This window comes from Clostridium sp. LS (assembly GCF_002760435.1).
Taxonomy (GTDB): Bacteria; Bacillota; Clostridia; order Clostridiales; family Clostridiaceae; genus Clostridium.
In genome coordinates this window covers 1-115,343 of the sequence record NZ_AUUU01000051.1, presented here as the reverse complement: position 1 = coordinate 115,343, position 115,343 = coordinate 1, and the positions used below count along the sequence as shown (strand labels likewise).

Genomic DNA, 115,343 nt, shown 5'->3' with positions numbered 1-115,343 from the left:
TCTTTAGATTTACGGTCGAACCAGGTAAAGAAAGATGTTGGTAAAAATACATATTGCAAGAATCCTAAGAGGCTGTAACCACAAGGATAAACTGCCCAGCCGCATTGTAATATATTTTTATCCAAATCAAAAATTCCAGTATAAATGATTTTCGAAGTCTTAGTTATTTCCTTATTTTCAAAATATCCTTCCCATATATTTTCATCATTTAAAATTTTATTTTCCCAAAAAGAAAAATTGTTATAGGGATTTTTTTTAAGAGTATTTTGTTTTATATTAGCTTCCAATGATATATTCCTCCTCTCAATAATTACATATAATTTAATTTTTAAAATTACTATAATTAATTTATTATCTTTTATTATTTAATGTTTTTAAATTAAAGTTTGGAATAAAATTCTACTATTAGTGAATCATTAATCTCAATTGGAACTTCTTCTCTTAATGGATATCTTAATAGAGTGCCGGAAAAGTCATTTTCATTCTTACTCAAGTAAGGATACACATTAAGAATATTCGATAAAAAAGTATCTCTAAACAACTCATTGTGTTGAGATTTTTCTTTTAGAGCAATAGTATCCCCGATATTTACATCAAAAGAAGGAATGTTTACCTTTTTATCATTAACCAAAAAATGTCCATGTACTACCATTTGACGTGCTTGAGCTATTGAAGTTGCAAAGCCTAATCTATAAACTAAATTATCAAGTCTACATTCTAATCTTTTTATTAAAGAATAACCAGTTGGCTCTTTATCTTTTAATGCTTTCTTGACATATGATGCAAATTGTTTTTCCATTACTCCATAATAGGCTCTAAGACGCTGCTTTTCTAATAATTGAGTACCATAAGCTGATAATTTTTTAGCATTTCTAGCACTGCCATTATTGGCTCTTTTCATAGCTTTAGGATGTCCACTAACATTTAGTCCTAATCTTCTACATAATTTAAATCTAGGTTCTCTCATTCTTGCCATTACAAATATCATCTCCTATCAAGTGAAGCATGATTAAGATTGGAAGTTATACATTTCTGACCTAATTTAGTCTGATAATAGATATAGCATATATAAAAATATGTAAATAAAATCAGCACTACAATTATAGTCACATATAGTAAGATATAATTTTAAGGGATTTTTGTTACTGATTTCACAATTAGTTTGCTCAAGATGAATGATTTGACACGTTGTATATTATGGTAAATAAAAAAGGTATTACATAAATTAATAATTTAATCAATTGAAAATTAGAGATAATAAATTTTATGTGTTATAATTAATCAGAATAAAATAAATAGAAACTGGGGGATGAAAGATGCTAGGGACAATAGTTAATTCGTTAGCTATAATAGGCGGTTGTTTAGTAGGATTAATTGTAAAAGGAAAACTTACTGAAAAAATTAGTTCAACTATAATGCATGGATTAGCACTATGCGTATTATATATAGGTATATCAGGAGTACTAAAGGGTCAAGACACACTTCAAATTATAATTTGTATAGCAATAGGCGCATTAGTTGGAGAGATAATTGATTTTGATAAAAAATTAAATGATTTAGGAGATATGATAGAAAAGAAAATAAATGGTAAAAAAAATCATACTTCAAATGAAAAAATATCTATATCAGAAGGTTTTGTAACTTCAAGTTTATTATTTTGCGTTGGAGCAATGGCTGTAGTAGGGTCCCTTGAGAGCGGACTTAGAGGTGAGCATACAACTCTTTTTGCAAAATCTATTCTAGATGGAGTGTCATCAATAATATTTGCCTCATCTCTTGGAGTAGGTGTAATGTTATCTTCTGTTGCAATTTTAATTTATCAAGGGAGTATCACTCTTTTAGCTGGATGCCTTTCAACAATATTAACGGAAGCAATAATAAGCAATATGTCAGCAGTCGGAAGTCTTTTAATTGTAGGATTAGGATTTAATATGCTTGGAGTAACTAAGATTAAAGTGGCAAATTTACTTCCTGCTATATTTATACCTATTATATATGGATTAATTAAATGAGGTGAAATATATGATAATTCCAATGTATCAGGTGGATGCATTTACTGAAGAGATTTTTAAAGGAAATCCCGCAGCTATATGTGTATTAGAAGAGTGGATAGATGAAAAATTAATGCAAGATATTGCAAATGAAAATAATTTATCAGAAACTGCTTTTTGCGTAATTAAAAATGATCTATGTGAATTAAGGTGGTTTACGCCAGAAGAGGAAATAGATTTATGTGGACATGGAACCCTTGCTACTGCTTATGTGATATTTGAAATTCTAAATTATCCTAAGAATACAGTGAAATTTCAAACAAAGAGCGGAATTTTGACTGTAGAAAAAGATGGAGAAAATATGATCATGGAATTCCCAAAGAGGGAAGGTACTAAAACTGAGATAACACATCAATTAATAAAAGGATTAGGAAAAGAACCAAAAGAAGTTTATATTTCAAGAGATATTATGGTAGTGTACGATAATGAGAAGGATATACGAGATTTAAAGCCCGATTTAGAGGAATTGAAATTAATTGATGCCTTTGGAATTATAGTCACTGCTAAAGGAGAAAGTTCAGATTTCGTTTCAAGGTATTTTGCTCCTTCATGCGGAATACCAGAAGATCCAGTAACAGGTTCAGCTCACTGCACCTTAGTTCCATATTGGTCTAAGGTTCTTGGAAAGAACAAAATGATTGCGCATCAATTATCTACAAGAGGTGGAGTTTTAAATTGCGAAAATGCTGGAGATAAGGTTAAGATATCTGGGAAGGCTAGGTTGTTTTTTAAAGGTGATATATATATAACAAATTAAAAATAGAGTAAGTATTTACAGTATATTTGAGTAAATACTTACTCTATTTTCATGTCTAAATTTTTTTCTTGGTATAGCAACAATGATAATGTTTACATAATGAAATTCTGAATTTACATGATTATTATATGGAATAAAATTACAAATAGCGCAATATGATTAATAACAGGTGATTGTATTAAGTGAATATAAATAATTTTATATTTTATTATTGTATACAAAGAAATTTAAGTGAGTAAAAAATAAAAATAACCATTATTAATCCAATTGTTTGAAATATTATCCAATGATATTAAATAGACAATTGATGTATTTCAAAGGATAAAGAGGTGGATATAATTGTATTTTCAAAAAAATGATGCTTGGTATGCACTATTTGTAAATACCAATCAAGAGGAAAAAATTAAAGAAATACTTGAAAAGGAAATGGGAGATGGGCATCGATTCATTGTTCCCACAAGAGAACTTAAAGAAAGAAAAAGTGGAAAATGGAGAGTTATAAGAAGAAAATTATTCCCGGGTTATATTTTGATGAAAGCTAGTATGAATATAGAAGTATATTATAAATTAAAAAAAATTCCCGGGATAATCAAATTACTAAGAGATGATAACGAAGTCTTAGCTGTAGATGAAAAAGAATTAATAACTTTAAAGAAGCTTTTAGGCAATGAGGAAAGTAATATAGGAATTTCTAAATTATATAAAGAAAATGATGAAATAAGAATAGTTGCAGGTCCTTTATCAGGAATGGAAGGTCAAATAAGAAAATTAGATTTTAGAAAAGGCAGAGCAAAGGTAAATCTTAGCTTTATGAATGAAGAAAGAATAGTTGAACTTGGCATTGAATTAGTGGACAAAATCTAAATCGGACTTTGGGTGTTTCGGCCTCATGGAAAGATTAAGATGTCATAGCGGATTGTTTTGTAGCATAACTTGTGTTATGTGAATGGGCGAAGCTATGCTTTAAATGGTAAGAAAGTACTTAGGTGTATTAATTTGGCGGGAGATGAGAATATATGAAGGCTGCAGAGGTGATTTATTTAAAAGTTAGGAAAGGATTTGAGGTAGAAATTTGTAAGGGAGGATTACGTCATGTATGATTATCTAATAGTTGGTTCAGGATTATTTGGTTCTATATTTGCACATGAAGCGAAAATGGCTGGTAAAAGTATCTTAGTTATTGAAAAAAGATCTCACATTGGTGGAAATATATATACTGAAGAAGTTGAAGGGATTCAAGTTCACAAATACGGTGCTCATATCTTCCATACAAGTAACAAAGAAGTATGGGACTATATGCAAAAGTTCGTAGAATTTAACACATATACTAATAGTCCAATTGCCCGTTATAAGGAAGAGCTTTACAACATGCCTTTTAATATGAATACTTTTTATAAAATGTGGGGGGTAATGAAACCAGAAGAAGCGAAAGAAATAATTGATAGACAGAGGTCTTCAATAAAGGGAGAACCACAGAATCTTGAAGAACAAGCTATATCTTTAGTAGGTAACGACATCTATGAAAAGCTAGTAAAAGGCTACACAGAAAAACAATGGGGACGTAGAGCAACTGAACTTCCAAGCTTCATTATCAATCGTCTTCCTGTTAGATTTGTTTACGATAATAATTATTTTAATGATATTTACCAAGGCATTCCTATTGGAGGATATACAAAAATTATTGAGAAAATGCTTGATGGCATAGAAGTTAAACTAAATACTGATTTCTTTTCATGTCGGGAAAAGCTTATGAATTTAGCTAATAAGGTAGTTTTTACTGGTATGATAGATGAATTCTATAATTATTGTTTTGGAGAATTGGAGTATAGATCATTGAGATTTGAAACTGAGATTATAGACTGTGAGAATTATCAAGGAAATGCTGTAGTTAATTACACTGAATATGAGGTGCCTTATACTCGAATTATTGAACATAAGCATTTTGAGTTTATGTGTCAAAAAGGTAAGCCGAATAAGAAGACTGTTATTACGAGGGAATATCCTATTACTTGGAAATGTGGTGATGAACCATATTATCCAGTAAATGATGACAAGAATAACGCACTTTATTATCAATATAAAGGGCTTGCCAAGAGAGAGAGCAAAGTTATATTTGGCGGGCGGCTTGGTATGTTCAAATATTTTGATATGCACAATGTAGTTGTAGAAGCCTTAAACTGTGTAAGAAAAGAATTGGAGGAGAAATAGTAATGAATAAGCCGATTCGAGTAGGAGTTGTTATTGGAAAATGGATTAACTATGGTGTGGAGACATTAGTTTTAAATTGCTATCGTAGCATAGATAAATCTAAAATTCAATTTGATTTCATTATTGATGAAGATTCTGGAGCAACTCCAACGGAAGAAATTGAATCTATGGGTGGGAGGGTAATAATTGTACCACCTTATCAAAAACCGATAAGATATCATAAAGCTTTAGTAAAGTTGTTTAGAGATAATGAATATAAGATTGTTCATGCTCATACAAGCACTTTATGTGTTTTTCCGCTTTGGGCAGCAAAATCGGCACAAGTGCCAATTAGAATTGCACATTGTCATACGACGGCAGGAAAAGGTGAGTACCTAAAAAATATAATTAAATATTCGCTAAGGCCATTTTCTATGATGTATCCAACTCATTTAGCCGCAAGTTCGCATTTTGGTGGAGAGTGGCTTTTTGGAAAGGGGTGCTTTGAAAAATATGATATGTATTATTTGCCTGTAGCAAGAGATATTGAACAGTTTATCTATAATGAAGAAAGACGCAATAAAATACGCAAGGAACTTGGAGTTGTAGGAAAATTCGTTGTTGGCCATTTAGGTAGGTTTGTTCCTCAAAAAAATCACATGTTTCTTATTGATGTATTTAAAGAAATACATAGTATGGATTCAAATGCAGTATTATTGTTAGCAGGTGATGGTGAACTTATGGATGATGTACTTAAAAAAGTAAACAAACTTGGATTGACAGAGCATGTATTATTTTTAGGGCGTAGAAGTGATGCATCGAATTTATATCAGGCGATGGATGTGTTTATTTTACCGTCATTATATGAAGGAGTACCGGGAACTGGTATTGAAGCACAGTCGGCTGGGCTGCCTTTTATATATTCAAACACAGTTACTGATGAAGCCCGTATACTTCCTACTACTTTTAGGCTTCCATTAGATGTTGGAGCAAAGAAATGGGCTGAAACTGCTATAGACTCTAAACAATATCCTCGTGAAAACACATATCAAGAAATGACCGATGCCGGATATAATATTAAAGTTGCTGCAAAAGGACTTGAAAATTACTATATTGGACTTGTTGAAAATTTGAAATTGTTAACTTAATTAATTTGTCTTATTCATACTATTTTAGAGTAGCAGATAAGATTACTTGTAATTATTAGTGCTTTGTCTTTAAAAAATTAGTTAAGGAGCTGGTGCTGATTATGAATACAGTAAATAAAATCTTAATCATTTTGATTAGCTTGTTTAAAGGGTTTTATAATAGATTCTTTTTCTCAAAAACCAATAATATTAATAAAGAAGTTATAGTTGTGTTTTCAGGAATTATTGGAGATGTAGTATGTTTTTTAGATTCAATGAAGAGATACATTGAAGTTTTTCCAGCAAATAAAGGATATAAAGTAACATTTATATTTAAGCCAGTAGTTATTAAATTTATATACGCATGTGGGATAGAAATTAATGCTGATATAGTTGAGCTAGATTTAAGCAGGTATTGTAGTGATTATAAATACTTTAACGAATCAAATAAATTAATTCTTTTAAAAAAATATGATTATGTCATTGCACCACAAAAGTCTATTTCAGCAGCCATTGTTTCGATGAATATTAAGGGGACGCATAAATATACGTTAGATTATCCAATTAAAATCCAAAGTATTTTAAAAAGTGTAATTTATTCATTAGCATATAATAATAGAATACAGGTTTCTGAGAATTGCACAATTATTAAAGCAATGACTGAAGTAATTAATTACTTCAGTGAAGAACATATCTTGGCTCATATGCCGCAGATTTCTATTAAAACAAATGAAAAAACTATAAATACAAAGGAACCTTACTGCGTCATAGCACCTGTTTCTTCAAGATATGAAAAAGAATGGGAATTATCTAATTATGCAAATATTATAAATAAATTGGTTGATAAGGGATATTTTATTTATTTATGTGGAACAAATGTTGCAAATGATAAACTTGAATCGTTAATGAGTAATGTTATTAATCGTAAAAAAGTAATTAATTTACTTTGTAAGACGGGATTTAAAGAGTGGATTGAGTTGATACTCAATGCAAAGCTTCTTGTTGGGTGTGATAGTGCCTCAATACACATTGCGGCAGCAACAAATACGCCATCTATTTGTATTCTTGGAGGGATGGATTACAATTTGATCTACCCATATCAATTAGATGAAATATTCGAGGGACAATATATTCCAGATTGCGTAATTTGTGAACCTAAGGAGTGTTTTGGGTGTCGTAGACGCAGTGATAAATATGGATTTGGTAATATAGAGTGTATTAACAAAATTAAGTTAGGAAAATCAATTATGTGTATAGAGCATATTACTGTTGATCAAGTTTGGAATAGGGTAATGAAGTATATATAAATGAGGAGGTCAAAATGTATACAGAATTGAAAAAGAAAAATATTTTAGTAATAGGTGATGTAATGCTTGATACATATTATAAAGGAGATGTAAAACGTATTTCACCTGAGGCACCTGTTCCAGTATTTTTGAAATGCGGGGAACGTAGTACTCTTGGAGGAGCAGCGAATGTAGCAGGTAATTTAATAGCTGCGGGTCAATCTGCTTCTATAATGACAATTATTGGTGTGGACTCATATGGAAAAGCATTCCTAAAAATGTTAGAAGAAAATAAAATAGATTCTAGTTTAATACTTTTATCTGAGTCAAGAAATACAACTGTGAAAACTAGATTTTTGACTTCAAATCATCAGCAGCTATTAAGGTTTGATATAGAAAACACCAATGATATTTCTAAGAATGAAGAAATTGAGTTAATTGAAAAATTAAAAATTAAAATATTTGAGTATGATTTAATTATTTTATCTGATTACATGAAGGGTTTACTTACATACTCTTTTACACAGAATGTGATCAAATTAGCAAAGAAGAATAATATTAAAGTTATTGTAGATGTTAAAGATCCAAGAATTGAAAAATATAATGGAGCATTTCTTTTAAAACCAAATCTTAAAGAAGTGGGAGATTTGACTGGTATGCCAGCCAAGACTCTTCCTGAAATTGTTGAAGCTTCTAAAATGCTCTGTGATAGATGTAGTGTCCAATATGTTCTAACAACATGCGGAGATCAAGGAATGATATTAGTAAACACGCTGGGAGAATATAGTAAAGTCAATAGTACTCCAGTAGAAGTATATGATGTTACTGGTGCAGGAGATACAGTTATTGCTTATCTTGGTACATGTATAGCAAATGGTTTGGATATAGACAAGTCTATATTTATGGCTAATATAGCAGCAGGAATTCAAGTATCTAAAGTTGGAACTTCATCTGTACTTTTGAGCGAAGTTGAGAGATATATAATAGAACATGCTGATAAACATGAAAGCATGCATAAACAAACAGCTTTTCAAGACGCATATTTAATCAAAAAACGCAATCCTGATAAGAAAATTGTATTTACAAATGGTTGTTTTGATATTTTGCATATCGGCCATATAAGATATTTGGAAAAAGCCGCAACGATGGGGGATATACTCGTTGTTGGTGTAAATAGTGATGCTTCTGTGAAAAAACTAAAAGGTGAGGAACGACCTATTAATAATGAAAATGATCGAGTTGAGTTGTTGGCGGCATTATCTTTTGTTGATCATGTTGTTATTTTTGATAATGATACACCATATGAACTTATAAAAGCTGTGCAGCCAGATGTTCTTGTAAAAGGAGCTGATTATAAGTTAGATGAAGTTGTTGGAAAAGATATTGTACAAGGAAATGGTGGACGAGTAGAACTTATTAAATTTGTTGATGGGAAGTCGACAACGAATGTAATTAACAAAATAAAACATAATTTGTAGTGATACAGGAGGCAATTTAATGGAAAAATTGATTAAAGAGCGTATTAACGAGAGTATAATTGCCAAGCAGGCAATTGTAAGTAATTCAGATATGCTAGATAAGATAGGGAAAATTTCGAAGAAGATTGCTAAAACAATTTCTAATGGTGGCAAACTTCTTATCTGTGGAAATGGTGGCTCTGCAAGTGATTCATTGCACTTTGCAGGAGAAATTGTTGGAAGATTTCAACAAGAGCGTAGGGCTTGGCCTGCAATAGTTCTTAATGCAGATGTAGCGACAATGACAGCAATTGCTAATGACTATGGATATGAAGAGGTATTCTCACGGCAAACTGAAGGACTAATGACAAATAAAGACATACTTATTGGTTTTAGTACTAGTGGTAATAGTAAGAATGTATGCCAGGCTATGCTGAAAGCAAAAGAAATAGGTGGCTTTACAGTTGGTATGCTTGGAGGTACTGGAGGGGAAATTTGTAAGTTAGCGGATTATTCTATAGTGGTACCAAGTAAAGTTACAGCAAGAATTCAGGAGAGCCATATAATGATAGTGCATATTATATGTGAAATAGTAGAAAAAATCTTAATAGATAATAAGGTGGAGGAGAATTAAATGAGTATTATAGTAACTGGTGGGGCAGGCTTTATTGGAAGTTGTGTTGTTAGAACATTAAATGATGCAGGAATTGAAGATATTATAATAGTTGATAATATTACGACTACAGAAAAGTGGATGAATATGAGAAATAAAAAATATATTGAATATGTGCATAAGAATAAGTTCCTAGATAAGTTATCATCATACGAGGGAATTACTGCTATTATTCATATGGGAGCTTGCTCGGCTACTACAGAAAGAGATTTTGATTATTTATGGAACAATAACTTTGAATACACTAAGACTTTATGGAATTATTGTAGAGAAAAGCAGATTAGTTTTATATATGCTAGTTCTGCAGCAACCTATGGTGATGGAAGTCAAGGATTTGATGATAATATAAACATTGATAATTTGATGCCTTTAAACGGGTATGGTTATTCAAAACAGTTGTTTGATTTGTGGGTAAAAAAGCAGACAGAATTTCCAAAACAGCATTGTGGTCTTAAATTCTTTAATGTATATGGACCCAATGAGTACTTTAAAGGATCTATGGCTAGTATGATTTTTCACGGATTTAAGCAGATTAAAGAAACCGGATTTGTTAAACTGTTTAAGTCTTGTGACCATAATTATGCAGATGGAGGACAACTTAGAGATTTTGTATATATTAAGGATGCATGTGCAGTTATAAAATGGCTTTTGGACAATCCAGATGTTAGTGGTTTGTTTAACGTAGGGACTGGAAGAGCACAGAGTTTTAGAGAACTTGCAGAAGCAACATTCCGTGCTTTAGATTTAGAACCGAACATTGCTTATATAGATATGCCTGAACATTTGAAAGAGAAGTATCAGTATTATACGAAAGCTGAGATGATAAAGCTCAGGAGTGTAGGATATGTGGACGAATTTAAGAATTTAGAAGAAGGTGCTCTGGATTATGTTCAGAATCACCTAAATAAAAATTTCGAAATATATTAGAAAGCTGTAGTAAGCAGGGGAAAAATTATTATGGTATGTAAGGCGGTTTTTCTAGATAGAGATGGAACAATAAATGTTGATAAAAATTATTTATATAAAATTGAAGATTTTGAGTTTATTCCGGGAGTAATTGAAGCACTAAGAATATTTCAAGATAAAGGTTACAAGCTGTTTATTATAACAAATCAGTCGTGTATTGCCAGGGGATATTGTAATGAAGAGGATGTTATTAAATTAAATGATTGGATGAAGAAGAAACTTGAGGGTAATGGCATATATATTGAAAAGATATATTATTGCCCTCATTTGCCAAATGCATTAATATCTAAATACCGAAAAAATTGTGAATGTCGTAAACCGAAGTTAGGCTTATTCAATCAAGCAGTCAAAGAATTTGATGTAGATTTGAATCAAAGCATAGCAATTGGTGATAAGCAAAGAGATCTTGCAATTTGTGAAAAAAGTGGATGCCGCGGATTTATTGTTCCTAAAAATGCCATAGATAATAAGATGCTAGGAATTGCAAAACAATTAGATTTGTTATAGGAATAATAAAAAATAGGACATTAATATAAAAATTTAATTGTATAGGAAAGGTAGATAATAATGAATTTTCTGATTTTTGGTGGAGTTGGAATTGGAGATACAGTGATTGAATTATCACTAGCAAAAGCTTTGAAAAAAATTTATCCAGATTCAAAGATTAATCTTATTTTGAGTGATGCTTTAGGCTCCTCAAAGATTATATCTGAAATTATTGAATGTCAAAAATATGTTCAAACTTGCTGGTTTTATTCAAGAAAAAAGCCTTTGCAGTCTTTAAAAGTCTTACTGGAGTTGAGAAAAGAAAAATACAATTATGGCTTTAGCTGTACAACAAGTTTTAAAGCTGGAAAACTACCGGGTATAATATGCAAAGCTATTGGATGTAAGAGTGTAATTAAGCAGATAGGCGGTAAAACAGGATTTATTGATTATCCTATACAAGTTGATGAAAATATGCACATTGTACAACAATATGAAAGATTATTAGAAAGATTTAATTCTAAAATTAAACTAGACTTAAATGTTTTTTGTAAAGAAAGGTTTGCTGATATACTAAAAATTGAAAAAAATGAACAAAAGTTAGTAACTATATGTCTTGGAACTAACATTACTATATACAATAAAGGTGGGGCTCAAATAAAGAAAAATATTAAAGAATGGGGAATTTTAAATTGGGTATCTCTATCAGAAAAGCTTTGTTTGAGTAATTTAAAGGTAGCCTTTATTGGGGGCATTAAAGAAAGTCAGCAATTAGAAGAAATAAGCAAAAAAATTTCAATATCAGGTGTTATTAATTATGCAGGAAAAACATCAATTAAAGAGAGTTTAGCAATTTTAAATCAAAGTGATATTGTTGTAGGTGCAGATACTGGAATGATGCACTGTGCAGCTGCATTGGAAAAGAGAACTATTACATTATTTGGTGGGACTGACCCTAACATATGGAAACCATATTCAGCTTATTCGGAAGTGATTTGGGGGAAGACTGAATGTGCACCCTGTTATGGTAAAGCTTACGCTATAGAATGTGATAATAGAAAATGTATGGAGACAATTGCAGTTAATAGAGTTTATGAAAAAATTATAGATAATTTAGGTGAAAATTTATGATATCAATAACTTATGCTTTATTTATGTTTGGTATCTTTGTTATTATAGCATGTATTTTATCAAATTCTGACTTTTCATCTCCAAGTTTTATTTATTTTGCTTCTTTTTTTCTGTGCGTAGGATGTTCTGTGGTATTAGCAAAAGAATGGGGAATGACATTGTTAGATATCAATACATTTTTTGTATTCATGTACTCATCTATTACTTTTTTGTCTATTGAACTTATTATTAGGATTGCTGCAAAGTTATTTAAAGTAAATAGTAAGAATGGTTATCTACCAATTATTGAAAGGCATCCTATAGAACTTTCTAAATCGATTGTGTATTTCACAATTTTTTTAGGTGCAATTTGTATATTATGGAGCTTAGCGATTATTCTAAGCTATGGTGGAGGAAGTTCCTGGAACTCTATTATGGCAGGATACAAAAAAATGGTTAATTTAGAAGCGTCCAGTTTGGGCGGCGGAAGAATGATCTTATCACAGATAAATAAAGTATTACTAGCATTAAACTATGTTATTTTATATGCATATATATACAACAATAGTATCAAAAAGATGCATCTTAAAGAGAAACGAATATATTTAGTATCATTTGCTGAATATATTATATTTCGATTACTATTTTCTGGCGGACGTCAGAGTTCGTTATTCTTTCTTGTTGCTTGGTTAACATGTAGTTATATATGTAACACTTATAAAAAAAGAAAGAGTCAAGTTAAAAAAGAAAAAAGGAAGTATGCTAAAGCATCTGTTACAGTAATTTTGATTATGATTCCACTGTTTTATCTTGTGGGTAGGATGGTAGGAAGAAAAGAAAGTGAAACAATATATGAAGCTGCAAGTAATTATTTGTCCACAGGTGTATATTATTTCAATATAATAGTAAAGAATCAATATACATCTTCTTGCTGGGGAGAAGTATCTTTTCCAGGGCTATTTCCAATATTAAAATTTTTTGACATTATTCCTAAGGGAACAGAAATAATGTCGTTTTTACCGTTTTCATGGCATGGCAATACAGTTACATTATTAGGAAGATGGTATTGGGATTTTGGGCTAAAAGGCGTTTTGTTAATGACCAGCTTGGTTTCATTTATATTTAATTATATATATTATTTTAAGATCAAGTATGCTGCTAGCATAAAGGAAAATCATTTTTTTGTTATTATATATATTTTCCTTATTCATGTATTATATTTTGCTGGATACGATGATTTTTCCTTTAATATTTGGACATCGAACTACTTATTAATTTTTATTCTAATTTATATTACTTTTAGATTTGTAGTAATACATAAATTAAGGATAAAAATTTATTAGATAAAAAGTAGCTTACAAGAGGAGTTGGAATTTTGAAAATAACTGTTACAAAAAGAGGCTTGATATGGAGTTATATTGGAACAATAATGTCGATGACTGCCAATATTTTAATGTTACCATTTATTATATATTATCTAGATGCAGATATGTTAGGTTTGTGGTATGTATTTACAAGCATAGGGGCTATTGCCACTTTATTTGATTTTGGGTTTGCAGTTACTTTTGCTCGTAATATTACTTATTGTTGGAGCGGGGCAGAAGAATTAAGAAAAGAAAACGTTGTGTTTGTAGAAGAACGAGAACCCAATTTTCAAGTAATGAAAAGAGTTTTATATACTTGCCGGTATATATATCTAATTTTATCCTTATTTGCACTGCTTTTATTGCTTACTATAGGAACTAGCTATATATGCTATATTTCACGTGGGATTATTGGCTATAAACATATAATCGCTTGGGTTATTTATTCTATTGCTGCATTTTTAAATCTATATTATGGGTATTATGCTTCATTTTTAAGAGGTGTAGGTGCTATAGATTTAGCAAATAAGAATACAGTAATAGCTCGTGCTGCACAAATTATAGTAACAATAGTATTCTTAGCAGCTGGTGCGGGTATTATAGGAGCTAGCGCAGCATATTTAGTATATGGGACATTGTTTCGAGTTTTAGGAAAATTCAGGTTTTACCAGTATCACGGAATTGGTGAAAGATTAAAACAAATAAATGAAAAACATGATAAACAACAGGTTAAAGACTTATTTTTTGTGGTTTGGCATAATGCATGGCGGGATGGTTCCATCTCAATATTCAATTATTTCTGTAATCAAGTAAGTGTACTGATTTGTTCTGTGTATTTATCTCTTTCAGAAACAGGGGTTTATTCAATTGGAGTTCAAATAGCTTCTGCTATTGCAGCTATTGCAGCTACATTATATACTGCATATCAGCCAGGATTGCAAGAGGCATATATAAATAACAACAGGAAAAAGCTAAAAAGTTTTATGTCAATTATTGTTACTGTATTTATAGGAATATTTATTTTTGGGGTTTTAGGTACTGTTTTTGTTGGCTTACCTCTTTTACGGTTAGTTAAACCAGAAACAATAGTAACAGTTCCAGTTTTATTAGGACTATGTGTATATCAATTTATGCTTACATTTAGAAATTGTTACACATCATATTTTTCTTGCACCAATAGAATACCATATGTTAAAGCATTTATGGTTTCAGCAATTTTATGTGTAGTATTTTCCTTTATTTTTATTGGCCCACTAAACTCAGGTATATATGGATTAATTATTGCTCAGATTTTAAGTCAAGCATTATATAATATTTGGGCATGGCCAATCAAAGCACATAAAGAGTTGGAATTATCATTTAGTGAGATGATACATATTGGTGTAGAGGAAATATGTATCAGTATGAAAAGATTTTTGAAAGGGAGGAAATACAATTGACAAAAGTAGGAATATTGACTTATCATACTGGATTTAATTACGGTGCTAGTCTTCAGGCTTATGCTTTAGAGACTACTATTAGAAAATACTGTTTAGATTGTGAGATAATAAATTTTGAAACAGAACGTTTTCTTGCGAGCAGAGAGATGTTTAGCAGAAAGCCAAAAAGATTGAAAGAAGTAATTAAAATTGTTTCAAGGATACCATATTATAGACAGTTAAGTAAGCGCCAGAAACTATTTAATAGTTATACGCAAAATTGTTTAATAACCAGCAAATTATATAGAACTGAAGAAGAAATAACAAAGCATGCAGAAGATTATGAATGTATAGTTTGTGGAAGCGACCAAATATGGAATCTTGACGAGTCTGATGCACCTGCAGCTAATCCCATATTCTTTTTAAACTTCCCTAAGTCACAGAGACGAGTTTCTTATGCAGCATCTTTTGGAAAATGGGTAAAAAAAGCACCTAATCATGAAGATGTTTTTATGCCGTGGTTAAAACAGTTTGATATGGTTTCAGTTAGAGAAACAAGCGGAGTTGCGTACCTAAAATCTAAGGGCATTGATTGTGAATTGGTTCTAGACCCTACATTGCTGCTTGATGCTGAAGAATATGATAAAATTTGTAAGGAACGTTTAATGAAAGAAAAATACATTCTTTTATTTTCTTGGAATTGCAATGCGGAGGTTATTGAAGCAGCTAAGAAGATTTCCAAAGAAATGAAACTTTCAGTCATTAATATTGTACCACCTCCACGCGCTATGTTTAAAGGAATTAAACGAAAATTAGACGTTGGACCACTAGAATTTCTGAGTATGATTAAGAATGCTGAGTTTGTGGTCACAAATTCTTTTCATGGTACTGCATTTTCTACAATATATAGTAAACCATATGTTTCAATACATACTGGTACTCCAGATCCAAGAATGGCATCTTTGCTAGCACAGTTAGGATTAGCAGATCATTTAGTTACATGTCAAGAAGTTAATGTGGATAAGCTACTAAACACAGATTTCAGTTTAGTAAAAGAAAAAATGCAACGGTTGAGAGAATCATCTATAGAATATTTAAAAAAAGCGATTGAGGTATAAATATGATTGATTATGAATTTGAATTGTATTGTTGTGGATGCAAAGCCTGCTCTGCTGCCTGTCCGGTAAATACAATTAAAATGATAGAGGATAAGAATGGATTTGAATTTCCGCAAGTAGATAAGGAAAAATGTATTAACTGTGGAAAGTGCAATAAGGTATGTCCTCATTATCATGGGATAAAAAAGAATAAACCAGAAGATGTTTCGGCATGGCTTTATTGTTCAGATGATACAGCTGCTAAAAAAAGAAGTTCATCTGGTGGTGCATTTTTTGAATTGGCAAAGCAGACATTATCCAAAGGTGGTTATGTTTGTGGGTGTGAGTGGGATGATTCGCTTGTGGCAAGACATACAATTAGTAATTCAGAAGAAGATTTGCAAAAGATGCAAGGTTCAAAGTATGTTCAGAGTAATTTAGGCGATATCTATCAGAAGGTCTTAAGCGTATTAAAAGAAGGGAAAGAAGTTCTTTTTAGCGGAACTCCTTGTCAAATCACTGCAATGCATAATTATATAAGCAATTCAGGTAATGGTGCCTTGAGAGAAAGGCTTATTAATGTAGCTGTTATTTGTCATGGTATATCTGCGCCAGGGGTGTGGGAAAGCTATAAGGTTTGGCTGGAGAATAAGTACAATAGTAAACTGATAGCTGTGAATTTTAGAGATAAGTCAAAAGATGGGTACAAGAAATCTAATTGCAGATATGAATTTGCATCTGGTGAAATTATTTACCTGCCAACATATCTACCTTCTTCTAAGTATATTGAGGCTGCATTGGTATACAATTTGTCGTTAAGAAATAGTTGTTCACACTGTGATTGTAAAGGTATTACGGAAACATGTGATATTATATTAGGGGATTGGTATGCTGAACATGAAGGTGAAGGATCACTTGGAACATCTTGTATAGCAGCTTTTACAGAAAAGGGTGAGAAAATAGTCAGTACAAGATTATTGGGGTTAAGGCCTTTAAGTTATTCAAAAATTGTGCAAGAAAATGAGTTTATTGAAAATTCTGTGACTATGGGATTACGACATGATGAATTTCTTCAAAAGCACAATGTAGAAATTTGGGATAAGGTTGAAACATATTTTCCGACAAAATATAAAGTGAAAAAATTATTTATTTTATTAGGAATTTATAGTTTATTTAAAAAAATAAAAACTCTAATTTAAAAACTTAGATTTGGGTGAATACCAAATTTTAATATACGGTCAAAATAGGGGACAATTATAATGACTTGATAATATAATACTTATAATTGTGATTAAAAATATCAATTAGGAAGCAAGCTTTTCATTCTCAAAAAGCTTGCTTTTATATATTTTAAATTTTATATGAATTATAAAGTGGCATATACCCCAATATGAATCTAAAGTAGAAAATATACATATTATATAAGATATAGTTACATCCATATATTTATATAAATATCAAGTTGTTATGTAAACTTAGTAAGGTATTCGACACATGTTGATCAATATATTTAATTAAATTTTGTGTCTTAAGCATAGGGAAAGGAATGATAGTTAATATGAAAGGAATTATTCTAGCAGGCGGTTCAGGTACGCGCCTATACCCAGTAACTAAAGCAATGTCAAAACAAATGGTGCCAATATATGATAAACCAATGATTTATTATCCAATGTCGGTTTTAATACTTGCGGGAATAAAAGATATTCTAATTATATCAACTCCAAGAGATATAATAAATTTTAAAGAATTATTTAAAGATGGACAAGAATTAGGGTTGAATATTGAATATGCTATTCAGGAAAATCCTAATGGACTTGCAGAAGCTTTCATAATAGGGGAAGAATTTATTGGTAAGGATAAGGTGGCAATGGTGCTTGGAGATAACATTTTTTATGGTCAGAGCTTTTCTGAGCATCTGAGAAAAGCTGCAAGTTTAGAAAATGGAGCTTATATATTTGGTTATTATGTTCAAAATCCAAAGTCTTTTGGAGTAGTTGAATTTGATGATACCGGAAAAGTAATTTCCTTAGAAGAAAAGCCTGAAAATCCAAAGTCAAAATATGCAGTACCAGGGCTCTACTTTTATGATAATTCGGTGGTTAAAAAAGCTAAGGAGTTAAAACCATCTGCAAGAGGAGAACTTGAAATAACTGACTTAAACAAATGTTATATGAATGAAGCAACCTTAAAGGTTCAATTATTAGGAAGAGGAATGGCATGGCTTGATACGGGAACTCATGCGTCTATGCTGCAAGCAGCAAATTTTGTAGAGGCTGTACAAAGTACACAAGGAACCTATATAGCATGCCTTGAAGAAATAACTTACAGACAAGGCTGGATAACTTCAGAACAAGTTATTAAACTTGCGAAGCCACTAATGAAAACTGGGTATGGTAAGTATTTAATAGATATAGTAGAAGAAGTTGAATTGCAGAAATTAAATCACGAAGTCTAATAATATTAACTAAGAGGTGAATTATGGGGAATTTTAATTTCAATGCTACAAAATTGGATGGGGCCTATATAATAGAGCCTAGAATTTTTGGTGATAGTAGAGGTTACTTTATGGAAACTCATAACATGAAGCAGTTTTCAGAATTTGGACTTAATATGACATTTGTACAAGATAATGAGTCAAGATCAACTAAAGGGGTTTTAAGAGGACTTCATTTCCAGAAAAAAAATAGCCAGGGAAAATTAGTAAGGGTAACTAGAGGTAAAGTATTTGATGTGGCTGTTGACCTTAGAATTGGTTCAAAAACTTACGGTAAATGGGAAGGTGTTATTTTAAGTGAGGAAAATAAAAAATTATTTTATATTCCCGAGGGCTTTGCCCATGGATTTCTAGTACTTTCAGATGAAGCTATATTTAATTATAAGTGTACAAATTTTTATTCACCAGAATATGAGTGCGGAATTATGTGGAATGATCCAGTTATTAACATAGAATGGCCAATAGAGGGAATAGGAAATATAATTTTATCAGAAAAGGATAAAAATAATCCAAATTTAAAGGCAATAGATTTAAGTCAATATCCAGAATATAATAATTGTCCTAAAGAGGTGTAGTAGAAATATGAAGATATTAATTACTGGTTCGAAAGGTCAATTAGGTAATGAACTTCAAAGTATTATTAAAAACGGAAGAGCTGAAATAGGAGAAATTTCTGATGTTATTAAAGGATCAGAGGTTATAGCACTTGATGTGGATGAACTTGATATAACAAATTTAAATGAAGTAAAAAAATTGTTAAATAACTTAAGACCTGAAGTAGTGATAAATTGTGCAGCAGCAACTAATGTTGATGGTTGCGAAGGTAATGAAGATTTTGCATTTAAAGTAAATTCAATTGGACCTAGAAATCTAGCAATTGCTTGTGAGGAAATAGCTGCTAAATTAGTACAAGTATCAACTGATTACGTATTTAGCGGAGTTGCAAATAGACCATTAACTGAGTATGATTTAACAGCACCATATAGTGTTTATGGTAAAACTAAACTTTTGGGGGAAAATTATGTAAGAGAATTTTCCTCAAAGTATTTTATAGTAAGAACAGCTTGGCTATATGGATATGCAGGTCATAATTTTGTTTATACAATGAGAAGGCTCGGAAAAGAGAAGGACGTTATTAATGTTGTTAATGATCAAAGGGGAAATCCTACTCATGCAAATGACTTAGCATATCATATACTAAAGTTAATTGAGACAGAAGAGTATGGGTTATATCATTGTACAGGTAAAGGAGAATGCAGCTGGTATGAATTCGCTAAAAAGATCATTGAGCTCTCTGGAGAAAATTGCATTGTTAAACCTTGTTCATCAGATGAATACGAAAGTCCAACAAGGCGGCCTGAATATTCATCTCTTGATAATATGATGCTTAGGAATACTGTTGGTGATGAAATGAGGAATTGGCAGGATGCTATAAAGTCGTTCATATATAGGATAGATAAATAAGTGAGGGGTGAAGATGATGAAATTATATTTAGTTACAGGTGGAGCAGGATTTATTGGATCAAATTTTATATTATATATGCTTAATAAATATAAAGATATAAAAATAATTAACTTAGATAAATTGACTTATGCCGGAAATCTAGAAAACCTTAAATCAATTGAAAATGATGATAGATATGAATTTGTTCAAGGAGACATTTGTAACAAAGGATTAGTATCAAGCCTTTTTGAAAAATATAATATAAATTATGTTGTTCATTTTGCAGCAGAATCACATGTTGATAGAAGCATAAAAGAGCCAGAGATATTTGCTCAAACAAATGTAGTTGGAACTGTCAATATGCTTAATTGTGCTAAGGATGCTTGGAAATTAAAAGATGCATTTAAAGATAATGTCAAGTTTCTTCATGTTTCAACAGATGAAGTATATGGATCCTTAGGTTTAGAGGGATTTTTTACTGAAACTACTCCACTAGCCCCACATAGTCCATACTCAGCAAGCAAAGCTGCATCAGATTTAATGGTTAAAGCTTACTATGATACGTATAAAATACCGATAAATATTACAAGATGTTCAAATAATTATGGTCCATTTCAATTTCCAGAAAAACTAATTCCACTTTTAATCAATAACTGCTTGAAACACAGAGATTTACCTGTATATGGAGATGGAATGAATATAAGAGATTGGTTATATGTAGAAGATCATGCAAAGGCAATCGATATGGTAATTAATAATGGAAGAGTAGGGGAAGTTTATAATGTTGGAGGTCATAATGAAAGAACTAATATTCAAATAGTAAAAACTGTTATAGCTTATATAAATGAAAACTTAGATCAGAAAGTAACTGAAAAATTAATTAAATTTGTTGAAGATAGAAAAGGACATGATAAAAGATATGGAATAGCACCTGATAAGATAAGAAAAGAGTTGGGTTGGTATCCAGAAACTACTTTTGAAATTGGAATTAAGAAAACTATAAAATGGTATTTAGATAATCAGGAATGGATGAAAAATGTGACTTCAGGTAATTATCAAAAATATTATGAAGATATGTATAAAGCGTAAAATTGACTTAAGGATCAATGGACAGACAGGCTTTCGATTTATTAGAAGCCTGTCTTACGTGTATATAAGCGAAATTATAATGAATATTTAACTAAATTTTAATGAAGCTTATAGGCATTAATTGATTAAAATATGAACCAAATATTATTATCTTCATATAATGTAATTATAATGTTTTAGGAGGGAAGCAATAATGCCATCAAAAAGTAAATTAATCTCCATGCTGATTATATTTTCTCTTATTATTTTAATTATGCCTATTTTGGTAATTCATGTTGGTTTTCTAAAGGATATAGTATTTTGGTTATTTAAAAACAAAACAAATGCATACGAATATTTACAATTTAGTGGAGCATTTTTAGGTGTAATTGGAGCTGTCGGTGGATCGTATCTTTTAATTGATAGGAAATGAAAAAGAAAAAATTGCAATAGAAGAAAGTAGGAATTATACTTTAAAGAAATTTAATATTATTGTTCAGGACTATTATTTTAATTATATAAAAGAAAGTATCTAAATAAAGATTACCAGCATCTTTATTTAGATACTTTGTAAAAATAGTAGATTCAATTTAATTGCTTTAGTAATGATTTTAGTCAGTAGTGAAAGATATTTCTTAATATATTGAAATATGATTTTATGGAGAAAAATTAGGATTTTATGAGTTGATTTATTGGTAAAATTATACAATTTGTATCATAAAATCATTGAAATATAAATATACTTTATTGTTATTAATTTTATTATAAAGGATTGATAATCTAGTAACTATTTTAAAAATACAAAAAACTTATCTTAGACAAGTTAACGGTATATAATTGAATATTATTTTGCAATGTGTATTAATTAATATAAATTCTTCATTAAATATTATTTATTAGACAGAATTTTTTCTATGCACAAAATGCAAAGATATTCTTATCAATATAATGTGGGGGAGATAAATGCAGGAATTAAATATTAAAACAGGAGAATTTATAAATAAAAATCCGAAAAAGCTGTATGAGTTCACAAAAAGATTAATAGATATAATTGCATCAATATTTGGATTGATAATGCTACTGCCTATATTAGTTATTGTTGCTATTGCAATAAAAATCGAATCTAAAGGACCAGTATTTTTTTCTCAAGAGAGAGTTGGATTAAATGGAGAAAAATTTAAAATGTATAAATTTAGATCCATGATAGTTGATGCAGAGAAATATAAGGAAAAATTATTGAAGCAGAACGAGATGAATGGTCCTATGTTTAAAATAAAGAACGATCCGAGAGTAACCAAGATAGGAAAATTTATAAGACGTACAAGTGTAGATGAACTACCACAACTTATAAATGTATTAAAAGGTGATATGAGTTTGGTTGGTCCAAGGCCGTCTTTACCAAAGGAAGTAGAAAAGTTTTCTCCATGGATGTTGGAGAGACTTAAAGTAAAACCAGGGTTAACTTGCTATTGGCAAGTATCAGGAAGGAATGATATTCAATTCGAGGATTGGATGAAGCTTGATTTAAAATATGTTAAAGAAAGAGGAACATTACTTGATATAAAGTTAGTAATAAGAACTTTCTTTGTATTATTTGGTGATGAGCATGCAAGTTAAACTCATAATATATTTATAAATAATAGTGTTGTTTATAAGAACAAAATTATAGTTCTGTAAGCCAGATTGAATTAATGAAAACTATATCAATTTACTTTAAGGCAAGGCAAAAACTTTTACTAAAGGGATTTTTTATAATTAAATTTATTAATGTCATGCTTTTAAGGGCATGACATTAATTCTAATTGAATTAATGAGGGATTAAAATTGTTGGGATTATTCAAAGGTATATCATATTATTTGTCACATAAAATTTTAAGATTTTTATGTAACGAATTCTAAAATGAAAATAATAGAATATACATAAGTATGTAACTATGTAAAGTAAATGAAAAGTATAATATTTGAAGTTCTAAGAATTCCAAAGGCTTTAAAGATTATAAATTATATATTAATTCGAAAATATGTGAAGTTGGAAGAGTTCTAAAAAAATAAATGGTGGTGAAAATATGTTATGTGCATTAATACTGGCTGGGGGGAAAGGAACTAGGTTTTGGCCTTTATCAACAGAAGAAAAACCCAAACAATTTTTAAACTTAATTGGTAATAATAGTATGATTCAAATGACTGTAAATAGAATAAAACCAATTATTCCTATAGAAAGAATATTCGTTTGTACTGCTCAAAAGTATGTAGACATGGTTATGGCACAGTTACCAGAACTGCCTGCAAGAAATATCATAATAGAGCCGGAGGGTAGAAATACAGCACCATGTATAACATTATCAGCTTTGGTAATAAAACGTTACTTTGGTGATGCTAATATGGTAGTATTGGCTTCAGATCATTTGATTAGAGATGAAGATGAATTTAGAAGTATTCTTCAAGCTTCAAATAAATTAATTATAGAGAATAAAAAAGCAACCTTAGTACTTGGAATAACTCCATCTAGAGCAGAAACAGGTTTTGGATATATAAAATGTAATGAGATAGTAAGAACAATAGATAACTATAATGTTATAAATGTAGAGCACTTTGTGGAAAAGCCCAGTAAGGAAAATGCTGAACAGTACTTAAGTGAAGGCAGATATTTATGGAATGCTGGTATGTTCTTGTGGAGTATAGATAATATGCTAAATAAGATTAAAATGTATAGTTCAGATATATATGAAAAATTGCATGAAATAGAGACTGTAAAAGAAGAAAAACTTCAAAATTTAATAAATGACAATTACTGTAAATGTCAAGAAATTTCAATAGACTATGCAGTATTAGAGAAGGATAGTAATATTTACACTATTCCATGTGACATTGGCTGGGATGATGTAGGTACCTGGAATGCTGTAGAGAGATACAGAAAAAAAGATGTGAATAATAATATTTTTGATAAAAATGTTAAAGTCATAGAATCAAAATCTAACATTGTAATAAACAATGAAAAAAAACTAATAATGATAGGGTTAAAAGATACTATGATACTTGAAACTGAGAAAAACATTTTTATTGTAAATAAAGATTATGTGGTAAATCTCAAAGATTATAAAGAGATTATTTAACATTAAAAATAAATTAAGTAAAGAAAGAGGGATGAGTATGGAAGAAATGGACGTAAAAGTTCAGGATATTCTTATGGTTCTAAAAAATCGATGGAAAATCATATTAGTGACAACATTTGTTATAACTTTATCTACAGCACTAATCAGTTTTTTTCTCCTTAAGCCTGTGTATGAGGTTAACGCTAAAGTTTTTATAGGAAAAGAACAAACTAATGATCCAAATTATAATAATAATGATGTTCAAATGTATCAAAAATTATTAAAAACATATTCTGAATTAATAAAAACTAAAGACTTAATTGAAAATGCAATTTATAAAAATAATTTTGATGTAGGATATTCTGATGTAATTAATAATTTAGAAGTAAACCCTAGTGCAGACACGCAAATCCTAGAAATAAGCTATAAAAATAAAGATAAAAACTTATCAAAGGATATATTAGTAGCAGTTATAGATGAATTCATAAATAACTCAAAAGAACTTATACCAAATGGAACAGTAAAAATTGTAGAAAGCCCTGAATTACCGGAAAATCCGGTAAGCCCAAATAAAGTGAAAAATATTGCAATATCTTTTGTGGCAGGATTAATGTTAGGGTGTGCAATAGCATTACTAAAGGAATATATGGATGATACCCTAAAATCAAAGGAGCAAACCGAAAAATTACTTGAACTTCCTGTAATAGGAATGATACCTTGTGGAGAAAAAAAGTGAGAGGAGTGAAAAAAATGCTTGTAGTTGAAGAAAAACCTCAATCAATAGAAGCAGAATCATATAGAACACTTAGAACAAACATACAATATTCTTCTGTTGATAAAGAAATAAGAAGCGTTGTTGTTACAAGTGCTAATCCCCAAGAAGGAAAGTCAACAGTATCAGGAAATTTAGCATTATCATTTGCACAAAACGGAAAAAAGGTAATTATAATAGACTGCGACTTAAGAAAACCATCAATTCATAAAAAATTTAATATATCTAATTTATGTGGATTTTCAGAAGTTATGATAGGAAAAGAAACATTAGAAAATGCAATTCAGGAATATAAATCTAACCTGCATATATTACCAAGTGGAAAAATACCGCCTAATCCATCCGAAATGATTAGCTCTACAACAATGAGTGATTTATTAGAAAGGCTTAAGGAGGAATATGACATAATTATTTTAGATAGCCCGCCATTAGATGCTTTTACTGATGGTCAAATTTTATCAACAAAAGTAGACGGAACAATTCTCGTTGTTCTAGCAGGTGAAAGTAAAATTGAATCTGTAAAAGAAGCAAAAAATTTATTAAATAGAGTAGGGGCACACATAATAGGGCTAGTTATAAATAAAGTAAGTAAAAAGAAAACTAATTATTCTCACTATTACGAAATTAATGAAAAAAAGAAGAAAGTAAAGGAGAATACTTAAGTATTGAGGATTATATATTGCAATTGACAGGTTTGCATCAAACAAATCTAAATTGCTACAAATATTAAAGCGTTATTTACTGAGTATATCGATACTTTATGTATTAACTTTAGTAGGAAGGAATTTTGTATGAGATGAATAAGGAACTAAAAGTTTTTTTGAAAAGAACTTATATAAAAATACTATCTAAAAAGTCAATAATGCCATTATTGTATGTAGAATATCTTAGGTCTTATAAAAAAATATTAAATTTATCTGATCCTAAAACATTTGGAGAGAAGATACAATGGATGAAAAAGAATGGTAATTTGGAGAGGTATAGGGACTTTGTTGATAAATTTTTAGTAAGGAGTTATGTTGAGAAAAAACTTGGTAAGGATTATCTAGTAAAATTGTATGGCGTATATAATAACTTTGATGAAATTAATTTTGAAGAGCTGCCTAAAAAATTTGTATTTAAACCCAATAATAGTTCTGGAGACATTATAATTTGTAAAAACAAATCTGTTCTTGATTTAAAGAAAACTAAAAAACAATTGGATAAGTGGTTAAAAAGGGATTTTTATGATTATACAAGGGAAATTCAATATAAAGGAATTGAAAGAAAAATAATATGTGAAGAATATTTAGAAGATTCTCCCGGATCTTTAAAGGATTATAAAATATTTTGTTTTAATGGGAAGCCAGAATTTATTCAAGTTGATTTTGATAGGCATACAAACCACAAAAGAAATTTTTATGATTTGAATTGGAAGCGGATTTATATGGAAGTGGCTTATGTGGAACATAAGAAAGGTATAGACAAGCCTAAAGAATTTGATGAGTTGATTAAAGCTGCGACTAAATTATCAGAAGGCTTTCCTTTTGTAAGAGTAGATCTATATATAGTACAAGAAAAAGTATACTTTGGAGAATTAACATTCACACCTGGAAATGGAAAAGATCCGTTTAGACCACTAAGAGAAGATTTAAAGGTTGCTGCTAAAATTAATTTAGAGAAATATCTATAAAGAAATTTACAAATAATATATATTTTTTCGGTATTGTTAAAAAAGTAATGTAAGTTATTTTTTGCTGAAAAAATATATTTTTTTTATTTATATCTGTAAAAAAATTTTGGCAGATAGTAGAAGATTTAAATTATGTGAATATTATATAACAAATAAAATAATTAATAAAATATCCAAATATGTAATGAGATTCTTTTCTTAATTCTAATGCGAATCACATAATTCCAAGGAGGGAAAACTATGGATCAAACATTACAAACTAATTATTCAAATTTTTTATTAGATTATTATAAGCATTTAGTTAAAAATGTTGGAACTCAAAATGAAGATTGGTCAGATGCCTTAGAATATATCTTTAATATAATAAAGAAAAATGGTGGAGGAAGTGTAAGTTTTCTTGAGAATTCAACATATGGATTTTCTAGAAGTGTATTATGCGATGATTTAAATAATATATTTATCTTAGGCGGCAGTAACGTAATTTTAAGGAAAAATACTGATTTTGATAAAAGTAAAGGTATAAGACTTTTTAATATAAATTATTCTAGTAATATAGTTATTAGGGATTTAAAATTTATTGGAGAAAGTGGAGCAGATAATTCAAATTGGGACGACACTATAATAATGAATTATGATGCTTCTAATGTTTTAATAGAGAATTGTCAATTTGAAAATACAGCTATAGCATTAAATATTGGATCTGATTCTGAAAAAAATAATGAAACAATATGTTCTAATATTGTTATAAAAAATTGTAGATTTAATAATGTTGGACAATGCTATACAACACATCCTGGCGGAGCTGAAAATGTCACTTTTAAAGATAATAAAGGGAAAGATATTGAGGTAATGGTAAAATTAAGCTCAAGAATAAAAAATGAAGGATATATTACTATATTTAATAATTATATAGAGAATACGAAAATAGGGTTTGATTTTGTAAATACTCCCAATATATATTGTTACAATAATGTAATTATTAATGCTCAGGAATATGGAATTCAATCTGAAAGTTATGAGAATACTCAGGGGACAGAACATGAGGGAACTAGTTATGATTTATCAAATTGGAATATTGATAATAATACTTTTGAAGATTGCAATATTTTTGTAAGAATTACAACAGATAGTACTAAAGTGTTAGATAAATTGAATATAAGTAATAATATTTTTAGAGATAAGAATATTGAGAATAATAATGCAATAATATTAACATCTAATATCAAGAATGTAAGTATAAAAAATAATATTTTTGATAATCTTAAATTAACTAACAATTCTTTATTTTTAATAAATAATACTTGTGCTAGATTAATGCCTGGACATAATCCTTTTGGAGAAATATGTGACAATAAAATAAGTAATTGCGAAGGAAAAGCTTTTATATACTTTGAAGGAAATACAGAACAATTGAGCGATTTTGTTTTAAAAAATAATATAGAATATGATAGTAATTTAGCATTTATTATTAGTGAATATTCAAAAATTTATAATTCAGGTATTATAAATAATGATTTTAGTAATAGTTCTAACAATAAAGCCATGATTACAGGAATTTATGAAAATGTAGTTTTTAAAAACAACAATATTAAAACAGCATCTGCAGATATATTAGCAAATATTGAAGCAAAAAGTTGCAGCTTAATTAATAATGTATTTAGCAATACTATGAATAATGGAGTGGCGATTAGGCTTGGTCAATCAGAAGGAAAAACTCTTTTTAAAGATAATAATTATTACGGAGAGAGTAGATTATTTAACAAGTATAGCTATAAAGATTATATAGAACTTCAATCTCCTAATGGAACTAAATATAAGATTAAAGTATCAGATAATGGTCAAATAACTGCTACGAAAGAAAATCAATAAAAATAATTCTAAAAGTATTACTGAAAAATCATAGGTAATACTTTTTCTTTGGGATAAATATATTATTATTAAAATTTAAAATAAAGAAAGGAAGATGTAATGGAAAAGCTAAGAAAGGTTATGAGTACCCTTATATTAGTTATATGTTTAATAGATATTTCAGGATTGAAATATAATAATTCAAGTAACATATCTTCAAAAACTTTCTTAGAAAAAAGTGAAGATAACGTTAGTACAGAAGATGTAAGTAAAACTCAATGGTATATAGATGACTATAAATATCTAGTTAAAAATTTAGGAGAAGTAAATGAAGATTGGTCTGATGCACTTAATTTTGTTTTAGAAAATATCAAGAAGAATAATACTAATGGAGAAATTCTTTTTACAAAGAATTTCACATATGGCTTTTCAAAATCTATAGATGAAGATAACATTAATGGAATATCATTTTTAGGTGAAGCAGGAACAATTCTTAAGAAAAATTCTAATTTTAATTCTTCACAAGGTATAAGGCTTTTAAATATAAATAGTTCATCAGATCTAATATTTAAGAATATAAAATTTATAGGAATGAGTGGAGCAGATAATACTAATTGGGATGATACCATATTAATGGATTATGATTGCCAAAATGTTCAAATTGATAATTGCCAATTTGAAAATGTCGCAACTGCCTTAGATATAGGATCATCTGTTAATGAAAATAAAGAAACCATATGTTCAAATATTACAATACAAAATTGCAGTTTTACAAATGTAGGTCAATGTTATACAACTCATCCTGGTGGAGCAAAAAATGTTATATTTAGAAACAATGTGGCAAATAATGTTCAGGTAATGTATAAAACAAGTTGTAGAATTAAAAATGAAGGGAACATAGAAATATATAATAATAGAGTGACAAATACAAATATTGGGTTTGATTTTGTAAATACTCCTAATATAAATTGTTATAATAATACTATTATTAATGCTAAGGAGTATGGAATTCAAACAGAAACTTATGAAAATACACAAGGTACAGAACATGAAGGAACTAGTTATGATATATATAATTGGATTATTAATAACAATAGATTTGAGGACTGTAATGTTTTTATAAGATTGACTACAGACAAGACAAAAACGTTAGATGGTGTAGATATTATTAATAACAAGTTCGTTAACAAAACATTAGATAATGTAAGCCCAATAATTTTGGAATCTAATGTTAAGAATATAAATTTACAAAATAATAATTTTTCAAATATTGAATTAAAAGATAATCCGATAATATTTATAAACAGTACTTTTAACAGACTTATATCCAATGATAGTGATTTTGGCAAGGTATCAAATAATACTATAAATAACTGCAACGGAAAAGCTTTCATAGAATGCAGTGGAAAAGATGAAGTTATAAAAAAACTAATTATAAATAATAATAAACAAAATGACGGAGATTTGGCCTTTATAATCAGTGAGTGTCAGGAAATAGTAAATTCATCATTTTTTAATAATAATTTTGCTTCGAATGAAAATTCAAAGGAGATGCTTGCAGGAACATATAGGAATACAACATTAAATGGCAACGATATTAGAACATGTAGCGAAGATATTTTAGCCAATATAAAGAGTAACGATTGTACTCTTATAGAAAATTATTTTAATTCTGTAAGTCAAAATACTTCATTAAGAATTGTTGAATATGGGATAGAAACTAAATTAGAAAACAATAAATTTAATGGAGAAGTTAGAATTATTAATTAAAAATAATTTTTATAGTTAATTTTGTATATATAAATTTAAATCATATGAAAAATAATTGGAATAAAAGTGCCATAATAAAAATAAATTTTATTATGGCACTTTTATTTTACTATAAAACTAATGAAAACTAAGCCCATGCAATGTTACACAAATATTATAAAGTAACTTAAATTAGGAGGAAAAGTATGTTAAGGATATTAATGATAGGACCAGGAAGAAATGTTCAGGGTGGTATATCAACTGTTGTAAATAATTATTATGATGTGGGAATGGAAAAAGACATCAGCTTGAAGTATTTGGCTACAATGGAAGATGGGAGTAAGGTAAAAAAGTTATTAATAATGCTAAAAGCCTTATTAATGCATCTAGTAAATTTTAATTATGACATACTTCATGTTCATACCGCATCTAGGGCAAGTTTTTATAGAAAGAGTATTTTTATTAAAATATCAAAACTATATAAAAAGAAAGTTATCATTCATGTTCATGGAGCAGAATTTAAAGAATTTTACTTAGATGAAAGCAGTAGCTTAAATAAAAGCTATATCAGAAATATTTTTAAATTAGCAGATAAAGTAATTGTATTATCAGAAGAATGGAAAGAATTCTTTTTGAATATATGTGATGAGGAGAAAATAATCGTCATGTATAATTCGATAATTATCCCACCAAAAGAGCAGAAGAGCTATAAGGATATTAACATTTTATTTTTGGGAAGATTGGGACATAGGAAAGGAGTATATGATTTACTTAGTATAATTCCTAATATCTTAAGAATAAATAATAATATCAAAGTCAATTTATTAGGAGATGGAGAAATTCAGGAAGTTGAAAAATTATGTAAAGAAAAAGGGATAGATGACCATGTTAGTGTACTTGGATGGGTCAAAGGGAGCGCAAAGGAAAAAATAATAAAAGAATCAACTATATTTGTGCTTCCATCTTATAATGAAGGAATGCCCATGTCTGTATTAGAATCCATGGGGTACTCGCTGCCTATAATATCAACTAATGTTGGAGGGATAAAAAATCAAGTATTAAATGGCGTTAACGGATTTTTGATAGAACCAGGAGATAAAATAAAGCTTACTGAATGTATTAATCAACTTATAAACTCTGAGGAGTTAAGAGAAAATATGGGAAAAGAATCATATGAATTAGTAAAAAGAAAATTTAATATCAATAATATTCTAACTCAATTGGAAAAGCTATACGAAGAATTAGGAAGTAGAAGGTGATTTATATGAATTCGAAAATATTAAAAAAACTCAATGGAAATATGCCAGACTTTATAAAGTTATTAGCAAAAAATATTATTAGAAAAAAATTAATTGAAAATAGAGTATTTTTAGAGCAATACGAAGAGTTAATGAAATTTGAGAAACTTAGTGATTATGAAAAAAAAGAAATTCAATTTCATAAATTGAAGAAGAGCTTGTGCTATGCATACGAAAATACAAAATATTATAAAAATACATTTGATACTATAGGCTTCAATCCGTATGAGATGAAGGATATAAGCGAAATGAAATTATTACCCCAAATTGATAAGAAAGAAATATTTGATCGGTATGATGAATTTATATCAAGTGAAAAAATGGATTTTTATTGTTCTAGTACAGGTGGGAGTACTGGAAAAGAAATGATAATTCCATTGGATAAAGATTCTATATATAGAGAAAAAGCATTTATATATCATTGCTGGAGTAAATTGGGATATGATTATAAGAAATCAAGATTAGCTACATTCAGAGGAATGGATTTTGCTGGAAAAATACAAAAATACAATCCGCTTTATAATGAAGTAATTTTAAGTCCAGTGAGAATTAATAATTATGAAATTAGAGAATATGTGAAAATTATTGAGAAGTTTAGACCGAATTTTATACATGGATATCCATCAGCAATATATAGCTTTTGTAAAGTGTTAAAAGAAAACAATATTATATTATCAACTAATATCAAGGGTGTTTTTTTCATATCAGAGACAGTAGATGAAATAAAAAGAACTTTTATAGAGCAATACTTTAATTGTAAATCCTTAGCTTTTTACGGTCATACTGAGAGAGCTGTTTTTGCTGAAGAAGGATTTGATAAATGCTATAAATTTAACGAATTATATGGATTTACTGAGATTGATACCGATGATAGTGGAAGCAGCAGAATTATATGTACAGGTTTTTTAAATAAAAAAATGCCTCTTATAAGGTTTATAACAGATGATGTAGTTAAAGAGGAATGTGAAGGATTCAAAATATATGGGCATAGGCAAAAAGAAGTGCTTATTGGTAAACATGGAGAAGAAGTATCTATTACATCATTAGAGATTAATGATAAAGTTTTGACACAAATTAGATTTTATCAGTATGTACAAAAGGAAAGGGGAAAATTTATCTTTAATATTGTCCCAGAAAAGCATATTTCAGATGAAGACATTAAATTGATAAAAAAATTATTAGATAAGAAATTGATTAATACATTTGAATATACTATAGAAGTTGTTGATCGTGTTATTTTATCAAGCAGAGGCAAGTTTAGTACTATAGTTCAGTGTATAAAATAAGGTGATTGCATGAAAGTAGAAAAAGTTGTATGGTATGTTAACAGATTAATGGCAATGTCATTACGTGAAGTTTGTTGGAGAATAAATCAAAAAATATTATCTAAAAAAGAAAAATTATTATTTAACAATAGGAAAGCAAAAGTAATTGATGAGCTTGAAGGATATAAATTTTACAAAAGAGTAAATATTTTTGAAAGTAATAAAGAGATGCTGAATTTTAATAATAAGTTTTATAGTGAAAAATTTATAGATAAGTTTTGGGATAAATATAACTATAAAATTAACTTGGAAAACATATGGGATTATGGATTTCAAACCTCGAATAAGTGGCCGCTTATTTTTTCTTATGATTTAAATTATAAGCAGGAAGATTCAATAGGTGATGCAAGAACAAATTGGGAATTAAATAGGCATTATCATTTTACACAATTGGCTAAGTTATATTTTGTGACTGGGAAAGTATCTTATGTAGAAGAACTTGAAAAAGATTTTTACGATTGGAATGAGAAAAATCCTTTTTTAATGGGAATTGCATGGACAAGTGTAATGGAAATCTCAATTAGGTCAATTTCGTGGATTATTGTATTTAATTTTTTAAATCACAAGAAATACAAAAATAAGAAATTCTTAAAAGATTTAAAACTGGGAATATTAAATTCAACTGAATACACTTTCCATCATTATTCTAGATATTCCTCAGCAAATAATCATTTAATTATTGAAGCAGTTAATATGGGGATTGTCGGTGTAGTATTTAATATTCCTAGATTGATAGAATTGTGTAATGAAATATTGAAAAAGGAAATGAAAAGACAAAACAATAATGATGGAGTAAATAAAGAACAATCTCCACATTATCAATGTTTTATACTTGAAGGCGTAATTATATATATAATTACATGCAAAAAAAATAATATTGTTTACCCTTATGAATTAGATGACATATTAAAAAAAATGTGTGAATATATAGCAGACTTAAGTGATATATATAGTAATGTACCTAATCTTGGAGATGATGATTGTGGTAAAATATTGGATTTAAATGGGGAAATGTTTAACTACTATAAATATGTACTCCAATTAGGGTCTATAGTACTAAAAACTAAGTATACTGATCTAACAATACTGCATGAAAATGTAGGGTGGTTATTTGATAACTATCATTTACAAGGAGTAAAAAATGAATATGATAATTCTAAATCTAAAATATATAAAATTGGCGGGCATTCTATATTAAGGTATAAAAACGGGAAAACAGAAACAGTTATGTCTGTAGATCATGGAGAACTTGGCTTTGGAAGAATGGCAGCACATGGACATGCTGATGCTTTAAGTATTACCTTATCTGTCAATGGTGAAGAGTTTATTATAGATCCAGGGACCTATATTTATCACATACAAAAGAACTGGAGAGATTATTTTAGGAAGACTATTAATCACAACACTGTTACTGTAGATGGAAAGGATCAGTCAGAAATTAAAGGAGCCTTTCTATGGGGGAAAAGAGCAAATTCAAAATTAATAGAATTTGATTTTAATGAAAAGATCGATGAAATTGAGTGTGAGCATGATGGTTATAAACCTATTATTCATAATAGGCAAATAAAATATTTTAAACCTGACCTATTTTATATTAAAGATAAGGTACAAGGGAATTTTGGCTACTATATATTAACATTGGTAATAAGCAATAAGATTGAAATTATAGAATATAAAGGACAACTTATGTTAAAAGGTAAACATAATTCTATATTTATTATGTTTATTAATAATGAGGAAAGTAGTATAGAAAATATTTGGCAATCAAGATTATATTCAAATAAGGAATTAACAAGTGCAATTAGGATAAAAAATATTAAAAACAAAGAAGTGATAACATTGATTTCCATAAATAGACCTATTGGGGAAAAAGATTTAGAAAATATAAATTGATTTTAAATTTAATATGGGAGGGATGAAAATGAGAGTTAGTATTTTTGGTTTAGGTTATGTTGGGTGTGTAAGCGCAGGGTGTTTAGCACACAAGGGACATAAGGTAATAGGTGTTGATGTTAACACTACTAAAGTTAATTTAATTAATTCTGGAAGGGCAACTATAATTGAAAAAGATATAGAAAGGCTAATTAAGGAAGCCCATGATTCTGAATTACTTGAAGCAACTTTAGATGTGGAATATGCAATAAAAAATACAGAGATATCAATTGTTACAGTGGGTACACCTAGTAGTAAGGAAGGGCACCTAAATTTACAATATATATTTTATGTTGCTAAGCAAATAGGTGAAGCAATAAAAGAAAAGAACGGTTTTCATGTAATTGCAATAAGAAGTACTGTGTTACCAGGTACTAATAAAAAGGTTTCACAGATAATAGAAAAAATTTCTGGAAAGAAAAATGGAGTGGATTTTGGGATAGTATCTAACCCGGAATTTTTAAGGGAAGGCACAGCAGTTCAAGATTATTTTAATCCTCCACTTACATTAATAGGATACGAATGTGAAAAATCAAAGGATATAATGTTAGAATTATATAAATCTTTACCTGGGGAGAAAATATGCACTGATATAAAGGTTTCAGAAATTATGAAATATATAAACAATGCTTTTCATGCACTGAAAATAGTATTTGGAAATGAAGTAGGCAATATATGCAAGGAACTTGGAATTGACAGTCATAAGGCTATGGAAATATTTTGTAAAGACAGATGTTTAAATATTTCACCGTATTATTTTAAGCCGGGCTTTGCATATGGTGGATCATGTTTACCAAAAGACACGAAGGCGCTAACGACATTGGCTAAGGATTTATATATTAAAGTTCCATTAATAGAAAGCATTGAGTTTAGTAATTCAATACAAAAAGAAAATGCTTATGAAATGGTAATAAGTAAAGGAAAGAAAAATGTAGGAATATTAGGATTAAGCTTCAAAGCAGGTACTGATGATTTACGTTGCAGTCCTATGGTGGATGTAGTAGAAAAATTACTTGGCAAGGGTCTTAATATTTTAATTTATGATAAAAACGTTAAAGTATCAGAGTTAACAGGAACAAACAGAGAGTTTATTGAAAGTAAAATCCCACATCTGCAAAGATTAGTAACAGATGATATAGATGCTGTTGTTAGTGATTCAGAGGTCATAGTTATTGCAAATAAAGAAGAAGAATTTAAGGAAGTATTAAGAAGATATCCAGGAAAAATTGTTTTAGATCTAGTTAGGATAGATAAAGAAATAAACTATAATGGATATTATGAGGGGCTAAATTGGGTAATAGAAAATGTTAATAAGAATGCAATTACAAGTATAGAAACTGAATATAGTTCGGTTTTTTAAAATTATCAATAGATTGAATTTTTGCAGGAGGAAAAATGGAGAAGAAAATCTTAATAATAGTTGAAAACTTACCAGTTCCGTTTGATACGAGGGTATGGCAAGAAGCAATTACTCTAGTTTCAAATGGATATACCGTATCCGTGATATGTCCTAAAGGAAAGGGGTATACAAAGGAAGAAGAAGTATTAGAAGGAGTAAATATATTTAGACATGATTTACCTTCTGAAGGAAATGGTTTAATTGGCTATGTTAGGGAATACGGCAGTGCTCTTTGGAGTGAGTACAAGCTTGCAAAAAAAATATATAAAGAAATAGGTTTTCATGTTATTCAGGGATGTAATCCTCCTGATAATATTTTTTTAATTGCAAAGAAGTTTAAAAAATATGGAGTTAAATATGTATTTGATCACCATGATATATGTCCAGAGCTGTTTTACGCTAAATTTAAGAAATATGGATTATTGTATAAAAGTCAGTTATGGCTTGAAAGACAAACATATAAGCACTGTGATGCTGCGTTTGTTACAAATGAATCCTATAAAAAAATTGCAATTGAAAGAGGAAAGATGGATCCTAAAAACATCTTTGTTTTAAGGAGCGGGCCTAAATTAGATAGATTGAAAATACAGCCGCCTAAGGATGAAATTAAAAAAGGTAAAAAATACATGATTGGTTATTTGGGAGTTATTGGACAACAGGAAGGTATAGAATATCTTTTAAAGGCTGTGAAGTACCTGAGAGATATAAAAGGCAGAAATGATATATTTTGTGGAATTGTCGGAGGAGGACCACACTTGGAAAACTTGAAGAGAATGACTATAGAAATGAATTTAAGTGATATTGTAGAGTTTACAGGTCGAGTATCAGATGAAATATTATTAGATTACTTAAATACGGCTGATGTATGTGTGAATCCAGATGAATATAATGAAATGAATGATAAATCAACTATGAACAAGATTTTAGAATATATGGCTCTTGGAAAACCAATTGTACAATTCGATTTAGCAGAAGGAAGATATTCAGCAAAGGAAGCTTCATTATATGCTAAAAATAATGATCCAGTGGATATGGCTAATAAGATTGAATTGCTGCTAAATAACAAAGAAATGAGAAGCGAAATGGGTGCATTTGGAAGGAAAAGAGTTATGGAAGAACTATCTTGGGATAAAACAAGTAAAGCGTTAATTAATGGATATGAATATATCTTTGATAATATATTAGGGGGAAATTATGAAGGTTATACATTTGATAATGTCTTTTGATACAGGTGGTGCTGAAAAACTACTAATAGATATTTTAAATAATTGTCATATAGATCAACAAGGACTATGCATTGTAAATAATCTTTATAATACAAAATTATTAAACGAAGTTAATGCAAAAAATATTGAAATTAAACTGATAAATAGGCCTGAAAGCAGTAAAAATATTATATATATAATAGAATTATTAAGATATATGCGCAAAGAAAATCCTGAAATAATTCATTGTCATAATAAAGCCTCTTTTAAGCTTGCAATATATATTAAAAAGTTCATAAAGAAATTAGATATTATATACACTATTCATGATACAAATATAGTAAATGTCGATAAAAAACTGGTGATTGATATAAATAAATTCTGCAAGAAAGTTATTTGTATCTCAAAACCAGTAGAAGATGAATGTATAGAGAACCTAATTGATAAAAGCAAGATAATCACTGTAAATAATGGTATAGATATTGAAAAATTCAACTTACCTAAGAATAATCATTTAACAATAAATATAGTATGTATAGCTAGAATTCATATAGAAAAAAAGGGGCAGGATTTATTAATAAGAGCTGTAAAAGATATTGCAGAGAAGTATAACATAATTGTTTATTTTGCAGGTGATGCTTCAGTTCAACAAAAAGAAGATTTAAATTACCTGAAAGGATTATGTGAACAATTAAATTTGCGAGAAAGGGTGAAATTCTTAGGTAATGTTGAAAATATTCCAGAACTGCTAAGAAGCATGGATATTTTGATCTTGCCGTCAAGATATGAAGGATTTGGTCTTGTAATTATTGAGGGAATGGCTTCTAAGACAAGAGTAATAGCAAGTAATATTGACGGACCTAAAAATATCATAACAAAGGATAGTGGGTATTTATTTAAAAGTGGTGATTATAGAGATTTGCAAGAGAAAATAGAGGAATGTATTATTTCTGGAGAAAGTAAAGTGAATTATGCATATGAATATGCAATAAAAGAATACTCAATTGATAGATTGTGCAGTGAATACGAAAAAATATATATAAACTAGAACTAAAGGTTAGTTTTTTATAAATAAATTAATGAAGGGAGGGTAAATATGCACATAAAGCTTAAGAATAATTCAATTGAATTAATCATTTTATCCATAGTAATTATTTTAATTGAAAACTGCTTTTATTTAGTAGATGTAGACAATATAAGCATTAGAGGTACATTTAATTATGATGATATACCATTAGCATTAAGTGTGCTTTGGAGTATATTTGTTTTAGCAAAATATAAAAAGGTAAAAATTAAAAGCTATATGTTTAGAACTGAAATAGTCTTTGTTCTTGTTTTAGTAATTCTAAGTTCAATTAGAGGGATGCAACTATATGGACAAAGTATTTTATTAGGTATACGCCCCCAACGATTTTTTTTAATCCTATTTTTAATGTATTTTCCGCTAACAAAATTTATATGTGCTAGTGAAAAAAATAGAATTGATCTCCAAAAAGTAATATCCTGTTTAGGAATTATGGCATTAACAATATACACTGTACAGTATTTTTTAGTAAGCAAAGTATTGTTTCTTTATGTTCCTGAATCGTCAAGGTATGGAGGAACTAGATTGCATTTTGATTCAACCTTAATAAGTATATTATTTTTTTTCGTCATAGAAAATATATTTCAAAAAAGGCAGATGAAAAAGAATATTATAATTTTATCCTTATTAATCTTTTATAATATTTTTATTATTCGTGGAAGACTTGCAATATTAGCTATAGCGCTATCTAGTGCTGCAATGATTCTTTTATGGAAAAAAAATTTGTTAATTAAGATACCAGGAATAATATTTGGAGTAATAATACTAGGATGTTTATTAACTACTCCATTAATTAGCCAATATGCATCTGTTTTGGATAAGAATATTCGTAATACTGATCCCAATTATATAATTAGGGAATTGGGAAAAGAAAATTATTTAAATCAGTTAAAGGATTCACCTGTTTTAGGAAGAGGTTATATTAATGAATTGAATGAAAAAGCCTACTTAGCTGCAGGTGTTGATAAACAATACTACTTAAATGATAATGGGATAACTGCATTTGTATATATGTATGGAATTATTGGCGGAGTGTGGGTTATTTGCTTATTTGCAAAGATGTATATTTATGGTTTTAAAATGTACAGTAAGCAAAATAAATATATGTATGTAGCATATATAATTTATTTAACTATATTACTTCCCAATATACTACAATTCTATTGGGGTTTCGGTCCTATATATATAGTTATAATTATGATTTACTTAGAGGTTAATTTGAAAAAAGCAAAAGATAGAGATCGATTGATTGATAACCCAAATTTAAGAATGGGGGAGATATATGGAATCTGAAATTGCAATAGTGATACTTAATTATAATGATTATGTTATAACAGAACAAAGTGTTGATAATTTGATTAAGTTAAATATTGAATATCCCATTGTTATAGTAGATAATAATTCCTCTAATAACTCTTTTTATATATTATCTAAAAAATATGAAGACATTAAAAATATCTATGTTATTCAAAATCTAAAAAATAGCGGATACGCAGGCGGAAATAATTGTGGGATAAAATTTATTAATAATAAGCTGAGTGCAATAAGATATATATGTATAATGAATCCTGATGTAATAATATCTTACAAAGAAATTTTTTTGAATTTAATAAATAAGATTGAAGACAGAGAAGATATAGCTTTAATTGGAGCAATGATGATATTAAATAGTGAATTGAATCCAAGAAATGCTTGTTGGAGAATACCGGATAAAAAGAATATAATAACCGGATATATAAATTTTTTATCAAGGTTTAGATCATCTAATAAAAAGGAAAAAATTATGATTGATGAGAAGGATTCATCTATTGCAAAAGTACAAGTGGTACCAGGAAGCTTTTTTATTATAAAGAATGTGGTTTTACAAGAAATTGGATTATTAGATGAAAACACTTTCCTATATAATGAGGAGAATATATTGTCTATTAAGTTACGTAACAAATCCTACAGTGAATGTTTATCAATAAGCGATTATTATATCCATAATCATAAAAAAGCGGGTAGTAAGAGGAATTTGAAGGACAAAATTAGTAATAATATTATTAATTTTCAATCTAGAAAGTATTTATGTAAAACATATTATGATAAAAGATTAATACCATTATTATATATTGCTTGTTTTCTTAATGTAGTAGAAATTTCTTTACTTTATTTTATGGGCAAACTTAAAGAGATAAATTAATTTTAATAATGCAAGGAGAAGTCAATTTAATGAAAAGAATAAAATGCCATCTAATTTTACACTCTAAAGTAAAGCATTTAAATCAAATTTTTGCTGGTTTTGTTGAATTAAACAAGAAAGGAATAGTAGAACTTTCTAAAGAAAATAAATATGATACTGGAAAACAAATTCTAGAAGTTATTATTAATGATAATATAAAAGTTATCTTTGATACTATGGATGAGCAAGAGTTTTATGCAAAAACAGTTATGAAAATTGATAATATTGATTACTATTTTAAAAGAAGTTTCAAATCTATTGAAGCAAGCAAATACAATTTTAAATCTTATCCATTAGGATTAAATTATAATGTTTATAGTAAAAATGGCAATATATTAGATCTTAAAGAAGTAATAAAGAATAAGCTTATCAAAATTATTAAAAACTACAAATATAATTTCTATCCAGAAGATTTTGAAAGTTTTTCAATTAGTGAGGATAAGCCTAAAATTTGTTTTTTAACTAGAGTTTGGGATACAAATTCAAAGGAAATAGAAAATGAAGATGTCAGAAAAGAAAGAGAAGAAATTAATAATTTTAGAGTAGAGTGTATTAAGGCTTGCAAAGAAAATTTCAAAGAGAATTTTATTGGAGGAATTGAGGATAGTGAATTTGCAAGAAAATATTTTTCGGAATTTATTACAAAAAATACTGACATCACTAAGAGAGATAAGTTTTTAAATATACTCAAAGAAACAGAAATATGTATTTCAACAACAGGATTGCACAAATCTATAGGCTGGAAATTAGGAGAGTATGTAGCAGCTTCAAGAGTAATAGTAAGTGAACCGTTATATTATGAATTGCCTGGAGAATTTAAGAATGGGAAGAATTATATAGAGTTTAGGAATGCTGATGAGCTAATTGAGGTGTTAACATACTTAATCAACAATAAAGAGAAACGGCAGGAAATAATGAAGAATAACTTATATTACTACAATAATTATGTTAAACCTGAAATGATAGTATTAAACGCATTATTAAAAGTAATAAATTAAGTATAAATATAATAGAATTAAAGAATAGTCTCATAAAAATTTGGGACTATTTTTATTTATAGGATCCATATTTAGTAATTGTTATTTTACTGTATAAGTTTAATTTGCAGATGATTTTTAAAATTTATTTAAGAAAAAATCATATAATAACACTTTAATGAATAATATAAAACATAAGAAAATATTGTTAAGTATAAAATTCAATATTTCTATGAAATTAAAATAAAGTATTTTAATAAAATTTACATAGGAAGGTAGATGATGATCTTTGAAATAAAGCCTTTATAAAAGAAAGTAACAATATAATTCGAAAATTTAATATTTGGTAAGTAAAACAAGAAATGATTATAATTTTGAAGTACTAAGAGGTAAAAATATGAGTGTTATAAAAAATTATATCTATAATACCCTATATCAAATAATGAGTTTATTTATTCCGCTTATTACAATGCCATATATGACTAGAATATTTACACCTGATCAAATGGGATTAAATTCGTATACATTATCTATAGTTAGTTATTTTATGTTATTTGGAATGTTAGGAATGCAAATGTATGGTAATCGCCAAATAGCATATGTAAGAGATGACAAAATAAAGATCAATAGAACATTTTGGAGTTTGTTTACAACTCAACTAATTACCAATTCAATTTCTTTAATTATATACTATTGTTCAATTTTGTTTTATATAACAGAATACAAATTAGTGTATGTAGCACAAGGATTAAACATAATATCAGTTATGCTTGACATATCATGGCTTTTTATGGGTTTAGAAGATTTCAAGAAAATAGTTATAAGAAATAGCTTGGTAAAATTAATTGGAGTTTTAAGTATTTTTATCTTTGTAAAAAGTTCTAAAGATCTAATTTTATATATATTTCTTACTGCAATTATAAGCATTGGTGGAACGGTAATAATGTGGATTTATCTTCCTCATTATATGAAGAGGGTACAAATTGATTTGAAAATAATTAAAGGAACTATTAAACCATTGATGGCTCTTTTTCTTCCTCAAGTCGCAACTCAAGTTTATACATTACTTGCGAGGACAATGGTAGGAGTATTATCAACAACGGAGCAGGTAGCATTTTATGACTATTCACAGAGAATAATCCGTATGATTTTATCCTTAATATCATCTGTTGGAATAGTATTAATGCCTAGGGTTGCAAATATGGTGGGGAAAGGTCAGAAGGAAGATGTAAGAGAAGTGGTAAAAAAAACGTTTATGTTTATTTCATATATATCAATTCCAATGGCTATAGGAATAATGGCAATTTCAAAGATTCTTATTTCTTGGTTTTTAGGTTATGAGTATTCAGTAATAGGCCAGTTATTAGAAATAAGCTCTACAATAATAGTAGCCGTGAGCTGGGCTAATATTATTGGGGTTCAATATTTAATTGCAACAAAACAAGAAAATAAATATACAATATCAATATTGCTGGCAGCAGCTATTAATCTAATTATGAATGTGTTAGTAATAGGGAAATATGGAGCATACGGGGCCGTGATCTCTTTAATTTTAGCAGAGTTTATTGGAATTGGCATTCAGATGATTTTGGTTAGAAAACAACTACCTATTGGGTCAATGTTAATTAGCACTATTAAATATGCAATGGCGGCGATAATAATGGCTGTAATTATCACTCCTATAGGTGGATATTTTAAAAATGGTTTTGTAGCAAATGTAGTTCAAGTAATAGTTGGAATATTAGTATATATATCCATTTTATTTTGGATGAAAGATGAGATTCAAAATGAAGTAATTGACAGGTGTAAGGAATTAGTTTTAAAAAGATTAATAAATAAAATTAGAATATTATTTAATATTGCTGTTAAATTGAAAATTTCAAAAGAGTAGGGAAAAATATGAGCATTTTAGTTAGCATTAATTGTATTACCTATAATCATGAAAAATATATAGGGGACGCTTTGGAAGGTTTTTTAAATCAAAAAACAGATTTTGAATACGAAATCATTATAGGAGAAGATTGCAGTACAGATAATACGAGAGAAATAATAAGGGATTATATGAAAAAGCATCCAGAAAAAATAAGGCTTATTACTTCAGAAAAGAATGTAGGTATGGCAAATAATGAAAAAAGAGTTTATGAGGCTTCACGCGGAAAATATATAGCAGAGTGTGAAGGTGACGATTTCTGGATAGATCCATATAAATTACAAAAACAAATTGATTATATGGAGAGGAATCCAGGCTGTACCTTATGTTTTCATAATGCATATAAAATAAATACTAAAAGAAACATAATAGGAACAATGATTTCAAAAGAAATGGATAGTAAAGAACTTGATTGTGGTGAAATTGCAAAATTAGGATTTATTCCAACAGCATCAAGAGTGTATTTAAAAAATGCTATGAAAAATCCTCCATATTGGTATGAAACTGCGGTTGTTGGCGACCTTCCTTCACAGTTAATAATAACAAGTAAGGGTTATGCGCATTACATGAAGGATATTATGTCTGTATATAGAGTAGGAGTAGAAAATTCAGCAACATTTAATCTATTTTATAGATTAAATGATGAAGAGAGAATAGTCAAAAATCAAGAGGAGCTTATTTCTATATTGGACAATTTTAATATATACTCTCAATTTAAATATTCTAAAAAGATTAAAGAAAGAAAAAAGCTATATGAATATCAATTATATTTCATTAAAGGCGATATAAAAAAATTGAAACAGCCTAAGTATAAAGAGTTTTACAAGAAGCTTGGTATTAAAGCTAAAATTGGAATATATGTAAAGTCATTCAACCCTAAAATGTATAAGGTAGTAAATAAAGTTTACAGGCCTATAAAGAATATAATAGATCAGATTTTATGTCAAATTAAATATTCAGTTTTTGGGAGAAAAATATGAAACATGAGAAAAGTTTAAAATCAAAAGCTATATATGGATTTCTCTGGAGCTTCTTAGATTTAATTATGAATCAAGGTTTTCAATTTGTAATTCAAATAATTCTTGCAAGAATACTGCTTCCTGAGTATTTTGGTGTAATTGGAATGATTACTATATTTATATCAATATCAAATACTTTAATAGATGGCGGGTTTAGTAATGCTTTGGTCAGAGAAAAGACAGTTAGCCAAAAAGATTATTCAACTATATTTTATATTAATTTGATAATTTCTGTTTTATTATATATAATTTTATTTTTTTCAGCACCGGCAATAAGTAATTTTTTTAATGAAAGAATATTGATTCATATTTTAAGGATACTTTCAATAAGTTTAATAATTAATTCATTTGGACTTATACAACGGACAATGTTAATTAAAAAAATAGATTTCAAGACTCAAGCTAAGATTAATGCTGTTTCTTCATTACTCTCAGGAGGCATTGGAATTGTAGCTGCAATAATTGGTATGGGTATATGGAGTCTAGTAATAAGAACTTTATCAATGAGTTTCATACAAACAATATTGTTATTTTTATATAACAGATGGGTGCCAGCTTTAATTTTTGATATTAATTCTTTTAAGAAATTTTTTAAATATGGGTGGAAGATGTTGGCTTCAAGTTTACTAGATACCTTTTACAACAATTTATATTATCTTATTATAGGAAAGAGCTTTTTTGCATTAGAGCTTGGATATTACACTAATGCAGATAAATTGAAATGTACCGTAAGTCAATCGCTAACAGGTGCAATTCAAAAAGTCAGCTATCCTGTTCTTAGTAATATAGAAGGTGGGGATAATAAGTTAAAATCTGGTTATAAAAAGATAATAAAAAACTGTACCTTTATAATCTTTCCTATTATGACAGGGTTAGCTGCAATAGGACAACCTATGATCACCTTATTATTTGGAGAAAAATGGAGCCATTCTATTATTTACTTTCAAATATTATGTTTAGAGGGAATGTTATATCCAATTCATTCAATCAATTTGAATATATTGCAGGTAAAAGGTAGGTCGGATTTATTTTTAAAATTAGAGGTAGTTAAAAAGATTATAGGAATATCAATAATAATACTAGTGTTAGCTTTAAGACTCGGAATGATGGGCATTATGTGGGGAATTGTCTTAGAATGCTATATCACTTATTTTATAAATGCATGTTACTCAAATATTCTTATCGGATATTCCATAAGAGAGCAAATTAATGATATATATTCTAATTTCTTTACTTCAGTAATTATGGGAGTAATAGTGTATTGTTTTGGAATGATTTTTTCATTTAGTAATATTATTATTCTTTTAATTCAAATCCTATTAGGCATTTTGAGTTACTTGCTTTTAAACAAAATTATAAAAAGGGAAGAGTTAAACACCATTTTAGAATTTGTTACACAATTCAAACATAGAAGGATATTAAGTAAGTAAAAATAATAAAATGTAAAACTATTAGGGGGAATAGTAATGAGAGTAGCAATAATGCAACCATATCTTTTTCCGTATCTTGGATACTTCCAACTTATAAATTGCGTAGATAAGTATGTGTTAGATGACACTGTTCAATTTATAAAGGGAGGATGGATTAATAGAAATAGATTATTAATTAACAATGAAGCTGTAAGATTTACTCTAAGCTTAAAGAAGGGATCTGCCAGATCCAATATAAATGAAAGATATTTATCCAATAGATTCAAGGAAGAAAGTAATAGATTATTAAAAACCATAGAAATAAATTATAAAAAGGCACCATATTTTTTAAAAGTGATGCCTTTAATATGTGAAATATTAGATTATGATAATAATTCAGACATTGGGAGTTTTAATTACAACAGCATACAGAAAATATGCACATATATGGGAATAAAAACACCGCTATTAAAAGCATCGGATATTTTTGATGATATGAATCTTAAGTGCCAAGATATGGTAATAGAAATGGTTAAGATATTAAATGGCAATGTATATATAAATGCTATAGGTGGAATTGAGATTTATTCTAAAAAATACTTTAAAGAAAGAGCAATAGATTTGTATTTTATAAAGACAAATAATATTGAATATAAGCAATATAATAATAAGTTTATACCTAATTTATCTATAGTAGATGTGCTTATGTTTAACTCTAAGGAACAAGTTAAAGAATTACTTAATCAGTATACCTTAATATAACAATATCGGTATACTTGAAATTATTAAATATTTGTAGTTTGTATATATTTTATTTAGGGAATGAGGTAAGTAGAATGAATGCTTTTAAAACTCCTATTATGGTTACTAAAACTTTTTTGCCGCCAATTAAAGAGTATATGGATGAGATAAAAAAGATATGGGATAGTAATTGGGTGACTAATGATGGTAAAATCAATAAAGAATTGGAAGGCGCATTGGAGAAATATTTAGATGTAAATAATGTAATATTGTTTACTAATGGACATGCTGCGTTAGATATAGCAATAAAATCGTTAAATCTTAATGGAGAAGTAATAACAACTCCATTTACATTTGCATCAACAACTCATGCAATAGTCATGAATAATTTAAAACCAGTGTTTTGCGATATAAAATTAAGCGATTTTACTATAGATGAAAACAAAATAGAGAAATTAATAAATGATAAAACTTGTGCAATAATTCCAGTACATGTATTTGGAAATCCTTGTAATGTTGCAGCAATAGATAAAATAGCAAAAAAGTACAACTTAAAGGTAATTTATGATGCTGCGCACGGATTCGGTGTTGAATATAATAGGAGAGGCATAGGAAACTTTGGAGATATATCTATGTTTTCTCTTCATGCAACAAAGGTATATAATTCTATAGAAGGCGGAGCATTAACTACTAAAAGTGAAAATTTGAAATCATACTTCAAAAAACTAAGGAATTTTGGTATTGTAGATGAAGAAACGGTTGAGTGTTTGGGAATAAATGCAAAGATGAATGAGTTTCAAGCTGCTATGGGACTAATTAATTTAAGGTACATTAATGAAGAAATTAGAAAGCGCAAAATTATAGCAGAAGTTTACCGGGAAGAGCTAGATGAGATACCAGGAATATATTATGTTAAGGAAGATGAAAATGTAAAATATAATTATTCTTACTTCCCAATAATAGTAAATGAAGAAATCACTGGTGTAAGCAGGAATGAGTTATATAATAAATTAAAGGAATATAATGTATTTACTAGAAAGTATTTTTATCCTCTAGTAACTGATTTTGATTGCTACAAAGGGGTATATGACGACAGCGACATAACTAATGCTAAACATATTGTAGATAGAATATTAGTATTACCTATATATGCGGGACTAGAAAAAGAAGAGGCAGTAAATATAGTTGAGATTATTAAATCCATAATTTGTTTTAAGAAAAATTTTGCTGAAACTAGTTAACTTATTTTATAAACTTCAATCAAATAAAATAATCGGCAATTAAAGATATGTTATTTAAAAATGAGTAAAGGTTATAAATTTATGAATGCTAAGAATTGGCTGGTGTAAAAAATATAATACAATATATAATTATTGTATCATATTTTTTTGCACCAGCCTTACTTGTAAGGATTGATACTATATAGCCCATTAATTTTACTTTTCAAAAATAAAGTAATGAAGTTTTCTAGTTGTGGCTTCTTCATCAAATACATAATAATAAATACCGCTTATAAGCTTTCCACTTCCATCACCATCATATGGAAATCTATCTTGCAATAGAGTTTGATTTCTAAGTGAATTTATATCTTTTACAAGAGAAAGGATATCAGCTTTTTCTAAATTTGTCTGAACTATAGGAAGTACTTCACTTAATAGAGGAGGATATTGAGTTATGGGAATAGTCTTAGATTTCTCAAGCAACTTATTTAGTACAGTTCTATGCCTTTGACTTCTTTCAAAATCCCCACCGGCAGTGTACCTTATCCTGCAATAAGCTAAGGCCTGAGTGCCATTCACTAATTGACTTCCAGGAGAAACGATATCAGGGGAAGTAGTATTATTTAGTGAATTTAATTGGTGTATATATCCATTTATATACTTAAGTTCTTCATTACTTATATCCAATGTGATTCCACCAACATTATCAATTATTTTAGGCAAGGATGAAAAATTAACAGTAATAAATTTATCAATATTCAAATTAAAGTTTTCGTTAAGAGTGTCAAGGGCAAGTTTAGGCCCACCGAAGGCATAAGCATGATTAATTTTATCTTTTTTATTTTTTGTAGGAATATTAACATAAGAATCTCTTATTATTGAGCTTAACTTTAATTCCTTATGATTATTATCAATAGTTAATATCATAATACAATCTGAACGTCCGGAAACTCCGTCTGTTTCATCTATACCAAATAGAGCTATATTATCTATACTATCTTCTTTTTCTTTTGTGAGAATGTTGTTATTTTGAACAGGATTTACATTTTGTTCCGTATTACTATCATTATTAATTGCTACGGTATTTAAATCAATTTTATTAATTTTATTTAGATAGTAAAATATTAAAAGAACAAATACTATAAAAACTATAAACATAATAATTAGGATAGAAAGACCAATTTTTTTTAATACCATTATATTATTCTTATGAGAAATTCCATTGTTTGAGGGCATGTTATTTTTTTTAAAATTAATTTTATTAATCACTTTATAATCCTTTCTAAGTAATATCATAAGAATATATGCAAAAATTAGAGCATATATGTTGATTTACATAAAAGATTATTAAGTATTTTTTTTTATTCTTTACATAAGTATTAGTATATAATATTATTGTAAAGTAAAAATTTAGAGATATTGTAAATTTTAAATTCATATAATTAAAGCAAATTACAATAAAGAAAGTTGGTAAGAGTAATGGTAAAAATAGTTGTGATTTATTGTTTATTAGTTGCTGTTGTATTATGTTTTTTTCATGGAGCGCATAAGAAATGGTAGCGGATTAGTTACCTTCAAATACCTTAATATATATTTGAAGGTATATTTTTACCGAAATATAGAATATTTAATAAAAAATATAGCCAAAAGTTGATATAGGAATTATAATTAATAGGTATACTATTATTTAAATGGATATACGTAATGTTTTTATACGCAAACTTAAGGGGGGCACAAAATGAAAAAAGTAAAAATAGCACTACTAGGATTGGGGAATGTTGGTCGTGGTGTTTGGATGATCTTGAATTCTAATAAAGAAGAGATCATGAAGAGATGTGGATCAGAAGTCGAAGTGGCAAAAGTCCTTGTAAGAGATAAGAATAAGCCAAGAGGCGTGGATATTCCAAATGAACTTGTAACTACAGATTTTAATGAGATATTGGAAGACGATAGTATTAAAATTGTTGTTGAAGTCATGGGAGGAATGGAGCCTGCTAGGGATTATATGCTAAAATGCATGGAGAAGAAAAAGCATATAGTAACTGCTAATAAAATGCTGCTTGCAACTGGCGGAGATGAACTTTTTGAAAAGGCTGATGAAAAGGGAATAATGTTTAGTTATGAGGCAAGTGTAGCTGGAGGAATTCCGATTATAAAAGGAATTGATGAAAGTTTAACAGCAAATAAAATAGAGACTCTTTATGGTATTGTAAATGGAACAACAAATTATATTTTAAGCAAAATGGAACTTGAAGGTGCTGATTTTGATGATGTATTAAAAGAAGCTCAAGAAAAGGGATATGCTGAAGCAGATCCAACTTCAGATATTGAAGGATATGATGCTCAATATAAGTTAGCAATACTTGCAGCTTTAGCCTTTGGTTCTAAAATAGATGTTAAGAATGTATATAGAGAAGGAATCACAAAAATAGAAGCTGTTGATATGGAGTATGCTAAGGAATTTAAAATGGGAATTAAATTATTGGCAATAGCTAAAGAGATTAATGGCAAGGTAGAACTTAGAGTTCATCCTACAATGATTCCTAAAAAGCATCCACTGTCAAATGTTTATGATTCTTATAATGCAGTATTTATAAGAGGTAATGCAGTTGGGGATTTAATGTTTTATGGAAGAGGAGCAGGAGATCTTCCAACAGGTAGTGCTGTAGTAAGTGATATAGTTTCTATAGTTAGAAGTAATGTTGACACAGAAAATCCTAATCCAGTAGTAAAGAATAATTTATGGAAAAGAGAAATCTTAGACATGGGCTCTGTTGAAAGCAAGTACTATATTAGAGCCAATGTATTAGATGAATCAGGAGTACTTGGAGAAATTACAGCTATACTTGGAAGGCATAATGTAAGTATTCGTTCAGTAATTCAAAAAGGTGATGAAGAAGATGGGAAGGTAACTATAGTTTTAGTTACTCATAGGACAAACGAAGCTGAAATTAACAATGCAATTGAAGAAATAAAAAATCTTAAATCAGTCAATAAAATTGATAATATAATAAGAATAGAAGATTTTAAATAATTTTATATAAAGCACTGCCTAATATATTTAGGTAGTGTTTTATATTTTTAGAAAAAATATAAAATAAACATAGTATTTTGATGAAAATTAAGTAAAAAATAGAAATTGTATGTTATAATAATATATGTTTTGGTATAAAAGTGCATTATTATAGGAGTGTTTTGAGTGGGCTTAAAATAGAAGCTAAAGTAGGAGTGATATTTTTGCCAGGGAAAATAAAAGAAATGATTAATGAAATTATTAATGAACGGTCTAAAGGTAATCCAGCTATATCGGAAATGACTATAGCTAAATTAATCTTAAAAGGAATCAACCCAAATAAGTTTAATAATAATTCTCCAGACGATATAGAAATTATTGAAAAACTTATTAAAATTGCAAAACAATTAAACGTGAAATGTTTTGATAATAAGGGAGTAAATATAAAATCTTCTTTCTCAACAAAATATATAGAAGAGGAAGTTGTTATAGATATAAAGAATCAATTGAATATTAAAGATATACGGTTGATAGTTTTTTTTGCATCTTCTAATTTCAACCAACAAAAGCTTAGTAAGCTTATGAAAGAAGCTTTCAAGGAATGCATTGTTGTCGGGTGTTCTACGGCTGGAGAATTAACAAACGGACATATGTTAAAAAACTCAGTTGTAGCAATGGCTATTAATTCAAATATTATTTCAGATATTAAAGTTGAAGTAATCGAGAACATAAAGGAAGATTTAAATTTAGAAAACACCTTTACTTCATTTGAAGATTATTTTAATGAGAGTCTTTACAATATGGATACGAAAAAGTATATTGGTATGACTTTAACCGATGGCCTTAGTATGAAGGAAGAAAAAATAATGGATTTAATAGGCAATAGGACTAATGTTCTTTTTGTTGGTGGGTCAGCTGGAGATGATAATAAATTTTTAAGAACCTTTGTTTCTGCAAATGGGTGCGCATATACTGATGCAGCTGTTCTAATATTGCTGAAAGTTAACGATAATGCTGAATTTGGTATTATTAAGACTCAAAGTTTTGAAGCATTAGATTATACATTTATAGCCAATAAGGTTAATGAAGAAAAACGTGAAGTCATAGAATTAAACAATAGGCCAGCAATTGTCGAGTATGCTAAGGCTGTAAATGCATCCTCAATTGATGATGTTTCGAAATATTTTATGACAAATCCGTTGGGATTGATAGCAGGAGAAAACGATATATATGTACGGGGGCCACAGCAAGTAGTGGGAACAAGTTTATCTTTTTATTGCAATATACTTGAGGGCATGGAAGTAAAACTCCTTAAAGCTACTAATATTATTGAAGATACAAAAAAAGTAATTGAAAAGAAATTAAATGAATTTGAAAGATTAGATGGTATTATAAATTTTCAATGTACCCATAGAGCGTTAGAATTAGAAAGAAAAAATTTAGTGAAAGAGTATGCTGATATATTCAAAGATATTCCAACTATAGGGTTTTCAGGATATGGAGAACAATTCATTGGGCATATGAATCATACATCTGCTATGATTGTTTTTAAATCAAAGCTTATTATATAAGGAGTTATGGTAACAGGTGTAATTAAAATAGATAAGAAACAATTTTAGCATTTATTTTTCATTTTTTAAATAGAATATATCAAAGTGAGGCCTAAAATAATGAAAAACATGCAATTTTTTTTGAATCAAGCTAATATACTTATTATTGGCGAGTGTGATGACAATGCGAATATATTATATCGAGCTCTTAAGAATAAAGGATATGAACATATCATAAATATACGAAATGATGAACTTGTTTTAAAATATATAAAAGAAAATCTGCCTGATATAATTATATTAGATATCAGTATTAATGAAGAAAGTGGATATGAAATAAGCGATGCTCTAGGAAAAGATAGTGAACTTAACGAAATTTCAATTATTTTTATAAATAAAACTGAAAAAATCAATAAGGATAGAATATTCAATATGGGCGGGGCGGATTACCTATGTACACCTCTTAATGAATATGAAGTTATTGCAAGAATAGAGACACAATTAAAACTTAAGTTAATGGAAAATGAAATTGAAAAGTTAAAAGATGATTTCAGTACACCCAATAATGAATTAGAAAGAATTAATGAAGAATTGACAAAAATAAATCAAGTCTTAGAAAAACAAGTTAATGAAAAAACAAAGCAGATAGATGATATAACATTAGAATTGAAGGAATTTAATATTATATTGGAAGAAGAAATTAATGAAAGAACGAAAACAGAAGAAGCTTTAAAAGAAAGTGAAAGACAATTTCGTTATTCCATTGAGGAAGCTCCTGTGCCTATAATGTTATATACTGAAGATGGTCAAGTCAAAAAACTTAATAGAACATGGACTAAAATAACAGGCTATACAAATAACGATATTCCAACTATTTCTGGATGGGCAGAAATATCAGAAGTTTTCACATCAGATATAGGTGATAAGGATATCAAATTATTTTTATCTGATACAAGATTAGATGAAGGCGAATATACCATTAGAACACGTTACCAAGAAGTTAGAGTTTGGAACTTTTACTCAGCATATATTGGTGAAATGCAAGATGGGCATAAGCTATTTATGAGAATTGCTATAGATATTACGGAAAAAAAACATATGGAAGAAATTCAAAAAAACGTTGAGAAAGAAAGAAAATTATTAAATGAGTTAAAAGAATATGATAGAATTAAGACGGAATTTTTTTCGAATATATCACATGAATTAAGGACACCTTTAAATGTAATTTTTTCGGCACTTCAGATGCATGAATTGAAACTTAAGAATTGCGAAGTTATAGATGAGTCTGTGGATATATTTAAATATACGAGAATAATGAAGCAAAATTGCTATCGGATTTTAAGATTAATTAATAATTTAATTGACATAACCAAGATTGATTCAGGGTATTTTGATATTAGTAAGCAGAATATTGATTTAGTAAGCTTAGTTGAAAATATCACTTTATCTGTAGTTGATTATGTTGAAAGTAAAGGTTTATCCCTTATATTTGATACTGATATTGAAGAAAAAATTATTGCTTGTGATCCAGAAAAAATAGAAAGAGTTATACTAAATTTATTATCAAATGCAATAAAATTTACGCCTTTTGGTGGAAGTATTATGGTGAATATTGAAGATTGTTTAGAGAAAATTTGTATAAGAATACAGGATACAGGCAGAGGTATTCCAGAAGAAAAAATAGATTCAATATTTGAACGCTTTGTACAAGTTGATAAGTCATTAAACAGGGATCATGAAGGAAGTGGAATAGGACTTTCCCTTGTAAAATCATTAATTGAATTGCACGAAGGTACAATATCTGTTAAAAGCAGTATTGGAATTGGGACAGAGTTCATTATTTATATCCCATATGGGTTAGTGGATGAAGTGATAGAGGAATTTTCATTTTGTGATTCAATAGGTAAAGACTGTATAGAAAAGATAAACATTGAATTCTCAGATATATATAGTTATGAAGAGTAGAAAATTTTACTATAAAGGAATCTTGTTTTCTGAAATTTAAGGTAAAATTAAATTAAAAGTACATATTTCGTATTTTACTCATACAATTATATTATGTGCAGCTAAAATATAGGAAAAAGTTAAAAAAATATAGTATTTTATCACTATAACTTACTTTTATTAAGTTTTTTAAGCAATTGTTGAATGTAGATGAAATATCTGTTATCATGAGTATATGTTAAATAAGTAAGAGATAATGGGGTCTCAAAAACAACTAAGGCCTTATTATCTCTTTTTATATTTATCTTTAAGTTAAAGAAATTTAATATGAAAAATATTTAACAATTTTACTATGCCCCCAAAAGGAATATTTCTAAAATGTGAAGATTACTTTGCCATTGTATATTTGAACATTTATATAATATAGTTTCCACATATTAATCCCTATATTATGTAGAAATATTGCCTTTTAATAATATATGAACCTCTGTATTTATAAAGCTTCATAAATACAGAGGCTTTTTAATGTGTTATAATAATCTAGTCATATTAAGTTGTTAGAATGGAGGAATAAAATGAATAATAATAGATACTTAATTAGGTACTTTAAAATATTATTAGCTGCATATTCAGTTGTAGGTATAGGTTTAATCTTAACTAGTTCTTTAATTTTAGATATAAGTCTCAATATATTAACTATTACAGGAATTTTTGTTGTTTGCACATTGATTTATGGTATACTTACTAGAAATAAAAAGTATATTATAGCAGCAGGAATAGTTACAATTTCATATATTGCTGTAGTGATTTTTTATAGTCCAATAATTAGTTATAACGCTCATAGAAATTTGATAGGAAATATTGAAGAAGTTGATTTTTCAAGCCAGATAGAATATATTGATATAAATCAATTGCCGATTATTGACAAAGAACTTGCGTATAAACTTGCTGATAAAAAATTAGGTGAGATATCAGGCCTTGGAAGTCAGGTAACTGTTGGAGAATTGGATTTACAAAATGTAAATGGTCAATTGTGTTATGTAGCACCACTTGAACATTCATCATTTCTAAAGTGGATTACTAATAGAGAAGGAACTATTGGATATATAAAAGTAAGTGCAACAAATCAAAATGACGTTGAATTAGTAACTCAGCTTGATGGAAAAGATATAAGACTTAAATATTTAAATTCAGCATATCTTTTTAGTGACTTAAGTAGAGCAGCATACTTTAGAGATATGAAAGCGGGACATACAGATTATACATTTGAATTAGATGATAGTGGACGACCTTATTGGGTAATAACAAGATATGATAATGGAGTGGGAATTACAGAGGCTAAGGCTATTGGGGCATTAGTTATGGATGCTCAAACTGGAGAAGCTACTACCTACAGCATTGATAATTTGCCAAGCTGGGTGGATAGAATACAACCAGCAGAGTATATTAATAGATATATTAATAAATGGGGAGAGCTAGTCCATGGTGTGCTCAATTTTTCAGATAAGGATAAATTAAAAACAACAAGTGATATGAATATAATTTATAATAAAGGTATTTGCTATTATTACACAGGAATAACTTCAGTAGGAAGTGATGAATCACTAGTAGGATTCACATTAACTAATACTAGAACTGGAGAAACTAAAATGTATAAGACAGCCGGTGCAACTGAGGAAGCAAGCATGAAATCAGCTGAAGGTAAGGTTCAGCAATACGGATATAAGGCAACTTTTCCATATTTAATTAATATACAAAATGAGCCGACATATTTTATGACTTTAAAGGATTCTAATGGATTAGTTAAACAATATGCCATGGTAAATGTTAAAAATTATAATACTGTTGGTGTCGGAGATACTCTTCAGGCAACTTTAAATAAATATCTTGAAGGATTAACTAATACAAATATATCCCTCGAAAGTGGAAATCAGGAGGAAGTACTCCAGGGAGAAGTTGAGAGGATAGGATTAGTTATCAAAGAGGGTACAAGTATTTACGATATAAAGTTGAAGGATAATAATAATATTTTTTCTGTTTCAACCGAAACCTCTAGAGAAGTGGCGTTAACTAAAGTTGGCGATAAAGTAGAGTTGAAGTTTATTAAAGTTGGAGGCAGTAAATATATTTTAACAAGCTCATTTGTAAATATGTCATCTGGTAATTAGAAAAGTGATAAATGGAATTAATAAGAAAGAATAAATTTTAGTATTGTAATTTGCAATTTAATGTGTTATACTAAAGAAGTTCAGAAAGAACAGAAAAATAAAGAAAAGATTTAATTATATTATAATTTCTCCTTATGAGAAAATATTGGTTAACTAAGTCTTTGAATTTGGAGGAATTGTAAATGGAAGATAAAACATTAGTATGTAAAGATTGTGGTAAAGAATTTGTATTCACAGTTGGAGAACAAGAATTCTACAAAGAAAAAGGTTTTGAAAATGAACCAGTAAGATGCGCTGATTGTAGAAGAGCTAGAAAGCAACAAAATAACAGAAGATAGTTTCTGTTTGTAAAATTAAGCTATAAGAGTTTTCTCTTATAGCTTTTTTAATTTATATATTTTCATCTAAAAATATATAAATTAAGATTATTAATAATCTTAATTTATAATGAGGTTGCAATAATTAACAAGTTCTAAGAGTAATAAAAGGTTGGTAAAGTAAAATTAGATTAGAAAAATATCTTAATTAAGATTTAAATTTAGAAAATCAACAGCTTCAACTTCACTAATATCTTTTATTAAGGAAACTTCTTGAACTAAATACTTGTGAGCAATATTAAATAGTTGCTTTTCGCTCGTATTTAATGCTTTCTCTTTATTCATAAGTATTAAATCGTAAACAACTTCTGCGCTATCTTTAAGAGAGCCGGATTTCATTTTGCTAGAATTAATTTGATATCTTTCTTTAGCTGTTATAGATTTATTTCTACTACTTGTTTCTTCTAGGCTAAATAATATATCCTCCAAAGTTGAATTATCGCTAATTTTACGTAAATTTGAATCCGATAATTTATCACTAGGAATCATTATTTCTAGGTTATTTGATAAGATTTTAATTATTGTATACTCTTTACTCTTTCCAGAAAAAAGTTTATTCTCTATTCTTTCAACAATACCAGTCCCCTGCATAGGGTAAACAACTTTATCTCCAATTAAAAACAAGAAACGCACCTCCTTTTTCTTTATAGTTATATCATAACATATATTTCGAAAAAAGTAAAATTTAAATATATCATATATAAAAAAATATGTCAATAATATTTTTTGCTTTTATTATAACAAAAAAATAAATGAATAATAGACATCATAATGGAAATTATGATAAAGAAATAAAGAACAATAAAAAGAAATACCACAAAAGTTGGAAAAAAGTAGAGATATTTAAATTAATTAATAGCTTGATAATAATTAATATGTGATGTAATATTAAGGAAAACATTACAATAAGAGGAGGTTGCTGGTATGAGAGGGCGTAAAAGAAGAGAATCAAGGAGAGCTATTATAAGCGATAGAAAAATTAATAAAAAAAATAAGTACTTAATGATAGATAAGATTCTATCTTATAATCCTGCACTATTGGAAGGTATAGAGGTATATAAGGATGCAAATAAAAATTTTATGCTATTAATATGTCTTGGTGCATTATTAATTAATTTTCCTTTAATATCAGTACCATGCTGCGTATTGTCTATGTATTTTATTGTGAAAATGCTACAATATATAAGATATAAAAGTATAAACAATATAGTAAATGTATTAGCAAAAGATCTATCATTTAAAGGCATATATGATAAAGAAAAAATAGAGGACATGCTGGATGACTTTAAAACTAAGTATGGAGAAGATATTTTTGAATATAGTGAATTAGTAAATATGGTAGAAAAGTATGAAACTTTTGTGACTAGAATTGAGTATATTTTAAAGGGTGCAAGCTTTAATAAAAAAAGAAATATATACAGTAAAGATATTATAAATAGCAATAAGATGTCTTATATTGATAATGAAAGTAAATTAACTTATAGAGAAGTTAAAGAAAAACAATATAAGAATATTGAAATAAATGGTTTCAAGGATTATGATGAGAATTTATCTATTTTATATAAAGATGAGAATGGAGAAATTAAGATAGTTAACAAAGCAATAGAATTCTTTGAAAATAAAGATAATGAAATATGTAATAATGAAAACGCCATCATGCTAAAAAATGTAAATAAAGAAAATGAAAATCTTACCATATATCTTTATAAAAAGTCATCTATTTTACAAAAAAATGCATTATAAAATTAATTATATATAAATTATATTCTATTAAGACTCTTGGTAACTATAGACATAAAATAATAATTATAGTTGACAGGAGTTGTTTTTATTATTATTTTGTAATAAAATCGAATAGTCAAAAATATGTGAAATTTTATTAAGTTATTATGGAGGATAATATGCAAGATGTAATGATAATAGGAATAGCTGGTGGAAGTGGATCAGGCAAAACTACATTGGCGCAAAATATAAGAGAGGTATTTAATGATGAAGTTACAATACTCTGTCATGATTATTACTATAAATCAAATGAAGGAATTCCGTTAGAAGAAAGGAAAAAGCTCAATTATGATCATCCTAATTCTTTTGATACTGATCTTCTGATACGACACCTCGCGCAGCTAAAAGATTGGAAAAGCATATACCATCCAGTATATTCTTTTGTTGAGCATACTAGGCTGAATGAATCGGTTCAAGTAAAACCAACAAAGGTAGTAGTTGTAGAAGGAATATTAATATTTGAAAATAAAGAACTCTGTGATTTAATGGATATAAAGGTTTTTGTAGATACAGATTCTGATGTCAGAATAATAAGAAGATTGCTTAGAGATGTAAAGGAACGAGGGAGAGATTTAGATTCAGTGATTGATCAATATTTAAGTACAGTTAAACCTATGCATGAGGAATTCGTAGATCCAAGTAAAAGAAGAGCAGATATAATAATTCCTGAAGGTGGATCCAATTCAGTGGCATTGAGTATGCTGCTAGAAAGAATACGAAATTTTATATATAAGAATTAACTATACATAATTTATTCATATAAGTACATATTTAAACCCGTAAGAACTAAAGCTTACGGGCTTTTGCAATTAATTAGCTTATAGCAAACTGACTATTATATAAGTTAGAGTAAAAGCCATTTTCTTCGAGCAATTGTTCATGTTTTCCTTGCTCTATAATTTGTCCATCTTTCAATACTAATATTATATCTGCTTGTTTTATTGTAGATAATCTGTGAGCGATTATAAAACTGGTACGTCCAATCATTACTTGATTGAAGGCTTCTTGTATATTAGCTTCAGTCCTTGTATCAATGTTACTTGTTGCTTCATCTAAAATAAGCATAGGCGGATCTATTAGGATAACTCTGGCGATACAAAGTAATTGTTTTTGTCCTGCAGATAAATTTGCGCCACCTTCGGAAATTAATGTATCATAGCCGTTATGTAATTTCATTATAAAATTATGTACTTTTGCCTTTTTTGCCGCATTTATAATTTCTTCATCGCTAGCATCATTTTTCCCATAACTAATATTATCACGAATAGTTCCCTCGGATAACCAGGTTTCTTGAAGTACCATTCCAAAGAGATTTCTAAGAGTGGCTTTTGAAAAGTCATTAATCTCAATTCCATCAATTTTTATATTCCCAGAATCAACATCATAGAATCGCATAAGTAAATTTACTAAAGTTGTTTTTCCGCTTCCTGTTGGACCAACTATAGCAACTTTATATCCTGATTTCACACTTAAATTAAAATTTTCTATTAATTTCTTAGATTTATCATAAGAAAAGCATACCTTAGAAAAAATAATATTTCCTTTACAGGACGTTGTTGTAATTGAATTTTCTAAATCAGCACTTTCGCTTTTTTCATCTAGAAGGTTAAATAATCTTTTTGCAGATGAAAAAGCGCTTTGCAATTGGGATAATACGCTTGTTACTTCGTTAAAAGGTTTAGTATATTGATTTGCATAAGTTAAAAAGCAAGAAATATTACCTATTGATATGTAGCCTAAAATGCAATATATGGTTCCAATCACACCAACAGCAGCATAAACTAATCCATTTACAAATCTTGTTGCAGGATTGGAAAGGGAAGAATAAAATTGAGCTTTCGATCCACAGCTATATAATCTTGAGTTGATTTCTTTAAATTTGTTAATTGAGGCCTTTTCGTGATTAAATGCATTAATTACTTTTTGATTGCCAAGCATTTCTTCTATATGACCGCTTAATTCTCCTTGGACGCTAGATTGTTCTTTAAACATTTTATTGGAGTGCTTTGCTATAAATGAAGCTATAAATAAAGAAAGAGGTGTTACAAACATCACAACAAAGGTAATAATGGGACTTATGGATAGCATAAATACTAAAGTTAATACTATAGTTATTATTCCGGTAAAAAGCTGAGTTAGTCCTTGAAGAAGACCATCAGATACTGCATCAACATCATTAACAATTTTACTAATAATATCTCCATGAGCATTTGAATCTATGTATTTTAGAGGAAGTGTATTTAGTTTGTTGAAGGCATCTACTCTAAGGTCTTTTACGGTTTTTTGAGTTATATTTGTTGTTAGGATTGAAAGTATCCATTGAAAAAAAGCGCTTATAGCTATAGCAGCAGTAAATGTAAATAATATCGTAGATATTTTAGAATAGTGAACATTTTCTGGACCTAAAATCAAATCAATTGCATTTCCTATAAGAATTGGACAATATAAAGTCAATGAAATACTTAGAATTGCGCTTAGTATGGCGCCCAATAAATATATTTTATAGGGCTTTATATATGCTAATAGCCTAAGTAAAATCGAATTTCTATTCATGAAATTTTCCTACCTTTCTGAATTGTTTTGAGAAATTACAATTTCTCTATAAATGCTGCATCTATTAAATAATTCATCATGAGTGCCCGCATCTAGGAGGTTTCCATCATCGAGTACAAGTATTTTGTCTGCATTTTTTATTGTAGAAATTCTTTGAGATGTGATTATTACAGTAGCTTTATTTTGCAATTCGTTTCTTAAAGAATTTCTTAATTTAGCATCAGTAGAAAAGTCTAATGCACTAAAACTATCATCTAGAATTAAAATATCAGGGTTGCATAAAAGTGCTCTAGCTATTGTAAGTCTTTGCTTTTGTCCACCAGATAAATTTTTTCCACCTTGATCAAGATGAGTTTCGCATCTTTTTGGTAATTTATCTACAAATTCAGAGGCTTGGGCAATTTTAAGACATCTTTTGATATCTTCACTGGAAGCTTTAGGATTTCCGAGTCTTATATTTTCAGCTATTGTACCGGTAAATAAAGTTGCGGTTTGAGGAACAATTTTTATTTTATTTTTAAGTTGTATGAGAGTATAGTCTTTTATATTATGACCGTCTATAAATATATTTCCAATAGATACATCGTAAAATCGGCATATTAGGTTAATAAGAGTCGACTTTCCAGAACCAGTACCTCCAATAATTCCTATAGTTTCATTTGGATAAATCTTAACTGAAATATTGTCTAATGAATATTTGTTTGAATTATCATATGAAAAAGAGACATTTTTTAATTCTACTTTAGGAACATTTCCTTCAATAGGTTCAATATAATTTTGATCTATATTATCCCTAATAGAACTTGAAGTGTCAAAAAGTTCATTTACTCTCGCTGCAGAAGCAGAGGCTTTTGTAAATATAACCACAAGATTAGAAACTACAATAAGAGCAAGAAGTATTTGTGTAATATAATTAACAAAAGCAATTATTTGGCCTTGAGTTAAATCGCCACTATCGACACGTATACCTCCAAACCATATAATTGCAATAATAGAAAAGTTCAAAACAATATATGTAGCAGGATTTAATAGAGAAGATAGCTTACCTACTTTTATTGCAGTATCACTTAAATCTTCATTAAAATCATTAAATTTAGCTTCTTCGTATTTTTGTTTTGAAAAAGCCCGAATAACACGGACTCCTTCAAGATTTTCACGAGTAGTTAGGGATATTTTATCTAACTTTTTTTGTATTAATTTAAAATAAGGGATAGAATTTTTTATTACAATATAAAGTATCAACACAATTAATGGGGTTGCTATAAGGAAGATTAATGAAAGTTTTAAATCTAAAATCATTGCCATCATAACAGCGCCTAACGCTAAAAAAGGCGCTCTAATTACAAGTCTTATAAGCATAGCAACCGCTAATTGAAGTTGATTTACATCATTAGTTATTCTAGTTATTAATGATGAGGTTCCGAATTTATCTATTTCTTTATATGAAAAAGTGTTAAGGTGAGCAAATAATTCATTCCTTACTGTTGTACCAAACCCTTGAGATGCAATTGAGGCATACTTTTGACAAATAAGTGCTGAACTAAGACTTATTATTCCGATGATTAATAGTATAAGACCCATTTTTAATACATAATTAATATCCTTGTTATGTACTCCTATATCGATTATTTTTGCCATTATAATAGGAACAATAAGTTCAAATATTGCCTCAATTAATTTGAAAATTGGCCCTAAGATAACTTGCTTCTTATAATCTTTCAAAAAACGTGCTATTTTCAGCATGGTTATCAAATCCTTTCTTGAGTAAATTAATAATATCATTTATTATTGTAACAAAGTATAACTTATATTAAAAATATTTATCATATATGGGAAGTATATTAAAAAAGTATACACCTTAGAAAAAAGCGCGAAGCGCAATTAAGATCATTTGACTTAGAAAAAAGCGCGAAGCGCAATTAAGATCATTTAACTTAGAAAAAGCGCGAAGCGCAACCAAGAACATTTCACCTTAGAAAAAAGCCGCCCTTCTGAAAAAAGTGCGAAGTACAATTCAGAACTTATCAAGCATAGCAAAGAACTTTTATCTTACTAAAAGCATAAACCTAAATAATAGTATTGAATAAAAAATTACGAGATTAAATTATAAATAATTCACTTTTAAAAGAAACCGAAGTTCAACCAAATGAGAAAGGAAAGAATACATATGGATATTAAGCAGCTTACATATTTTATTACAATTGTAGAAGAAGGGAATATAACAAGCGCAGCAAATAAATTACATATGGCTCAGCCACCGTTAAGCACTCAACTTAAATTATTAGAGACTGAGCTTGGTACAAAATTACTTGAGCGAGGCGCTAGAAAAGTTAATCTTACAGATGCAGGAAAGCTTCTTTATAAAAGAGCTAAGCGTATAGTTGACATCACAAACTCAACTGCTAGAGAAGTTGAGGAGTTTGGAAAAGGAATTCAAGGGACTTTAAAACTTGGAACAATTTCATCCTCGGGAACAGCACTTTTAAATAATAGAATAATTGATTTTAGTAAGAAATATCCTAATATAAAATTTGAAATATTCGAAGGAAATACATATGAGTTAATAGAGATGATAAATTCCGGAATTATTGAAGTCGGAATAGTGAGAACACCTTTCAATTCAAAAGATTTTGAGTGTTTATACTTAGAATGCGAGCCTATGGTTGCTATCATGAGCAAAAATTATGATTTTAAAAATGAATATGAAAAAATAAATTTAGATGACTTGAGAAATATTCCATTAATTATTTATAGAAGATTTGAAAAAATACTGCTATCGGAATTTCAAGAAATAAATATAGAACCGAATATTTTCTGCATAAATGATGATGCAAGAACGACTGTTTTATGGGCAAGAGCAGGCCTTGGTGTTGGAATTGTTCCAAAGTCAGCAGTTAATTTGGAATTTATGAATGATATCAATTATAAAATAATTGATAAAGATACTCTGAGAACTCAAATAACTGCTATATGGATTAAAGAAAGATATTTGTCAGAAGGAGCAAAGAAGTTTTTAGAATTTTTTTATTAGATGTTCATTCATAAATAATGCAATATAGGTTTAGATTTTATAAATCTAGATATTTTATATTACTATATTGATATTAAGGTAATAATAGAAAAATAATAAGAGGACAAAAAGTTGGAAAGATCAAAATAAAATGTTAATATATAAAAAGTAAGCAATATTTAATTAAATTAAGGGGAGACACACATGAAAAAAATAGATGCAGTAATTTTTGATATGGACGGAGTATTAATAGATTCAGAAAGAATATCTTTTAATTGTTACCAAGAAATTTTTAAAGAATATAAGTATGAAATTGATGAATTGTTTTACTTAAAGATAATAGGGAGAAATATTATAGGTATAAAGAAATTAATGGAAGATGAATATGGAGAGGATTTTCCGTTTGAAGAAATATATAAAAAGAAGTCTCAATTAGCAACTGAAGTAACTAATAAGAATGGTGTGATAATTAAACCTGGAGTACATGAGATAATGGACTATTTAAAAAAAGAAAACTATAAAATAGCAGTTGCTACTTCTACGAGAAGAGAGAGAGCTCTTGAGCTATTAGAGAAGGCTAAAATCAAAGGAAAAATAAATTTTGTAGTTGGTGGTGATGAAGTAGAACATTCTAAGCCCAATCCGGAGATTTTTTTAAAGGCATCAAAAGGGTTAAATGTAGAACCGGAAAATTGTATAGTTATTGAAGATTCAGATGCAGGAATTATAGCTGCTCACTCAGCAAAAATGACTGGAATACATGTACCGGATATGAAGCAGCTTGAGGAAGAAAATAGACAGCTTGCATTTAAAGTTTGTAAAAGTCTAAATGAAGTAATGGAACACTTAAAAAGCATTAAAAGCTGATAAAATTAGATCATATGAAAGGAAAACAACCAATGGATGATAAAATAATATATTCTTACTGGGGAATAAGTTTAGAATGTGAAATGATAAAGCAAAACAGTAATGTATTAGTTGTTTTATTACCAGGGATAGGTTATTCACTAGATAGGCCTCTGTTGGATTATTCTAAAAAATTAGCTTTGCAATTAGGTTATGATGTACTTCCTATAAAATATGGATTTCAAATTGCAGGTAAAAAATTAGATAGAGAAAACGAGCTTAAGTATATAATACAGGAATCAATGGGTATTTTTAAGATAGCTATGAATGATGATTATAAAAAAGTAATTTTCATATCAAAAAGCATAGGAACAATTGTACATGCCTGCCTTTGTAATAAGGTTAAAACTTTAGAAATTAAAAATATCTACCTAACTCCTATTAATGAAACCTTAAATTATGGAATTGAAGAAGATTCCTTAATTATTACAGGAACAATGGATCCGCTGATAAATAAAGAAACAGTTAAAGAAATTAAGAAAATTAAAGATGTGAGTGTAATCCAAATAGAAAATGGGGATCACTCATTAAATATAAAAAATGATGTATTAAGCAGTATAGAAGTCCTTTGTAAGGTTATAGAAGCTGAGAAAAAATACTTGAATGATTTAGAAAGTTGGATTACTAAAAATGTATAGTGTCATATGTCCTATGATAAACATTCTCTATTCTTTTATAGTTTCAAATATATATACAACATTTACTAGACTTACTGAATATCTACATTAGAAAGTAGAAACATTTTTGTGCAGTCGGCATTTAAAAATAAGCTGTTGAAGGTTCTTAATAGGTGGTTGTTCCGCTTTAGCTTGTCACATTGAATAATGGGAACATGCTAAAGTGGGTGCAACCACCTTTTAGAACCTTCCAGCGAAATTTTTATAGTCCGACGAAATAAAAATGTTTCTAATTTCGGTTGATTGCATGTGAGTCTAGAACTACATGTTGTATATTCATAAAAACTATTGATAAATCATTTTTGGCTGGATAACTTTTGGGTCGTAGCCGTTGTTTTTTAGTGCTTTAATGATTGCTTCTTTATGCTCATGGCCGAAAGTCTCCATTGTGATATCAAGTTCAACAGCACTGTTTCGGTTTATGCTGACAAATTGATTATGATCAAGTTTGATAATATTACCTTGTGCTTCTGCAATTACTTTAGATACATTTGTTAATTCTCCCGGCTTATCTGGAAGTAAAACAGAAAGAGTACAAATACGTTCTCTTTCGATAAGGCCATGTTGTACTAAAGATGCAAAAGTGATTACATCCATATTACCTCCACTTATTATTGATACGATTTTTTTATCTTTGACATCTAAGTGTTTTAGAGCTGCAACTGTTAGCAAACCCGAATTTTCCGCAAGCATCTTATGATTTTCAAGCATATCTAAAAATGCTCCGATTAATTCATGATCTTCAATTGTGATAATATCATCGAGATTTTGCTTTATGTATGGAAAAATCTTTGAACCTGGAGTTTTAACCGCAGTACCATCTGCAATTGTATCAACTGCATTTAGCGTTGTTACTTCTCCGTTTTTCAATGAGACTTGCATGCAATTAGCGCCAGCTGGCTCGACACCAATAACTTTTATATTAGGGTTAAGAAGTTTTACTAATGTAGAAACTCCGGTAGCTAATCCGCCACCACCAATTGGAACCAAAATAATATCTACGGTAGGAAGTTCTTTTATAATTTCCATAGCTATGGAACCTTGACCAGTTGCTACTTCTAAATCATCAAAAGGGTGGATAAAAGTATATCCTTTTTCTTCAGCTAGCTCTAATGCATAGTTGCAAGCTTCGTCATAAACATCTCCGTGTAGGATTACTTCAGCACCATAGGCTTTTGTACGATTAACTTTCATAAGTGGAGTGGTGGTTGGCATTACAATTATTGCATTTGTATTATATGCTTTTGCTGCATAAGCGACACCTTGTGCATGGTTACCTGCTGAAGCTGTTATAAGTCCTTTATTTCTATCTTCTTCAGAAAGAGTGCTAATTTTGTAGTAAGCCCCTCTAATTTTATAGGCACCTGTTTTTTGCATGTTTTCAGGTTTTAAATAAACTTTATTTCCTGTAATATCTGAATAATAATCACTATAAACTAATTTGGTTTTTAAAATAACTCTTTGAACAACTTCATATGCTTCTTCGAATTTATCTAATGTCATCATTTTTAAAATATCCCCTTTATGTATGTAAATTGCTTTTTCGCTAATAGTTTTATGATAACATGTTAGTATTTTATGTCAAGTAACACTTTGTTTTATAGATAAATAAAGGAAGATGCATTCTCCCTGCAAAGGGTGCATCTTCCTTTAGATTTTTTTAGTGACCTTTGTGTTTTTCAAGCTTTTTCTTCTTTTTTAGTAAAAACTTTCTTTCTTCCTCTTGTTCTTTTTGTTCCTTAGATTTTACCTTTCGCCGAACCTTAGATTGTTCATGTTGAAGTTTTAAAGCTAACTGAGCTTTGGTGCCTATTCCATTTAAAGCTGTCTCTTTTTTTATTTTTCTTTGCAATCTTTTTGGGTTTTGTCTTTTCTCAATAAGCTTGTTTTCAATAGAAAATAGTGAGGTACTAAAGTTTAGTGAATAAAACCTATTTAGAACAAATTCATAAGTTTCTTCCTCTCTTGGTTCAGCTCCAAAAGTAACTTTACATACATTATATTTACCATCTTCAATAATTTCAAAAACACCAACCCAAAATGGTTCGTTAAAAAGAACAGTTAATTTAATTTTTGATGTCATAATGAAAATCCTCCTGTTTTAGTTATAACTTTATAGAGAACGGACAACCCCAGGAGGGCAGGTTACTGCTATATTAAATTTTAATGATTAAATATAGGTTCTGACTACCAACAGAAACTGTGTTTTTATCTCTTAAGCATAATTATAACAAAGGATAATATTTATGAAAATAATATTTATGAAAATAATAGTTAAGTTTTTAGATATTTAGTAATTTTGTGATGTTTTCACCTAAAACAGCATTAGCAACGTACTGATCTTTAGATAATTTTTTTATGGTTTCTATTGATAATTCCAAATCTCCGTAAGGCATGTCTACCCCAAAGATACATTTTAGAGGAATCTCATTTATTGTAATTTTTAAAACAAGTGTAGAAAAATATGCTGAGGTATCAAGATATAAATTTGGTATTTCCTTTGAAAGTTCTATGGCGGTCAACCAATTGCTTCCGCCCATATGACCCATTATTATTGGAATTTCAGGATAGGCTTTTCCTAATTCGGCAATTTCATTAATGTCTTGTAAAACTAAAGGATTAAATGCATGTATCCAAATTGGTAATTTTCCAAAGTTTCTGGAAGCTTCGAAAATAGGTGCTAATGTTTTTATCTTTCCACTAGGAAGTGTGAACTCACCTAGACCAATAAAATTATTTTTTATTACATGTTCTTGGATATATTCGCTCGTATCATTAGAATTTAATCCTATAGGAACAGAACCAAATCCAATATATCTATCTGGATGCGCTTGAACTATTTTCTTTAGTTCATTTGCAGATTTAAGTTTTATATCTGATGAATATTTTTTTTCGCCAGAGACGATAGAATTTAAAATTTTCATTTCATTTTTAAGGCTTTCTAAATTATCTGCTTTTTCTGGGTGTATTGTTGTTGAGAATAATATTGTTTTATCAACTCCTGATTTGTTCATTAGTTCAATGTGATCATTAACTGGTAGGTTTACGTGTGAATGTCCATCAATAATCATCTAAATCACTCCTTTTAATTTTGTTCTTAGCTCACTTTCAGTATATATAAATAATAAATAAATAAAAGTATGCACTTTTTTGTGATATACTATCATAAAGGAGAGTGACTAAGCGTTGGAAAAAATCTGTTATGTAAGCAATAAAGAGCCGTTTGAATATACTCTGTCTGTAATAAGTGGAAAATGGAAATTAAAAATTATTTATCTACTGGCTTGTGCAGGTACGGTAAGGTATGGATTTTTAAAGAAGAATGTTGAAGGAATTACACATAAGATGTTGAGTTCACAATTGAAAGAATTAGAAAGTCAAGGTATTATATTTAGAAAAGAATTCCCTCAAATTCCTCCAAAGGTAGAATACTCACTTACTAAGAAGGGGGAAAGTCTTATTCCGATTGTAAGAGATATTTGTGATTGGGGTAAAAGAAACATATAAGTATCTATATATGTTGTAAGTGCAGAAAAATAAAAAGAGCTAGCTGTTTAATCTAACTCTTTCATTTTAAAAATATTATATTATTTTAGTTGTCCAATCTTCACAATTCCAAGTTTCTGTAATTATATCTCTATAAAAATCAGGCTCATGGGATACTAAAAGAATTGTTCCTTTATATTCTTTAAGAGCTCTTTTTAATTCATCTTTAGCATCAACATCCAAATGGTTAGTAGGTTCGTCTAAAATTAATATGTTTGTTTCGTTATTAATTATTTTGCAAAGTCTTACTTTTGCGGCTTCTCCTCCAGATAAAACTCTTATTTGAGATTCTAATTGTTTAGTTGTAAGTCCGCATTTAGCAAGAGCAGCTCTTATTTGATATTGAGTATACCCAGGGAATTCTTGCCATACTTCTTCTATGCAGGTATTGCTATTGTTGCCCCTGTCTTCTTGTTCAAAATAACCTATGTATTGATAATCACCTAAATGAACTTCTCCGCTTAATGGCTTTATTATACCAAGTAAGCTCTTTAAAAGAGTTGATTTACCAAGTCCATTTGCCCCAACTAATGCTATTTTTTGTCCTCTTTCCATATATAAATTAAGTGGTTTTGTAAGAGGAGAGTCGTAGCCTATAACTAGGTCCTTAGTTTCAAAGATTACTTTACCTGAAGCTCTAGAAGCTTTAAAATTAAATTCAGGCTTTGGTTTTTCCTTTGAAAGTTCAATTACATCCATTTTATCTAACTTCTTTTGTCTAGATTTAGCCATATTAGCTGTAGCAACATTAGCCTTGTTTCTAGCTACAAAGTCTTCAAGTCTTGCAATTTCTTTTTGCTGTTTTTCATAAGCGGCTTCTAATTTCTTTTTATTTTCTTCATATATTCTTTGGAATTCATCGTAATTTCCAACATATCTTGTAAGCTTTCTTTCTTCCACATGATAAATTAAGTTTACAACAGAATTTATAAATGGCACATCGTGGGAAATTAATATAAATGCATTTTCATACGATTGTAAATATCTCTTAAGCCATTCTATATGTTCTTCATCTAAATAGTTTGTAGGCTCGTCTAGAAGTAAAATATCAGGTGATTGCAGCAACAGTTTACCTAAAAGAATTTTAGTTCTTTGTCCACCAGATAAATCATCAACATCTCTATCTAATCCTAAATCTAAAAGTCCAAGACCCTTTGCAACTTCTTCAACCTTAGGATCAATTACATAAAAACCATTATGATCGAGCATATCTTGTATTACAGCTGTCCGCTCGAGCATTTTATTTAATTCATCTTCACTGCAGTCGCCCATTTTTTCGTATAAAGAGTTCATCTCTGCTTCTAAGTCAAAAAGATATTTAAAAGCATCTCTTAATGCATCTCTTATACTTTGTCCTTTAGTTAAAGCAGCATGCTGATCCATATATCCAACTCTAACATTATTTGACCAAATAACCTTGCCTTCATCAGGCATAAGCTTCCCAGTTACTATATTCATAAATGTTGATTTTCCTTCGCCATTAGCTCCAAGAAGACCAACATGCTCACCTTTTAACAACCTAAAAGAAACATCTTCAAAAATAGCTCTATCTCCAAATCCGTGATTCATATTTTTTACAGTAAGTATGCTCATTAATATCCTCCTAAAATATAAATAGTATCTTTAATTCTACTCTAAAATAGTTTAAATGATGAAAAGCTAATATGTCAAAGTAAATTTCTAAAATTATGCTATAAACATATTGTTAACTCTTATAAATTATAAAGTTGACAATATGTAAATGTTAATACTATAATCTATTTATAAATTATTTAAATAAAAGCTCTATTTATAAGTAAAGCTTATTTAGAGAGTAAGAAAATTAAGCAATATTTAAAAAATGAATTGTTAACTTCAAGGGGGATTATTATGAAAACAAGAGAATTAACTAAGATGTCAATTTGCATTTCACTATTATGCGTATCAGCATATATATCATTTCCGCTTCCATTTACTCCAGCTATGGTAACTGCATTAACAATTATGGTTAATTTAATAGGATTAGTTTTAACACCTAAACAATCTGCTATTGTAATGGGTGTATATATTTTGCTTGGAATTTGCGGAGTACCTGTTTTTGTGGGTGGAACAGCAGGGCTTGGAAAAATTTTTGGTCCAACAGGTGGGTTTATTTTAGGATTTTTAGTTGCAGCACCTGTTATAAGTTTATTGAAAGGAAAGAGCAATGATATAAGAAAATATTTAATGCTTACAATATTAGTTGGAATGCCTATTATTTACATATGTGGCGTATTTACAATGAGGTTATATTTAAAAAATGATATAGCATCAACTTTAATGTCAGCAGTAGTACCATTTATTTTTGGAGATATTTTAAAATGCATTGTCAGTAGTGTATTAGCTATAAAATTAACTCAAACTTTAGGTAGTGTAGTTAATGCCTAAAGTTATATAAAACATATCTTGATATAAGAGGAGAATCATATTTAATGAAAGAAGTTTACATTCTTGGAGGATTAAGAAGTCATATTGGACTTAAAAATGGAATATATAAAAATATATTGCCAGAAATACTGGGCTCAGAAGTACTGAAAGCGTTAATTAATAAGTATAATTTAACAAATGTTGATGAAATAATTTGTGGAAATGCAGTTGGAACAGGAGGAAACATCACTAGACTAATGGCTTTAAATGCTGGAATTTCAGAAGAGGTTCCGGCATTTACAATTGATATGCAGTGTGCGTCAAGTAGTGCCAGTATTGATATAGCATTTTCTAAAATTAGCAGTGGACAAAGTGATTTAATTATTGCTGGAGGTTTTGAAAGCAGTTCCACTCAGCCTATTAGAGCTTATAATAAGAATGATTTAAGGTATAATGAGGAAAATCCTAATTTCACTGTAGCACAATTTTCACCTGGTGAGATAGGTGAAGATGTAATGTTACAAGGAGCTGAAAGAATTATTCAAAATGAAAATATAAGTAAAGAGGAACTTGATTTTTGGACTTTAGAAAGTCATAAAAGAGCTAAGAAAGCTAAAGATGAAGGGAGTTTAAATGATATAATTTTTTCTGTAAACAAAAGTTTTTGTGATGAAGGAATAAGAGAAAAAATAAATCAAAGATTACTCGATAGAATGAAACCACTATTAAATGAAGGTGGTAAACTTACAGCAGGAAATACATGTCTAATCAATGATGGAGCAGCATTTGTAGTATTGTGTTCAGAGGAGTTTTTACTGAGAAGCAGAATGAAACCGAAAGCTAAAATTATTAAAACTACTTTATGTGGAGGCAATCCTTTGATTAGCCCGGCTTCTACTATAAAAGCAACAGATAAACTTCTTGAATCAGTAAACTTAAAGTATACAGATATTTCTGCGTTTGAATTTAACGAAGCATTTGGTGTTATTGATGTTATATTTCAACGCAAAAACCAACATTTAATTAATAGATATAATATATTGGGAGGTGCATTGGCATATGGACATCCTTATGGTGCTTCGGGAGCTATTATTATGTTGCATTTACTTAAAAGTTTAGAGAAAGTAGATGGAAAGTATGGAGTTTCTGCTATTGCGGCAGCAGGGGGAGTAGCTTCAGCTATACTTATAGAAATGGTGTAGAAATTAAAGAGGGAACGATAATGGATTATTTTAAATTATTAAAGGAAATGAGCAGGTTAAGAGAAAATAAAGATTTCCTTGTTATTGATGAAAAAAAATATACTTATGGAGAAGTGTATAATGCATCAAAGTTATTAGGACAAAAATTAAATAACATAATAAAGACTAGCGACTTAGAAGATAGTAAAAATAAATTATTAATATATTGTGATGATTTCTATTTTCAACTTCTAACATTTTTTGCTAGTAATTTTTTAAAGCAAATTCCTATTATTGCGCATAATAGTTTAAAAACAGAAACTATTATGAAGATAATAATACAAAACAATATACAATATGTTATTTCAGACAAATATTTAAAATTCGATAATGTAACGACAGTAGAAATTAATAGAGATATATTAGGATTAGGCTTTGAAGAAATATTGATATATAAAACTAACTTTTTAAGTAGCAATGTAAAAAAATTTAAAGCTTGCATGGGAGCACTTACATCAGGTTCTACAGATATTCCAAAAGTATTATATAGAACATATGAGAGTTGGTCAGATTTTTTTAAAATTCAAAACAAAGTATTTAAAATAAATTTAGATTCTAAAGTATTTATAAATGGAAGCTTAAGCTTTACAGGTAATTTAAATGTCGTAATGTCAGTTTTATATGAGGGAGGAACGATAATTTCTGTAAGCAATTTTAATTGTAAGAAGTGGATACTTGTGATTGATGAGGAAAAAGTTACAAACATATATTTAGTTCCAACAAAGTTGAAAATGTTGAATACATTTCTAAAGGAATCTGTGGATAGTGTTCGAAGCATTTTTACAGGATCACAATTGCTATTTGAAAAGACAGCAGATAAATTAAAGGAAAAGTTTCCAAATTCAGAAATTACATTATATTACGGAGCAAGTGAGCTAAATTACATTACATATTTAAATTATGAAGAAATTCGTTCTAAGCCTTTAAGTGTTGGAAGGCCGTTTCCAAACATAGATATAATTATCAAAGATGATTTTATTTACGTAAATACCAAATATCATGTTGAAGGCATGAAAAATCCATGTACAGTTTATGATATGGGCTATGTTGATAGTGAAGGTTATTTAATTTTTGAGGGAAGAAAAGATAATGTTATTAATAAAGGCGGCTTTAAAATTAGTGGAATAAAGATAGAAAATGAAATAAAGAGAATTAATGGAATAAGTGATGTGGCGGTAATAGGATATGATCATGATAATAAAGGAAAAGAAATTGCTGCATTTATTATTGTAAATAAAGATATTACAAAAAAGACTATTATAGAAAAATTAAAAATTAATCTTATGCCGATTGAAATTCCTAAGAAAATTATTTTTATACAAAATATGCCATTAAATAGTTCGGGAAAAATTGATAGATTTAAATTAATAGAGGATAACCTCCTAGATCATATATAGAAATTTCGAATAACTACAAAAAAACTTGAAAATCTTTAAAACAATCAAATTTTTACTAATAATATTCCTATTTTGGGGCAAACTTAATGTATAAATTTTATATAAATAATTTATTTAAATTTATAGCACTTATAAAAGATATACAATTTATATGAAAGGAGATATTGACAATGATGCATTTTACTAGAGAAATTAAAGAAAGAGCAGAAAGAATGGGATATGAAATGAAGGGTCTTGCTCAAGATATGAGTAATGAGGTAAGAAGCGTGACTGAGTTTATGAAAGAAAAAGCAGAAAAACTGAGTAATGAAATTAAAAATAGAATAATTCGATAAATAGAAAAGATAGCAATGTTGGAAGTTCAATAATTGCTATCTTTTTTGTATTGATTTAAAAGTAACATAAAAAAACAGAAATCATATTATATAGTGGACATGATTATATGGTCAGAAGACTACCTCGATCTATTAATTTTCCTTTTCTAAGTGAAATGGGTGTGACATCGTATTTAAAAAGAAATTTTTTGATTTCGGCTCCCCATTTGTAACTATCTAGATCACCAAAGAAAGCCATCTTATTATTAGAGATCATACCACCAACCCCGCCTATAAAGCCGTAATTTAGTGAAGGTAGTAATATATCTCCAGGAGGAATTAGTAGGATATCAAATTTATATTTTTTTAAAGCTTCAAAAATGCCTTTATCGCTAGTTATTAAAGCATTTTCAGTAACTGGAAGAATAGAGCATTTTGTATATCCCTGAGGAACGTTAATGTGTATTTTTGAAGCTTGAGATTTTAATAAATTTTCATCGCTAAACTTTAAGGTATGTATAAAATACTCTTTTAAGATTAAAGAATTTAAAATAATGTCTCCAGGATATTTAGAAGATAATGAATTTTGTGAAATTAAATAAGTTATATTATTTTCCTCTAAAATCTTAATAAAACTCTTTGAAATATTTTTTTGAATGATAATTTTATTACTAGATTTATTTTTTAGTGTGCTTAGTTGTATATCAGGATGACCGTTTATGGCTTCATAAACATCATCACATTTTGGCACTAATATTGGGTTTGTATTTAATTTTGAAAGGTTAAGCAGCTCTTCTTTCGTAATTCTATAGTCAACAAAACAATGCATACAATACTCCTTTGAAATAATTTAAGATATTTATTAATTTATTTTGAACTCAAAAGGTATGTATGTCAACTGATTGTTAAATTAGTGTTAAAAATAGATTATTATTGGTTAAAAAATAAAAAAATAAATTCTGCATATCCTGAATTTTTTAATACATACTAATATTAAGAAGGGAGTGAAATCCATGCTTATTTTAAAATTAGCTTATAGTGAAGACTTGAGTTTTTCCCGCGACTTACAAGAGCTAAGAGAATTACTAAAGAAAAAAGATATCTTAATAGGGTTTGTTGAAAGTATTGAAGGCAAAACTCATATAATTAAGATAATATGTGAAGAAGAATGCTATAATGAAAAAATAAAAGAAGTTATTAACTTATATGTTAGTAACATTTTATATAGAATAGTTATTGATAATTATAGAAAAAAGGAAATGTTTGAATTTATAACAGATAATTATTTTTTCTTAAAGCAAAGTGAAATATTAGAAGTAGAAGATGAAATAGTAAAAGTGCTAAAATATGAAGAAAATACTCCAAATGAAGATTCAATTTATTGTTTAAATAAGATAAACAACATGATCGAAATGATTAGAGATTGCATAAGTGAAAAACAAGAAATTAATATAGATGGTTTTATAACTTTTAGAATGAAGAAGCTTAGAAGTGACATAGAAAAAATTATAGATAAAGTAGTAGAAAGATATATGGTAGAAAAAGAATATAAGGAATTCATAAAACTATTAAAGTATTTTGTTGAATTACAGGAAAGTAAAATAGAAGAGATAAATATAATAATTGAGGAAGGAAATAATTATATTATAAGAGATAAAGAAGGTAAAAACTTATATTATGATTTTTATAATGAAGTAATAAATGAGCAAAATAAGATAGATTTAAACGTGGAAGATGTGTTAATAAGCGGACTTATAACAAATGCTCCTAAAAATATAAATATATATGGGAAAGAGAAGTGCACAAATAAAGAATTTTTAGATACAATAGAAAATGTATTTGAAAATAGAGTTACTTTTCATGAAGGTGATGTAGATTATAACTCAAAATTTATAATTGCAAAAAAATATTGACACGTATTAACAGAGATGGTATACTGATATTCGTTAAGAAGAAACAGCCGTTTCTCACCTACCAGTGTTAATTCTACTAGTTAGGTTATGGATATCTATTTATGCATGATGCATAATGTGTTGATAATGTTGAGACGGCTATATGGCCGTCTTTTTATTATGTATGTAATTTTTCGGAGGTGAAAAATATTAATAAAGATTTTTCTATGAATGAAGAAATAAGAGAAAAAGAACTTAGAGTGATTGGAAGTGATGGGGAACAGTTAGGTGTTATCTCATCAGCTGAAGCAAGAAGACTTGCAGAAGAAAAAGAAATGGACTTAGTAATGATTTCTCCTAATGCTACGCCGCCAGTTTGTAAGATTATGGACTTTGGTAAGTATATATATGAGCAATCAAAAAAAGAAAAAGAAGCTAAGAAAAAGCAAAAAGTTATAAGTATTAAAGAAATAAGATGCAGTCTAACTATTGAGGAACATGATATTGACATAAAAGCAAAAAATGCTAGAAAGTTCCTATTAGATGGAGATAAAGTTAAAATCACTGTCAGATTTAGAGGTAGAGAAATGGAACTTGCCCATATTGGACAAAAAATTCTTGATAACTTTGCTTCTAAATTAGAAGATGTCTGCCTAATAGAAAAACATCCTAAAAGAGAAGGCAGAAGCATGACAATGGTTTTAGGGCCTAAAAAGGCATAACTTGAGAGGAGGATTTTAATCATGCCAAAAATGAAAAGTCATAGAGGTGCAGCAAAAAGATTCAAAAAGACAGGTACAGGAAAACTTAAGAGAGCTAAAGCGTTTAAGAGTCACATCTTAACTAAGAAGAGTTCGAAGAGAAAGAGAAATCTTAGAAAAGCTGGATATGTTTCAGTAACACAAGAAAAAACTATCAAGAAATTATTACCATACCTATAAAATAGAGGTAGTGCAGGAGGTTTAAGTAATGGCAAGAGTAAAGAGAGCGAAGAATTCTCGTAAAAATCATAAAAAAGTTTTAAAACTTGCAAAAGGATACTATGGTGGAAAGAGTAAGTTATTTAAAACTGCTAATGAATCAGTAATCAGAGCATTAAGAAATGCTTATGTTGGAAGAAAGAACAAGAAGAGAGATTACAGAAGTTTATGGATAGCTAGAATTAACGCAGCTACAAGAATAAACAACTTATCATATTCAAAATTCATGAATGGAATCAAATTAGCTGGAATAGATATCAACAGAAAAATGTTATCTGAAATAGCTATAAATGATCCTAAGGCGTTTTCAGAATTAGTAGAAGTTGCTAAGAAACAATTAAACGCTTAATACATAAAATGCGGCTTAGGTCGCATTTTATTTTTATATATAAATATATGGCGTATATTTTTGTATGCCTATGATTTTGAGGTGTAATGCTTTGATATTTATAGAAAGTAAGGAAAACAACTTATTTAAGAATACAAAGAAACTTAAAGAAAGAAAAAATCGAAATAAAAGTAATAAATATATAATTGAAGGTTTTAGATTAGTACAAGAAGCATTTAAGGCAAAAGTACATATAGATTATTTGATTATTACTGAGGATGCAAAAGAAAAAATTGAGCAATACTTATTGGATTATATAGTAAATGATGATATAAAAATTTATAGAATGAGTGATAATTTATTTAAAGAACTTATTTCTACAGAAAACCCTCAAGGAATTCTTGCAGTTATAAATATGAATAATATGAAGTTAAAAGCTTATGGAGATTTTTATTTACTTTGTGATAAACTTCAAGATCCAGGTAATCTGGGTACTATAATAAGAACTGCACATGCGGCAGGAGTACAGGGAATTATATTAACAAAGGGAACTGTAGATATATATAATGAAAAGACAATCAGATCTACAATGGGATCTATATTTTACGTGCCTATTCATTATGATGATGAAAATTTATCTTTAGTAAATGAATTAAAGGGGAAAGGTTTTAATTTGGTTGTAACTTCCCTGGATACAAATAAAAACTTTTTTCAGGCGGATTTAAGAGGTAAAGTGCTTTTAACAGTTGGGAATGAAGGCAATGGAGTGAGCGGAGAAGTATTAGCTATGGCAGATACAAAAGTTAAGATACCAATGCCTGGCAATGCTGAATCCTTAAATGTTGCAATAGCAGCATCTGTTATTATGTATGAAAAAGTTAGGCAAAATGAAATATAAAAGTGTTAATTCATAAACTTAGAAAAGACTATTGATATTTTTAGGATTTATTTGTATAATTAGTTGTATTAATGAAATATTTAAAAACTGTGAATGAGAGAGTAGATATTAGAAAAGTTTTAAGGGAGAGAAGGTCGTGGACTGCAAACCTTCTTAAATAATATAATATTGAAGTTCACTCAGGAGTTCTAGCTGTGAAAAATTTAGTAGTGGCTGGCGGCAATGAAAGTCGTTAATTAAATTAAGTTGGGTACTTTTATTTAAAGTTCCAATTAGGGTGGTAACGCGGATTTTTCGTCCCTTTTATAGAGGGACGATTTTTTTATGCAAAAAAATCAATCCAGTATTTATTTTATACTGAATTTATCGGAAGGAGAACAATAATGAAAGAAAAACTTAAAGAATTGCAGGAACTTGCATTAAGTCAAATTGAAGCTGTAAAAAACAGCAGTGAATTAGAAGAAATCAGAGTAAAGTTCTTAGGTAAAAAGGGAGAACTTACTACAATATTAAGAGGTATGGGAAGTCTTTCAGCAGAAGAAAGACCAATAGTAGGGAAATTAGTAAATGAAGCTAAGGCTGCTGTTGAGGAAAAATTAGAAAGTGTATTAAAAATAATTAAAGATAAAGAAAAAGCAGAAAAGCTTGCTGGAGAAACTATAGATATTTCACTTCCAGGAAGAAAAAAAGTTATAGGTAAAAGACATCCTTTGGATTTAACTCTTCAAAGTATGGAAGAAATATTTATTTCAATGGGCTTTACAATTGAAGAAGGTCCTGAAGTTGAATTGGATCATTACAATTTTGAAGCTTTAAATATACCTAAAAATCATCCGGCAAGAAGTGAGCAAGATACTTTATATATCAATGATAATATAGTTCTTAGAACTCAAACTTCACCAGTACAAATTAGAACTATGGAAAATCAAAAACCACCAATAAAAATGATATCTCCTGGTAAAGTATATAGATCAGATTCAGTTGATGCGACTCATTCACCTATATTTTATCAAATGGAAGGTTTAGTTATTGATAAAGGAGTTACTTTTGCAGATCTAAAGGGAACTCTAGAGTTATTTGCTAAAAAGATGTTTGGGGATAAAGTTCAAACTAAATTTAGACCTCATCATTTCCCATTTACTGAACCATCTGCTGAAATGGATGCAACGTGTTTTGTTTGCGGAGGAGAAGGATGTAGAGTGTGTAAAGGAAGCGGCTGGATAGAGCTTTTAGGCTGTGGAATGGTTCATCCTAATGTACTTAAAAATTGTGGTCTTGACCCAGAAGTATATAGTGGATTTGCTTTTGGATTTGGAGTAGATAGAATGGTAATGTTGAAGTATGGAATTGATGATATAAGATTACTATATGAAAGTGATATGAGATTCTTAAATCAATTCTAAAATATAAGATATAGTACCCTTTGGTTAGAAATAAGGAGGAAGAAAGATGAAAGTACCATATAATTGGCTTAAAGATTATGTTGATATAAATGTTAGTCCTAAAGAATTAGGAGATAAATTAACTTTAACAGGATCTCAACTTGAGGAGTTAATCGTTCTTGGAGATGTAATTCAAAATGTAGTAACAGGAAAAATTACAAAAATTGAAAAGCATCCAGATGCTGAGAAGTTAAGTATTTGTCAAGTTAATATAGGAAGCGAAGAAATACAAATTGTTACAGCAGCAACAAATATGAAGGAGCAGGATGTTGTACCAGTTGCTCTTCATGGTTCTACACTAGCTGATGGAACTAAAATTAAAAAAGGAAAACTTAGAGGAGAAGTATCTAATGGAATGTTCTGTTCAGAAGAGGAATTAGGTATAGCGGGGGATGAACCTGTTCATGGATTAATGATATTGCCTGCAGATACTAAACTTGGAGATGATATAAAAGAAATTTTAGGGTTAAATAAAGCTATCTTAGATTTTGAAATAACTTCTAACAGACCTGATTGTTTAAGCATGGTAGGAATGGCAAGAGAGACAGCAGCAGCTCTTAGAACAGCTTATAAAATGCCTAATCTAGAATATACATGTAAGAACTCTAAAAACATAAATGATGAATTAACTGTTGAAATTAAAGATTCTCTTTGTAACAGATACATGGCAAGGGGAATTAAAAATGTTAAGATTGCACCTTCTCCAGGATGGATGCAGGAAAGACTTCTGGATGCAGGAGTAAGACCTATTAATAATATAGTTGATATTACAAATTTTGTTATGCTTGAAATAGGTCAGCCAATGCATGCCTTCGATAAAAGAGAAATTTCTACTAATAAAATAGTAGTTGAAAGAGCCATGGATAAAGAAAAATTTACTACACTAGATGAAATTGAAAGAGAGTTAGATGATTCAACCCTTTGTATTAAAGATGGAGATAAAACTATTGGTCTTGCTGGAATAATGGGGGGATTAAATTCAGAAATAAAAGAGGATACTACTGAGGTTATTTTTGAATCTGCTAACTTTGATGGCACTAATATAAGAGTAAATTCTAAAAAATTAAATTTAAGAACTGAAGCTTCTAGTAGATTTGAAAAAGATATTGACCCTAATTTAGCAGAGATAGCCCTAAATAGAGCATGTAGTTTAGTTTGCGAATTAAATGCCGGGGAAGTCATTGAAGGTACTATAGATGTTTATAAGAATAAGAAAGAAGTGAGTACTGTAACTGTTGACTCTAATTGGGTAAATAACTTCCTTGGAACAAATCTTTCTAAAGAAGAAATGAAGAGATGCTTAGATAGTGTTGATTTATTTACAGAAATAAAGGATGATACATTGGTTGTAACAGCATCAACATTTAGAGTTGATATTGCTATTAGAGAAGATATTGCTGAAGAAATTGCAAGAATTTATGGATATGATAATATTCCTACAACTATTTTTAAAGTTTCAACAGATAGAGAACCAAAATATAAAAAGAGATTATTAGATGATAAAGTTGTATTATTTGCAACTGGTAGCGGATTAAATCAATCAATAAGTTATTCTTTTGTATCGCCTAAGGTATTTGATAAAATAAATTTACCAAAGGATAGTAATCTTAGAAATGTGGTTAAGATAAAAAATCCATTAGGAGAAGATTACAGTGTAATGAGAACCTCAACTCTTCCGTCTATTATGGAAAGTTTAGGCAGAAATTATTCGAGAAATAATTCTTATGTTAGATTATTCGAAATGGGTAAAATTTATATTCCAAATGAAGATGATACAAAACTGCCAACAGAGAAAAATATGTTAACTATAGGTATGTATGGAGACTGCGATTACTTAGATCTTAAAGGTGTTGTAGAAAATATCACTGATGGTTTAGGAATAAAAAATGTTAAATATGAAAGAGAAAGTGAAAATGTAAGTTACCATCCAGGAAAAACAGCAAAGATTATTGTTGGTAGAAACAATGCGGGTACAATTGGAGAAGTTCACTTGGATGTTTGTGAAAATTACGGTATTGATGTACCATGCTTCGTTGCAGAATTAGATTTAGATGTTTTATATGAAAGTACTGATATGGATAAAAAATATAAAGCATTACCTAAGTTCCCAGCAGTGACAAGAGATATTGCACTTCTTGTTGACGAAAGTTTATTAGTTCAAGAAATAGAAGAGACAATTAAAAAAGCTGGTGGAAATTTAGTTGAAAAGATAGAATTATTTGATATATATAAAGGAAAGCAAATTCCAGAAGGTAAAAAGAGTATAGCATATGCTATTTGGTATAGAGACGAAAATAAAACATTAACTGATAAGGATGTAAATAAAGTACATGAAAAGATTTTAAAGTCTTTAGAATACAAACTTGGAGCTACATTAAGAGATTAGTGCTATTTAATAGTAAATTATAAGTAATAAGCTAAACTGCTTAAAAATGAAAGCAATTTTATTTTTAAGCAGTTATTTTTTTACTTTAAAAATAAAAAATATTCATTTTAGGAAGGAAAAATTGCATTTACATAGAATAAATATAGTAAAGTGGTTAAAAGTGGTGTAAAGTGGATTAAAATAGAGGGAATTTGTTAAATATTAAAGTGGGAGCTGAGAATATTGTTTATTGGGGAATACCAACATGCGTTAGATCCTAAAAATAGAATAATTGTTCCAGCAAAACTTAGAGATGGTCTTGGAAGCAAATTCGTTATTACAAAAGGTCTTGATGGTTGTTTATACGCTTATCCGCTTGAGGAATGGAAAATACTAGAGGAAAAAATGAAAACTTTGCCTTTAACAAACAAAGATGCAAGATCTTTCGTGCGGTTCTTTTTTTCTGGGGCTTGTGAAGTCGAGTTAGATAAGCAAGGAAGGGGATTAATTCCACAAAATTTAAAAGAATATGCAGGTATAGAAAAGGACATAGTAAGTATTGGAGTATTATCTAGAGTAGAAATTTGGAGCAAAGAAAAGTGGAATGAATACAATGAATCAAATATTGACTTTGATTCAATAGCAGAAAAAATGAATGATTTAGGAATATAAGGAGTTTTTATTATGGAATTTAAACATGTTTCAGTATTATTAAATGAGTGTATAGACGCACTAAACATAAAAGAAAATGGAATTTATGTTGATTGCACTTTAGGAGGAGCAGGGCATTCATCAGAAATTGTAAAACATCTATCTAGAGATGGAATGCTTGTTGGGATAGATCAAGATAAAGATGCTCTTAAGGCAGCAAAGGAAAGACTAAAAGATTTCGATAATGTAAAATATGTTCATAGTAACTTTTATGATATAGAAAATATATTAAATAATTTAGATATTGATAAAGTAGACGGAATATTGATGGATCTTGGAGTTTCCTCATATCAGCTTGATGAAGCTTCTAGAGGCTTTAGCTATATGCAAGACGCTGATTTAGATATGAGAATGAATCGAGATAATGATCTTTCAGCTTATGAGGTTGTAAACAACTATAGTGAGGATGAATTATATAAGATTATCAAAGATTATGGAGAGGAAAGATTCGCTAAAAGGATAGCAAATTTTATAGTTAATAGAAGAGTGGAAAAACCTATTGCGACAACTTTTGAATTAGTGGATATCATTAAAGCTGCAATACCAGCAAGAATGAGAAGAGAAGGCCCCCATCCAGCAAAAAGAACCTTCCAGGCTATTAGGATAGAAGTTAATTCAGAATTAAAAATATTAAACAAAACTATTGAAGATGGAGTAAACAAGTTAAATAAAGGTGGAAGAATGGCTATAATAACATTCCATTCTTTAGAAGATAGAATAGTCAAACTAAAATTTAGAGAATTAGAAAACCCATGCAATTGTCCAAAAGAATTTCCAATTTGCATTTGCGGAAAATTACCATTAGTCAAAGTGATTTCTAAAAAGGGCATAGAACCAACTAAGAATGAGATTGAAGAAAATCCAAGGAGTAGAAGCGCTAAACTTAGGATAATAGAAAAATTATAATTATTATTATGTTATAAATGAGTTGGGATGTGAATAAATTGGCAAGAAGAGAATATGATTATATAAAAGGGAATACAGTATTAGCACCAGAGAGAAAAACGAGAATACGTAAACCGGATAAGAAGCAAATACAAATAAAAAAACGAAGAAAAATAGCAAATAAAAATATTGTTTTAAAAAACAGAAGAAAGAACGATAGAAAGTATCTATTAACTGTTGCAGTAATGGTAATTGGTCTTGGTCTAATAACAATTTATGAAGATAACAAGGTTTACAGTATGCAAGGTAAGGTGAGTGGTTTAACTAATGAAATTAAACAAACTCAAGAGGATAACGAAGCACTAGAAGTACAGATATTAAAATATTCTTCATTGAGCAATATTCAAGAAAATGCTAAAAACAAATTAGCTATGTATGTTCCAAATAAAGATGAAACCGTAAGAATTGATTTTTCTCAAAATTATTTTAAGGATTTGAAACCCAAGGAAACTGAAACTAGTACAAAAGAAAAAAACTTGTTCTCAAGATTAATTGGGTTTATAAAGTAATTATATAATTAAGTATTATTTATAATTTTAACTTTTATATTACTCACATGGGGACAGTAATAATAATATTTTTTCTGCATTTTATATGATTTGGTAAAAGAATTATTACAAAATAATAAATGACTAAATTAATTAATGCTATATCAATATTATGCCTAAAAGAAAGTGCATGGGGGAAATAGAAGTTGAAAAAGAAAAATTATAAAGATAGGGCAAAAATGCGCCAAAGGATGAGCATTGCGGCTTTTGGATTGACCTTAGTTTTTGCAATCTTGACTATTAGACTATCATACATAATGATAGTTAAAAGGGCTGATTATGCTGCAAGAGCAGAAGAACAATGGACAAGTGAAGTAAAAATAGATGCTATAAGAGGAAGAATATTAGATAGAAATGGTAAAGAGCTTGCTGTATCCGCAAATGTGTATAGAGTTGACTTTGATCTAAATTCTATAAGGACTTATTTAAAAAGAAGTTTAAAGGATTTATCAAGTAAAGAAATTGAACATATGAAAAGTGAGGGGATTCCGGTGCCATCAGGAGATGCTGGTTTAACAACTGATGATATAGCACCTCCAATTGCAAAAGCATTAGATATGGATGTTGCCGATATAAAAGATAAATTGGAGACAAGGCTTCCAAGTGGAGCTCTAGCTGGATCAGCTATTGTTAAAAGAAGAATAGAAAAAGACAAAGCTGATAAAGTGAAAGAGCTCAATATAAGTGGCGTTTTAGTTTCTCCAGACACGAAGAGATATTATCCTAATAATAATTTTCTAGCACATGTATTAGGAAGTACAAATGTTGATGGTAAAGGCTTAACCGGAGTAGAGCTTCAGTACAATTCATATTTATCAGGAATTCCTGGTATGAAGATTGCAGAGCTTGATAAAAATAATAGAGATTTACCTTACACCATATCTCAGTTTACATCACCAATAAACGGTAAAGATGTTACTCTCACTATTGATGAGAATATACAAAGCTTTGCTGAAAAAGCTGCTATTCAAGCTTATGAGGATACTAAGGCTAAAGCAGTATCAATTCTTGTTATGGATCCAAAAACAGGGGAAGTTTTAGCAATGGTTAATAAGCCGGATTTTAATCCTAATAACCCACGTGAAGGTGCAGATAAATTTGATGGAGCAACTACAGAGGAAAAAGTGCAAAAAATGTGGAGAAACAGGCTAGTTAACGATACATTTGAACCGGGATCAATATTTAAAGTAGTAACAGCTATTACTGGATTAGAAGAAAATATAGTTAATAAGGATACTAAATTTTATTGTGGAGGCTCATTGAAGGTTGGGGGAATAAATCCAAAATGCTGGAGAACTCAAGGGCATGGAGCACAGGTTTTTCCCGATATAATCCAAAATTCTTGTAATGTTGGATTTATGGAATTGGGTGCTATGATTGGTAAAGAAAAATTATGTGAATACATTAATAAATTTGGTTTTGGTAAACCTAGTGGAATCGACTTGCCAGGTGAAGCAAAGGGTATAGTTAAACCAGTGGATAAAATTTCAGAAGCTGACCTAGCAACAATATCGTTTGGACAAACTAATACAGTAAACTCTGTGCAATATATGGCTGCTTTTAATGCTATTGCAAATGGTGGCACTTTAATTCAGCCGCACGTAATGAAAGAGATTACTCACCAAGATAATAATAATTCAGAGATAGTTGACGAAACATTTAAACCTAAAACTACTACTGTTGCAAGTCCAGAAAAGACAGCAGAACTTAGAACTTATCTTGAAAGAGTTGTAACTGGTGGATCTGGAACAGGAACTTTTATTGAAGGATATCATATTGGTGGTAAAACAGGAACTGCTCAAAAAGTTATTAATGGTAGATATCAAGAGGGGGCATATATATCATCCTTTGTTGGAATGGCACCTGTTAGCGATCCTAAAGTGACTATAATGGTAACAATAGACGAACCAAGCAACGGAGTATATTATGCTGCCCAAGTTGCAGTACCACCAGCTAAAACATTATTTTCTGATATTTTTAATTATTTAAATAGTAAATTCTCTGATGAAAATGGAGGACAAATTACTAGAGAGGTTGTAATCCCAGAAGTTAGAAATATGAAAATCGCTGATGCTAAAAAAGCATTAAAAGATGCGAAGTTGGATTTTAATGTGGATGGCGATGGCGAGGCAGTCGTAAATATGACGCCATATCCTGGATATTCAGTAAAAGAAGGATCAAAAATAAATCTTTACACAGGTAGTGATGCGACTTATAATAATAATGTTGTAATGCCAGATGTTAGGGGTTATTCAAAGGAAGATGCAGATGCTTTGTTAAAAAATCTTGGAATTGTACCTACCTTTGAAGGAAGTGGCGCCGTATGTGAGCAAGATATTTCACAAGGTGAAGTAATAGCTAAAGGAACGACGGTTAAACTTACATTGAGTTCAGATTATAAAGATTAAAAAAGGATAATGAGAATTAAGGCGAAAGTTTTTATCCTAAATGTTTATGATTTAGTAAAGAGTTTGCAATGAATTAGACAAATGAAAAAGTATTAGTATGTGAGGATGCTCGCATGCTAATATTTTTTAATAGTAACTTAAGGATTTTTTGAAACTTATTATAAATTTCAAATCTAAAAATGCTTTAATACGAAAGGGTAAATGGAGGAACATCGTTGAAAAAGATAAGATACAGAAATAAAGGAAAAATGCGTCAGAGATCACGGATTATAGCTTTTTCACTGACAATAGTTTTTGCGCTATTAATAATTAGATTATCTTATATAATGGTGGTTAATGGTGCAGACTATTCTGGTAGAGCAGAAGAACAATGGACAAGTGAAGTAAAGATAGATGCTAAAAGAGGCAGGATACTTGATAGAAATGGAAATGAACTTGTTGTATCCGCTAATGTCTATAGAGTAGATTTTGATTTAAACGCTATGAGAGCATACTTAAAAAGACAATTAAAATCCATTCCCAGCAAAGAACTTGATCATATGAAAAGCGTAGGTATTCCTATACCTGCAGGAAACTCTGGATTAAATTATGATGATATTGCACCAGTAATTGCAAAGATATTAAATATGGATGTATCAGAAATAAAAGCTGATTTAGAAAAGAAACTTCCAAGTGGTGCTGAAGCAGGATCTGTTACTGTAGCACGAAAAATAGAAAAAGATATGGCTGATAAAATTAAAGAACTTAATATAAACGGAATTATAGTTTCACAAGATACAAAAAGATATTATCCAAATAACAACTTTCTTTCACATGTTTTAGGAATTACTGATCCTGATGGTAAAGGCTTAACTGGAGTTGAATTTCAGTATAACTCATATTTATCAGGAATTCCTGGAATGAAGATAGCAGAGCTTGATAAAAATAATTCAGACTTACCGTATACTGTTCCTAATTATACATCACCAGTAAATGGAAAAGATGTTACGTTAACTATTGATGAAAATATTCAAAGCTTTGCTGAGAAGATAGCAAAGAAGTGCTATGATGAAAATAAGGCTAAAGCTGTTTCCATATTAGTTATGGACCCTAAAACAGGTGAAGTTTTAGGTATGGTCAACAAACCAGATTTTGATCCTAATAATCCTAATAAGGGCGCAGACAAATTTGATGGAGCAAATAGTAATGATAAAGTACAACAGATGTGGAGAAATAGATTAGTAAATGATACATTTGAACCCGGATCAATATTTAAAGTAATTACTACTATATCAGGTTTGGAAAATAATGTTGTTAATAAAGACACACAATTTGTAGATAATGGTTCAATATCTGTAGGCGGTATTACCGTAAAGGACGCGGAACAACAAAATGGACTTCAAAATTTACTTCAAATTCTTCAAAATTCATCTAATGTAGGATTTGTAAAATTGGGACAAATGATTGGTAAACAAAAACTATGCGATACTATTGAGAAATTTGGATTTGGAAAAGTGAGTGGAATTGATTTACCAGGTGAAGCACCTGGAATTGTAAAACCAGTAGATAAGGTTTCAGAAGCAGATCTTGCAACAATATCATTTGGACAAACTAACACCGTAAATTCGGTTCAATATATGGCTGCATTTAATGCAATCGCAAATGGAGGAACACTAATTCAGCCCCATGTAATGAAGGAAATAACTCATAATGACGAAAATAATGTTAATATTGTGGATGAAACTTTTAAGCCTAAAACTTCTACAGTTGCAAGTCCGGAAAAGACAGCAGAACTTAGAAGTTATCTTGAAGGAGTTGTAACAGGAGGATCAGGGACGGCTACTTTTATTGACGGATACCACATTGGTGGTAAAACTGGTACAGCTCAAAAGGTTATTGATGGTAAGTATGGGGAAGGTAAATATATTTCTTCATTTGTTGGGATGGCTCCAGTTAATGATCCCAAAGTTACTATTATGATAACTGTTGATGAACCTAGTAATGGTGCATATTATGCAGCTCAAGTAGCAGTACCATATGCTAAACTATTATTTACAGATGTTTTTAACTATTTAAATGGTAAAGCATCTGATGACAGTGAAAAAATTAATAAAGATGTTGTTATTCCAGAAGTTAGGAATATGAAGGCTCAAGATGCTAAAAAAATATTGAAGAATGCGGGATTAGATTGCAATATAGATGCAGATGGAGAAACAATAGTAAATATGACTCCATACCCAGGATCTTCAGTAAAGGAAGGCTCAAAAATAACACTTTACACAAGTGGTGATGCGACTTATAATAATAATGTTGTAATGCCAAATGTTAGGGGATATTCTAAAGATGATGCTGTTACTTTGTTAAAAAGCCTTGGAATTGCAGTTGCTTTTGATGGAAGTGGAACTGTTTCAGCACAGGATATTTCTGAAGGAGAAATTATCACTAAAGGAACAACTGTTAAATTAACATTAAGCTCTGATTATAAAGATTAAAGTTGAACTAAAGAGAAAGTAAAACTTAATTTTAAACTAAAACTGTTTTCTTTGTAGAGGATTTAAAGTAAATTAGACTAATGATAAAATACTAGCATGTGGGAATGCTCGCATGCTATATTTTTTTAGTTCATAAATTCTAAAAAATTCATCACTCTATAATGCTTATTATAGAGCTGATAGAGTAAGGTAAATTAGTTAGGAGAGATTCAATATGAATTTGAAAAGTATTTTAGATGGAATAAATTATAAAGTTGTTAAAGGTGATATTGATGTAGAAATTAATAAAATAAGTTATGATAGCAGAAAAGTAGAAGAGCTTGATGTTTTCATTTGTATAAAAGGTTATGCAACTGATGGGCACAGATATATTGATAAAGCAATTGAAAAAGGAGCTAAAGTAATAATTATCCAAGATGATGTAGAAATAAAAGGAAATAGTCTTACTGTTTTAAAATCGGATGATACTAGAAAAGCTTTAGCATTAATGGGATCTAATTATTATGATAACCCAAGTAATAAAATGAAAATAATTGGTGTAACAGGAACAAACGGTAAGACAACTACAGCTTTTATGATAAAAGACATTTTAGAAGCTAATAATAATAAAGTTGGACTAATTGGAACGATAGCTAATTACATTGGTAGTGAAAGAATCCATACCGAAAGAACAACTCCAGAATCATTAGAATTGCAAGAACTATTTGCTGAAATGGTAAAAAAAGGTGTAGAATATTGTGTTATGGAAGTATCTTCACATTCTTTGGAATTAGATAGAGTTTATGGTGTGCAATTTGAAATTGGTATTTTTACAAATTTAACTAGAGATCATTTAGATTTTCATAAGACTTTTGAGAATTACTATAAGGCAAAATTCAAGTTATTTGAAAGATCCAGAATAAAAGTTATCAATGTTGACGATAATTATGGAAGACAAGTAATTGCCGATTTAAATAACTTAAAAAGTGATAATATTTATTCGTTTTCTGTAAAATGCAATTCTGATTATAAAGCTTTTGATGAAGAAATGGGCAGTAGAGAAATTAAATTTAAACTTAATTTAGAAAAAGAAGAAGACTTTATATTGAGTATACCTGGTGAATATAATATTTATAATGCATTAGGTGCAATAGTATCATGCTCAAAATTAGAGATACCTATAGAAGCAATAAAAAATGGAATAGAGAATGTTGTGGTTTTAGGAAGATGCGAAAGAGTAGCTAAAGAATACAATTTGCCTTATGAAATAATTATAGATTATGCTCACACTCCAGATGGACTTGAAAATATTTTAAAAACTGCAAAAGAATTTACCAATGGAAAGTTAATCAGTGTATTTGGCTGTGGTGGAGATAGAGACAAGGTTAAAAGACCACAAATGGGGAAAATATCAATAGATATAGCTGATATTTCAATAATAACTTCTGATAATCCAAGAAGTGAAGATCCTATGAGTATTATAAAGGATATAGAGGAAGGCTTGGATAAAGATAATTATATAGTTATAGAAAATAGGAAAGAAGCTATAAAAAAAGCTATTAGCATTGCAAATACGGGGGACGTAATAGTTATTGCTGGTAAGGGTCATGAAACTTATCAAGTTTTGAAAAATGAGACAATACACTTCGATGAAAGAGAAGTTGTAAAAGAAATACTTGATGCAGTTAACAGTTAACAATGAACAGTTAACAATTAAGGACCAAATCCCTAAAGGGATTTGTAAAAATGATAAACAATCTTATTTAATAGACATTTGAAGATAAAAAGCTTGAAATTTATAACTGTAAACTGTTAACTGCAAACTGTTAACTGAACTAAAGGGGTGGATGAAATTGGATTTAAGTTTAAAAGAAATACTGGAAGCTGTATCAGGAGAAATTATAATTAAAAATAATGAAGGGATTTTTAATAAAATTTCTACGGATACAAGGAAAATAGAAAAAGATAACTTGTTTATTGCGTTAAAAGGAGAAAATTTTAATGGTAATGATTATGCTGTAGCTGCCATAGAAAAAAGGGCATCAATAGTAATAATCGATGAAATAAAATTTCTTCCTGGAGAATTAAATGATAAAGGAACTATTATTAAGGTTGATGACACTAAAACAGCGTTAGGGGATTTAGCTAGATTTTATAGGAAAAAGATAGGAATAAAAGTGGTTGGAATAACTGGTTCTACTGGAAAAACATCAACAAAGGATTTAGTTGCTGCCTTCTTAAGCGGAAAATATAGAGTGTTTAAAACTCAAGGAAATTTTAATAATGAAATAGGCCTGCCGCTTATGATATTTGAACTATCAAAAGAATATGACATTGCTGTACTTGAAATGGGTATGAGTAATTTTGGGGAAATAAATAAACTTGCAAGTATAGCACTTCCAGATATTGCTGCTATAACTAATGTAGGTGTTGCACATATAGAATATTTAAAAACTCGTGAAAATATACTTAAAGAAAAAATGTCTATAGTTGATTTTTTTGAAGAAAAAAATTCATTAATAATAAACTGTGAAAATGATATGTTGAAGTTAGTAAATGAAAGTGATAAATATAATTTGGAAAAAATAGGCTATGATAAAGACTATGAGGTTTATGCTGAGAATATAGAACTGACTGATAAGTACACATCCTTTGATGCAGCTACTAAGAACGGTAAAAAACATAGATTTACTTTAGAAATGATTGGCGAGCATAATGTACTAAATGCACTTATAGGAATACAAGTTGCAAGAAATTTTGGACTTACTTTTGAGGAAATGGAAAAAGGATTAGAAAATTTTAATGCAACATCTATGAGACTTGAATTTATTAAAAATGATAACTTTACAATTATAAATGATTCCTATAATGCAAATCCTGATTCAATGAAAGCAGCCCTTGAGGTTCTTAAGAATTATAATGGCAATAAAAAAATAGCGGTTCTTGGCACTATGGGCGAGCTTGGTGATTATGCAAAAGAAGCTCATATTGAAACTGGAAAATTTGCCAAAGGAAAGGCAGATATTTTATTAACCACAGGAGACTTTAAGGAATTCTATAAAAAAGGTTTTGAAAAAGATACTATAATATTTGATGACAAACAAGAATTAATGGAAGAATTAGTAAATATAATTAGTACAAATGATGTTATTTTAGTTAAGGCATCTAGAAGTGAAAAATTTGAAGAAATTGTTAAATGTTTAGAGAAAATAAAATAAAACGAAGGAGGTGACTTGCCTTATTTAGGCATTTTCTTTTAGATGCCATGGGCAACACTGGATGGGGGAAGCAATCAACTTATTAATTAATTGGAGAGTTTTAGGATCTTTATTAATAGGATTTTTATTCTCAATAGTACTTGGGCCAATATTTATACCTATATTACACAAACTGAAATTTGGTCAAAATATAAGAAAAGATGGCCCCAAGAGTCATCAAAAAAAATCAGGAACTCCTACTATGGGAGGACTAATATTTTTTATAGCAACTGCAGCAGCCATATTGATTATGGGACAAAAGCTTATGAGTAAGGAAATGATTATCTTGTATTCATTTTTAGCCTTTGGTTTTATAGGCTTTTTAGATGATATATTAAAGATAATTCATAAAGATAATTTAGGATTAAGAGCTGCACAAAAGATGATACTATTAATTATATTCTCTTTAGCATTAGCTTGGTATGGATATAATTATGTTGGCACAGATATAATATTTCCTTTTGGAAGTAAAGATTTTAGATTAAATTTAGGTATATTATATATACCATTTATAATTATTTATTATGCAGCTGTAACTAACGCAGTAAATTTAACAGATGGAATAGACGGTCTTGCAACTTCAGTTACAGTAATTGTTTTAACTTTTTTTGCAATTGTAGGTTTTAGAACACATAATTCAGAGGTAGCAATTTTTGCATTAGCATTAGCCGGAGCACTTCTCGGGTTCTTAAAATTTAATGCTTTTCCTGCTAAAATTTTTATGGGAGACACAGGGTCACTAGCCCTTGGAGGTGCGATTGGAACAATAGCATTAATGTTAAAGATGGAATTATTTGTAGTTATAGTTGGAGGGATTTATTTAATTGAAACTTTATCTGTTATAATTCAAGTTACTTCGTTTAAATTAACTGGTAAAAGAGTATTTAAAATGTCTCCTATACATCATCATTTTGAACATTTAGGATGGAGTGAAGTGAAAATAGTAACAGTATTTTCAATTATTACTGCGATTTTATGTGTAGTTGGGTTTATAGCACTTTAGTTAATTAGATTTGGAGGATTTATGTATGAAGATCATTAGGTCCAAAAGAAAAAATAAAATGGGTGAAATAGATTATGGGGTATTCTATACTGTTGTTTTATTATTGTCTATTGGTGTAATTATGGTTTATTCTGCAAGTTCCTATTATGCCATGTTTAAGACTGGGGATAGCATGTATTATTTAAAAAAACAAGGACTTGCAGCAATTGCTGGAATTATTGCAATGGCATTTACAATGAGTTTTGATTATCACAAGATTAAAAAATATACAGTGCCAATAATGATAGGGTGTATTCCGCTTCTATTTTTAGTATTTCTTTTTCCAAGTGTAAATGGAGCACAAAGATGGATTCCCCTTGGGCCTTTTGGAAGTTTGCAGCCATCAGAGCTAGCTAAATATGTTGTAGTATTATTTTTAGCTAGAAGCCTTGAGGTTAAAGGTGAAGGAGTAAAACAATTTTCAACCGGAATAGTGCCTTACTTATGCGTTTCTGGGATGTATGCAGCTATTGTATTATCCCAAAAAAACTTAAGCATTGCATCTGTAATAATGATTGTTACGTTTATTGTACTTTTTGCTGCTGGAGGAAAATTAAAACACTTATTCGGAATTGTAGCACCTGTTATGGTTGCAGCCGCAGTTGCATTCACGGTGTTAGAACCATATAGAATGAAAAGATTAATGAGCTTTACAAATCCTTGGAATGATCCAATAGGTGATGGGTATCAATTAATTCAATCATTCTATGCATTAGGTGCAGGAGGAATTACGGGCCTTGGTTTAGGTCAATCAAGGCAGAAAACTTTATATATGCCTGAGCCACATAATGATTTTATTTTCTCCATAATTGGAGAAGAGTTAGGATTAATTGGATGTATATGTATAATAACTCTATTTGTAATTTTTATTTGGAGAGGAATTAGTGTAGCAATGAAGGCAAGGGATACTTATGGAACACTTCTTGCTATAGGTATAACTTCAGTTATTGGAGTGCAATCCTTAATTAATATAGCGGTTGTAACGGGTTCAATGCCAGTTACTGGAGTACCCTTACCATTTATAAGTTCTGGAGGAACGGCCCTGGTAATAAATATGACTGCAGTTGGGATACTTTTAAACATATCGCGGCAAGTTGAGGGAAAAGAAGAAATCAAGGAAATCTAAAATGGAAATTTTAAAAGAATTATAATAAAATAAAGAGTAAGGAATTTATATTAATATTCTTTACTCTTTATTTATTATAATGCAATGAAATAATAAGAAACTTTTAGCATTACATATTAATAGTTATTTTATTCTGTAAATGATATTTTAAGATAATTGTTTAAGCAAGTTATAATAGAAAAATAAAATTCAGTAGGGAAATTTAATGAAAATATAATATTAAAGTGGTATTATATATATGAAAATTCATGTTATTATATAATTAGAATTTAAGAATAGGGATAAGTATATGATTAAAGAAAATAATAAACTAATTTTAAAAGCTAAGAAAAAAAGGCGAATGAAAAAAATAATTATAATAGGTATAATTCTAATAGGGATTGGAATTGTTTTCTCAATTAAGTCAAGTTTCTTTATTATAACTAAGGTGTCTGTTTTAGGAAACCCTGTTATGAGTGGAGACGATATTAAGAAAAGAACAGAAGGTTTAATTGGACAAAACATCCTATTTATAGATAAAAAAAACATAATTAGTGAAGCTGAAAAAAATCCATATGTTAAAAGTGTGGAAATTACAAAATCATATCCAAAACAAGTAAACATTAAGATTACAGAAAAAAATGGAGTATTCTACGTGGAGAAAGATGGGTATTATTATGTCTTGGATAGCGAAGGTACTTTACTTGAAAAAACAGATAATATTAATAATAGAAATTTAGTTAATATTGTAGGAATAGATTTAAAAAATGTGGAGTTGGGAAATCAAAGCCTTGATGATACAAGAATATTGAGTTTTTTTGATACTTTTTATCAAATTATTAGTAATAATCCAACTAATTATAATATTGATTCAGTTAACATTAGTGATCTTATGAATATAAAGGTTTATATTGGGAAAGTAGAAGGAAGATTAGGTAACGATGAAAACATACCTGATAAAATGAATAAGTTACTGCATATAATTGAAAGTCCTGATATTGGGATTGTTAAAGGATATGTAGATGTAGGATTCAATGGTGCACCAGTATATTATAAAGAAAGGTAAGGTAGAAATGAAAATATCTAGATCGCAATTACTTATAGCAATTGTTTGTGGACTTTTAGGTTTTTTATTAGCGTATCAATTTAAAGTCTTATCTAACAAAAATACAGCAGAAGCAAATATTAGCAATTATGATAAAAATGATATTATTGCAGAAGTTGAATCACTAAAGAAGGAAAAGGATGAATTATCGAAAACTAATTCCAAGTTATCAGATGAGCTCAAGCAAATGGAGGAAACTGCAGCTAAAGATGGTGACTTGGGTAAAGATATAAAAAATCAACTAGATAATGCGAGAATGGTTCTTGGAGTAGTTGATGTAAAAGGACCAGGGATAGTATTAACAATTACACCTAAAACATCTATTTTTGGTTCTAATCCTGGTGATAATAGCAGAGATTTAGGTGAAGATGAATTAGTTCATATAGTAAATTTACTATGGTATTCAGGAGCAGAAGCTATATCTATAAATGATATTAGGATAACTCCGCAAACTGGAATTAAGACAGCAGGAAATGGAATAGCGATAGGATCTACAGGAAAAGTATATCCTAAAGATAAAATAGTAATTAAAGCAATTGGTGAGAAGGGGAGACTTAACGTGGGAATTTCGTTCCCAGGTTCATTAGAATATCTTGCTCTTCCTAATTATAATAATGAAGTGAAGACAGAAGATGATATATTTATAGGAAAATCAACACAGTCATTAAAGAATGACTTTATTAAATCAGTAACGGAATAGGAGAGAGTAATTTGGTAGCAGTTATAGGACTATTAATTGGAGTAATACTTGGCTTTGTATTAGATGTAAATATATCGGATAAATTTTCACCATATATGTCTGTAGCTATTCTTGCCTGCTTAGATTCAGTATTTGGAGCGATTAGAGGAAATCTTTCTAAGAATTTTCAAGCTGATATTTTTATATCAGGCTTCTTTGGTAATGCGCTTCTGGCAGCAGGGCTTGCATATTTAGGTGATAAACTTGGAATACCAATATATATGGCTGCAGTTATTGTATTTGGCGGAAGGATATTTGATAATTTTGCTATTATAAGAAGATTATTATTGGAGCAATTTAAAAGCTGGAGAAAGAATAAAATTAAAAAAAATTCATTAGAAGAACAACAGGAAGTTAAATAGAGGGGTGAGGTGATGAAAAATAATAAAGGCTTTTTCTTTGTTTTCATTGCGACCATAATATTAGGTGTTTTAATATCAATGGATTTTAATTTTAAAGGTGTTCAATCTTATAGTCAATTAAATTCATCGCAGTATCAAAATGCAGTTGAAGAAAGAGCAGCTTTATATAGGGAAATTGGAAATCTTAAAGAGGATAATATTGAGAAAAGGGATAAAATAAGAAATTATGAGAATAATGATAAGAAAAATGATAAGATACTGGAAGATATGAAGGCCCAAATCAATGATTATGAAATGTTAAGTGGATTAAATAAAATTGAAGGACGAGGAATAATATTAACGATAAATGATGGAAAAGCTAATGCATTAGAAGAAAATACTGATGAAATAAACAATAAACTTTTACATGATAATGATATGGCGTTAGTTTTAAATGAACTTCGAGTTGCAGGAGCAGAAGCTATCAGTGTAAATAATCATAGGATAGTTCCGTGGTCTGGTGTAATATGCAATTGGGCTTTTATAGGATTTGATGATGGGGGAATGGAATATGCACCTTTTAAAATCTATGTTATTGGAGATCCAGAAAAGTTAAAAGCAGCTCTATTGGAAGATGGCAGCCATGTGAAGCAGCTGATGTTTAGAAAGCTTGAAGTTGATATAAAAGAAGTAGATAAAATAATTATGCCGCCATCAAGTGCCAATTCAAATGTAAAATATATGGCAAGTAATGAAAATAAGAAATAAAATAATTTATTTTAATATAATTGAAGGAAATTGAAAAATAATATAGAATAATAATTAAGTGAAGGAAAGGAATAGTTTTATAGGTGTTTATTATGGGAATTAAGCAAAATATTCAAGAAGTTAAATCTAAAATTCCAAAAGAAGTAACGCTTTTAGCTGTTTCCAAAACAAAGCCATTAGAAGATTTAGAAGAAGCTTATATGGCGGGGATGAGAGATTTTGGAGAAAATAAAGTTCAGGAATTAGTCAAAAAGGCAGAAAACTTTCATGATGATGTTAGATGGCATTTTATAGGACATCTCCAAAGTAATAAAGTTAAGTATTTAGTCGATAAGGTATACTTAATACATTCCTTATCAAGTGTTAGTTTATTAAACGAAATAGAAAAAAATTTTGGAAAAGCTAATAAGGTTGCTAATACTTTAATTCAAATCAATATTGGAAGAGAAGAAAGCAAAAGTGGAATTTTAGAAGAAAATTTATATGAATTTATTGAAGCAATTGAAAAATGTAATTTTGTTTCTGTAAAGGGTATAATGGTAATTATTCCAATAGGAGATGAAGAAAGCAACAGAAAATATTTTAGAAGAACTAAAAAGATATTTGATGAGCTAAAAGAAAAAAAATATAAGAATATTAGTATGAACATATTATCTATGGGAATGACTCATGATTTTATGACAGCTATAGAAGAAGGTTCTAATTTAATTAGAGTAGGAACAGGAATATTTGGAGAAAGAAATTATAATTTAGGAGGCGAATAGAATGAGCAACGTATTATCAAAAGTTAAATCTTTATTAGGATTTGAGGATTATGAAGATTACGAGGATTATGTAGATGAAGAATATGAAGAAGAAATGAAGGATGACGAAGAAATTGAACCAGTAATTACAAATAAGAAAAACAGCAAAGTAGTCAACATTCATACATCCTCTACAACTAAAGTTACAATTACTAAACCAGTTGATTATGAAGAGGCAACTGAAATTTGTGAGGCACTTAAGAATAGAAGAATTGTTTTAGTAAATACTACAGTTTTAGAATTGAAAATTGCTCAAAGATTATTAGATTTTATAAGTGGATCATGTTATGCTTTGGGGGGCGAATTACAACAAATTGAAAAAGGAGTGTATATTCTTTCACCATCAAATGTTGAGGTGACAAATGAATTAAAGAATGAACTTAGTTCAAAGGCCTTATTTAATTGGTCAAAATAGGAGGTATAAATTATGATATATAGTATTCAGATGGTTCTTTATTTGTTATTTAACATAATAGAACTAACTATATTCATAGAATGTATAGCTTCATGGGTTCCTCAAGTTCAAGGAAATAAGTTTATTAATTTAATTCACAATTTTGTTTATCCGATTTTAGAGCCAATTAGAAGATTACAAGATAGACTTATTCCTGGATTGCCAATGGACTTTTCACCAGTGATTGCCCTTTTGATTATCAATTTACTTAGAGGTCTTATATAATTGAAAATAAATTTAAAGGAAAAGATAATTAACCATTTTTCAGATGATGAAAGAAATGAAGCATTAAATTTATATGAGAAATATATAATATGTAGGGATAAGGGTATTTCTTCATTTGGAAAGAGTTTTTATACACCTAATATATGGACTTGGTTTGAAAAAAATTTAAGCAGTAATGATTTGAAAATTGAAAGTAATGGATTATTTGAAGATGCTGAAAGAAGAATGATTTCTTTTAATAATTCTTATAATAATCCATTTCCTATGAAATTGATTAAAATTGAAAATACTTCAAAATTCTCAAAACTTAGCCATAGAGACTTTTTGGGTGGCATTTTATCACTTGGCATTGAAAGAAATAAAATTGGCGATTTATTAGTGGATAACAATACCTGCTATGTTCCAATTCATGAGGAAATTGAAAATTATATTATATATAATATAGATAGAATTTCTAAAGTTGTTTGTAATGTAAAAGTAATTGATGATTTTGAACTTCTTCCTAAAGTTCAATTCAAGGAAGAAATTATTTTAGTTTCATCCTTAAGAATTGATGGAATAGTATCAAAAATTATAAATATATCTAGATCCAAAGCCTCAGAAATGATAGAGCAAGGATTAGTTCTTATAAATTACGTTAAGATAAAAGATAAAAGTTATGAACTTAAAGGTGAAGAAAGAATCACTATAAGAGGTTATGGAAAGTTTATTTTGGGTGATTCTATTGGGAATAGCAAAAGTGGAAAAATTAAAATTGTTATTAAAAAATATACATAGTTGAGGTGAAAGTATGAAGTTAACACCAATGGATATTAACAATAAGGAATTTAAGAAAGGGTTAAGAGGATATAACTCAGATGAGGTTGATGAGTTTTTAGATGAAGTTGTAGATAATTATGAGGAACTTTATAAAGAAAATGCTAACCTAAAAGAAAAGCTTGCAAATCTAAATGAAAAGGTTGATCATTATTCAAAAATTGAGACTACTATACAAAATACATTATTACTTGCACAAAATGCTGCTGAGCAAGCTAAAAATTCAGCTCAAAAAGAAGCAGAATTATTAGTAAAAAATGCGAACGAAACAGCTCAGAAAATTTTGGATAAGGCACATAAAGATGTTATTCAAATTAATGATGAATATGAAAGAGTAAAACAGGAATTTATAAAGTTTAGGGCAAAATATAGGAACTTTATGAATGCACAGCTAGAAACCTTTGATGATTTAGAAAAGGATTTTATTAAGAATTATAATGTTTCAGATATAGTTGAAGATGATGATGTGGTTAAAGAAGAAATAATAGAAAAAGAAGTAAGTACTGAGGATGAAGAAAGTAAAAATAGTATTGAGGAATCAATTGAACTTCAAAATAATAATATTTCTTTAAATGATGAATTAAATGAAATTAAAAGCTTTTTTGTTCAAAATGAATAATAGTTAATTTAAAAATACCAAGTAATATATGTACAATTACTTGGTATTCTTTATATAAAAAGAGTTATAGCTGAAATAAAGTTTAAAAATAAACTTATTTTTGCTTACAGCTCTTTTTACTTTTTATTCTTTTGGAGTTTCTGAGTCATTATATTTACTATTTATTATTACAATATCAACTCTTCTATTTGCAGCTCTTCCTTCTTCAGTGGAATTACTTTGAATAGGCCTATATTCTCCGTAGCCTACTGAAGAAAGTCTTTCCGGCTTGACGTTACCTTGAGATATTAAAAATTCTACTACATTAGCAGCTCTGACAGAGGAGAGTTGCCAGTTTGAGTGGAAATAATTTGTGTTAATAGCTACATTATCAGTGTGTCCCTCAACATGTATGTAATTGTCAATTCCATTTAAAACCTTTGATATAGAAATTAATTTACTTTGCCAGTCTGGTTTAATTATGGCTTCCCCGCTATTAAATAATATATTATCATTAAAGCTTATTATAAGCCCTCTCTCTTGAATTGATGTAGTAACACTTCCTTTTAACTCAGAATTGTTAACAAGTTCATCAACCTTCTTTTTAATATCGGAAAGTTTTTCGGTTTCTGCCGCTGAGCTATTTTGATCCTCAGCAGGATCAACTACATTTGGAGTTGCATTAGTACTATCTGATACTGCAATTACATTTTGTCCATTTCCATTGTTGAATCCAATTCTAAGTGAGTTAGCTAGTTGTTGTGCTTTTTTATTATCAACATTTGATATTGCATACATCATTAAAAAGAAAATCATAAGTAATGTTATAAAATCTAAGTAGGAAAGCATCCATCTTTCAGTATCATCTTTTTCTTTTTTTGTACTCTTTTTCATCATTATCAATACCTCTTTAAACTTATTCTTCAAGCATTTTAGCTTCTTCTTCAGTTAAATAACCAACAAGTTTACTAACTAAGGTATTAGGATTTATACCTTCTTGAATAAGAAGAACAGCTTCAATAATTAATTCCTTTTCGATGATTTCTTCCTTATTCAGTTCCCTTAATTTACTAGCAATAGGAAGCCAGAAAAGGTTTGCAGTACCAAGTCCGTATAATGTTGCTACGAAAGCAGATGCAATTTCACCGCCCATTGCTGCAGCATCACTTAAATTAGCAAGTACTATAACTAAACTTGTTACAGTCCCTACAATACCCATAGTTGGAGCATATCCTCCAGCTGAAGTAAACATTTCAATATATTTTTCGTGTCTTGCAGAAAGTTGTTCAAGTTTGGTATTTAAAATACTTTTAACAGACGCAGGATCAATTCCATCGACCACCATCTGTAATCCTTTTTTTATAAATGGATCTAAATCTACTCCGGTAAGTTCAGATTCAATACTCAAAAGCCCATCTTTTCTAGTTTTAATTGATGTTTCTTTAAAAAAGCGTATATACTCTTGCATATTGCTTTCTTTCTTTCTAAAAGCTATTCCTATTATTTTGGGAAGCTTTTTAAAGGTTTTCGAAGGAAAAGAAATAGAAGTTGCTCCTAGTGTCCCCCCAATAACAATAATTGCAGAAGTTAGTTTCATTAGCGCAAATATTGAACCATGAGCTAAGGTATACCCTAATATAATAGATCCAAATGCTAATATTACACTTAACAGTGTTACAATGTCCATAAATACATCCCCCTTTGAAAATATCAATATATTAGAAGTAAGTGATTAAATATGTATTAAAATGTAATATATGTAAAGTGGTTGTATAATAAGCAATAAAATGCTAATACAATATTATGATAGCATAATATAAAATAAATGTAAAACCTTTATAATTAGAAGAATTAGACATTAATTATATTTTATATTACATATTTCGATAATAAGTTTTGAATTGTAAAGTGCCCATTATTATATTATAATGTTGAAAGAATATGCTAAAGAGGAAGGTATATTTAATTATGGAGAAAATAATTATAATAGTTGAAGAAAAAGATAAAGAAACTAGAATTGATAAATATTTATCAGAAATTCTTGAAGATAAATCAAGATCTTATGTTCAAGGACTCATTGAAAAGTATAGCATCAAAGTAAATAATAAAATCCCTAAAAGTAATTATAAAGTTAAGACAAAGGATGAAATTGAAATATCATTAAGCGAGCCTGAAGTTTTGAATGTGGATCCTGAAGATATATCTCTAAATATATTATATGAAGATAAAGATATTGTGGTTGTAAATAAGGAACAGGGAATGGTTGTACATCCGGCACCAGGGAATTATAATGGAACTTTAGTTAACGCACTGCTTTTTCATTGCAAAGATTTATCGAGCATAAATGGAATTGTTAGACCAGGAATAGTTCATAGAATTGATAAAGATACCTCGGGTGTACTAGTAGTTGCTAAAAATGATGAGGCACATAACAAGCTTTCGGAACAATTAAAAGATCATTCTATGAAGAGAGAATATTATGCACTAGTTGAAGGGAGAATAAAAAATGATAAGGGCACTATTGATAAACCTTTAGCTAGGAATAAGAAGGATAGATTAAAGATAGGTATTGTTGAAGGGGGGAAGAAAGCTGTAACCCACTATGAAGTATTAGAAAGATATAATGGGTATACGTTAATAAAATGTAAATTGGAAACAGGAAGAACTCATCAAATAAGAGTGCACATGGCTTCGATTGGTTTCCCCTTGGTTGGAGATCCTCTTTATGGTTTTAAAAAGCAAAAATATAAGTTAAAAGGTCAAATGCTTCATGCTAAAACGCTAGGATTTATTCATCCAAGAAAAAATGAATATATGGAATTTACAACAGAATTACCAGAATATTTTCAAGTAATACTAGAAAAATTAAAGAATGAATTAAAATAATAATTATAGTGGAGGGGTAACATGAAATTAAAGGCAGTTCTACTTGATGAAAAAGCTGTGAACAGAACATTAATTAGAATTTCTCATGAAATAATAGAAAGAAATAAAGGTATAGAAGATTTAGTTTTACTTGGAATAAAAACTAGAGGATATCCACTTGCAAAAAGAATTGCGAATTATATAAAAGGAATTGAGGGAATCGAAGTTCCAGTCGGATCTGTTGATATAACTTTATATAGAGATGATTTAACGAAGGTTAGCGAGGATTTAGAAATTAGAAATTTAGACTTGGGCCTTGAAATAAAAGATAAAAAAATAATTATTGTTGATGATGTTTTGTATACATGTAGAACTGCTCGAGCAGCTATTGATGCAGTAATAGACGTAAATAGACCTACAGGCATTCAATTAGCAGTTCTTATAGATAGAGGGCATAAGGAATTGCCAATTAGAGCAGATTATGTAGGTAAAAATATTCCGACTTCTAAAAACGAAGTAATAGCAGTTTCATTAAAGGAAATTGATGGAGAAGATTCGGTTAAAATATTTGACAAATAGTAAGTGATAAGGGAGAAAACAAAACTATGTATGATTTAATTGCAACTAGCACCTTTGGAATAGAAAGTATAACCGCAAAGGAATTAAAAGCCCTTGGGTATGAAGATTTAAAAATTGAAAATGGAAAGGTTACTTTTGAAGGAGATGAAATGGATATTGCAATTTGTAATATTCATTTAAGAACTGCTGATAGAGTACTAATTAAAATGGCAGAGTTTGAAGCAAAATCCTTTGAGGAACTATTCCAAGGTACAAAAAAAGTGGAATGGAGTAAAATAATTCCTATAGATGGAATCATGCATGTAGTTGGGAAAAGTGTTAAATCAACACTTCATAGTGTTCCAGATTGTCAATCCATTGTGAAAAAAGCTGTTGTTAAAAGCATGAGCGAAAGCTATGGTATTGAGACATTTAGCGAAAGTGGTCCTGTATACAAAATTGAGGTATCAATATTAAAGGATGTAGTTACACTAACAATAGACACAACCGGTCCAGGATTACATAAAAGAGGTTATAGGGAACTTGCTGGAATTGCCCCATTAAAGGAAACTTTAGCAGCATCTATGCTTTTGATTTCAAGATGGAATGATGATTTTGAACTAATAGATCCATTTTGTGGTTCGGGTACAATATTAATAGAAGCTGCTATGATAGCACAAAATATTGCACCAGGAGTAAATAGAAGCTTTGTGTGTGAAACGTGGCCGTCTATGAGTGATAATACATTTAATATAGTACGAGATGGAGCTAGGAAATCTGAGAAAAATAAAGATATAAAATTGATTGGATACGATATAGATTATAAGGTGCTTAAAGTAGCAATGGACAATGCAAAGAAAGCTAGGGTTGATCAATATATCCAGTTTCAAAAAAGAGATTTTATGGATTTTTCAACTTCTAGAAAGTATGGTTTTATAATCTCTAACCCGCCATATGGAGAAAGAATAGGAGAAAAGGAAATATTGCCTGCACTTTATAAACATATGGGGCAAACAAAGAAAAAATTAGAAAGCTGGGATTTTAATATTTTAACATCCTTTGAACCTTTTGAAAAAGTATTTGGAATAAAATCAACTAAAAATAGAAAATTATACAATGGTAAAATAAAATGCTACTACTATCAATATTTTGATAATGATAAGATTAAGAATTTTGGAGATTTATTAATTAATGAATTAATGGATTAGAAGTTGATAAATTAATGATTTTTATAGAGGAAATTAAAAAACTTAAGAAAATAAGGAAAATAGTTAATAAATAAAAGATTAATGGGTTGAAAAGTGAAAAGTTATTTACAAACAAGTATGCTCATGATAGAATAAATTTAAGTAAAAAATGGTAGCAATGGTGCTGACAATTTGTTAAGATTGTTAGCACTTTTTTTGTCCGAATTTTTAAATACAAGTTTTGGAAAGACATCCTTCACAGATGATTTATTAAAAGTAAGGATTGTATATGAATGGTTTAACGGGAATCCTAATATGTCATGTGAAGAAAGATTAAATATTATATATTAAAAGGGAGGAGTTAAAGTATGGCAGAAGTTTATCAAAGAATGGCAGAAAAGATACCTAATATGAGTAAAGCGCAAGAGAAAATTGCAAAGTATATATTATCACATCCTAATAGTACGCCTTTTTTAACTGTTGAAAAATTAGCCAAACTATCGGGAGTTAGCATTGCAACAGTTACTAGATTTGTAATTTTTCTTGGATATAAAGGCTATCCTGAATTTTTAAAGGATACACAGGAGTCAATGCAGCAGCAAGTTTCAAAAGCTGAAAGAATGAAGGATGATTTAGAAAGAGAATGTAGTGAGGAAAGTGAGATTTATAAAATATTTGAAGAAGATTTAAATAACATTAAAACTACTATGGAGGATCTTAACATATATGAACTAAAAAAAGCTGTTGAATTGTTGTTAAAGGCAAAGAGAACTTATATAGTTTCAAGGAGAAGTTCTTCAATGCTTGGTGCATTTTTAAAATATTATCTTGATCTATTGTTTAATAATGTTAATTTAATAGAAAATATTGAGCAGATTCCAAAGCAAATTAGTGATGTAGATGATGAAGATGTAGTTATAGGAATTGGTTTCGAGAAATATGCAAGAAGCACAGTGGAAATTTTTACACATTTAAAGAGAATGGGAGCTACAACTATAGCTATTACAGATAATATGTTATCTCCTCTTGTGCCGTATTCGGATGTTACATTAACTGCAGTAAGTAAAGGATCTAAGGATATAGAATCTTTTGCAGCACCGCTAAGTCTAATAAATGCATTGATTGTATCAATAGAAAAAGAAAAGAAAGACTATTTTAATAGTAATGTACAATTGTTAGAGGAAGCGTGGAGAAAATTTGATTTATTCATTTAATTATTTATTAATTTATGAAAAAAAGAGGTATCAACTTTAGTAGTTGAACCTCATTTTTTGTATGGCTAATATAGGATTATAAGAATTTTAAATAAAACCTAAGATTAATCATTAAAGATAGTATTAAAATCAGTAGGATTAATAATTAAAGTTTTATTAGTATGATAAATTACCATTCCAGGTTTTGAGCCATTTGGTTTTTTTAATTCTTTTACTTTTGTATAGTCTACAGGGAGTTTTAAAGAATCCTTGCCTTTACTATAGTATCCAGCAATTATTGCAGCTTCTTCTAAAGTCTTATCTGGAACATCAAATGAACAAACAATAACATGTGAGCCAGGAATATCTTTTGCATGCAGCCAAAGGTAATTTTTATTAGCAAATTTTAAACTTAAATAATCATTTTGCAAATTATTTTTTCCTACATAGATATCAATTCCATCACTTGAAACAAAATGATGAGGTTTAGAAGCTTTTGCTTTTTTGGGGTTCTTATTATTTCTTCTGTATCTTATATACCCAGTCTCAATTAATTCATTTTTTATCTCATCTATTTCATTGTAACTCTCAGCATTTATAATATTAGTAAGAACTGAATTTAAATATTCTATTTCTCCCGAATTTTTTTCAAGCTGAACCTTAGCATATTCTTCAGATATTTTAAGTTTATTGTACTTCTTATAATAATATTGAACATTTTCAGAGGGAGTTTTAGTTGAATCCAGTGAAATTTTAACATATTCCTCTTCATTTTCATTATAAAAGTTTAGTAAAGTGCATTCGCTATCACCTTTCTTTATAGTATAAATATATGAAGTTAAAAGATCACCTTTAATTTTAAAAGATTCCTTCTCAGCACATTCTTTAAGGGTCTCATTAAGGATTTTTACTTTCTTATTACATCTTTCAATATTAGTATGAATAAGCTTTTGTAAATCCACAGATTTATTTTGAAGTCTATCTTGTTTATCTTTACTTTCATAAAAGGCATCCATCAATATATTAGCATCCTCGTATGGAATTAATAAAAAGTCTTTTTCTAATGATTCTAATCTTAATGAATAAAAGTCTTTTACAATGCCAGTTTTGGTTGTATAAATATTATAAGATATATTATCATCAAAGTTGTTTGTAAATTTCTTAAAGTTTTCATAAATTTCTTCCATAGTAGGTGAACTGTTATCTTTTGTAATGTTATAATATAAATCATTAGATAGTAAATTACTAATTCCAGTAAAACAATTTATATAAAATTTAGAATCCAAAGTTATTGAATTATGACTTATAAATAAGGATAATTCTTCATAAGTAAATGAAAATGGGTTTAATTTAGATGAACCTGGTGGATAAACAAAATTAACTCCTGGATATAACACTCTGTAACTATTTATATCAGGTGTAATATGTTTTATTGACTCCATAACTTTATTATCTCTATTTCTAATTAAGGTAATGTTGGAATGTCGGCCCATTATCTCAATTATAAGGGAATATATACTGTCAAAACCCAGTTCATCTCTGTTTTCAATTTCCATTATTAAAATTCTATCATTGTCTTTTTGAATAAGTTTTGTAATTCTTCCGCCTAGGATGTATTTTCTAAGAACCATTAAATACATGGGAGCAACTATTGGATTATCCTTAGTGCTGTTTGTTAAATGAATTCTTGCAAATCTAGGAGAGGCAGAAATTAATAGTTTTAAATTCCTTCGTTCTTTTCTTAAGGTTAGAATTATTTCATCCTTTTCAGGTTGATTTATTTTATCTATTTTTGAATTGATTATTGATTTTTGCAAGTCCTTTACTAAACTATATAAATAGATACCATCTAATGCCATTTTATGTCATCCTTTCTTAGTGTAACTAAGAATAGTATAACATTATAATTATATAATTATCAATTATTAGCCAAATGTGAAGAAAGCACTGTGTATTGACGAAGGAAATCTAACTCACATTCGTTCGCAGGATAAGTTGAATTAGTAAAATATTAGATTTTGATTCTCACTTATTTAGAAGAATATCAAAGTATGATAGAGAATATCAGTATATGTTGAAAAAATACTAAAATATATGAAAAATATGAAAAAAATTTAAAAAATATATATGGAAATCTTGTGAAATAAGTTATAATTTAAACTTGGTGATATTATTAATAAATGAAATATTAGAATAGACTATATTGTAGCCACGAGCTTAAAATTAGAAGTTTTACGATGAGATTAAAATTAGGAGGAATAGGTATGAATTTTTATAAAATGCAAGGTGCAGGTAATGATTTTGTATTTGTTGAAGATTTTGATAATAAGATTAAGGATGAATGCTCACTTGCACAAAAGCTTTGTGATAGACATTTTGGAATTGGAGCCGATGGATTAGTTATTGTTCGAAAATCAGAAGCAGCTAATGCAAAAATGGTTATAATAAATGCGGATGGATCAAGAGCTAATATGTGTGGGAATGCAATTAGATGCTTTGGAAAATATGTTTATGAACATAAAATTGCAGAAGGAGAAAAATTTTCAGTTGAGACTGGAGATGGCATTAAAGTAATCGAAATAATATTAGAAGATAAAAAAGTTAAGTATGTAAGAGTTTATATGGGTAAGCCTTCATATAATGGAAGTGATATACCTTTAAATAATAGAGAAAATATTATAGAAAGTGATATTACTGTAGATAATAAAACTTATAATATGACTACAGTATTATTAGGGGTTCCTCATACAATTATTTTTGAAAATGAAAGAGAATATAATGTTGTATTAGAAGGCTCCAAAATAGAAAAGTTGGATTTATTTAAAGAAGGAAGTAATGTGAATTTTGTAAAAGTTATTGATGAAACACATATAAGAGTTAATACATGGGAAAGAGGCGCTGGTGCTACTCTTGCTTGCGGAACTGGCTGCAGTGCATCAGTAGTAGTTGCAAAGAGGTTAGGACTTGTAAATGCTAATAAAGAGATTTTTGTAAAGGCACCGGGTGGAGAATTAATTATTGAAGTTTTAGGCGATGATGTTTACATGAAAGGTCCTGCTGAAGTTGTATTCAAAGGAGAAATTTCTATATAAATAATTGACATGGGGTAAATATATAATTGTAATAATAGAATCCCAAAATTATTTTATAATATCTGTTAAAAATATTAGATTTATTAGTTATTTAAAGAGGGGAAAAAATGAAATTATCAAAAAGAATATGCTGGAGAGTTTTAGCCTTTATTGTTTTTCCTCTGTTTTTATTAGGTTGTTCATCTGAAAAAACTGCAACACCTAATATAACAGAGGATATAAAACTTAATGCAGGTGCTGTGCTAAGAAATGAAAATGGGAATTATAAATTATATAATTATGAAAATGGAAAATACAAAGAAGTAAAAGATGGTAAGGTTATATTAGCATATGATAAAAGCACATCGAGTTACATATTTGTCGAAGACGGAAAACATTACGTAATGCATAATGGTCATAAAAATGAGATAAAGGATTCCAATTACAGCCAGCTTAGGTTATCAAAAAATGGGGAATACATATCATATTTTATTGAAAATGATGGTCTTAAGTTAAAAATATTTAATACAAATGATGGAAAGGAAATAGAATTCAAATCAGATGTTTCGATTTCTGGAACCTTGTATGATTGGTATGACGCTGATACATTGATATATTATGGAGTCAGTAATGAAGGGGTAAATGGCTTATTTACTTATAATATAAATGAAAAAAAAGAAGAATTGTTATATAAAATTAAAGAAGGCTATTTGGCTTTTTTAAAGGGAACTGAAAACAATGTATTATTTATACAATTAACACTACAAAATAAAAAAGAACTAATGATGATAGATAAGAAAACTAAAGATATAAGTCTTTTAAGCGAGAATATAGAAGAAATATCAGATATAGTTGTTAATAATAATCATATATTTTTTACTGGAAAGGTTTCTGGAAATATAGACTCATTGTACGAGTTTATAGATAATAAACCAAAGAGATTAGTATTTGATTTTCCAGCTGCGGTGAAAATAACAAAGGGATTAAAAGAGGATGATAATAGTAATATTTTATTCATAGGTACTAATAGCGCAAATGGTAATGTAGAACAAATTTATACGTATGCTCAAGATGGAAGCATTAGCTCTTTGTCTAAAGACTCTAGTGATTATGCATTTGTGGATTATAAATAATCAATAGACAGACTAAATTAAGCTAACCTGCAAAAAGCATGGGGACGTTTTTATTTCAGGTGCTTAAATAAAAAATTATAATTTTACCTCTTTAATGGTTAATGGATAAATTATTAAAATAAAGATAATAATATTTTTGAAATTTTATTTAGTATAGGAGTATGAGAAATGAATAAATTTGATAGAGCTGTTAATAAGAAAACTAGTGAATTAATAACAAAAAATTTACTTGGACAGGAAGTTAATGAAGAAGACTTTAAAAAATTCAGAATAATTGCAAGGGCAATGATTAGAGAAGAAATGAGGGGAATTAAGTCAAACAGTAAGCATAATTCATTGCATCATAAAACTTGGAAGGCTGCAGCTAAATATGGTGACTTTCAGAAATAGCAAAACATATTAAATAATTGAGATGGGGAAGGGTGGAAGATGGAATTTAATTTAAAAGAAGGGTCTTCTATTGTAAAAAAAATTATAGTTTCCGATAATGATTTAGCAATAAAAATTGGATCTGGAGATTTAGAGGTTTATGCAACACCTGCTATGATTGCATTAATGGAAAATGCAGCTAAAAGCTTAGTAGTTAACGAAATTCCAAATGAATTTACTACAGTAGGTATTGAAATAAATGTTAAACATATAAAATCATCTCGTATAGGTGCCAATATAGAGTGTAAAGCTACACTCGTAAAAGTAGATGGAATGAAATTGTTTTTTGAAGTAGAAGCTTATGACGACAATGGGATTATCGGAAAAGGCACTCATACAAGGTATATAGTAAATATTAATGATTTTATGGAAAAAACAAAAAATAAATAAGTTTGAATGATAACTCCTCAAAACAAAGAATTGTCTGAGGAGTTATTTCATATGCCTTATACATTTAGCTTAGATTTAAATTTTATGTCAGATAGTTAACTTTAAAAACGAATAATATGTTAGTATTTTAAATAATATGTAATTTATGATATTATATAAAAAAGATAAAATTTTGAACTAGAAGAGTACACAAATATATTTTCAAAAGAGGTGGAGATATGGGATTAAATCAAAAATCATGGATTGAGAATTATGTACATAGTTTATGTCCACTAAAAATTACTCAAGATCAGGTAGAACAGGAGATAAATAATATTGTAACCTTAATTAATGAGTTATTTAGCAGCCAAGGTGTGGATAAGCGGGTTGAAATGCTGACAGAGAAAAACATGATAGTATTTCCAGGGAGAAAAGCTAATATTTTTGTAGTGTACAGTGTAAATCCTGAGAATAATGAATTGAAGATCCTTCAGCATAAGGATCAAACCCTTAGCAGTAGAATTGAAAAAACTATATCAATAAGTTGTAAAGTAGAAGAATATATAGTCAAAGACGAACCATCAATAACCATGGATGAAATGTCATTTGAAAACTTAAAAGATGCAATTAATTATGCATTCAATAAAATATTAATTTAGTATAAGAGCTCTAGAAATAGGGCTCTTTTACTATGTAAAGAGATTATTAATGTTAAGTTACAGTTATAATGTAAGTGAAATAAAATGCCTATTAACTTTTTATAATAATATTTTCTATATTTGGTCAGAAAATGAGATAGAAGAACGAATAGTATATTAGATGAATAAATACCAATAAAATATCAATCTCTATAGGATTGTTATTTGTTTCCTATGAAAGGGTGGAATGATATGACAAATGAAGAATTAATTGATTTAACCAACCAGAAATATAAAGCTTTACTTATAATGCAAGGAAGAGCATATAAAAAAGTATTATCTTTATGTAAAGAATGTATTAGTGATTTAGAGAAAACAAAATTAATCGACGAAAATATGGCTGTTATAGATATGAAAATAATTGCTGAACTTGAAAATATGAAAAAACAGAATAAAATATCCTTAGAACCTTGCAAATAATATTTAAAATAAAAATTTATATTTATGTGTCAGATTATTAAATTAAATAACGAATAGTATAATGAGTGTATTAAACCAATAGTATATTCCTAAATATAAAGTAGGATAACAGTCCTACAAAACTATACCCAATACCCCTAAATACATAAAATACCCTGTACATGTTAATGTCTTAGGTTTTTACTTGATGAATGTGTAGACTGTACAGGGGATTTTTTACTTTAAAAAGCTATTAGAAACAAAAAATGAATTTCGAGGTGAAGCGGATGAGTAATGACGTAAATATTATATTGGAAAAAATAAGGATAACAGAAACAATACGTTCTGGTAATGGATTCATAGTAGTATTATCTAGTAATGATGTAAAGTTTAGTGCTGAACGCTTTAATGAAGCTATTGAGTATATATGGGAGAATAAAATAATGAAAATACTAAAAGTAGAACGTAGAGGTATTTATATAGCAAAAATATATGTAGATATTATGACGTGAGTTTTGAGAGCTTTAGAAATAGGGCTCTTTTTTTTTAGTTTTTATGATTTATTTTCCAATAAAGACAAAAGAATGTCTTGGGAATAATAAAGTAGTATTAACGAATATAATTTTTTTGATGGAATATAATAAAGTAATGAAATCAAAGGGGATATGAATTTGAAACTTGATTTAGATAAGAAAGATTTAATTTCTCTAGTTAAGGGAACAGATCCTAATTTAAATGCCATGGGACATCCTAAGATAATTTGCCGTGGGAGTTATTTAGCGCAATATGGACGATGGGATTGGAGTTATTGTGCATTTGAAAACTGCACGAATGAAGAGATATATGAAATATATAAAATATGTAAAGATAGTTGGAGATAGAGTTAATGACGCACTTACAGAAATGTAGGTGTCTTTTTTATCTAACAGTGTCCTTAAAGCGGAGACCATAATCTTTTAATTAAAACATTTAACAAGAATTTGTTGCTTCTGGCACTAGAATATTGGTGCTTTTTAATAAAAATGATACAATGTGCTTGCAATACGCCATAATAAATGTATAGATCTAAGTAATTTGAAATAAAATATTGCGGTAAATAAGCAGTAATAATATTGTATATTCTTATAAATAAAATAAAATACTTATGATAAGAGGTGAATTATATGCAAATAAAGAAATTTTTTATATTAGTATTTATATTTATGTTTATGTTTGGTGAAGTTTCTAAGGCTGATCAAATTCCAACAGCAACAACTTTAAAACAAGGTATTTATAATATTTCTCCTGAACACGAAGGGCTTTATCGTAATGTAAAACTTATAACTCCAGATAAGAATGTTACTATTACATTACTTGATGCGAGTGGTGCTCAGATATTGTTTGTAAAACTTAATGATACAAAAGAGTATTTAAAAGTTGGTCCTATAAAAAAAGGAGAAACTTTAATTATAGCTGGTGAAGGAGAAATATCCATGACGCATTAAAATAATACGGCGGTTATAAAGTATGTTATAATTTCCATATGAGAATAATTGATAATAAGAGTGCGGAGGTTATAAATGAAAATACTACTTTTTTTAGCTAAAGGATTTGAAACAATGGAGTTTAGCGTGTTTGTAGATGTTATGGGGTGGGCTAGAAATGATTATCAAATTGATGTTCAAGTAGTAACTTGTGGATTTGAAAAGCAGGTGATTAGTACATTTAATATTCCTGTAATAGTAGATAAAACAATTGATGAAATTAATGTTGAGGATTATGATGCACTTGCTATTCCAGGTGGATTCGAAGAATTTGGATTCTATGAGGAAGCTTATGATGAGCGATTTTTGAATTTGATAAAAGAATTTGATTTAAAAGGAAAAATTATTGCTACGATTTGCGTTGCAGCTTTACCACTAGGAAAAAGTGGAGTATTAAAGAACCGCAAAGGGACTACATACCATTTAAGAGATGGATACAGGCAAAAACAGTTAAAAGAATTTGGTGTTAATGTAGTAAATGAACCAATTGTAGTTGATAAAAATATTATTACTTCATATTGTCCTGAAACAGCACCGTATGTTGCATTTAAACTTTTGGAAATGCTAACATCTGAGCAGCAGATGAAAATTGTAAAAGTTGCTATGGGATTTATATAAAGGTTAGCACATAATTTATAAAAGAATAATTTAAATTGTACTTGAACGGTGATAAATATGAGGCAAATTTAAAAATGGAAAAATGGATGGTAAAGGTACACTAACTTTGGTTAATGGCACTAAAAAACAAGGTCAGTTCTCAAAAGGGAAATTCCAAGGATAAAAATTATTTATATTGAATAATAGTTGAGTATAATTTTAGTTATATTTTTTATTTAGAATTCTAGAAATAGAGTTCTTTTTTTATTCTATAGGAATTTATAATGCAGTAAAATCTGTGGGTAACTTGTGAGAACGGCTATTTAATTGGGTTGAGTATGGAAAAAGAATAAAAAATAA

General features: G+C 28.8%; 110 protein-coding genes and 2 other annotated features (1 of these 112 running past the window's edge). Of the genes, 96 read left to right on the top strand and 14 right to left on the bottom strand.

Going from position 1 to position 115,343, the window contains the following annotated elements; genetic code table 11:
- Nucleotides 1-287: the beginning of a hypothetical protein gene (locus tag COL3_RS13805; RefSeq protein ID WP_008420957.1), read on the bottom strand. 421 nt of this gene lie to the left of the window's left edge; only the first 287 of its 708 coding nucleotides appear in the window; the start codon lies at nt 285-287; its stop codon lies off the left edge, out of view.
- A gap of 92 nt (nt 288-379) precedes the next feature.
- Nucleotides 380-976 carry a 30S ribosomal protein S4 gene (gene rpsD / locus COL3_RS13800; protein ID WP_008420955.1) on the bottom strand — a complete coding sequence of 199 codons (597 nt, stop codon included), beginning with the start codon at nt 974-976 and terminating at the stop codon, nt 380-382.
- A 340-nt stretch (nt 977-1,316) separates the two neighbouring features.
- Here rpsD and COL3_RS13795 point away from each other — a divergent pair, with 340 nt between their 5' ends.
- From COL3_RS13795 to COL3_RS13595, 41 genes are all read left to right on the top strand, one after another.
- Nucleotides 1,317-2,012 carry a DUF554 domain-containing protein gene (locus tag COL3_RS13795; RefSeq protein ID WP_008420953.1) on the top strand — a complete coding sequence of 232 codons (696 nt, stop codon included), beginning with the start codon at nt 1,317-1,319 and terminating at the stop codon, nt 2,010-2,012.
- 10 nt (nt 2,013-2,022) lie between these two features.
- The gene (locus COL3_RS13790) at nt 2,023-2,808 is read left to right on the top strand and encodes a PhzF family phenazine biosynthesis protein (RefSeq protein ID WP_008420951.1); all 786 of its coding nucleotides are present in this window, start codon (nt 2,023-2,025) and stop codon (nt 2,806-2,808) included.
- Between the two features lie 339 nt (nt 2,809-3,147).
- Nucleotides 3,148-3,672 carry an antiterminator LoaP gene (loaP, locus tag COL3_RS13785; RefSeq protein ID WP_008420948.1) on the top strand — a complete coding sequence of 175 codons (525 nt, stop codon included), beginning with the start codon at nt 3,148-3,150 and terminating at the stop codon, nt 3,670-3,672.
- Nucleotides 3,673-3,900: 228 nt separating this feature from the next.
- A complete protein-coding gene (glf, locus tag COL3_RS13780; protein ID WP_008420946.1) occupies nt 3,901-5,016 on the top strand; it encodes a UDP-galactopyranose mutase in 1,116 nt (371 codons plus the stop codon).
- A 2-nt stretch (nt 5,017-5,018) separates the two neighbouring features.
- Nucleotides 5,019-6,143 carry a glycosyltransferase gene (locus COL3_RS13775; protein WP_008420945.1) on the top strand — a complete coding sequence of 375 codons (1,125 nt, stop codon included), beginning with the start codon at nt 5,019-5,021 and terminating at the stop codon, nt 6,141-6,143.
- Nucleotides 6,144-6,244: 101 nt separating this feature from the next.
- The gene (locus COL3_RS13770; RefSeq protein ID WP_008420943.1) at nt 6,245-7,429 is read left to right on the top strand and encodes an ADP-heptose--LPS heptosyltransferase; all 1,185 of its coding nucleotides are present in this window, start codon (nt 6,245-6,247) and stop codon (nt 7,427-7,429) included.
- A 14-nt stretch (nt 7,430-7,443) separates the two neighbouring features.
- Nucleotides 7,444-8,886 (top strand): D-glycero-beta-D-manno-heptose 1-phosphate adenylyltransferase, encoded by a 1,443-nt coding sequence (rfaE2, locus tag COL3_RS13765; protein WP_008420941.1) that lies wholly within the window; start codon nt 7,444-7,446, stop codon nt 8,884-8,886.
- Between the two features lie 19 nt (nt 8,887-8,905).
- Nucleotides 8,906-9,499 (top strand): SIS domain-containing protein, encoded by a 594-nt coding sequence (locus tag COL3_RS13760; RefSeq protein ID WP_008420939.1) that lies wholly within the window; start codon nt 8,906-8,908, stop codon nt 9,497-9,499.
- Nucleotides 9,500-10,465 (top strand): ADP-glyceromanno-heptose 6-epimerase, encoded by a 966-nt coding sequence (gene rfaD / locus COL3_RS13755; RefSeq protein ID WP_008420938.1) that lies wholly within the window; start codon nt 9,500-9,502, stop codon nt 10,463-10,465. It abuts the gene before it with no gap.
- Nucleotides 10,466-10,495: 30 nt separating this feature from the next.
- Nucleotides 10,496-11,011, top strand: coding sequence for an HAD family hydrolase (locus COL3_RS13750; RefSeq protein ID WP_008420936.1), 516 nt, complete (start codon nt 10,496-10,498; stop codon nt 11,009-11,011).
- A 60-nt stretch (nt 11,012-11,071) separates the two neighbouring features.
- Complete coding sequence (locus tag COL3_RS13745) at nt 11,072-12,121, top strand: glycosyltransferase family 9 protein (RefSeq protein WP_008420935.1); 1,050 nt, start codon at nt 11,072-11,074, stop codon at nt 12,119-12,121.
- Nucleotides 12,118-13,443 carry an O-antigen polymerase gene (locus COL3_RS13740; protein ID WP_008420932.1) on the top strand — a complete coding sequence of 442 codons (1,326 nt, stop codon included), beginning with the start codon at nt 12,118-12,120 and terminating at the stop codon, nt 13,441-13,443. The genes COL3_RS13745 and COL3_RS13740 overlap by 4 nt, the downstream gene beginning before the upstream one ends.
- Before the next feature lie 32 nt (nt 13,444-13,475).
- Nucleotides 13,476-14,903, top strand: a complete 1,428-nt coding sequence (gene wzx / locus COL3_RS13735; RefSeq protein WP_008420930.1) for an O-unit flippase-like protein — start codon at nt 13,476-13,478, stop codon at nt 14,901-14,903.
- Complete coding sequence (locus COL3_RS13730; RefSeq protein WP_035282915.1) at nt 14,900-16,000, top strand: polysaccharide pyruvyl transferase family protein; 1,101 nt, start codon at nt 14,900-14,902, stop codon at nt 15,998-16,000. The genes wzx and COL3_RS13730 overlap by 4 nt, the downstream gene beginning before the upstream one ends.
- Nucleotides 16,001-16,002: 2 nt before the next feature.
- The gene (locus COL3_RS13725; protein WP_008420925.1) at nt 16,003-17,178 is read left to right on the top strand and encodes a Coenzyme F420 hydrogenase/dehydrogenase, beta subunit C-terminal domain; all 1,176 of its coding nucleotides are present in this window, start codon (nt 16,003-16,005) and stop codon (nt 17,176-17,178) included.
- 359 nt (nt 17,179-17,537) lie between these two features.
- Nucleotides 17,538-18,434: a glucose-1-phosphate thymidylyltransferase RfbA gene (gene rfbA, locus COL3_RS13720; protein ID WP_008420923.1), complete on the top strand. Its 897-nt coding sequence runs from the start codon at nt 17,538-17,540 to the stop codon at nt 18,432-18,434.
- Nucleotides 18,435-18,457: 23 nt separating this feature from the next.
- Nucleotides 18,458-19,048, top strand: a complete 591-nt coding sequence (gene rfbC, locus COL3_RS13715; protein ID WP_008420921.1) for a dTDP-4-dehydrorhamnose 3,5-epimerase — start codon at nt 18,458-18,460, stop codon at nt 19,046-19,048.
- Between the two features lie 7 nt (nt 19,049-19,055).
- A complete protein-coding gene (gene rfbD / locus COL3_RS13710; RefSeq protein ID WP_008420919.1) occupies nt 19,056-19,937 on the top strand; it encodes a dTDP-4-dehydrorhamnose reductase in 882 nt (293 codons plus the stop codon).
- 16 nt (nt 19,938-19,953) lie between these two features.
- Nucleotides 19,954-21,006: a dTDP-glucose 4,6-dehydratase gene (rfbB, locus tag COL3_RS13705; RefSeq protein WP_035282913.1), complete on the top strand. Its 1,053-nt coding sequence runs from the start codon at nt 19,954-19,956 to the stop codon at nt 21,004-21,006.
- Between the two features lie 193 nt (nt 21,007-21,199).
- Nucleotides 21,200-21,418: a hypothetical protein gene (locus tag COL3_RS13700; RefSeq protein WP_008420915.1), complete on the top strand. Its 219-nt coding sequence runs from the start codon at nt 21,200-21,202 to the stop codon at nt 21,416-21,418.
- A gap of 530 nt (nt 21,419-21,948) precedes the next feature.
- Nucleotides 21,949-22,602 carry a sugar transferase gene (locus tag COL3_RS13695; protein WP_008420913.1) on the top strand — a complete coding sequence of 218 codons (654 nt, stop codon included), beginning with the start codon at nt 21,949-21,951 and terminating at the stop codon, nt 22,600-22,602.
- 449 nt (nt 22,603-23,051) lie between these two features.
- Entirely contained in the window at nt 23,052-24,098 is a 1,047-nt protein-coding gene (locus COL3_RS13690; protein ID WP_008420910.1) for a mannose-1-phosphate guanylyltransferase, read from the top strand.
- A gap of 37 nt (nt 24,099-24,135) precedes the next feature.
- Nucleotides 24,136-24,813, top strand: a complete 678-nt coding sequence (locus COL3_RS13685; RefSeq protein WP_008420907.1) for a Wzz/FepE/Etk N-terminal domain-containing protein — start codon at nt 24,136-24,138, stop codon at nt 24,811-24,813.
- Nucleotides 24,814-24,827: 14 nt separating this feature from the next.
- Nucleotides 24,828-25,511 carry a CpsD/CapB family tyrosine-protein kinase gene (locus COL3_RS13680; protein WP_008420905.1) on the top strand — a complete coding sequence of 228 codons (684 nt, stop codon included), beginning with the start codon at nt 24,828-24,830 and terminating at the stop codon, nt 25,509-25,511.
- A 134-nt stretch (nt 25,512-25,645) separates the two neighbouring features.
- The gene (locus COL3_RS13675; RefSeq protein ID WP_008420903.1) at nt 25,646-26,521 is read left to right on the top strand and encodes an ATP-grasp fold amidoligase family protein; all 876 of its coding nucleotides are present in this window, start codon (nt 25,646-25,648) and stop codon (nt 26,519-26,521) included.
- 240 nt (nt 26,522-26,761) lie between these two features.
- The gene (locus COL3_RS13670; protein WP_008420900.1) at nt 26,762-28,390 is read left to right on the top strand and encodes a hypothetical protein; all 1,629 of its coding nucleotides are present in this window, start codon (nt 26,762-26,764) and stop codon (nt 28,388-28,390) included.
- Between the two features lie 99 nt (nt 28,391-28,489).
- On the top strand, nt 28,490-30,139 hold the full coding sequence (locus tag COL3_RS13665; protein WP_008420898.1) for a hypothetical protein: 1,650 nt from the start codon (nt 28,490-28,492) through the stop codon (nt 30,137-30,139).
- A 185-nt stretch (nt 30,140-30,324) separates the two neighbouring features.
- Nucleotides 30,325-31,377, top strand: a complete 1,053-nt coding sequence (locus tag COL3_RS13660) for a glycosyltransferase family 4 protein (RefSeq protein ID WP_008420896.1) — start codon at nt 30,325-30,327, stop codon at nt 31,375-31,377.
- Between the two features lie 5 nt (nt 31,378-31,382).
- Nucleotides 31,383-32,702, top strand: coding sequence for a phenylacetate--CoA ligase family protein (locus COL3_RS13655; protein WP_008420894.1), 1,320 nt, complete (start codon nt 31,383-31,385; stop codon nt 32,700-32,702).
- A 9-nt stretch (nt 32,703-32,711) separates the two neighbouring features.
- Nucleotides 32,712-34,634 carry an alginate lyase family protein gene (locus COL3_RS13650; protein WP_008420892.1) on the top strand — a complete coding sequence of 641 codons (1,923 nt, stop codon included), beginning with the start codon at nt 32,712-32,714 and terminating at the stop codon, nt 34,632-34,634.
- A gap of 28 nt (nt 34,635-34,662) precedes the next feature.
- Nucleotides 34,663-36,033, top strand: a complete 1,371-nt coding sequence (locus COL3_RS13645; protein WP_008420890.1) for a nucleotide sugar dehydrogenase — start codon at nt 34,663-34,665, stop codon at nt 36,031-36,033.
- Nucleotides 36,034-36,068: 35 nt separating this feature from the next.
- Nucleotides 36,069-37,298 carry a glycosyltransferase family 4 protein gene (locus COL3_RS13640; protein ID WP_008420888.1) on the top strand — a complete coding sequence of 410 codons (1,230 nt, stop codon included), beginning with the start codon at nt 36,069-36,071 and terminating at the stop codon, nt 37,296-37,298.
- The gene (locus tag COL3_RS13635; RefSeq protein ID WP_008420886.1) at nt 37,267-38,325 is read left to right on the top strand and encodes a glycosyltransferase; all 1,059 of its coding nucleotides are present in this window, start codon (nt 37,267-37,269) and stop codon (nt 38,323-38,325) included. The genes COL3_RS13640 and COL3_RS13635 overlap by 32 nt, the downstream gene beginning before the upstream one ends.
- Before the next feature lie 48 nt (nt 38,326-38,373).
- Nucleotides 38,374-39,654 carry an O-antigen ligase family protein gene (locus COL3_RS13630; protein ID WP_008420884.1) on the top strand — a complete coding sequence of 427 codons (1,281 nt, stop codon included), beginning with the start codon at nt 38,374-38,376 and terminating at the stop codon, nt 39,652-39,654.
- Complete coding sequence (locus tag COL3_RS13625) at nt 39,644-40,543, top strand: glycosyltransferase (protein ID WP_008420883.1); 900 nt, start codon at nt 39,644-39,646, stop codon at nt 40,541-40,543. The genes COL3_RS13630 and COL3_RS13625 overlap by 11 nt, the downstream gene beginning before the upstream one ends.
- Before the next feature lie 29 nt (nt 40,544-40,572).
- Entirely contained in the window at nt 40,573-41,580 is a 1,008-nt protein-coding gene (locus tag COL3_RS13620; RefSeq protein ID WP_008420881.1) for a glycosyltransferase, read from the top strand.
- Between the two features lie 376 nt (nt 41,581-41,956).
- A complete protein-coding gene (locus COL3_RS13615) occupies nt 41,957-43,450 on the top strand; it encodes an oligosaccharide flippase family protein (RefSeq protein ID WP_008420879.1) in 1,494 nt (497 codons plus the stop codon).
- 8 nt (nt 43,451-43,458) lie between these two features.
- A complete protein-coding gene (locus tag COL3_RS13610; protein ID WP_008420877.1) occupies nt 43,459-44,469 on the top strand; it encodes a glycosyltransferase family 2 protein in 1,011 nt (336 codons plus the stop codon).
- Nucleotides 44,466-45,938 carry a lipopolysaccharide biosynthesis protein gene (locus COL3_RS13605; RefSeq protein WP_008420874.1) on the top strand — a complete coding sequence of 491 codons (1,473 nt, stop codon included), beginning with the start codon at nt 44,466-44,468 and terminating at the stop codon, nt 45,936-45,938. The genes COL3_RS13610 and COL3_RS13605 overlap by 4 nt, the downstream gene beginning before the upstream one ends.
- Before the next feature lie 36 nt (nt 45,939-45,974).
- Nucleotides 45,975-46,679, top strand: a complete 705-nt coding sequence (locus tag COL3_RS13600) for a WbqC family protein (RefSeq protein ID WP_008420872.1) — start codon at nt 45,975-45,977, stop codon at nt 46,677-46,679.
- A 74-nt stretch (nt 46,680-46,753) separates the two neighbouring features.
- Nucleotides 46,754-47,899, top strand: a complete 1,146-nt coding sequence (locus tag COL3_RS13595; protein ID WP_008420869.1) for a DegT/DnrJ/EryC1/StrS family aminotransferase — start codon at nt 46,754-46,756, stop codon at nt 47,897-47,899.
- A gap of 195 nt (nt 47,900-48,094) precedes the next feature.
- Here the strand turns inward: COL3_RS13595 and COL3_RS13590 are convergent, their stop codons facing one another.
- Nucleotides 48,095-49,075, bottom strand: coding sequence for an LCP family protein (locus COL3_RS13590; RefSeq protein ID WP_242982135.1), 981 nt, complete (start codon nt 49,073-49,075; stop codon nt 48,095-48,097).
- Between the two features lie 541 nt (nt 49,076-49,616).
- On the opposite strand from COL3_RS13590, the gene COL3_RS13585 reads away from it, so the two are divergent.
- The 5 genes from COL3_RS13585 (at nt 49,617) to COL3_RS13565 (ending at nt 56,891) form a co-directional block, all read left to right on the top strand.
- Nucleotides 49,617-50,912 carry a homoserine dehydrogenase gene (locus COL3_RS13585; protein ID WP_008420864.1) on the top strand — a complete coding sequence of 432 codons (1,296 nt, stop codon included), beginning with the start codon at nt 49,617-49,619 and terminating at the stop codon, nt 50,910-50,912.
- A 161-nt stretch (nt 50,913-51,073) separates the two neighbouring features.
- On the top strand, nt 51,074-52,462 hold the full coding sequence (locus tag COL3_RS13580) for an FIST N-terminal domain-containing protein (protein WP_008420862.1): 1,389 nt from the start codon (nt 51,074-51,076) through the stop codon (nt 52,460-52,462).
- 99 nt (nt 52,463-52,561) lie between these two features.
- Nucleotides 52,562-54,406 (top strand): ATP-binding protein, encoded by a 1,845-nt coding sequence (locus tag COL3_RS13575; RefSeq protein WP_008420860.1) that lies wholly within the window; start codon nt 52,562-52,564, stop codon nt 54,404-54,406.
- Between the two features lie 554 nt (nt 54,407-54,960).
- Nucleotides 54,961-56,553, top strand: coding sequence for a hypothetical protein (locus COL3_RS13570; protein WP_008420857.1), 1,593 nt, complete (start codon nt 54,961-54,963; stop codon nt 56,551-56,553).
- A gap of 182 nt (nt 56,554-56,735) precedes the next feature.
- Nucleotides 56,736-56,891 carry a zinc-ribbon domain-containing protein gene (locus COL3_RS13565; protein WP_008420855.1) on the top strand — a complete coding sequence of 52 codons (156 nt, stop codon included), beginning with the start codon at nt 56,736-56,738 and terminating at the stop codon, nt 56,889-56,891.
- 183 nt (nt 56,892-57,074) lie between these two features.
- Here COL3_RS13565 and COL3_RS13560 read toward each other — a convergent pair whose 3' ends face one another.
- The gene (locus COL3_RS13560; protein WP_242982134.1) at nt 57,075-57,563 is read right to left on the bottom strand and encodes a CarD family transcriptional regulator; all 489 of its coding nucleotides are present in this window, start codon (nt 57,561-57,563) and stop codon (nt 57,075-57,077) included.
- Nucleotides 57,564-57,854: 291 nt separating this feature from the next.
- On the opposite strand from COL3_RS13560, the gene COL3_RS13555 reads away from it, so the two are divergent.
- On the top strand, nt 57,855-58,673 hold the full coding sequence (locus COL3_RS13555) for a hypothetical protein (RefSeq protein WP_008420848.1): 819 nt from the start codon (nt 57,855-57,857) through the stop codon (nt 58,671-58,673).
- A gap of 158 nt (nt 58,674-58,831) precedes the next feature.
- Nucleotides 58,832-59,452 carry a uridine kinase gene (udk, locus tag COL3_RS13550; protein ID WP_008420846.1) on the top strand — a complete coding sequence of 207 codons (621 nt, stop codon included), beginning with the start codon at nt 58,832-58,834 and terminating at the stop codon, nt 59,450-59,452.
- A gap of 73 nt (nt 59,453-59,525) precedes the next feature.
- Here the strand turns inward: udk and COL3_RS13545 are convergent, their stop codons facing one another.
- Both COL3_RS13545 and COL3_RS13540 read right to left on the bottom strand, forming a co-directional pair.
- Nucleotides 59,526-61,265, bottom strand: coding sequence for an ABC transporter ATP-binding protein (locus COL3_RS13545; protein ID WP_008420844.1), 1,740 nt, complete (start codon nt 61,263-61,265; stop codon nt 59,526-59,528).
- Between the two features lie 9 nt (nt 61,266-61,274).
- Nucleotides 61,275-63,008, bottom strand: coding sequence for an ABC transporter ATP-binding protein (locus tag COL3_RS13540; RefSeq protein WP_008420841.1), 1,734 nt, complete (start codon nt 63,006-63,008; stop codon nt 61,275-61,277).
- A gap of 403 nt (nt 63,009-63,411) precedes the next feature.
- Here COL3_RS13540 and COL3_RS13535 point away from each other — a divergent pair, with 403 nt between their 5' ends.
- From COL3_RS13535 to COL3_RS13525, 3 genes are all read left to right on the top strand, one after another.
- The gene (locus COL3_RS13535; protein WP_347474375.1) at nt 63,412-64,296 is read left to right on the top strand and encodes a LysR family transcriptional regulator; all 885 of its coding nucleotides are present in this window, start codon (nt 63,412-63,414) and stop codon (nt 64,294-64,296) included.
- A 183-nt stretch (nt 64,297-64,479) separates the two neighbouring features.
- Entirely contained in the window at nt 64,480-65,142 is a 663-nt protein-coding gene (locus COL3_RS13530; protein ID WP_008420836.1) for an HAD family phosphatase, read from the top strand.
- A gap of 14 nt (nt 65,143-65,156) precedes the next feature.
- Nucleotides 65,157-65,819 (top strand): alpha/beta hydrolase, encoded by a 663-nt coding sequence (locus COL3_RS13525; RefSeq protein WP_242982133.1) that lies wholly within the window; start codon nt 65,157-65,159, stop codon nt 65,817-65,819.
- Nucleotides 65,820-66,143: 324 nt separating this feature from the next.
- Here COL3_RS13525 and ilvA read toward each other — a convergent pair whose 3' ends face one another.
- The 3 genes from ilvA to COL3_RS13510 all read right to left on the bottom strand — a co-directional run bounded on the left by ilvA (nt 66,144) and on the right by COL3_RS13510 (nt 68,929).
- Nucleotides 66,144-67,364 carry a threonine ammonia-lyase gene (gene ilvA, locus COL3_RS13520; protein ID WP_008420832.1) on the bottom strand — a complete coding sequence of 407 codons (1,221 nt, stop codon included), beginning with the start codon at nt 67,362-67,364 and terminating at the stop codon, nt 66,144-66,146.
- A gap of 154 nt (nt 67,365-67,518) precedes the next feature.
- Nucleotides 67,519-67,941: a YjdF family protein gene (locus tag COL3_RS13515; RefSeq protein WP_008420830.1), complete on the bottom strand. Its 423-nt coding sequence runs from the start codon at nt 67,939-67,941 to the stop codon at nt 67,519-67,521.
- Between the two features lie 199 nt (nt 67,942-68,140).
- Nucleotides 68,141-68,929 carry an amidohydrolase family protein gene (locus COL3_RS13510; protein ID WP_008420828.1) on the bottom strand — a complete coding sequence of 263 codons (789 nt, stop codon included), beginning with the start codon at nt 68,927-68,929 and terminating at the stop codon, nt 68,141-68,143.
- A 115-nt stretch (nt 68,930-69,044) separates the two neighbouring features.
- On the opposite strand from COL3_RS13510, the gene COL3_RS13505 reads away from it, so the two are divergent.
- Nucleotides 69,045-69,365, top strand: coding sequence for a helix-turn-helix domain-containing protein (locus COL3_RS13505; RefSeq protein ID WP_008420826.1), 321 nt, complete (start codon nt 69,045-69,047; stop codon nt 69,363-69,365).
- 75 nt (nt 69,366-69,440) lie between these two features.
- Here the strand turns inward: COL3_RS13505 and COL3_RS13500 are convergent, their stop codons facing one another.
- Nucleotides 69,441-70,997, bottom strand: a complete 1,557-nt coding sequence (locus tag COL3_RS13500) for an ABC-F family ATP-binding cassette domain-containing protein (RefSeq protein ID WP_008420824.1) — start codon at nt 70,995-70,997, stop codon at nt 69,441-69,443.
- Nucleotides 70,998-71,273: 276 nt separating this feature from the next.
- Here COL3_RS13500 and COL3_RS13495 point away from each other — a divergent pair, with 276 nt between their 5' ends.
- From COL3_RS13495 to COL3_RS28815, 4 genes are all read left to right on the top strand, one after another.
- Nucleotides 71,274-71,810: a biotin transporter BioY gene (locus COL3_RS13495; RefSeq protein WP_008420821.1), complete on the top strand. Its 537-nt coding sequence runs from the start codon at nt 71,274-71,276 to the stop codon at nt 71,808-71,810.
- 44 nt (nt 71,811-71,854) lie between these two features.
- On the top strand, nt 71,855-72,991 hold the full coding sequence (locus tag COL3_RS13490; protein WP_008420819.1) for a thiolase family protein: 1,137 nt from the start codon (nt 71,855-71,857) through the stop codon (nt 72,989-72,991).
- 20 nt (nt 72,992-73,011) lie between these two features.
- Nucleotides 73,012-74,427 carry an AMP-binding protein gene (locus COL3_RS13485; protein ID WP_008420817.1) on the top strand — a complete coding sequence of 472 codons (1,416 nt, stop codon included), beginning with the start codon at nt 73,012-73,014 and terminating at the stop codon, nt 74,425-74,427.
- 170 nt (nt 74,428-74,597) lie between these two features.
- Complete coding sequence (locus COL3_RS28815; protein ID WP_008420815.1) at nt 74,598-74,762, top strand: hypothetical protein; 165 nt, start codon at nt 74,598-74,600, stop codon at nt 74,760-74,762.
- Nucleotides 74,763-74,865: 103 nt separating this feature from the next.
- Here COL3_RS28815 and COL3_RS13480 read toward each other — a convergent pair whose 3' ends face one another.
- Nucleotides 74,866-75,570: a DUF6873 family GME fold protein gene (locus COL3_RS13480; RefSeq protein ID WP_008420812.1), complete on the bottom strand. Its 705-nt coding sequence runs from the start codon at nt 75,568-75,570 to the stop codon at nt 74,866-74,868.
- 184 nt (nt 75,571-75,754) lie between these two features.
- Between COL3_RS13480 and ytxC the strand changes: the two genes are divergently transcribed.
- The 25 genes from ytxC to COL3_RS13355 all read left to right on the top strand — a co-directional run bounded on the left by ytxC (nt 75,755) and on the right by COL3_RS13355 (nt 100,982).
- On the top strand, nt 75,755-76,654 hold the full coding sequence (ytxC, locus tag COL3_RS13475) for a putative sporulation protein YtxC (RefSeq protein ID WP_008420810.1): 900 nt from the start codon (nt 75,755-75,757) through the stop codon (nt 76,652-76,654).
- Between the two features lie 29 nt (nt 76,655-76,683).
- Nucleotides 76,684-76,818 (top strand) — a sequence feature (ribosomal protein L20 leader region).
- Nucleotides 76,819-76,833: 15 nt separating this feature from the next.
- Nucleotides 76,834-77,355, top strand: coding sequence for a translation initiation factor IF-3 (gene infC / locus COL3_RS13470; protein ID WP_035282902.1), 522 nt, complete (start codon nt 76,834-76,836; stop codon nt 77,353-77,355).
- A gap of 21 nt (nt 77,356-77,376) precedes the next feature.
- Complete coding sequence (rpmI, locus tag COL3_RS13465) at nt 77,377-77,574, top strand: 50S ribosomal protein L35 (RefSeq protein WP_008420806.1); 198 nt, start codon at nt 77,377-77,379, stop codon at nt 77,572-77,574.
- Between the two features lie 28 nt (nt 77,575-77,602).
- Entirely contained in the window at nt 77,603-77,962 is a 360-nt protein-coding gene (rplT, locus tag COL3_RS13460) for a 50S ribosomal protein L20 (RefSeq protein WP_008420803.1), read from the top strand.
- A gap of 91 nt (nt 77,963-78,053) precedes the next feature.
- Nucleotides 78,054-78,839 carry an RNA methyltransferase gene (locus tag COL3_RS13455; protein WP_008420801.1) on the top strand — a complete coding sequence of 262 codons (786 nt, stop codon included), beginning with the start codon at nt 78,054-78,056 and terminating at the stop codon, nt 78,837-78,839.
- 80 nt (nt 78,840-78,919) lie between these two features.
- Nucleotides 78,920-79,144 (top strand) — a binding site (T-box leader).
- Between the two features lie 78 nt (nt 79,145-79,222).
- On the top strand, nt 79,223-80,242 hold the full coding sequence (pheS, locus tag COL3_RS13450) for a phenylalanine--tRNA ligase subunit alpha (RefSeq protein ID WP_008420799.1): 1,020 nt from the start codon (nt 79,223-79,225) through the stop codon (nt 80,240-80,242).
- A 46-nt stretch (nt 80,243-80,288) separates the two neighbouring features.
- Nucleotides 80,289-82,667, top strand: coding sequence for a phenylalanine--tRNA ligase subunit beta (pheT, locus tag COL3_RS13445; protein ID WP_008420796.1), 2,379 nt, complete (start codon nt 80,289-80,291; stop codon nt 82,665-82,667).
- A 222-nt stretch (nt 82,668-82,889) separates the two neighbouring features.
- Entirely contained in the window at nt 82,890-83,318 is a 429-nt protein-coding gene (mraZ, locus tag COL3_RS13440) for a division/cell wall cluster transcriptional repressor MraZ (RefSeq protein WP_008420794.1), read from the top strand.
- Nucleotides 83,319-83,330: 12 nt separating this feature from the next.
- Nucleotides 83,331-84,263: a 16S rRNA (cytosine(1402)-N(4))-methyltransferase RsmH gene (gene rsmH / locus COL3_RS13435; protein WP_008420793.1), complete on the top strand. Its 933-nt coding sequence runs from the start codon at nt 83,331-83,333 to the stop codon at nt 84,261-84,263.
- A 17-nt stretch (nt 84,264-84,280) separates the two neighbouring features.
- Entirely contained in the window at nt 84,281-84,811 is a 531-nt protein-coding gene (locus tag COL3_RS13430) for a cell division protein FtsL (protein ID WP_180277943.1), read from the top strand.
- 185 nt (nt 84,812-84,996) lie between these two features.
- On the top strand, nt 84,997-87,258 hold the full coding sequence (locus COL3_RS13425) for a stage V sporulation protein D (protein WP_008420791.1): 2,262 nt from the start codon (nt 84,997-84,999) through the stop codon (nt 87,256-87,258).
- Between the two features lie 215 nt (nt 87,259-87,473).
- Nucleotides 87,474-89,729: a stage V sporulation protein D gene (locus COL3_RS13420; protein WP_008420790.1), complete on the top strand. Its 2,256-nt coding sequence runs from the start codon at nt 87,474-87,476 to the stop codon at nt 89,727-89,729.
- Nucleotides 89,730-89,943: 214 nt separating this feature from the next.
- Complete coding sequence (locus COL3_RS13415; RefSeq protein WP_008420788.1) at nt 89,944-91,404, top strand: UDP-N-acetylmuramoyl-L-alanyl-D-glutamate--2,6-diaminopimelate ligase; 1,461 nt, start codon at nt 89,944-89,946, stop codon at nt 91,402-91,404.
- A gap of 157 nt (nt 91,405-91,561) precedes the next feature.
- Nucleotides 91,562-92,926, top strand: coding sequence for a UDP-N-acetylmuramoyl-tripeptide--D-alanyl-D-alanine ligase (murF, locus tag COL3_RS13410; RefSeq protein ID WP_008420785.1), 1,365 nt, complete (start codon nt 91,562-91,564; stop codon nt 92,924-92,926).
- 61 nt (nt 92,927-92,987) lie between these two features.
- Entirely contained in the window at nt 92,988-93,968 is a 981-nt protein-coding gene (gene mraY / locus COL3_RS13405; RefSeq protein ID WP_008420784.1) for a phospho-N-acetylmuramoyl-pentapeptide-transferase, read from the top strand.
- 25 nt (nt 93,969-93,993) lie between these two features.
- A complete protein-coding gene (gene spoVE, locus COL3_RS13400) occupies nt 93,994-95,133 on the top strand; it encodes a stage V sporulation protein E (RefSeq protein WP_008420782.1) in 1,140 nt (379 codons plus the stop codon).
- Nucleotides 95,134-95,422: 289 nt separating this feature from the next.
- The gene (locus tag COL3_RS13395) at nt 95,423-96,178 is read left to right on the top strand and encodes an FtsQ-type POTRA domain-containing protein (protein WP_008420780.1); all 756 of its coding nucleotides are present in this window, start codon (nt 95,423-95,425) and stop codon (nt 96,176-96,178) included.
- A gap of 7 nt (nt 96,179-96,185) precedes the next feature.
- Nucleotides 96,186-96,917: a DUF881 domain-containing protein gene (locus COL3_RS13390; RefSeq protein ID WP_035282923.1), complete on the top strand. Its 732-nt coding sequence runs from the start codon at nt 96,186-96,188 to the stop codon at nt 96,915-96,917.
- Nucleotides 96,918-96,928: 11 nt separating this feature from the next.
- A complete protein-coding gene (locus COL3_RS13385; protein WP_008420775.1) occupies nt 96,929-97,318 on the top strand; it encodes a DUF1290 domain-containing protein in 390 nt (129 codons plus the stop codon).
- A 12-nt stretch (nt 97,319-97,330) separates the two neighbouring features.
- A complete protein-coding gene (locus tag COL3_RS13380; RefSeq protein WP_008420773.1) occupies nt 97,331-98,065 on the top strand; it encodes a DUF881 domain-containing protein in 735 nt (244 codons plus the stop codon).
- Between the two features lie 92 nt (nt 98,066-98,157).
- A complete protein-coding gene (locus tag COL3_RS13375; RefSeq protein WP_008420772.1) occupies nt 98,158-98,829 on the top strand; it encodes a YggS family pyridoxal phosphate-dependent enzyme in 672 nt (223 codons plus the stop codon).
- A 1-nt stretch (nt 98,830) separates the two neighbouring features.
- Complete coding sequence (gene sepF / locus COL3_RS13370; RefSeq protein ID WP_008420770.1) at nt 98,831-99,283, top strand: cell division protein SepF; 453 nt, start codon at nt 98,831-98,833, stop codon at nt 99,281-99,283.
- A gap of 12 nt (nt 99,284-99,295) precedes the next feature.
- Complete coding sequence (locus tag COL3_RS13365) at nt 99,296-99,547, top strand: YggT family protein (RefSeq protein WP_008420768.1); 252 nt, start codon at nt 99,296-99,298, stop codon at nt 99,545-99,547.
- A gap of 6 nt (nt 99,548-99,553) precedes the next feature.
- Complete coding sequence (locus COL3_RS13360; RefSeq protein ID WP_035282921.1) at nt 99,554-100,324, top strand: YlmH/Sll1252 family protein; 771 nt, start codon at nt 99,554-99,556, stop codon at nt 100,322-100,324.
- Nucleotides 100,325-100,337: 13 nt separating this feature from the next.
- A complete protein-coding gene (locus COL3_RS13355) occupies nt 100,338-100,982 on the top strand; it encodes a DivIVA domain-containing protein (protein WP_008420764.1) in 645 nt (214 codons plus the stop codon).
- 123 nt (nt 100,983-101,105) lie between these two features.
- Here the strand turns inward: COL3_RS13355 and COL3_RS13350 are convergent, their stop codons facing one another.
- Nucleotides 101,106-101,855, bottom strand: a complete 750-nt coding sequence (locus tag COL3_RS13350) for an OmpA family protein (RefSeq protein WP_035282919.1) — start codon at nt 101,853-101,855, stop codon at nt 101,106-101,108.
- Between the two features lie 22 nt (nt 101,856-101,877).
- Nucleotides 101,878-102,648 (bottom strand): motility protein A, encoded by a 771-nt coding sequence (locus COL3_RS13345; RefSeq protein ID WP_008420759.1) that lies wholly within the window; start codon nt 102,646-102,648, stop codon nt 101,878-101,880.
- Between the two features lie 281 nt (nt 102,649-102,929).
- On the opposite strand from COL3_RS13345, the gene COL3_RS13340 reads away from it, so the two are divergent.
- The 5 genes from COL3_RS13340 (at nt 102,930) to COL3_RS13325 (ending at nt 106,785) form a co-directional block, all read left to right on the top strand.
- Entirely contained in the window at nt 102,930-103,847 is a 918-nt protein-coding gene (locus COL3_RS13340) for an RluA family pseudouridine synthase (protein WP_008420758.1), read from the top strand.
- A 21-nt stretch (nt 103,848-103,868) separates the two neighbouring features.
- A complete protein-coding gene (gene pyrR, locus COL3_RS13335) occupies nt 103,869-104,405 on the top strand; it encodes a bifunctional pyr operon transcriptional regulator/uracil phosphoribosyltransferase PyrR (RefSeq protein ID WP_008420757.1) in 537 nt (178 codons plus the stop codon).
- A gap of 26 nt (nt 104,406-104,431) precedes the next feature.
- Nucleotides 104,432-105,592: a class I SAM-dependent RNA methyltransferase gene (locus COL3_RS13330; RefSeq protein ID WP_008420756.1), complete on the top strand. Its 1,161-nt coding sequence runs from the start codon at nt 104,432-104,434 to the stop codon at nt 105,590-105,592.
- Nucleotides 105,593-105,763: 171 nt separating this feature from the next.
- Nucleotides 105,764-105,922, top strand: coding sequence for a hypothetical protein (locus tag COL3_RS28810; RefSeq protein ID WP_180277942.1), 159 nt, complete (start codon nt 105,764-105,766; stop codon nt 105,920-105,922).
- A gap of 17 nt (nt 105,923-105,939) precedes the next feature.
- Nucleotides 105,940-106,785: a MurR/RpiR family transcriptional regulator gene (locus COL3_RS13325; protein WP_008420755.1), complete on the top strand. Its 846-nt coding sequence runs from the start codon at nt 105,940-105,942 to the stop codon at nt 106,783-106,785.
- 104 nt (nt 106,786-106,889) lie between these two features.
- Here the strand turns inward: COL3_RS13325 and COL3_RS13320 are convergent, their stop codons facing one another.
- Nucleotides 106,890-108,623 carry an NFACT RNA binding domain-containing protein gene (locus COL3_RS13320; RefSeq protein ID WP_008420754.1) on the bottom strand — a complete coding sequence of 578 codons (1,734 nt, stop codon included), beginning with the start codon at nt 108,621-108,623 and terminating at the stop codon, nt 106,890-106,892.
- Between the two features lie 405 nt (nt 108,624-109,028).
- Here COL3_RS13320 and dapF point away from each other — a divergent pair, with 405 nt between their 5' ends.
- From dapF to COL3_RS13270, 10 genes are all read left to right on the top strand, one after another.
- The gene (gene dapF, locus COL3_RS13315) at nt 109,029-109,856 is read left to right on the top strand and encodes a diaminopimelate epimerase (protein ID WP_008420753.1); all 828 of its coding nucleotides are present in this window, start codon (nt 109,029-109,031) and stop codon (nt 109,854-109,856) included.
- A 107-nt stretch (nt 109,857-109,963) separates the two neighbouring features.
- Complete coding sequence (locus COL3_RS13310) at nt 109,964-110,968, top strand: hypothetical protein (RefSeq protein WP_008420752.1); 1,005 nt, start codon at nt 109,964-109,966, stop codon at nt 110,966-110,968.
- A gap of 168 nt (nt 110,969-111,136) precedes the next feature.
- A complete protein-coding gene (locus COL3_RS13305; protein ID WP_008420751.1) occupies nt 111,137-111,358 on the top strand; it encodes a hypothetical protein in 222 nt (73 codons plus the stop codon).
- 39 nt (nt 111,359-111,397) lie between these two features.
- A complete protein-coding gene (locus COL3_RS13300) occupies nt 111,398-111,787 on the top strand; it encodes a thioesterase family protein (protein ID WP_008420750.1) in 390 nt (129 codons plus the stop codon).
- A gap of 218 nt (nt 111,788-112,005) precedes the next feature.
- Entirely contained in the window at nt 112,006-112,425 is a 420-nt protein-coding gene (locus COL3_RS13295) for a hypothetical protein (RefSeq protein ID WP_008420749.1), read from the top strand.
- Between the two features lie 231 nt (nt 112,426-112,656).
- On the top strand, nt 112,657-112,884 hold the full coding sequence (locus tag COL3_RS13290) for a hypothetical protein (protein WP_008420747.1): 228 nt from the start codon (nt 112,657-112,659) through the stop codon (nt 112,882-112,884).
- 266 nt (nt 112,885-113,150) lie between these two features.
- Complete coding sequence (locus tag COL3_RS13285; protein ID WP_008420746.1) at nt 113,151-113,375, top strand: hypothetical protein; 225 nt, start codon at nt 113,151-113,153, stop codon at nt 113,373-113,375.
- Between the two features lie 159 nt (nt 113,376-113,534).
- On the top strand, nt 113,535-113,744 hold the full coding sequence (locus tag COL3_RS13280; RefSeq protein WP_008420744.1) for a hypothetical protein: 210 nt from the start codon (nt 113,535-113,537) through the stop codon (nt 113,742-113,744).
- 282 nt (nt 113,745-114,026) lie between these two features.
- Complete coding sequence (locus tag COL3_RS13275) at nt 114,027-114,347, top strand: hypothetical protein (protein ID WP_008420743.1); 321 nt, start codon at nt 114,027-114,029, stop codon at nt 114,345-114,347.
- A gap of 75 nt (nt 114,348-114,422) precedes the next feature.
- Nucleotides 114,423-115,004: a DJ-1/PfpI family protein gene (locus tag COL3_RS13270; RefSeq protein WP_008420741.1), complete on the top strand. Its 582-nt coding sequence runs from the start codon at nt 114,423-114,425 to the stop codon at nt 115,002-115,004.
- Nucleotides 115,005-115,343: the final 339 nt, after the last annotated feature.

Excerpts from the sequence above, each read along its gene's own strand:
- COL3_RS13625 (WP_008420883.1), top strand. The coding sequence starts at position 39,644 with ATGGAATCTGAAATTGCAATAGTGATACTTAATTATAATGATTATGTT.
- COL3_RS13490 (WP_008420819.1), top strand. The coding sequence starts at position 71,855 with ATGAAAGAAGTTTACATTCTTGGAGGATTAAGAAGTCATATTGGACTT.
- COL3_RS13375 (WP_008420772.1), top strand. The coding sequence starts at position 98,158 with ATGGGAATTAAGCAAAATATTCAAGAAGTTAAATCTAAAATTCCAAAA.
- COL3_RS13750 (WP_008420936.1), top strand. The coding sequence starts at position 10,496 with ATGGTATGTAAGGCGGTTTTTCTAGATAGAGATGGAACAATAAATGTT.
- COL3_RS13665 (WP_008420898.1), top strand. The coding sequence starts at position 28,490 with ATGGAAAAGCTAAGAAAGGTTATGAGTACCCTTATATTAGTTATATGT.
- COL3_RS13725 (WP_008420925.1), top strand. The coding sequence starts at position 16,003 with ATGATTGATTATGAATTTGAATTGTATTGTTGTGGATGCAAAGCCTGC.
- COL3_RS13680 (WP_008420905.1), top strand. The coding sequence starts at position 24,828 with ATGCTTGTAGTTGAAGAAAAACCTCAATCAATAGAAGCAGAATCATAT.
- mraY (WP_008420784.1), top strand. The coding sequence starts at position 92,988 with ATGGGGGAAGCAATCAACTTATTAATTAATTGGAGAGTTTTAGGATCT.
- COL3_RS13270 (WP_008420741.1), top strand. The coding sequence starts at position 114,423 with ATGAAAATACTACTTTTTTTAGCTAAAGGATTTGAAACAATGGAGTTT.
- COL3_RS13530 (WP_008420836.1), top strand. The coding sequence starts at position 64,480 with ATGAAAAAAATAGATGCAGTAATTTTTGATATGGACGGAGTATTAATA.
- COL3_RS13585 (WP_008420864.1), top strand. The coding sequence starts at position 49,617 with ATGAAAAAAGTAAAAATAGCACTACTAGGATTGGGGAATGTTGGTCGT.
- spoVE (WP_008420782.1), top strand. The coding sequence starts at position 93,994 with ATGAAGATCATTAGGTCCAAAAGAAAAAATAAAATGGGTGAAATAGAT.
- COL3_RS13605 (WP_008420874.1), top strand. The coding sequence starts at position 44,466 with ATGAAACATGAGAAAAGTTTAAAATCAAAAGCTATATATGGATTTCTC.
- ilvA (WP_008420832.1), bottom strand. The coding sequence starts at position 67,364 with ATGATGACATTAGATAAATTCGAAGAAGCATATGAAGTTGTTCAAAGA.
- COL3_RS13325 (WP_008420755.1), top strand. The coding sequence starts at position 105,940 with ATGGCAGAAGTTTATCAAAGAATGGCAGAAAAGATACCTAATATGAGT.
- COL3_RS13635 (WP_008420886.1), top strand. The coding sequence starts at position 37,267 with ATGAAGGTTATACATTTGATAATGTCTTTTGATACAGGTGGTGCTGAA.
- COL3_RS13515 (WP_008420830.1), bottom strand. The coding sequence starts at position 67,941 with ATGACATCAAAAATTAAATTAACTGTTCTTTTTAACGAACCATTTTGG.
- rfbB (WP_035282913.1), top strand. The coding sequence starts at position 19,954 with ATGAAATTATATTTAGTTACAGGTGGAGCAGGATTTATTGGATCAAAT.
- rpsD (WP_008420955.1), bottom strand. The coding sequence starts at position 976 with ATGGCAAGAATGAGAGAACCTAGATTTAAATTATGTAGAAGATTAGGA.
- COL3_RS13415 (WP_008420788.1), top strand. The coding sequence starts at position 89,944 with ATGAATTTGAAAAGTATTTTAGATGGAATAAATTATAAAGTTGTTAAA.
- COL3_RS13695 (WP_008420913.1), top strand. The coding sequence starts at position 21,949 with ATGCAGGAATTAAATATTAAAACAGGAGAATTTATAAATAAAAATCCG.
- COL3_RS13685 (WP_008420907.1), top strand. The coding sequence starts at position 24,136 with ATGGAAGAAATGGACGTAAAAGTTCAGGATATTCTTATGGTTCTAAAA.
- COL3_RS13595 (WP_008420869.1), top strand. The coding sequence starts at position 46,754 with ATGAATGCTTTTAAAACTCCTATTATGGTTACTAAAACTTTTTTGCCG.
- pyrR (WP_008420757.1), top strand. The coding sequence starts at position 103,869 with ATGAAATTAAAGGCAGTTCTACTTGATGAAAAAGCTGTGAACAGAACA.
- COL3_RS13690 (WP_008420910.1), top strand. The coding sequence starts at position 23,052 with ATGTTATGTGCATTAATACTGGCTGGGGGGAAAGGAACTAGGTTTTGG.
- COL3_RS13305 (WP_008420751.1), top strand. The coding sequence starts at position 111,137 with ATGAATAAATTTGATAGAGCTGTTAATAAGAAAACTAGTGAATTAATA.
- COL3_RS13290 (WP_008420747.1), top strand. The coding sequence starts at position 112,657 with ATGACAAATGAAGAATTAATTGATTTAACCAACCAGAAATATAAAGCT.
- COL3_RS13760 (WP_008420939.1), top strand. The coding sequence starts at position 8,906 with ATGGAAAAATTGATTAAAGAGCGTATTAACGAGAGTATAATTGCCAAG.
- COL3_RS13365 (WP_008420768.1), top strand. The coding sequence starts at position 99,296 with ATGATATATAGTATTCAGATGGTTCTTTATTTGTTATTTAACATAATA.
- COL3_RS13555 (WP_008420848.1), top strand. The coding sequence starts at position 57,855 with ATGAGAGGGCGTAAAAGAAGAGAATCAAGGAGAGCTATTATAAGCGAT.
- COL3_RS13495 (WP_008420821.1), top strand. The coding sequence starts at position 71,274 with ATGAAAACAAGAGAATTAACTAAGATGTCAATTTGCATTTCACTATTA.
- rplT (WP_008420803.1), top strand. The coding sequence starts at position 77,603 with ATGGCAAGAGTAAAGAGAGCGAAGAATTCTCGTAAAAATCATAAAAAA.
- COL3_RS13390 (WP_035282923.1), top strand. The coding sequence starts at position 96,186 with ATGAAAATATCTAGATCGCAATTACTTATAGCAATTGTTTGTGGACTT.
- COL3_RS13615 (WP_008420879.1), top strand. The coding sequence starts at position 41,957 with ATGAGTGTTATAAAAAATTATATCTATAATACCCTATATCAAATAATG.
- COL3_RS13575 (WP_008420860.1), top strand. The coding sequence starts at position 52,562 with ATGAAAAACATGCAATTTTTTTTGAATCAAGCTAATATACTTATTATT.
- udk (WP_008420846.1), top strand. The coding sequence starts at position 58,832 with ATGCAAGATGTAATGATAATAGGAATAGCTGGTGGAAGTGGATCAGGC.
- glf (WP_008420946.1), top strand. The coding sequence starts at position 3,901 with ATGTATGATTATCTAATAGTTGGTTCAGGATTATTTGGTTCTATATTT.
- COL3_RS13485 (WP_008420817.1), top strand. The coding sequence starts at position 73,012 with ATGGATTATTTTAAATTATTAAAGGAAATGAGCAGGTTAAGAGAAAAT.
- COL3_RS13645 (WP_008420890.1), top strand. The coding sequence starts at position 34,663 with ATGAGAGTTAGTATTTTTGGTTTAGGTTATGTTGGGTGTGTAAGCGCA.
- COL3_RS13310 (WP_008420752.1), top strand. The coding sequence starts at position 109,964 with ATGAAATTATCAAAAAGAATATGCTGGAGAGTTTTAGCCTTTATTGTT.
- pheT (WP_008420796.1), top strand. The coding sequence starts at position 80,289 with ATGAAAGTACCATATAATTGGCTTAAAGATTATGTTGATATAAATGTT.
- COL3_RS13795 (WP_008420953.1), top strand. The coding sequence starts at position 1,317 with ATGCTAGGGACAATAGTTAATTCGTTAGCTATAATAGGCGGTTGTTTA.
- COL3_RS13775 (WP_008420945.1), top strand. The coding sequence starts at position 5,019 with ATGAATAAGCCGATTCGAGTAGGAGTTGTTATTGGAAAATGGATTAAC.
- rfbA (WP_008420923.1), top strand. The coding sequence starts at position 17,538 with ATGAAAGGAATTATTCTAGCAGGCGGTTCAGGTACGCGCCTATACCCA.
- ytxC (WP_008420810.1), top strand. The coding sequence starts at position 75,755 with ATGCTTATTTTAAAATTAGCTTATAGTGAAGACTTGAGTTTTTCCCGC.
- COL3_RS13510 (WP_008420828.1), bottom strand. The coding sequence starts at position 68,929 with ATGATTATTGATGGACATTCACACGTAAACCTACCAGTTAATGATCAC.
- COL3_RS13395 (WP_008420780.1), top strand. The coding sequence starts at position 95,423 with ATGATTAAAGAAAATAATAAACTAATTTTAAAAGCTAAGAAAAAAAGG.
- COL3_RS13295 (WP_008420749.1), top strand. The coding sequence starts at position 112,006 with ATGGGATTAAATCAAAAATCATGGATTGAGAATTATGTACATAGTTTA.
- COL3_RS13500 (WP_008420824.1), bottom strand. The coding sequence starts at position 70,997 with ATGAGCATACTTACTGTAAAAAATATGAATCACGGATTTGGAGATAGA.
- COL3_RS13600 (WP_008420872.1), top strand. The coding sequence starts at position 45,975 with ATGAGAGTAGCAATAATGCAACCATATCTTTTTCCGTATCTTGGATAC.
- rfbD (WP_008420919.1), top strand. The coding sequence starts at position 19,056 with ATGAAGATATTAATTACTGGTTCGAAAGGTCAATTAGGTAATGAACTT.
- COL3_RS13340 (WP_008420758.1), top strand. The coding sequence starts at position 102,930 with ATGGAGAAAATAATTATAATAGTTGAAGAAAAAGATAAAGAAACTAGA.
- COL3_RS13350 (WP_035282919.1), bottom strand. The coding sequence starts at position 101,855 with ATGAAAAAGAGTACAAAAAAAGAAAAAGATGATACTGAAAGATGGATG.
- COL3_RS13790 (WP_008420951.1), top strand. The coding sequence starts at position 2,023 with ATGATAATTCCAATGTATCAGGTGGATGCATTTACTGAAGAGATTTTT.
- sepF (WP_008420770.1), top strand. The coding sequence starts at position 98,831 with ATGAGCAACGTATTATCAAAAGTTAAATCTTTATTAGGATTTGAGGAT.
- rfaD (WP_008420938.1), top strand. The coding sequence starts at position 9,500 with ATGAGTATTATAGTAACTGGTGGGGCAGGCTTTATTGGAAGTTGTGTT.
- COL3_RS13670 (WP_008420900.1), top strand. The coding sequence starts at position 26,762 with ATGGATCAAACATTACAAACTAATTATTCAAATTTTTTATTAGATTAT.
- COL3_RS13300 (WP_008420750.1), top strand. The coding sequence starts at position 111,398 with ATGGAATTTAATTTAAAAGAAGGGTCTTCTATTGTAAAAAAAATTATA.
- COL3_RS13345 (WP_008420759.1), bottom strand. The coding sequence starts at position 102,648 with ATGGACATTGTAACACTGTTAAGTGTAATATTAGCATTTGGATCTATT.
- COL3_RS13480 (WP_008420812.1), bottom strand. The coding sequence starts at position 75,570 with ATGCATTGTTTTGTTGACTATAGAATTACGAAAGAAGAGCTGCTTAAC.
- pheS (WP_008420799.1), top strand. The coding sequence starts at position 79,223 with ATGAAAGAAAAACTTAAAGAATTGCAGGAACTTGCATTAAGTCAAATT.
- COL3_RS13355 (WP_008420764.1), top strand. The coding sequence starts at position 100,338 with ATGAAGTTAACACCAATGGATATTAACAATAAGGAATTTAAGAAAGGG.
- rpmI (WP_008420806.1), top strand. The coding sequence starts at position 77,377 with ATGCCAAAAATGAAAAGTCATAGAGGTGCAGCAAAAAGATTCAAAAAG.
- COL3_RS13275 (WP_008420743.1), top strand. The coding sequence starts at position 114,027 with ATGCAAATAAAGAAATTTTTTATATTAGTATTTATATTTATGTTTATG.
- COL3_RS13545 (WP_008420844.1), bottom strand. The coding sequence starts at position 61,265 with ATGAATAGAAATTCGATTTTACTTAGGCTATTAGCATATATAAAGCCC.
- COL3_RS13740 (WP_008420932.1), top strand. The coding sequence starts at position 12,118 with ATGATATCAATAACTTATGCTTTATTTATGTTTGGTATCTTTGTTATT.
- COL3_RS13650 (WP_008420892.1), top strand. The coding sequence starts at position 32,712 with ATGAAAGTAGAAAAAGTTGTATGGTATGTTAACAGATTAATGGCAATG.
- COL3_RS13430 (WP_180277943.1), top strand. The coding sequence starts at position 84,281 with ATGAGTTGGGATGTGAATAAATTGGCAAGAAGAGAATATGATTATATA.
- COL3_RS13655 (WP_008420894.1), top strand. The coding sequence starts at position 31,383 with ATGAATTCGAAAATATTAAAAAAACTCAATGGAAATATGCCAGACTTT.
- COL3_RS13540 (WP_008420841.1), bottom strand. The coding sequence starts at position 63,008 with ATGCTGAAAATAGCACGTTTTTTGAAAGATTATAAGAAGCAAGTTATC.
- COL3_RS13640 (WP_008420888.1), top strand. The coding sequence starts at position 36,069 with ATGGAGAAGAAAATCTTAATAATAGTTGAAAACTTACCAGTTCCGTTT.
- COL3_RS13285 (WP_008420746.1), top strand. The coding sequence starts at position 113,151 with ATGAGTAATGACGTAAATATTATATTGGAAAAAATAAGGATAACAGAA.
- COL3_RS13590 (WP_242982135.1), bottom strand. The coding sequence starts at position 49,075 with ATGGTATTAAAAAAAATTGGTCTTTCTATCCTAATTATTATGTTTATA.
- COL3_RS13320 (WP_008420754.1), bottom strand. The coding sequence starts at position 108,623 with ATGGCATTAGATGGTATCTATTTATATAGTTTAGTAAAGGACTTGCAA.
- COL3_RS13525 (WP_242982133.1), top strand. The coding sequence starts at position 65,157 with ATGAAAGGAAAACAACCAATGGATGATAAAATAATATATTCTTACTGG.
- COL3_RS13770 (WP_008420943.1), top strand. The coding sequence starts at position 6,245 with ATGAATACAGTAAATAAAATCTTAATCATTTTGATTAGCTTGTTTAAA.
- COL3_RS13675 (WP_008420903.1), top strand. The coding sequence starts at position 25,646 with ATGAATAAGGAACTAAAAGTTTTTTTGAAAAGAACTTATATAAAAATA.
- COL3_RS13330 (WP_008420756.1), top strand. The coding sequence starts at position 104,432 with ATGTATGATTTAATTGCAACTAGCACCTTTGGAATAGAAAGTATAACC.
- COL3_RS13630 (WP_008420884.1), top strand. The coding sequence starts at position 38,374 with ATGCACATAAAGCTTAAGAATAATTCAATTGAATTAATCATTTTATCC.
- COL3_RS13565 (WP_008420855.1), top strand. The coding sequence starts at position 56,736 with ATGGAAGATAAAACATTAGTATGTAAAGATTGTGGTAAAGAATTTGTA.
- COL3_RS13620 (WP_008420881.1), top strand. The coding sequence starts at position 40,573 with ATGAAAAGAATAAAATGCCATCTAATTTTACACTCTAAAGTAAAGCAT.
- dapF (WP_008420753.1), top strand. The coding sequence starts at position 109,029 with ATGAATTTTTATAAAATGCAAGGTGCAGGTAATGATTTTGTATTTGTT.
- COL3_RS13570 (WP_008420857.1), top strand. The coding sequence starts at position 54,961 with ATGAATAATAATAGATACTTAATTAGGTACTTTAAAATATTATTAGCT.
- COL3_RS13745 (WP_008420935.1), top strand. The coding sequence starts at position 11,072 with ATGAATTTTCTGATTTTTGGTGGAGTTGGAATTGGAGATACAGTGATT.
- rfbC (WP_008420921.1), top strand. The coding sequence starts at position 18,458 with ATGGGGAATTTTAATTTCAATGCTACAAAATTGGATGGGGCCTATATA.
- COL3_RS13535 (WP_347474375.1), top strand. The coding sequence starts at position 63,412 with ATGAGAAAGGAAAGAATACATATGGATATTAAGCAGCTTACATATTTT.
- COL3_RS13660 (WP_008420896.1), top strand. The coding sequence starts at position 30,325 with ATGTTAAGGATATTAATGATAGGACCAGGAAGAAATGTTCAGGGTGGT.
- rfaE2 (WP_008420941.1), top strand. The coding sequence starts at position 7,444 with ATGTATACAGAATTGAAAAAGAAAAATATTTTAGTAATAGGTGATGTA.
- rsmH (WP_008420793.1), top strand. The coding sequence starts at position 83,331 with ATGGAATTTAAACATGTTTCAGTATTATTAAATGAGTGTATAGACGCA.
- COL3_RS13610 (WP_008420877.1), top strand. The coding sequence starts at position 43,459 with ATGAGCATTTTAGTTAGCATTAATTGTATTACCTATAATCATGAAAAA.
- COL3_RS28815 (WP_008420815.1), top strand. The coding sequence starts at position 74,598 with ATGATGCATTTTACTAGAGAAATTAAAGAAAGAGCAGAAAGAATGGGA.
- COL3_RS13700 (WP_008420915.1), top strand. The coding sequence starts at position 21,200 with ATGCCATCAAAAAGTAAATTAATCTCCATGCTGATTATATTTTCTCTT.
- COL3_RS13380 (WP_008420773.1), top strand. The coding sequence starts at position 97,331 with ATGAAAAATAATAAAGGCTTTTTCTTTGTTTTCATTGCGACCATAATA.